The sequence below is a fragment of the Photobacterium phosphoreum genome (assembly GCF_002954725.1).
In the GTDB taxonomy this organism is placed as follows: domain Bacteria; phylum Pseudomonadota; class Gammaproteobacteria; order Enterobacterales; family Vibrionaceae; genus Photobacterium; species Photobacterium phosphoreum.
The window spans coordinates 647199-762541 of sequence record NZ_MSCQ01000001.1; the positions used below are offsets into that span (position 1 = coordinate 647199).

96 protein-coding genes and 2 tRNA genes (2 of these 98 cut by a window edge) are annotated in these 115343 nt (G+C 39.5%); 49 read left to right on the top strand and 49 right to left on the bottom strand.

Annotated features, from left to right (window positions below; genetic code table 11):
- From BTO21_RS02845 to BTO21_RS02870, 6 genes are all read left to right on the top strand, one after another.
- Positions 1-1037, top strand: partial view of a glycerol dehydrogenase gene (locus tag BTO21_RS02845; RefSeq protein WP_105026681.1) — the 3' portion only. It extends 52 nt beyond the left edge of the window; the window shows 1037 of its 1089 coding nt (coding positions 53-1089); its start codon lies beyond the left edge, outside the window; its stop codon occupies positions 1035-1037.
- Between the two features lie 180 nt (positions 1038-1217).
- Positions 1218-2021, top strand: a complete 804-nt coding sequence (locus tag BTO21_RS02850) for an MIP/aquaporin family protein (RefSeq protein ID WP_045026676.1) — start codon at positions 1218-1220, stop codon at positions 2019-2021.
- A 269-nt stretch (positions 2022-2290) separates the two neighbouring features.
- Positions 2291-2746 carry an L-alanine exporter AlaE gene (locus BTO21_RS02855; RefSeq protein WP_045026675.1) on the top strand — a complete coding sequence of 152 codons (456 nt, stop codon included), beginning with the start codon at positions 2291-2293 and terminating at the stop codon, positions 2744-2746.
- A gap of 213 nt (positions 2747-2959) precedes the next feature.
- Positions 2960-3047, top strand: a tRNA-Ser gene (locus tag BTO21_RS02860).
- 27 nt (positions 3048-3074) lie between these two features.
- Positions 3075-3165, top strand: a tRNA-Ser gene (locus BTO21_RS02865).
- Between the two features lie 389 nt (positions 3166-3554).
- Complete coding sequence (locus tag BTO21_RS02870; RefSeq protein ID WP_045026673.1) at positions 3555-4829, top strand: DEAD/DEAH box helicase; 1275 nt, start codon at positions 3555-3557, stop codon at positions 4827-4829.
- A 120-nt stretch (positions 4830-4949) separates the two neighbouring features.
- Here BTO21_RS02870 and BTO21_RS02875 read toward each other — a convergent pair whose 3' ends face one another.
- Positions 4950-7349, bottom strand: a complete 2400-nt coding sequence (locus BTO21_RS02875) for a GH92 family glycosyl hydrolase (protein ID WP_045026672.1) — start codon at positions 7347-7349, stop codon at positions 4950-4952.
- Between the two features lie 455 nt (positions 7350-7804).
- Here BTO21_RS02875 and yiaY point away from each other — a divergent pair, with 455 nt between their 5' ends.
- Positions 7805-8953, top strand: a complete 1149-nt coding sequence (gene yiaY / locus BTO21_RS02880; protein ID WP_045026670.1) for an L-threonine dehydrogenase — start codon at positions 7805-7807, stop codon at positions 8951-8953.
- A gap of 77 nt (positions 8954-9030) precedes the next feature.
- Here yiaY and cls read toward each other — a convergent pair whose 3' ends face one another.
- Positions 9031-10491 (bottom strand): cardiolipin synthase, encoded by a 1461-nt coding sequence (cls, locus tag BTO21_RS02885; RefSeq protein ID WP_045026669.1) that lies wholly within the window; start codon positions 10489-10491, stop codon positions 9031-9033.
- Positions 10492-10792: 301 nt separating this feature from the next.
- Here cls and BTO21_RS02890 point away from each other — a divergent pair, with 301 nt between their 5' ends.
- From BTO21_RS02890 to sbmA, 4 genes are all read left to right on the top strand, one after another.
- Positions 10793-11479, top strand: coding sequence for a TIGR01621 family pseudouridine synthase (locus tag BTO21_RS02890; protein ID WP_045026667.1), 687 nt, complete (start codon positions 10793-10795; stop codon positions 11477-11479).
- Between the two features lie 139 nt (positions 11480-11618).
- Complete coding sequence (locus tag BTO21_RS02895) at positions 11619-11825, top strand: hypothetical protein (protein ID WP_045026665.1); 207 nt, start codon at positions 11619-11621, stop codon at positions 11823-11825.
- A 132-nt stretch (positions 11826-11957) separates the two neighbouring features.
- Positions 11958-12899 (top strand): class I SAM-dependent methyltransferase, encoded by a 942-nt coding sequence (locus tag BTO21_RS02900; protein ID WP_045026859.1) that lies wholly within the window; start codon positions 11958-11960, stop codon positions 12897-12899.
- 280 nt (positions 12900-13179) lie between these two features.
- Complete coding sequence (gene sbmA, locus BTO21_RS02905; RefSeq protein ID WP_052672582.1) at positions 13180-14181, top strand: peptide antibiotic transporter SbmA; 1002 nt, start codon at positions 13180-13182, stop codon at positions 14179-14181.
- A gap of 98 nt (positions 14182-14279) precedes the next feature.
- On the opposite strand, the gene gspS2 is transcribed toward sbmA, so the two are convergent.
- The 11 genes from gspS2 to BTO21_RS02960 form a co-directional block, all read right to left on the bottom strand.
- On the bottom strand, positions 14280-14681 hold the full coding sequence (gene gspS2, locus BTO21_RS02910; protein WP_065192726.1) for a type II secretion system pilot lipoprotein GspS-beta: 402 nt from the start codon (positions 14679-14681) through the stop codon (positions 14280-14282).
- 19 nt (positions 14682-14700) lie between these two features.
- Positions 14701-15000 (bottom strand): YciI family protein, encoded by a 300-nt coding sequence (locus BTO21_RS02915; protein ID WP_045026662.1) that lies wholly within the window; start codon positions 14998-15000, stop codon positions 14701-14703.
- 184 nt (positions 15001-15184) lie between these two features.
- Entirely contained in the window at positions 15185-15580 is a 396-nt protein-coding gene (gene yciA / locus BTO21_RS02920; protein WP_065208388.1) for an acyl-CoA thioester hydrolase YciA, read from the bottom strand.
- A gap of 13 nt (positions 15581-15593) precedes the next feature.
- Positions 15594-16133, bottom strand: a complete 540-nt coding sequence (locus BTO21_RS02925) for a septation protein A (protein WP_045026661.1) — start codon at positions 16131-16133, stop codon at positions 15594-15596.
- A 115-nt stretch (positions 16134-16248) separates the two neighbouring features.
- Positions 16249-17529: a dicarboxylate/amino acid:cation symporter gene (locus BTO21_RS02930; protein WP_065194455.1), complete on the bottom strand. Its 1281-nt coding sequence runs from the start codon at positions 17527-17529 to the stop codon at positions 16249-16251.
- Between the two features lie 274 nt (positions 17530-17803).
- The gene (trpA, locus tag BTO21_RS02935) at positions 17804-18610 is read right to left on the bottom strand and encodes a tryptophan synthase subunit alpha (protein ID WP_045026659.1); all 807 of its coding nucleotides are present in this window, start codon (positions 18608-18610) and stop codon (positions 17804-17806) included.
- The gene (gene trpB, locus BTO21_RS02940) at positions 18610-19800 is read right to left on the bottom strand and encodes a tryptophan synthase subunit beta (protein WP_045026658.1); all 1191 of its coding nucleotides are present in this window, start codon (positions 19798-19800) and stop codon (positions 18610-18612) included. Before trpB ends, trpA begins: the two co-directional genes overlap by 1 nt.
- Positions 19801-19802: 2 nt before the next feature.
- The gene (trpCF, locus tag BTO21_RS02945; protein WP_065208386.1) at positions 19803-21203 is read right to left on the bottom strand and encodes a bifunctional indole-3-glycerol-phosphate synthase TrpC/phosphoribosylanthranilate isomerase TrpF; all 1401 of its coding nucleotides are present in this window, start codon (positions 21201-21203) and stop codon (positions 19803-19805) included.
- Between the two features lie 2 nt (positions 21204-21205).
- A complete protein-coding gene (gene trpD / locus BTO21_RS02950; RefSeq protein WP_045026654.1) occupies positions 21206-22216 on the bottom strand; it encodes an anthranilate phosphoribosyltransferase in 1011 nt (336 codons plus the stop codon).
- 11 nt (positions 22217-22227) lie between these two features.
- Positions 22228-22854, bottom strand: a complete 627-nt coding sequence (locus BTO21_RS02955; protein WP_045026653.1) for an aminodeoxychorismate/anthranilate synthase component II — start codon at positions 22852-22854, stop codon at positions 22228-22230.
- A gap of 10 nt (positions 22855-22864) precedes the next feature.
- Positions 22865-24457, bottom strand: a complete 1593-nt coding sequence (locus tag BTO21_RS02960) for an anthranilate synthase component 1 (RefSeq protein ID WP_045026651.1) — start codon at positions 24455-24457, stop codon at positions 22865-22867.
- A gap of 493 nt (positions 24458-24950) precedes the next feature.
- On the opposite strand from BTO21_RS02960, the gene rnm reads away from it, so the two are divergent.
- From rnm to rluB, 3 genes are all read left to right on the top strand, one after another.
- Positions 24951-25844, top strand: coding sequence for an RNase RNM (rnm, locus tag BTO21_RS02965; RefSeq protein WP_045026650.1), 894 nt, complete (start codon positions 24951-24953; stop codon positions 25842-25844).
- On the top strand, positions 25841-26461 hold the full coding sequence (locus BTO21_RS02970) for an L-threonylcarbamoyladenylate synthase (protein ID WP_045026648.1): 621 nt from the start codon (positions 25841-25843) through the stop codon (positions 26459-26461). The genes rnm and BTO21_RS02970 overlap by 4 nt, the downstream gene beginning before the upstream one ends.
- A gap of 308 nt (positions 26462-26769) precedes the next feature.
- Positions 26770-27951: a 23S rRNA pseudouridine(2605) synthase RluB gene (gene rluB / locus BTO21_RS02975; RefSeq protein WP_045026647.1), complete on the top strand. Its 1182-nt coding sequence runs from the start codon at positions 26770-26772 to the stop codon at positions 27949-27951.
- A 106-nt stretch (positions 27952-28057) separates the two neighbouring features.
- On the opposite strand, the gene BTO21_RS02980 is transcribed toward rluB, so the two are convergent.
- Positions 28058-28828: a YciK family oxidoreductase gene (locus BTO21_RS02980; protein WP_045026645.1), complete on the bottom strand. Its 771-nt coding sequence runs from the start codon at positions 28826-28828 to the stop codon at positions 28058-28060.
- Between the two features lie 263 nt (positions 28829-29091).
- On the opposite strand from BTO21_RS02980, the gene sohB reads away from it, so the two are divergent.
- Entirely contained in the window at positions 29092-30153 is a 1062-nt protein-coding gene (gene sohB, locus BTO21_RS02985) for a protease SohB (protein WP_045026644.1), read from the top strand.
- A gap of 57 nt (positions 30154-30210) precedes the next feature.
- Here sohB and BTO21_RS02990 read toward each other — a convergent pair whose 3' ends face one another.
- Positions 30211-30468, bottom strand: a complete 258-nt coding sequence (locus BTO21_RS02990; RefSeq protein ID WP_045026642.1) for a DUF2498 family protein — start codon at positions 30466-30468, stop codon at positions 30211-30213.
- A gap of 616 nt (positions 30469-31084) precedes the next feature.
- On the opposite strand from BTO21_RS02990, the gene topA reads away from it, so the two are divergent.
- Positions 31085-33736 carry a type I DNA topoisomerase gene (topA, locus tag BTO21_RS02995; RefSeq protein ID WP_105026682.1) on the top strand — a complete coding sequence of 884 codons (2652 nt, stop codon included), beginning with the start codon at positions 31085-31087 and terminating at the stop codon, positions 33734-33736.
- Between the two features lie 77 nt (positions 33737-33813).
- Here topA and miaE read toward each other — a convergent pair whose 3' ends face one another.
- Positions 33814-34611 (bottom strand): tRNA isopentenyl-2-thiomethyl-A-37 hydroxylase MiaE, encoded by a 798-nt coding sequence (gene miaE / locus BTO21_RS03000; RefSeq protein ID WP_045026639.1) that lies wholly within the window; start codon positions 34609-34611, stop codon positions 33814-33816.
- Positions 34612-34702: 91 nt separating this feature from the next.
- A complete protein-coding gene (locus tag BTO21_RS03005) occupies positions 34703-35464 on the bottom strand; it encodes a hypothetical protein (protein ID WP_045026637.1) in 762 nt (253 codons plus the stop codon).
- Positions 35465-35958: 494 nt separating this feature from the next.
- On the opposite strand from BTO21_RS03005, the gene cysB reads away from it, so the two are divergent.
- Both cysB and BTO21_RS03015 read left to right on the top strand, forming a co-directional pair.
- Positions 35959-36933, top strand: coding sequence for an HTH-type transcriptional regulator CysB (cysB, locus tag BTO21_RS03010; protein ID WP_045026636.1), 975 nt, complete (start codon positions 35959-35961; stop codon positions 36931-36933).
- A gap of 124 nt (positions 36934-37057) precedes the next feature.
- Positions 37058-38254: a methyltransferase gene (locus tag BTO21_RS03015; RefSeq protein WP_045026634.1), complete on the top strand. Its 1197-nt coding sequence runs from the start codon at positions 37058-37060 to the stop codon at positions 38252-38254.
- Between the two features lie 45 nt (positions 38255-38299).
- Here the strand turns inward: BTO21_RS03015 and BTO21_RS03020 are convergent, their stop codons facing one another.
- Both BTO21_RS03020 and tyrP read right to left on the bottom strand, forming a co-directional pair.
- On the bottom strand, positions 38300-40270 hold the full coding sequence (locus tag BTO21_RS03020) for a putative bifunctional diguanylate cyclase/phosphodiesterase (protein WP_045026632.1): 1971 nt from the start codon (positions 40268-40270) through the stop codon (positions 38300-38302).
- A gap of 194 nt (positions 40271-40464) precedes the next feature.
- Complete coding sequence (gene tyrP, locus BTO21_RS03025; protein WP_045026630.1) at positions 40465-41679, bottom strand: tyrosine transporter TyrP; 1215 nt, start codon at positions 41677-41679, stop codon at positions 40465-40467.
- Between the two features lie 431 nt (positions 41680-42110).
- Here tyrP and BTO21_RS03030 point away from each other — a divergent pair, with 431 nt between their 5' ends.
- From BTO21_RS03030 to adiA, 4 genes are all read left to right on the top strand, one after another.
- Positions 42111-43328 (top strand): CinA family nicotinamide mononucleotide deamidase-related protein, encoded by a 1218-nt coding sequence (locus BTO21_RS03030; protein WP_052672581.1) that lies wholly within the window; start codon positions 42111-42113, stop codon positions 43326-43328.
- Between the two features lie 187 nt (positions 43329-43515).
- The gene (locus BTO21_RS03035; protein ID WP_045026629.1) at positions 43516-44361 is read left to right on the top strand and encodes an META domain-containing protein; all 846 of its coding nucleotides are present in this window, start codon (positions 43516-43518) and stop codon (positions 44359-44361) included.
- A 299-nt stretch (positions 44362-44660) separates the two neighbouring features.
- Complete coding sequence (potE, locus tag BTO21_RS03040) at positions 44661-46013, top strand: putrescine-ornithine antiporter (RefSeq protein WP_045026627.1); 1353 nt, start codon at positions 44661-44663, stop codon at positions 46011-46013.
- A gap of 58 nt (positions 46014-46071) precedes the next feature.
- Positions 46072-48363, top strand: coding sequence for an arginine decarboxylase (gene adiA, locus BTO21_RS03045; RefSeq protein WP_045026626.1), 2292 nt, complete (start codon positions 46072-46074; stop codon positions 48361-48363).
- Between the two features lie 75 nt (positions 48364-48438).
- Here adiA and yfaE read toward each other — a convergent pair whose 3' ends face one another.
- From yfaE to BTO21_RS20025, 5 genes are all read right to left on the bottom strand, one after another.
- A complete protein-coding gene (gene yfaE / locus BTO21_RS03050) occupies positions 48439-48738 on the bottom strand; it encodes a class I ribonucleotide reductase maintenance protein YfaE (RefSeq protein WP_045026624.1) in 300 nt (99 codons plus the stop codon).
- Complete coding sequence (gene nrdB / locus BTO21_RS03055) at positions 48735-49868, bottom strand: class Ia ribonucleoside-diphosphate reductase subunit beta (RefSeq protein WP_045026622.1); 1134 nt, start codon at positions 49866-49868, stop codon at positions 48735-48737. The genes yfaE and nrdB overlap by 4 nt, the downstream gene beginning before the upstream one ends.
- A 44-nt stretch (positions 49869-49912) precedes the next feature.
- A complete protein-coding gene (nrdA, locus tag BTO21_RS03060; protein WP_065192746.1) occupies positions 49913-52180 on the bottom strand; it encodes a class 1a ribonucleoside-diphosphate reductase subunit alpha in 2268 nt (755 codons plus the stop codon).
- 501 nt (positions 52181-52681) lie between these two features.
- On the bottom strand, positions 52682-53392 hold the full coding sequence (ubiG, locus tag BTO21_RS03065) for a bifunctional 2-polyprenyl-6-hydroxyphenol methylase/3-demethylubiquinol 3-O-methyltransferase UbiG (protein ID WP_045026620.1): 711 nt from the start codon (positions 53390-53392) through the stop codon (positions 52682-52684).
- 174 nt (positions 53393-53566) lie between these two features.
- Entirely contained in the window at positions 53567-53710 is a 144-nt protein-coding gene (locus BTO21_RS20025) for a hypothetical protein (protein WP_170064495.1), read from the bottom strand.
- A 488-nt stretch (positions 53711-54198) separates the two neighbouring features.
- Here BTO21_RS20025 and gyrA point away from each other — a divergent pair, with 488 nt between their 5' ends.
- From gyrA to BTO21_RS03085, 4 genes are all read left to right on the top strand, one after another.
- Positions 54199-56868 (top strand): DNA topoisomerase (ATP-hydrolyzing) subunit A, encoded by a 2670-nt coding sequence (gyrA, locus tag BTO21_RS03070; protein ID WP_045026618.1) that lies wholly within the window; start codon positions 54199-54201, stop codon positions 56866-56868.
- 267 nt (positions 56869-57135) lie between these two features.
- On the top strand, positions 57136-58218 hold the full coding sequence (gene serC, locus BTO21_RS03075) for a 3-phosphoserine/phosphohydroxythreonine transaminase (RefSeq protein ID WP_045026617.1): 1083 nt from the start codon (positions 57136-57138) through the stop codon (positions 58216-58218).
- 159 nt (positions 58219-58377) lie between these two features.
- Positions 58378-60411, top strand: coding sequence for an EAL domain-containing protein (locus BTO21_RS03080; protein WP_105026683.1), 2034 nt, complete (start codon positions 58378-58380; stop codon positions 60409-60411).
- 104 nt (positions 60412-60515) lie between these two features.
- Positions 60516-61241, top strand: a complete 726-nt coding sequence (locus tag BTO21_RS03085) for a sulfite exporter TauE/SafE family protein (protein ID WP_065192749.1) — start codon at positions 60516-60518, stop codon at positions 61239-61241.
- A 60-nt stretch (positions 61242-61301) separates the two neighbouring features.
- Here the strand turns inward: BTO21_RS03085 and BTO21_RS03090 are convergent, their stop codons facing one another.
- The 3 genes from BTO21_RS03090 to BTO21_RS03100 are packed head-to-tail and all read right to left on the bottom strand — an operon-like array spanning position 61302 to position 63732.
- The gene (locus BTO21_RS03090) at positions 61302-61826 is read right to left on the bottom strand and encodes a lipocalin family protein (RefSeq protein ID WP_045026614.1); all 525 of its coding nucleotides are present in this window, start codon (positions 61824-61826) and stop codon (positions 61302-61304) included.
- 15 nt (positions 61827-61841) lie between these two features.
- Entirely contained in the window at positions 61842-63092 is a 1251-nt protein-coding gene (locus tag BTO21_RS03095) for a sensor histidine kinase (protein ID WP_045026612.1), read from the bottom strand.
- Entirely contained in the window at positions 63061-63732 is a 672-nt protein-coding gene (locus BTO21_RS03100; RefSeq protein WP_045026611.1) for a response regulator transcription factor, read from the bottom strand. The genes BTO21_RS03095 and BTO21_RS03100 overlap by 32 nt, the downstream gene beginning before the upstream one ends.
- A gap of 100 nt (positions 63733-63832) precedes the next feature.
- Between BTO21_RS03100 and BTO21_RS03105 the strand changes: the two genes are divergently transcribed.
- The gene (locus tag BTO21_RS03105) at positions 63833-65020 is read left to right on the top strand and encodes a DUF5666 domain-containing protein (protein WP_045026609.1); all 1188 of its coding nucleotides are present in this window, start codon (positions 63833-63835) and stop codon (positions 65018-65020) included.
- A 227-nt stretch (positions 65021-65247) separates the two neighbouring features.
- Here BTO21_RS03105 and BTO21_RS03110 read toward each other — a convergent pair whose 3' ends face one another.
- Positions 65248-65676, bottom strand: a complete 429-nt coding sequence (locus BTO21_RS03110; protein ID WP_045026608.1) for a nucleotide triphosphate diphosphatase NUDT15 — start codon at positions 65674-65676, stop codon at positions 65248-65250.
- A 173-nt stretch (positions 65677-65849) separates the two neighbouring features.
- On the opposite strand from BTO21_RS03110, the gene aroA reads away from it, so the two are divergent.
- From aroA to pyrF, 7 genes are all read left to right on the top strand, one after another.
- A complete protein-coding gene (gene aroA / locus BTO21_RS03115; RefSeq protein WP_045026606.1) occupies positions 65850-67130 on the top strand; it encodes a 3-phosphoshikimate 1-carboxyvinyltransferase in 1281 nt (426 codons plus the stop codon).
- A 213-nt stretch (positions 67131-67343) separates the two neighbouring features.
- On the top strand, positions 67344-68021 hold the full coding sequence (cmk, locus tag BTO21_RS03120; protein WP_065195716.1) for a (d)CMP kinase: 678 nt from the start codon (positions 67344-67346) through the stop codon (positions 68019-68021).
- Between the two features lie 123 nt (positions 68022-68144).
- Complete coding sequence (gene rpsA, locus BTO21_RS03125) at positions 68145-69815, top strand: 30S ribosomal protein S1 (RefSeq protein WP_045026605.1); 1671 nt, start codon at positions 68145-68147, stop codon at positions 69813-69815.
- An 80-nt stretch (positions 69816-69895) separates the two neighbouring features.
- Positions 69896-70186, top strand: a complete 291-nt coding sequence (gene ihfB / locus BTO21_RS03130) for an integration host factor subunit beta (protein WP_036795301.1) — start codon at positions 69896-69898, stop codon at positions 70184-70186.
- Between the two features lie 128 nt (positions 70187-70314).
- Complete coding sequence (locus tag BTO21_RS03135) at positions 70315-70599, top strand: LapA family protein (protein ID WP_036795300.1); 285 nt, start codon at positions 70315-70317, stop codon at positions 70597-70599.
- A 6-nt stretch (positions 70600-70605) separates the two neighbouring features.
- Positions 70606-71775 (top strand): lipopolysaccharide assembly protein LapB, encoded by a 1170-nt coding sequence (lapB, locus tag BTO21_RS03140; protein ID WP_045026603.1) that lies wholly within the window; start codon positions 70606-70608, stop codon positions 71773-71775.
- 149 nt (positions 71776-71924) lie between these two features.
- Positions 71925-72635 (top strand): orotidine-5'-phosphate decarboxylase, encoded by a 711-nt coding sequence (gene pyrF / locus BTO21_RS03145; protein ID WP_065192754.1) that lies wholly within the window; start codon positions 71925-71927, stop codon positions 72633-72635.
- Positions 72636-72713: 78 nt separating this feature from the next.
- On the opposite strand, the gene BTO21_RS03150 is transcribed toward pyrF, so the two are convergent.
- The 6 genes from BTO21_RS03150 to pspF form a co-directional block, all read right to left on the bottom strand.
- On the bottom strand, positions 72714-73538 hold the full coding sequence (locus BTO21_RS03150; RefSeq protein ID WP_045026602.1) for a peptide ABC transporter ATP-binding protein: 825 nt from the start codon (positions 73536-73538) through the stop codon (positions 72714-72716).
- A complete protein-coding gene (locus BTO21_RS03155) occupies positions 73535-74533 on the bottom strand; it encodes a peptide ABC transporter ATP-binding protein (RefSeq protein ID WP_045026600.1) in 999 nt (332 codons plus the stop codon). Before BTO21_RS03155 ends, BTO21_RS03150 begins: the two co-directional genes overlap by 4 nt.
- A 1-nt stretch (position 74534) precedes the next feature.
- A complete protein-coding gene (gene sapC, locus BTO21_RS03160) occupies positions 74535-75422 on the bottom strand; it encodes a putrescine export ABC transporter permease SapC (protein ID WP_045026599.1) in 888 nt (295 codons plus the stop codon).
- Positions 75409-76371: an ABC transporter permease gene (locus BTO21_RS03165; RefSeq protein WP_045026597.1), complete on the bottom strand. Its 963-nt coding sequence runs from the start codon at positions 76369-76371 to the stop codon at positions 75409-75411. The genes sapC and BTO21_RS03165 overlap by 14 nt, the downstream gene beginning before the upstream one ends.
- A gap of 3 nt (positions 76372-76374) precedes the next feature.
- Positions 76375-77994, bottom strand: a complete 1620-nt coding sequence (sapA, locus tag BTO21_RS03170) for an ABC transporter substrate-binding protein SapA (RefSeq protein WP_065192757.1) — start codon at positions 77992-77994, stop codon at positions 76375-76377.
- 136 nt (positions 77995-78130) lie between these two features.
- Entirely contained in the window at positions 78131-79159 is a 1029-nt protein-coding gene (pspF, locus tag BTO21_RS03175; RefSeq protein ID WP_045026594.1) for a phage shock protein operon transcriptional activator, read from the bottom strand.
- A gap of 217 nt (positions 79160-79376) precedes the next feature.
- Here pspF and pspA point away from each other — a divergent pair, with 217 nt between their 5' ends.
- From pspA to tyrR, 6 genes are all read left to right on the top strand, one after another.
- Positions 79377-80045: a phage shock protein PspA gene (gene pspA, locus BTO21_RS03180; protein WP_036795291.1), complete on the top strand. Its 669-nt coding sequence runs from the start codon at positions 79377-79379 to the stop codon at positions 80043-80045.
- Positions 80046-80121: 76 nt separating this feature from the next.
- Positions 80122-80349 carry an envelope stress response membrane protein PspB gene (pspB, locus tag BTO21_RS03185; RefSeq protein WP_045026590.1) on the top strand — a complete coding sequence of 76 codons (228 nt, stop codon included), beginning with the start codon at positions 80122-80124 and terminating at the stop codon, positions 80347-80349.
- The gene (gene pspC / locus BTO21_RS03190; RefSeq protein WP_045026589.1) at positions 80349-80735 is read left to right on the top strand and encodes an envelope stress response membrane protein PspC; all 387 of its coding nucleotides are present in this window, start codon (positions 80349-80351) and stop codon (positions 80733-80735) included. The genes pspB and pspC overlap by 1 nt, the downstream gene beginning before the upstream one ends.
- 138 nt (positions 80736-80873) lie before the next feature.
- Positions 80874-82271 carry a YcjX family GTP-binding protein gene (locus BTO21_RS03195; RefSeq protein ID WP_045026587.1) on the top strand — a complete coding sequence of 466 codons (1398 nt, stop codon included), beginning with the start codon at positions 80874-80876 and terminating at the stop codon, positions 82269-82271.
- Positions 82268-83299 carry a YcjF family protein gene (locus tag BTO21_RS03200; protein WP_045026586.1) on the top strand — a complete coding sequence of 344 codons (1032 nt, stop codon included), beginning with the start codon at positions 82268-82270 and terminating at the stop codon, positions 83297-83299. The genes BTO21_RS03195 and BTO21_RS03200 overlap by 4 nt, the downstream gene beginning before the upstream one ends.
- Positions 83300-83606: 307 nt before the next feature.
- The gene (gene tyrR, locus BTO21_RS03205; protein ID WP_045026584.1) at positions 83607-85145 is read left to right on the top strand and encodes a transcriptional regulator TyrR; all 1539 of its coding nucleotides are present in this window, start codon (positions 83607-83609) and stop codon (positions 85143-85145) included.
- A gap of 81 nt (positions 85146-85226) precedes the next feature.
- Here tyrR and BTO21_RS03210 read toward each other — a convergent pair whose 3' ends face one another.
- Positions 85227-85721 (bottom strand): methylated-DNA--[protein]-cysteine S-methyltransferase, encoded by a 495-nt coding sequence (locus tag BTO21_RS03210; RefSeq protein WP_045026582.1) that lies wholly within the window; start codon positions 85719-85721, stop codon positions 85227-85229.
- A gap of 163 nt (positions 85722-85884) precedes the next feature.
- On the opposite strand from BTO21_RS03210, the gene rimJ reads away from it, so the two are divergent.
- Entirely contained in the window at positions 85885-86469 is a 585-nt protein-coding gene (gene rimJ / locus BTO21_RS03215) for a ribosomal protein S5-alanine N-acetyltransferase (protein WP_065195722.1), read from the top strand.
- Positions 86470-86568: 99 nt separating this feature from the next.
- Here rimJ and pyk read toward each other — a convergent pair whose 3' ends face one another.
- Positions 86569-88014 carry a pyruvate kinase gene (gene pyk / locus BTO21_RS03220; protein WP_045026580.1) on the bottom strand — a complete coding sequence of 482 codons (1446 nt, stop codon included), beginning with the start codon at positions 88012-88014 and terminating at the stop codon, positions 86569-86571.
- A 211-nt stretch (positions 88015-88225) separates the two neighbouring features.
- Complete coding sequence (locus BTO21_RS03225) at positions 88226-89083, bottom strand: MurR/RpiR family transcriptional regulator (RefSeq protein WP_060996581.1); 858 nt, start codon at positions 89081-89083, stop codon at positions 88226-88228.
- Positions 89084-89434: 351 nt separating this feature from the next.
- On the opposite strand from BTO21_RS03225, the gene BTO21_RS03230 reads away from it, so the two are divergent.
- From BTO21_RS03230 to BTO21_RS03250, 5 genes are all read left to right on the top strand, one after another.
- On the top strand, positions 89435-90262 hold the full coding sequence (locus BTO21_RS03230) for an NAD-dependent epimerase/dehydratase family protein (protein WP_045026579.1): 828 nt from the start codon (positions 89435-89437) through the stop codon (positions 90260-90262).
- 778 nt (positions 90263-91040) lie between these two features.
- Positions 91041-91706, top strand: coding sequence for a TetR family transcriptional repressor PsrA (gene psrA / locus BTO21_RS03235; protein ID WP_045026577.1), 666 nt, complete (start codon positions 91041-91043; stop codon positions 91704-91706).
- A 44-nt stretch (positions 91707-91750) separates the two neighbouring features.
- Positions 91751-94027, top strand: coding sequence for an acyl-CoA dehydrogenase (locus BTO21_RS03240; protein WP_045026575.1), 2277 nt, complete (start codon positions 91751-91753; stop codon positions 94025-94027).
- A gap of 188 nt (positions 94028-94215) precedes the next feature.
- Complete coding sequence (gene fabV, locus BTO21_RS03245; protein WP_045026574.1) at positions 94216-95418, top strand: enoyl-ACP reductase FabV; 1203 nt, start codon at positions 94216-94218, stop codon at positions 95416-95418.
- A gap of 166 nt (positions 95419-95584) precedes the next feature.
- The gene (locus BTO21_RS03250) at positions 95585-95995 is read left to right on the top strand and encodes a PACE efflux transporter (RefSeq protein ID WP_045026572.1); all 411 of its coding nucleotides are present in this window, start codon (positions 95585-95587) and stop codon (positions 95993-95995) included.
- Positions 95996-96068: 73 nt separating this feature from the next.
- Here the strand turns inward: BTO21_RS03250 and BTO21_RS03255 are convergent, their stop codons facing one another.
- The 5 genes from BTO21_RS03255 to BTO21_RS03275 form a co-directional block, all read right to left on the bottom strand.
- Positions 96069-97412, bottom strand: a complete 1344-nt coding sequence (locus tag BTO21_RS03255; protein WP_065192764.1) for an ATP-binding protein — start codon at positions 97410-97412, stop codon at positions 96069-96071.
- Positions 97409-98083, bottom strand: a complete 675-nt coding sequence (locus BTO21_RS03260; RefSeq protein ID WP_045026571.1) for a response regulator — start codon at positions 98081-98083, stop codon at positions 97409-97411. Before BTO21_RS03260 ends, BTO21_RS03255 begins: the two co-directional genes overlap by 4 nt.
- Before the next feature lie 270 nt (positions 98084-98353).
- On the bottom strand, positions 98354-100036 hold the full coding sequence (locus tag BTO21_RS03265) for an aspartate:alanine antiporter (RefSeq protein ID WP_045026569.1): 1683 nt from the start codon (positions 100034-100036) through the stop codon (positions 98354-98356).
- Positions 100037-100290: 254 nt separating this feature from the next.
- The gene (locus BTO21_RS03270; protein ID WP_045026567.1) at positions 100291-100560 is read right to left on the bottom strand and encodes a GrxA family glutaredoxin; all 270 of its coding nucleotides are present in this window, start codon (positions 100558-100560) and stop codon (positions 100291-100293) included.
- 176 nt (positions 100561-100736) lie between these two features.
- A complete protein-coding gene (locus BTO21_RS03275) occupies positions 100737-101690 on the bottom strand; it encodes a porin (protein WP_045026566.1) in 954 nt (317 codons plus the stop codon).
- Between the two features lie 349 nt (positions 101691-102039).
- On the opposite strand from BTO21_RS03275, the gene BTO21_RS03280 reads away from it, so the two are divergent.
- A complete protein-coding gene (locus BTO21_RS03280) occupies positions 102040-103224 on the top strand; it encodes an iron-containing alcohol dehydrogenase (protein ID WP_045026564.1) in 1185 nt (394 codons plus the stop codon).
- Positions 103225-103716: 492 nt separating this feature from the next.
- Positions 103717-104307 carry an acetate uptake transporter gene (locus BTO21_RS03285; protein WP_045026562.1) on the top strand — a complete coding sequence of 197 codons (591 nt, stop codon included), beginning with the start codon at positions 103717-103719 and terminating at the stop codon, positions 104305-104307.
- 136 nt (positions 104308-104443) lie between these two features.
- Here the strand turns inward: BTO21_RS03285 and BTO21_RS03290 are convergent, their stop codons facing one another.
- The 5 genes from BTO21_RS03290 to pabB all read right to left on the bottom strand — a co-directional run bounded on the left by BTO21_RS03290 (position 104444) and on the right by pabB (position 110779).
- A complete protein-coding gene (locus tag BTO21_RS03290; RefSeq protein WP_045026561.1) occupies positions 104444-105328 on the bottom strand; it encodes a helix-turn-helix transcriptional regulator in 885 nt (294 codons plus the stop codon).
- A 364-nt stretch (positions 105329-105692) separates the two neighbouring features.
- Positions 105693-107054, bottom strand: coding sequence for an L-serine ammonia-lyase (locus tag BTO21_RS03295; RefSeq protein ID WP_045026559.1), 1362 nt, complete (start codon positions 107052-107054; stop codon positions 105693-105695).
- A 240-nt stretch (positions 107055-107294) separates the two neighbouring features.
- Complete coding sequence (locus BTO21_RS03300; RefSeq protein WP_045026557.1) at positions 107295-108551, bottom strand: aromatic amino acid transport family protein; 1257 nt, start codon at positions 108549-108551, stop codon at positions 107295-107297.
- Between the two features lie 180 nt (positions 108552-108731).
- Entirely contained in the window at positions 108732-109340 is a 609-nt protein-coding gene (locus BTO21_RS03305) for a CoA pyrophosphatase (protein ID WP_045026556.1), read from the bottom strand.
- A 41-nt stretch (positions 109341-109381) separates the two neighbouring features.
- Positions 109382-110779 (bottom strand): aminodeoxychorismate synthase component 1, encoded by a 1398-nt coding sequence (pabB, locus tag BTO21_RS03310; protein ID WP_045026554.1) that lies wholly within the window; start codon positions 110777-110779, stop codon positions 109382-109384.
- Positions 110780-110954: 175 nt separating this feature from the next.
- Here pabB and BTO21_RS03315 point away from each other — a divergent pair, with 175 nt between their 5' ends.
- On the top strand, positions 110955-112469 hold the full coding sequence (locus BTO21_RS03315) for a fumarate hydratase (protein ID WP_045026553.1): 1515 nt from the start codon (positions 110955-110957) through the stop codon (positions 112467-112469).
- Between the two features lie 89 nt (positions 112470-112558).
- On the opposite strand, the gene pyrC is transcribed toward BTO21_RS03315, so the two are convergent.
- On the bottom strand, positions 112559-113590 hold the full coding sequence (gene pyrC / locus BTO21_RS03320) for a dihydroorotase (protein ID WP_045026551.1): 1032 nt from the start codon (positions 113588-113590) through the stop codon (positions 112559-112561).
- A 205-nt stretch (positions 113591-113795) separates the two neighbouring features.
- On the bottom strand, positions 113796-115343 hold the 3' portion of the coding sequence (locus BTO21_RS03325) for a methyl-accepting chemotaxis protein (protein WP_082056766.1). 420 nt of this gene lie beyond the right edge of the window; 1548 of the gene's 1968 nt are visible here — the last part of the coding sequence; its start codon lies beyond the right edge, outside the window; the stop codon is at positions 113796-113798.

The following is a 115343-nucleotide window of genomic DNA, read 5'->3' on the forward strand; positions in this document are numbered from 1 at the left end:
TTGCAGCGATTGCTGGTTATGTAAAACCGTATGGTAAAAATCCAATGGTTATTGCTGATGACTTTGTAACAGGATTAGTGGGTGAAACCGCGGCTCATAGTTTTATTGAAGCGAATATGCAGTTTTCAATGGAATTATTTGGTGGTGAATGTTCACGACAAGAAATTGACCGCTTACAAGTTAAGATTGATGATGATCATAATGATGTCATTATTGGTATTGGTGGCGGTAAAACATTAGATACGGCAAAAGCTATTGGTTTCTATAAGAAAATTCCAGTTGTTGTTGTGCCAACAATTGCCTCGACTGATGCACCAACAAGTGCATTAGCGGTTCTTTATACTCCTACAGGTCAATTTGATCAGTACCTAATGATCCCAACTAACCCAACCATGGTTATTATGGATACCACGATCATTGCAAAAGCACCGGTACGATTATTAGTTGCTGGCATGGGTGATGCTTTATCGACGTATTTTGAAGCTCGTGCAAATGCGGCTTCAGGTAAACCAACAATGGCTGGCGGCGCACCGACATTATCAGCACAAGCACTAGCTAAATTATGTTATGAAACATTACTAGCTGATGGTTTAAAAGCAAAAATTGCAGTAGAAAATAATTTACCTTCTAAAGCTGTAATGAATATTATTGAAGCAAATACGTATTTAAGTGGTATTGGTTTTGAGAGTAGTGGTTTAGCGGCTGCACATGCTATTCATAATGGTTTGACTCAGCTAGAAGAAGCGCATCATCTATTCCATGGTGAAAAAGTCGCTTTTGGTACATTAGTTCAATTAGCATTAGAAAATGCATCATTAGAAGAAATTAATACGGTTCTGAATTTTTGTTATCAAGTAGGTTTACCGACTAACTTATTTGATTTAGGTGTAAAAGAAATTGACCTTAATAAGCTGATGGATGTCGCTATTGCAGCTTGTGCTGAAGGTGAGACTATCCATAATATGCCGTTTACAGTGACACCTGAAGCTGTTGTTTCAGCGATACTTACTGCACACACTTTAGGTTTAAAAAAATAATAGTATGCCTCTGCTTATATTTAATTAATAAGTAGGGGCGTTATTTGATACATCAATACCAACTTTTAAATATAACCTTAGTTGTATTTTCCTTTTATTTATTTAATCGTTTTTATCTATGTAATTGTTGGAGTAATAGAATAGTTCACATAAATAAAAATAATTAAATTTTGGTGTAATATGTCAATGAATATTAAAAATAGAATTGTAAAAGAAAGCATTGCTGAGTTTATAGGTACGGCTTTATTAGTTTTCTTTGGTGTTGGTAGTGTTGCAGCATTAAAACTTGCTGGAGCCACATTTAGCCAGTGGGAAATCAGTATTATATGGGGATTAGGTGTGGCTATAGCGATTTATTGTACCGCTGGTATATCTGGCGCTCATTTAAATCCTGCTGTTACTATAGCACTTGCAACATTTAATCACTTTGAGAAAAAGAAAATTCTGCCTTATATATTGGCACAATTAGGCGGTGCGTTTTTTGCTGCTGCTGTCATTTATGGTATTTACGGTAGTTTGCTCAATAATTATGAAATAACCCATCATATTATGCGAAGTGATTTATCAGGGCTTGATACAGCATCTATTTTTTCAACGTACGCTCAACCATTATTATCCGTACAATGTGCTTTTATTATTGAATTAGTTATTACCGCAATATTAATGTTCTCTATTTTAGCAATAACTGATGATAGCAATGGTGTTGTTAATGGGGCAATGTCGCCATTGTTGATTGGATTAGTTGTGGCGATCATTGGTGGATCTGTCGGGCCATTAACAGGTTTTGCGATGAACCCTGCTAGAGATTTTGGACCTAAATTGTTTACATTTTTTGCTGGGTGGGATTGGGTAACGTTTACAGGCGGTAGAGATATTCCTTATTTCCTCGTGCCATTAATTGCTCCTATCATCGGTGCTTTGTGTGGCGCATGGTTATATTCACGTATTGCGACGTCTTACTTATCAGAGATAAAAGTAGCATAAAAATGATGTTTTAGCTGTAAACTATACGTAATTCGTATATCTGTAACTAGATAATATTTAAAGCTATTTTAGTTAAAATTGCCATAGTTGAAATAACTACTAATATAAGGATTTTTAGTTAATAAATCTAAACTGAATGTAAAAATAGTACCTTATTTTGTAAAAAAGCTGTTCTAATCCGCACATAAACTGCATGGTGTTGGTTATATGGTTTTAAGTAACGTTTACCATGTTAATACTGGTTGATTTTGCTAGGGTAAGGGACATAAATGTCTGTTATTAAAGTGCCATTTAGAGTTAGAAATGCGGCTGCAGATATATTTGCAATGGTGGTATTTAGCTTTATTACTGGGATGATGATTGAAGTTTTTATTTCAGGTATGTCTTTTGAACAGTCATTAGCATCACGTACGTTATCAATCCCGATTAATATCGCGATTGCATGGCCATACGGAATGTTTCGTGATTATGTTATTGGTTATGGTAGTAAGTTATCGCCAACACGATGGATGAAAGGATTATCAGATATGGTGGCATACGTGGTATTCCAGTCACCTATCTATGCCTGTATTCTTCTGGCTGTTGGTGCAAATAAAGAACAAGTAATAGCAGCGGTAATGAGTAACATTTTAGTATCTGGTGCTCTAGGCGTAGTTTATGGTCAATTTCTTGAACTTTGCCGTAGAATGTTCCGTGTTACTGCGACGGCTCAACCTATTATTTAACTTGTGTTAGTTTTATTTTATTAATCAAAAGCACCCTCAGAGGTGCTTTTGTTGTTTTTAAACGATGGTAAATAATGATTTTGGTACAATAACAGCCCGAATTGCAGTATAAGTCGGCAATTGAAAAAAACTCACATAAAAACCCTTGACGTAGATCCCATAAATCAATATATTACACGCCGTCGACAAGCAAAGCGTTGTTGGCAACAATGTGGTGAGGTGTCCGAGTGGCTGAAGGAGCACGCCTGGAAAGTGTGTATACGGCAACGTATCGAGGGTTCGAATCCCTCCCTCACCGCCATATCTCTTTTAAAGAGATATAAAAATTGGAGAGATGGCTGAGCGGTTGAAAGCACTGGTCTTGAAAACCAGCATACGTTTATAGCGTATCTAGGGTTCAAATCCCTATCTCTCCGCCACATTCAAAAAAGCCGTTAACGAAAGTTAACGGCTTTTTTACGTCTGGAATAAATCCTAACGGTGACGGCAAAACTCATCCCGTCATTCCCTGCAGTGAGGTTACGAACGGGATAGGGAATCTACTATCAGCGCGTTGTAGCGTTGTAGCATTATTGTTTTCGTTGATTTTGTAGCATATTTTCACAGGTATCTTTAATGCTCAATGGCGTGGTGAATAGATCACGGATAGCTCAAATTAAGTGGGGCACTGAAAATAACTCATCAGGAATAGCCCCATAAACCCTCCTAGAAATACGTCAGTTATCCCCATAAAGGAATATCACTAACTGACTGCAAGCTAAATAAGCTAAAATGACAATAATTATCTTAGTTTTGAGCCTGTATATTAATGACCACTATTACAACACCTGCCAACTTTGCTGAACTTGGCCTTATTACACCTTTGTTAGCACGATTAACGGAGCTGGAATATCAACAGCCAACGCCTATTCAAGCACAAGCTATTCCGAGTGTATTAGCGGGACGTGACTTAATTGCGGGTGCAAACACAGGTTCAGGTAAAACGGCAACATTTGCTTTGCCGTTGTTACAACAGTTGCATCAAACTAAAGCTACTGAGAATAAAAATGCGAAGGGTAACTATGTTTCAGGGCTGGTTTTAGTTCCTACTCGTGAGCTAGCAAAACAAGTTGCAGATAGCATTAAATCTTATGCAACGCATTTTAACGGCGCAATTAAAACCGTTGCTGTGTTTGGTGGTGTATCAGCCAATACCCAAATGCTAGCACTACGTGGCGGCACAGATATTTTAGTGGCAACTCCTGGTCGATTATTAGATTTGATTTCAAGTAATGCGATTAAGCTTGATCGGGTTAAAACCTTAGTACTTGATGAAGCTGATCGCATGCTAAGCCTTGGCTTTACTGAAGAATTATCAGCATTATTAGCATTGTTGCCTAAAAAGAAGCAAACGCTATTATTTTCAGCAACGTTTCCTGAGCAAGTACAGACACTAACTCAAGAATTACTGAACGATCCGGTTGAGCTGCAATTACAAAGTGTTGATGCAAGTACGCTAGTACAACGTGTATTCACCGTTAATAAAGGTGAGAAGACCGCAGTGTTAGCGCATTTGATTAAAGAAAATCAATGGCGCCAAGTACTGATTTTTGTAAATGCTAAAAATACCTGTGAGCACTTAGCCGATAAATTGTCTAAGCGTGGTATTTGTGCAGAAGTCTTCCACGGTGATAAAGGTCAAGGTGCACGTACGCGTGTGTTAGAAGCCTTTAAATTAGGTGATATTGAAGTACTTATTGCAACGGATATTGCCGCTCGTGGTCTTGATATTGAAAAACTACCAGTAGTGATTAACTTTGATTTACCACGTAGCCCTGCAGATTACATGCACCGTATTGGTCGTAGTGGTCGTGCGGGTGAAGTGGGTTTAGCGTTATCATTGATTGATTATGAAGACAGCCATCACTTTAAAGTTATCGAGAAGAAGAATAAAGTTCGACTTGAGCGTGAACAAGTAGCAGGTTTTGAAGTTGATGAGTCTGAAACATTGTTAGCGGCAGAGAAGCCAATGGCAAAACCTGAAGGCACTGGCAAAAAGAAACGTAAAAATAAGCCAGCACCTGTTGACGATTTTTGGTCATAAGACTGATTATTAGATTGATAACAGGCTGTCATAATAGCTTGAGCTAAACATAAGAATCCCTCGTTATAACTAACGAGGGATTTTTTTATGGCTGTTAATCGCGATTTAGAGACGTAGGTCTTAGTTTAGTCGTGCTGCCATAGCTTGTGATTTATCGGCGGTCATTACAAAGTGCAATGTTCCACCGGCTTTAATTTCACTGTGCTCAAAGCTATTAAAGACATCCAGTGGTTTGCTGTTAATCAACGCTGATTTCACATACTTATTATCACTGCTGTTATTCTCTGCCGTGATAGTAAAATCACCCGTTGGTAGCTTGATTGTTACTTCATCAAAAATAGGGCGACCAATGGTGTAGGTTGGATCAGTTGGGGTGACTTGATAAAAGCCCATTGCTGACATAATGTACCATGCAGACATTTGACCGACGTCTTCATTACCAATGATGCCGTCTGGGGTTGGCTTATAGAATTCTTTGTAAACCTTATCGAGATATTCTTGAGTCTTCCATGATTCATTGGTACGGTTATACAGGTAAATTACGTGGTGCGATGGCTCGTTACCATGAATATATTGACCAATAAAGCCTGTCATATCTTGGTGGTTTTCACCGCCATTAGCATCAGCTGTGAATAAGTCATTCAACTTAGTATTGAACCCTTCAGTACCGCCCATGACTTCAGTTAACTTGTCGAGATCTTGCATGAACGTCCATTGCCACTGCCACGCATTACCTTCGGTATACCATAACGCATCTGAGCTGTATGGATTAAAGGCATCAGAAGCGAACTCTTTTTCACAACTGTTTAGTTTCACCGGTACAAAGAAGCCAGCCTCTTTATCCCAATGATTTAAAGACCAATAGGCACGATCGTTAAACTCGTTATAAGCAGCATCATCACCGGCCGCTTTTGCCATTTGCGCGATAGTCCAATCATAGTATGAAAACTCTAACGCATAAGAGACTGAGTTCCAGTTAGGTAAACCGACACACTTATCACGTTCATAGTAACTTAGTTGACCAGCCATCACGGCTTGCAAAGTATGATCGGGAATTTGAGGGAAGTCATACGGACGGTAATAAGCTGATTTCTTCGCTGCTTCTAATGCATCTTGAGGATCAACATTCAAGCCTTTGACGACGGCATCACCAATAATTGCGGTGGCAGGATAGCCAATCATAGTGCCTGTTTCTTCACCATAACCTTCCCATTTTGGCAGTAATCCTGTTTCTTGTGATTTACGGATCAAGTCATTGGCTAAGTCAGTTGCATGTTGTGGGTTAGTGATGGTTAGTAGAGGATGAACAGCACGGAAAGTATCCCATGTTGAATAAACCGAATAGTTCTTATAGCCGTCAGCCTGACGAATTGCTCCAAGTAGATCACGGTAACGACCATCGACGTCTTGATACTCAACTGGGGCAATCATGGCGTGATACATCGCAGTGTAGAAGTTGGTTTTCTCAGCCTCAGAACCGCCTTTTACTTGAACGGTAGCAAGTTCTTTCGCCCATGCAAGTTCCGCATTCACTTTAACATTAGCAAAATTGTAAGTTGGCGTTTCTGCTTCTAAATTCTTTTGTGCACCTTCCCAATCTACAGGTGATAGCGCGACGCGCATTTCAATCGGTTGATTACCTTTGCCAAAATCTAAATAAGTGATCTGTTCTTTATTAGGACTATTGATTGAGCCGTAAACTGCGCCCATCTGCATGTCCATTGCATCGCCACCATCACGGGCAATCATCGCATGAGCAATGGGCTGATTAAATTGCGCGTAGAAGAAAATATCTTGGCCTTGGAACCAACCTGTAGAAACGCGACGGCCACGAATAGTGTATTCATCAACTAACTCGACGCGGTTTTGTAAGGATTCACCATTATTAGCTGTAAGCGTGTGGGCTAGGTCGAGTTTGATTTTACGATCCGCGTCTGGTGCATAAGTATAACGATGGACACCGACACGGGTAGTGGTAGTTAACTCAGCTTTAATATTGCCATTGTTAAGCACAACTGAGTAGTAACCCGGTGATGCGATTTCAGTCGCTTTATTAAACGCATTATTTTCACTATTGGCGATATCTGAATATGGTAATACGAGGATGTCACCGAGATCTGTCGCTCCAGTACCTGATAGGTGAGTATGAGAAAAACCATAAATGTTTAAATCTGTTGCTAACACATCTCCTGCAACATAATCACTGGCATCCCAGTAACCTGACGCTGAATGCCATGGGTTTTGACCTGCTTCAGTGTCAGCATTAGTGCCTTTAAATGTATCAGGGCTTAATTGCACCATACCGCGTGGAACAACCGCCCCTGGGAATGTGTGTCCAGAAGCTGCAGTACCAATCATAGGATCGATATATTTCAAAACTGCCATGTTGATAATCGGTGTTGCAGGCAAGCTAGTATCAGGTGTGGTGATTTCAGGTTGCTTATTGTTATCGCTGTTACAGCCCAATAAACCTAATGACAATACCAGTGAGATAGCAATCGGAGTCAATTTAAACGTCATAATGTTCCACCTAACAAATATGTAGTGTGAGAATGTTCACGTCGACCAAGAGTGAATATTCTCAAGTGCCAAGAGTAAGAATAAGCTTCGTTAGCCGCATAGTAGGGGGGAATCACTGCTGTAGTAAGATGATAAAACAATCATTTACTGGACTTTTGTACCGATTAAATTGAAACGTGAGGCTGCTTCATGCTGTTTTTAGCGAGGATTATGTTTCCTTAATGAATGATATTGTTTCTGTCAGTAAATAATAATTAGCCATTTTTGCGATCAGCTTCATAGTATTGCAGATAACTTACAGTGTTTTTTCAATGCTTGTTTTAGATCAAATAGATTTGATAACGAAAGGCGTAAAAATACCTAGAGAGTATTTTTAATGAATGCCATTACTTAAATCTGTTTTATAGAACAAGGCATATTTGATAATGAATATTTAAAAAATAAGGTAAGTTATTATGAGCAGTGCATTTTATATTCCAAGCGTTAACTTTATGGGTGCAGGTTGTTTAACAGCAGCAGCTGATGCGATTAAGGCTCACGGCTTTAAAAAAGCACTAATAGTTACCGATAAGGTATTAAATGAAATTGGTGTGGTGACGCAAGTTGCGGTGTTATTAACTGAACGCAATATTGATTCTGTTGTTTATGATGGTACTCAACCAAACCCAACGATCACCAATGTTGATCAAGGTTTAGCACTGCTTAAAGATAATGGCTGTGACTTTGTTATCTCACTCGGTGGCGGTTCACCGCATGATTGCGCAAAAGGCATTGCATTACTTGCTGCTAACGGTGGTCAAATTGGTGATTACGAAGGTGTTGACCGTTCTGCAAAACCACAATTACCCGTTGTTGCGATTAACACAACAGCAGGTACTGCTTCTGAAATGACTCGTTTCTGTATTATTACTGATGAATCGCGTCACATTAAAATGGCGATTGTCGATAAAAATACCACACCGTTAATGTCAGTTAATGATCCTAAGTTAATGTTAGCAAAACCTGCGTCATTGACTGCAGCAACAGGTATGGACGCATTAACGCATGCGATTGAAGCTTATGTTTCAATTGCCGCTACACCAATTACAGATGCGGTAGCGATTAAAGCGATTGAATTGATTGAAGTGAATTTGCGTACAGCTGTAAAAGACGGTCAAAACTTAAATGCGCGTGAGCAAATGGCTTATGCACAATTTATGGCAGGTATGGCATTTAACAACGCGTCGTTAGGTTATGTACATGCAATGGCGCACCAACTGGGTGGTTTTTATAATCTGCCTCATGGTGTGTGTAACGCTGTATTATTACCTCATGTTCAACGTTATAACGCGCAAGTGTGTCCTGAGCGTTTACGTGATGTTGCCGCAGCAATGGGTGTGAATGTGAGTGAAATGACACCACAGCAAGGCGCTGCTGCTGCCATTGATGCGATCATGGTATTATCTCAAGATGTAGGTATTCCTGCTGGCTTAAAAGAGCTGAATGTAAAAGCAGAAGATATCGCTTTGTTGTCTGATAATGCATTAAAAGATGCGTGTGGTTTTACTAACCCTAAACAAGCTTCTCATGAAGAAATTTCACAAATCTTTATGGATGCAATGTAACGATTAATGTTAGCTATAAAATATTAGCGCTAAATAATACATAAAAAAACGCCTCGATCATCGAGGCGTTTTTGTTTTTATAATAATGGGCTGAACATATAGAAGAAGCGTTCAACAAGCTTATTGCGTACTGAGCGTTTTTCCCATTTTACTTTATCAACGGGTTCTGAGTCTGCAATGTAACTTTGCTGTAATTGGCTAAGTTTATGAGTGAACTCAAGATTATCAACTGCCATTGTGACTTCGAAATTAAGCCATAAACTGCGCATATCAAGGTTAACCGTACCAATTAAGCAATGGGAATCATCAATGACCACTGATTTAGTATGTAATAGGCCACCATGAAAACGGTGAATATGTACTCCTGATTTTAAAAGGTCACTAAAGAAAGAGCGACTTGCCCATTCAACCATGGTCGAATCATTCTTCTTTGGTAGCACAATATGTACCGCAATATTACGTTCAGCCGCGCCTTTCATAGCATGTAATAAGTGCTCACTCGGAACAAAGTAAGGGGTTGTAATAACAATACTTTTCTTTGCTTGGTAAATACTTAATAGCAATACTTGATGAATAATATCATCGGGCATCCCTGGGCCTGATGGGATCACTTGTACCGTGTCATACTCGGGTTTATCTTCTGTTGGTATTTTACAGGCAGGTAATGGTGGTAAAAACCGTTGTCCAGTTTCAACTTCCCAATCCCATGCTTGAATACAATTTAGTACTGAAACCGTAGGGCCACTGATTCTTACCATCACATCAACCCATTGGCCGACACCGGCATCAACTTTAAAGAAAGCAGGATCAACTAAGTTCATCGAACCGGTATACGCAATATTGTCATCAATCACCACTATTTTTCGGTGTTGACGTAAATCGAGACGGCGTAAGAACATTCTAAAGGGTGATACTGCTAGTGCTTCTACCAACTCAATTCCTGCACCACGAATCAACTTTGGCCAGTGAGAACGGAAGAAACGCATGCTGCCTGCCGAATCAAGTAATATTCGAATGTTAATACCGCGCTTAGCCGCTTGGATCAGTGCCACTCCAACTTCATCAGCAAGACCACCAGGATTCCAGATGTAAAACTCTAGATGAATAGAATGTTGCGCATTATTAATATCAGCAATAAGAGCCCGTAAAATTTCATCTGTTGACGATTTTAAGGACAGGTGATTACCGACTAATCCTGGTAATCCAAGGCGGTTTTCACACAGATCGCTAATGGGTTTTGCTACATCACTCATATTTTGTGGCTGGTGACCGGGGCAGTCAGTGAGACATTGAAACCAGCTCGCAAAAGGGAAAAACATTTCTCGAGCACGTTCTGCCCGTTTTTTGCCAAGATTCAGTTCGCCAAATAAGAGGTAGGCGATAACACCACCAATGGGGACGATATAAATAATCATCATCCATGCGAGAGATACACCAACAGCTCGTCGTTTGAAGACCACACGCACAGTGACAGCGGCAATTAACAGCCAATAGGCGAAAATGCCAATCCACGTTAAGATTTGATAAAACTGTTCCATCGAATGACTTCATCAATATATAAATACAATTTGTATGTATAGTGCATTGAAATGGAAAAAAAACCTAATATTCACTGCTCTTTAGTGCTTATACTGAATAATCAAGGCTATTTTTGAGGGAGTGTTACCATTTCAGGGGATAAAAAAGAGAGGGGGTAATTAAACCGATAGCATAAGGCTTAGCGATCTTTGGAATAAGGACGCTTAACGATAACCAATAATATAAACCTCAAGACTGTTCTTTTTTGAGTGGCTGGTTATACTCGCGCCATCTTTGTACCGTAAAGGCGTTATTTTCATTATGTTTGATCTTGTTTACCAGCACTCTGATTTTTTAGTTATTAATAAACACCCTGGGATCAGTGTTCATAAAGACGATAATGATCAGCCATTACTGGCAGCCGTTGCCGAGCAAACAGGTGATGAGAAGCTCTATTTAATTCATCGACTTGATAAGATGACGTCAGGGTTATTGTTACTTGGGCGTAATAAACCCGCGGCGGCGGCATTATGTGCTAATTTTGCTGAGCGTCGGGTTGAAAAGTTTTATGTCGCTATTGCCACTAAAAAGCCAAAGAAAAAACAAGGTGTTGTCATCGGTGATATGACTCGTTCACGTCGTAGTAGTTGGAAATTAGAAATCACCAAAGTGAACCCTGCCATAACCCAGTTTTTCTCTGCCGCAGCAGGGGAAGGGCGACGGATATTTATGTGTAAACCTCACACAGGTAAAACCCATCAAATTCGTGTTGCATTACGTAGCGTCGGTTCCGGCATTACGGGTGATGATATCTATGGCAATGAAGCCGCAGATCGGGGCTATTTACACGCTTATGGTTTACGTTTTCCTTACCAAGGTGAGTTACAACAATTTTTATGCCCGCCTAGCTTCGGAGAATTATGGTCGACAGCCGAAGCACAGTTAGCATTAGCAGAATGGCATCAGCCTTGGACGTTATCATGGCCTGTATTGGCGACTAAAAAATAGTGATCTGAATTAAATATCCACAGTTAGCAATTAACTGTGGATATTATCAGCAATTGATTTGTAAATCGTGGATGTGCATTTCTTTTTGGTATTGATAAATTATAATACGACAAGGGAATGTATTAGTTAGAGGTTTACAATGCGCAGTGCTCATTCACGTACACTTAAAATGCGAGTTTCTCAGCAAAAACGCCAATCACATCATCGTCGAAATCGTGCCCAACAATATCTATTATTACCTGAAACTACCCCTCGTCATTTTCTCTCATCATCAGCGACACTTACCTTACATCCCACCAGTGTGATGGACTATTCAGTTGAATATATATTACGTGCGAAACCTTAGCAATTTCGCCGTAAACCATCGCCCAATACGGGCGGTGAGAAGTCACTGAATGATTCTATTTTGTCAGTGGTTGGTATTCTTAAGCGCAACGTATAGAATAGCCGCCTTAAATTGACTATGTTGAATGATATTATGGAAATTAGTGCTCTACCTACTTTAGAAGCCCATTTATTAACGGCTTTAGCAACACCACCAACAGAAGTTCGCCGATTGTTCCATGGTCGTGGCCGCTGTTGGCAAGGGCTTGAACAAATCACCGTTGATTGGCTTCAAGGTCAAGTACTGGTTTCCTTATTTAAAGAGCCTGATGCTGATTTTATGCAAGCCTTAACGGACTTGCTCGCAGCATTAACGCAAACAGATGCTTGGCAAACAAGTGGTGCCCGTTCTTTACTGTTGCAACATCGCGATCGTCAAGGTTCGCCAATGGATGTGTTGTGGGGACAAAGCTCAGACTATCAAGATGTGATTGAAAGCGGTTTAACCTACAAATTAGATTTAGGCCGCAATCAAAATAACGGTTTATTTTTAGATATGCGTTATGGTCGTGATTGGGTCCGTGAGCATGCTGCGGGTAAACGAGTACTTAACTTATTTGCTTATACTTGTGGTTTTTCTGTGGCAGCAATCGCTGGTGGTGCAGAATTTGTGGTTAACCTTGATATGGCAAAAGCGGCATTAAGTCGTGGTCGTGATAATCACCATCTTAATAACCATGATTTAAAGAAAGTGAGTTTCCTCGGTCATGAATTATTTAAGTCGTGGGGTAAAGTGCGCAAGATGGGTCCTTATGATTTAATCATTATTGATCCGCCATCATTCCAAAAGGGCAGTTTTGCACTGACAAAAGACTACCAAAAGATTTTACGTCGTTTACCTGAATTATTAACCGCAGACGGTGTTGTATTAGCGTGTGTGAATGATCCAACGTTAACCTGTCAATTTTTGATTGATGGTATGGCTGCTGAAGCACCAGATATGGTGTTCTCTCATCGTTTAGAAAACCCTGCTGAGTTTAAAGATATTGAGCTAGAAGCGGGTCTTAAAGCTTTAGTTTTTGAGCGCCATTGCTAATTTTTTAGCGTTATATTTTTAGTGTTATAATAGACAGCTAAAATAAGAATCCCTTATCGACTCTACTAGTTTTAGTTAAGAGTAGATAAGGGATTTTTTTATCTAAAATTAGCAGTAAACTTTTTATTATAACAAGTCATATGAACTTTATTGCGGTTTGTATGTTGCGTTTTTGTGGTCAGTGACAAATACTAAAATGAGCAGTTAAAAATAAAATTAATTGATTAAATTGTCAGTGCAAGGGGTGCACTCAATCCAAATACATTAAGGATGTGTCGTTATGTTTAAATCGTTCTTTCTCGATCGTCGCTGGTTCTTATGGTCGATTGTCGGTAGTGCCATTATTTTATATGTTACTTGGTATAAAGTGCAGATAGACGTAGAAGTGAATGAATGGTTTGGCAGTTTTTATGATCTTATTCAAAAAGCGTTAGCAACACCCAATGCGGTGACGTTTGATGAATTTCTGGCTGGTTGTATTGAGTTTTTCAATATTGTATCGGTGTATATCGTTATTGCCGTTATTCTCGATTTCTTTGTTCGGCACTATGTGTTTCGCTGGCGTACCGCGATGAATAACTATTATATGAAGCATTGGGATAAAATTAGTCATATAGAAGGGGCATCACAACGAGTACAAGAAGATACCATGCGTTTCGCACGTATTGTAGAAAGCCTAGGTGTTAGCTTTATGCGATCACTCATGACGTTATTCGCATTTTTACCTATTCTATGGACGTTAAGTGAGAATATCACTGAGCTACCATGGATTGGCAGTGTTGATAGGTCATTGGTTTATTTAGCCATTATTTCTGCATTATTTGGAACGGTATTATTGGCGATTGTTGGCATTCGTTTACCTGGTTTAGAGTTTAAAAATCAAAAAGTAGAAGCTGCTTATCGTAAAGAGTTAGTGTTTGGTGAAGATAATACCGCGCGCGCTAAGCCTGAAACCGTTAAAGAATTATTTTTTAATGTGCGTAAAAATTACTTTAATTTATATCGTCATTATTTATATTTTGATATCGCTAAATGGTCGTATATTCAATATACCGTAATTGTTCCTTATATTGCGCTCGGTCCTGCGATTGTTTCTGGCGCGTTAACATTAGGCGTAATGCAACAAATATTAAGAGCCTTTGGGAAAGTAGAAGAGTCGTTTCAATTTCTTGTACACTCATGGAGCACAATTGTAGAATTAATGTCTATTTATAAAAGATTACGATCATTTGAAGTGCAGATTAATGATGCTATTAATATTGAAAGTGTACCTGTTGATTGATTTATTTCGATGATATAAAAGCCCTAACCAGTCTATACTCTTTCTCGTTGAAGTCGTATAGACGTTGGTCAGGGCTTTTTATATTATCATAGTGCTAATTATTTCAGAGACTCACAATATTTTTCTGTAATAGCTTGTGATACAAGTTCACGTCCACTGACATCACGAATGGTGATTAAATAATTAACCCCATGCTTGAACAGTGGTATAAGCTCAGCATTACGGCAATAATTAGTACTGGCCGTTTTGATCGCCATTGTTGGTTTGATGCGACCATTACCACCATAAAGAATATTGATTTTTACCGTATTCTTACTCGCGTAAGCTTGAGTGATTTGGTAAGCATCAATTTTAGGATAGGGCGCTTTACTATCAATCGCTGCAGCTCGTGATTGTGCCAGTGATTCTGCAACCATTTGTTGGTCGTGAGAAGCACAGCCACCAAGGATAAACAGACCGACAGCGGCAACCAGTAATTTTTTTGTTTTAGTTAGGTTCACAAGTTGATCCTGAGTATATTTAAGGTAATACTTTTTTAAAGGGTTTAACGATCACATTAGCGTAAACACCAGCGTCAATATATGGATCTGCATTGGCCCATTGTTGTGCTTGTTCTAATGACTCAAAATCAGCAATAACAGTTGAACCTGTAAAACCTGCTTCACCTGGGTTTTCACTATCAATGGCAGGCATTGGACCCGCTACCAATAAGCGATCTTGTTGTTGAAGTTCTTTTAGACGCGCTAAGTGTTGCTCACGTACACTCATGCGGCGTTCTAGGCTATTTTCAACATCTTGAGAAAAAATTACATACCACATATTAGGCATTCCCTATTTTGGTTATGGTTTACATTACGAATAACGCTTCGTACTGTTTTTAGTATGCCACCATACTAACTAAATATTGATAGCTAACAAGTAGATCTAGGGAAATAATAAAAAGCACCAACGATTGTTAGTGCTTATTATTAATTACGTGTTTTTTGATTTGTGTGGTTTATTGCTATGCTTCAATTTTACGTGGACGGCCTTCGCTATTGATTGCGACATAATTAAATGTCGCTTCACAGACACGGTAACGTTCACCGATGCCATCAACGGCGACAGGTTTTACCCATACTTCTAAGCCCACACTCATTGATGTATTACCGATGCGTTTACATTCACCGTGGCAACAAACAACATCACCTACGCCAACAGGCGCTTTAAATTCGATTTTATCAACAGAAACAGTCACCACCCGACCGCGAGAGATCTCTTTGGCTAAGATAGCACCAGCAAGATCCAGTTGTGACATGATCCAACCACCAAAAATATCACCATTGGCATTAGTATCGGCAGGCATCGCTAAAGTACGCAGTAACAGCTGTCCACGAGGGATATTGTTTTCAGTAATCATCGGTTATACAACTTTATTTATCATCAGGGCTTTTAGGTAAGTGGCGATAAATATAGCCACCCGTGGCAAAGGTAAATAGCAGCGTTAACGCTAACAAACCAAATACCTTGAAATCCACCCAAATATCAAGCGGAAAATTGAATGCAATATAAATGTTTACAATAGCACAAACAACAAAAAACACCGTCCATGCAAGATTGATACGTAACCAAACGTTATCAGGCAAGGTCATTTCTTTGCCGAGCATCGATTTAATCAATGGCTTGTGCATTATCTGGCTAATAAGCAATGCAAGTGCAAATAAACCATAAATAATAGTGACTTTCCATTTAATGAAATTTTCATCATGTAAGACCAGTGTTAAACCACCAAAAATAGCAACCATAGCAAAAGTGATGAGTTGCATTTTTTCGATTTTTTTATAGATAAACCATGTCACGATCAGTTGAATTGCTGTGGTTATAATCAATGCACCCGTTGCGACAAAAATACCACTGGTTTTAAATAACACGAAAAAGATCAGTAATGGAATAAACTCTATTAGTTGTTTCATTGGTACTGGCTCATTAAAAAGAATTTTTCAGAGTATACCTGTTACAAGCCCTGAATGAAAAAAAGCTACTTAGTTGCCCAAGTAGCCATTGTTCATACTATTAAATGGAGTGTGATTATGATGCCGTTGCTGCTACGGGTTGCTCTTGAGTTTCATATAAACTATCAATAATCACCGCACATGCGGCATCACCAGTGATATTGAGCGCGGTACGAATCATGTCGAAGATACGATCTAGAGCAAACAATAACGGTAAGCCTTCAATTGGAATACCAGCTGAGAGTAAGACGGCAACCACTAAAAATGAGGGACCAGGTACACCTGCTTGACCAATGGCACCAATAGTTGAGGTAACAATTATCGCAATGTAAGCACTTATGCCCAGTTCAATATTAAATATTTGAGCAAAGAAAATAGCGACTAAACCATAGTAAATAGCATTACCGCTCATATTGATCGTGGCACCAAGGGGTAATACAAATGCAGCCGTTGAATTTTTAACGCCCAACTCTTCTTCACAGGTTTCCATTGTAACGGGGAGTGTCGCCATTGATGATGCGGTCGATAACGCTACCGCTTGTGGTTTTTTCATTGCGACAAGAAATTTAAGTGGTGAGGTTTTAGAAAACAGTTTGATCATGATTGGATAACCAATAAAGCCGTAGATCAAAATAGCTGCGATATAAACAACAAAGAGTTTAAGTACAACTGTTAATGCACTGAACCCAAAGCTACCAATAGCGTCTGCCATTAAACCAAACACACCAATTGGTGCAAATTTCATTACTACATTTATCATCCATACCATGGCATCGACAATAGCATTTATTCCGTTAATTAAAGGTTGGCGGCGTTCGAGTTCTAATTTAGAAAGCGCAATACCAAAAAATAGACAAAAGATGAGAATTTGAAGGATATTAGCTTCATTAAGGGAATTAAAAATATTGGTTGGGATCATGCCTAAGATGGTTGCCCAAAATGAGGGTAATGTGCCTTTATCGGCATAAGTGTTGGCAAACATGCCCGCAACACCCGATAAATCAACGCCTATTCCCGGTTGAAATACCACGCCCATCACTAGTGCTAACGCAACAGCCAGTGCTGACGTTATACCGAAGAAAGCCAATGTTGTAATGCCTATTTTACCCGCGGCATGGCTATTACCTAAGCTTGCTGCACCAGAAATAATAGCGACCGCAACTAAAGGGATCACGAGCATTTTAATTAGATGGATAAAAAGGCTACCAAGCGGTGCAAACATCACAGCATCATGTCCCATTATGATGCCGACGATCGTACCGATGATCATTGCTATAACAACTTGTACACCGATATTATGTAACAGATTTTGATTTTTTAACACGATATATACCCCAGTGATATCGAAATAACACATTAATAATGTTGTTGGTTTGTTTTTTATTGTAAGTGCTACTGTTATTATTATTTTGTATGTTTGATATGACTTTTACACTGAAGGAGATATGTTAGCAATATATAACCATTTATTTTGGTGTGATTTTTTGCTTTTTTTGAAATGTATTGAGCATATAGCGAAGTTTTTAGTGGTTATATCATGTGGTGGCCAATGTGAATATTAATTGATTCACCATTTTGTTGTTATGTAAATGTTGCCACCAATAACGGTGTTGGTGGCAATGGAACCAGTATTAGCGAAGTGTGGCTGATTTCATATTACTGATAAAGAATCCGAGTTGATCGAGCATTGAATCTGGATCATTAAGATTATTCTCAATAATTTTTACCACGGCTGAACCTGAAATAGCACCCGCAGCGCCTGCTTTAATGGCGGTGTTAACTTGCTCTGGGGTTGAAATCCCAAAACCGAGTAACGCTGGTGGCGCATTATGAGCTTTTAATGCGGCTAATAATGGCTCAATGGGCATTTCTGCTTTCGTTTCAGCGCCAGTGACGCCAGCACGTGAAAGGAGATAAGTATAACCGCCTCCAAGCTCTGATACTGTTTTTAACGTTTGTGCGTCAGCATTAGGCGGTGCGATAAAAATAGGGTGAATACCATGGGTTTCTGCCGCTATTCTAAACTCGTGTGAAGCATTAACGGGTACATCGGCGATTAATACCGAATCAACCCCTGCATCAGCACAACGACGATAAAAATCATCAATGCCAGCAGCAAACACTAAATTGGCATACATCAGTAATCCGATGGGTAATTGAGGATATTTAGCACGGATCTTAGTTAGCATCTCAAAACAGATTGTCGGGGTGGTGTTTGCAGCAAGGGCACGAATATTTGCCCCTTGGATAGTTGGACCATCAGCGAGGGGATCTGAAAAAGGAATCCCTAACTCTAATGCATCAGCGCCTGCAGTAACCAAAGTATCAATAATATCCATTGACTGTTGTGGCGTCGGATCACCAAGCGTTACAAATGGCACCAAAGCGCCTTCATTTCGTGCGCTAAGTTGAGTAAATAGGGTGTGATAACGATCCATTATAAGACTCCTTTTGCCGTTAAAATATCATGGACAGTAAAGATGTCTTTATCACCACGACCAGAAAGATTGACCACCAGTAATTGTTCTTTTTCGGGGTCGTCAGCAATTATTTTTAGCGCATAAGCCAGTGCATGAGCAGATTCTAGTGCTGGAATAATGCCTTCTTTTCGAGCGAGTAATTGAAAAGCCTCTAATGCTTCATCATCAGTGACAGCGCCATATTCAGCACGACCAATCGCATTAAGGTGAGCATGCTGAGGGCCTACTGATGGAAAATCTAAGCCTGCAGAAATAGAATAGGACTCTTCGACTTGACCATGTTCATCTTGCATTAACGGTGCTTTCATTCCAAAGAAAATACCGAGTTTACCGTGTTTCAATGGTGCGCCATGCATGTCGGTATCTAAGCCTTTACCTGCGGGCTCAACCCCAATTAACCGCACATTATTTTCTTCGATGAAATCTGCAAACATGCCAATCGCATTAGAGCCACCGCCAACACAAGCAATAACAGCATCAGGTAAACGGCCTTCTTTTTCGATAATCTGTACTTTAGTTTCTTCACCAATGATTTTTTGAAACTCACGCACGATGGTTGGGAAGGGATGTGGACCTGCTGCAGTACCTAATAGGTAATGGGCGGTGTCATAACTGGCAGACCAATCACGCATTGCTTCATTACAGGCATCTTTTAAGGTTGCTGAGCCTGAGGTTACAGGAATAACCGTCGCGCCCATTAATTTCATTCTAAATACATTAGGGCTTTGGCGTTCAATGTCTTTCGCCCCCATATAAATACGGCATTTTAGCCCCAGTAACGCACAAGCTAGTGCAGTAGCAACACCATGTTGACCCGCGCCTGTTTCAGCGATAATTTCTTTTTTCCCCATTCGCTGTGCAAGCAATGCTTGGCCTAATACTTGGTTAGTTTTGTGCGCGCCGCCATGAAGTAAGTCTTCGCGTTTAAGGTACAGTTTAGTTTTTGTGCCTTGAGTTAAATTTTGGCATAACGTTAATGCTGTTGGTCGTCCAGCATAGTCTTTTAATAACGCTATAAACTGTTGCTGAAAGTCGGGATCTTGTTGCGCTTCAATAAAAGCATCTTCGAGTTGATCTAACGCTGGTACCAAAATTTGAGGCACATATTGACCACCAAACTCACCAAAGTAGGCATTCAATTTACTCATAATTATTTATCGTCCTTAATGTGTTTGATTGCCGTAAAGGCTGCTGTTAGTTTATGCGGATCTTTTTTGCCAGGTTTGCTTTCAACGCCCGAGTTTATATCTAAGCCACTAAAGCCTAACGAGGCTGCTTGACCGACATTTTCAGGTGTGAGGCCACCTGCAAGTAAGCTGTTTTCTTTATCATCATCAGCGATCAATGACCAATCAAAGCAAACCCCTGTCCCACCACTTTGACCTTTAATTTTACTGTCAAACAGATGTTTATCTGCTGGCCATTGGTTGATGTCAGGAACGTTATCGGTAATGGCGTGTGCTTTCCAGATTTGGCAATCAGCGGGCAGTTTTTCGCGTAGCTGAGTGATATATTGTGGTGATTCTTTACCGTGTAATTGAACGGCAGCGAGTGCTAAATCTGTTGCGGTAGTAATAATTTCTGTGAGTGGGCTATCTTGGAATACCCCCACAAAATCCAATGGTGCAGAAGCGACGACAGCTGCCGCTTGCTCGACACTGATATAGCGGGGTGATGATGGTACAAAAATCAAGCCACCATAAGTTGCACCTTGTTGATAAGCATTATTGGCATCTTCAGTTGACGTTAGGCCACAGACTTTATGTGCACCAAATAATACTTTTCGAACGGCTAAATCAAGGTTATCAGCCGCCATTAATGAACTACCAATTAAAAAACCATTGGCATAAGGTGACAGTTCACGTACTTGCTGGTGGGTGTAAATCCCTGATTCAGAAATAACAATCGTGCCTTTCGGTAAATCGGGAGCAAGTTGCTTAGTTCGATTTAAATCAATACTCAGATCGCGTAAGTTACGGTTATTAATTCCGACGACTTTTGCATTAAGGTTGATAGCACGTGTTAGTTCAGCTTCATTACTGACTTCGGTTAAAATACCTAATTGTAGCGATTTAGCCACAGCAGCAAGTGTTTGGTATTGATGATCATCGAGTACCGATAGCATCAATAAAATGGCATCAGCTTGATAATGACGTGCTAAATACACTTGGTAGCTATCAATCATAAAGTCTTTACACAAGATTGGCTGTTTAACGAGGCTACGTACCTTGGGTAAAAATTCGACATTGCCTTGAAAATATTTTTCATCGGTTAATACCGAGATCGCACTGGCGTATTGATTATAGACCGTTGCAATATAATCTAAGTCGAAATCTTCTCGAATTAATCCTTTTGATGGTGAGGCTTTTTTACATTCAAGAATAAAAGCCGGTCGCTGAATGCCATTTTCGGTTGTGTTCGTGAGTGCTTGGTAGAAATCACGATCACTTAGGGTTAGTTGATGACGAAAACTGGCGAGTGGCTGAGCTTCTTTACGCGCATCAACCCAGATTTTTTTATCAGCAATAATCTTAGCAAGTACTGTTTCCATTATTAACCTCGGGCTGCCAGTTGTTCTACGAGTTGGTAAGCACTGCCTGAACGCATTGCAGCAATCGCTTGTTGGGTATTTGCTTTAAGATCTTGGTGCCCGAAAAGACGCAGTAAGAGCGCAACATTGACCGCAATCGCGCCTTCCTGAGCAGGTGTCCCTTTACCCGTTAAAATATTTTTAATAATGGCACGATTCTCTTCTGGCTCACCGCCTTGAATGGCTTCTAATGGATAGCTTTTAAGACCAAAGTCAGCGGGAGTAAGGGTGTATTCAGTGATAACACCATCAATGATTTCAGCGACATGCGTTTCCCCATGAATCGCAACTTCATCAAGGCCGCTGCCATGTACTACTGCGGCACGTTTTAATCCCATCGTTGCCAATGTTTCAGCAATCGGGCGAACTAACGCATTATCGTACACACCCATTAATTCAATATTAGGTTTGGCAGGATTAATTAAAGGTCCAAGCACATTGAAAATAGTACGGGTTTTTAATGTTTGACGTACTGGCATCGCATGGCGTACACCACCGTGGTATTCCGGCGCAAATAGAAAACATACCCCAAGATCATCTAGCGCTTGGCGGGCTGTTTGGGCTGGCATCGCTAAGTTAATACCGAATGTATCGAGTAAATCGGATGATCCTGATTTACTTGAAACCCCGCGATTACCATGTTTTGCGACCTTAACGCCACAAGCTGCTGCAACAAATGCCGCGGTGGTTGAAATATTGATAGTATTCGCACCATCACCACCGGTACCGACAATATCAGCAAAATCATAATCAGGGCGTGGGAAAGGGCTGGCATTTTTGACTAATGCTTTCGCTGCGCCCGCAATTTCTGCAGGGGTTTCCCCTTTTATTTTTAAGGCTGTTAATACCGCCGATAACACAATCGGCTCGACTTCACCATTAATGATGGCATCAAACAGAGTATGGCTTTCTGCTTGGCTCAGTGGTTGTTGGTCGTAGAGTTTATCTGCAAGTCTCGAAATAGTAGCGTTCATCATCATCTTCCTTAATGGTTATTGAGGCATTGGTTAGCCGCTGTAATCCAAGCCAGAGTATGAGTGAGTAGCTCTGCGCCTTGGGTGGTGAGAATAGATTCTGGGTGAAATTGAAAGCCACAAACCTTGTCGCGCTCATTGATAACTGCCATTACCAATCCGTTTACATCGGCAATTGTTTCAAGTTCTGCAGGCACCTCGGTAGCCACTAACGAGTGATAACGAGCAACCGCTAATGGGTTGGCAAGCTGACCAAAAACCGCATGGTGATTGTGGGTCATCATTGCGGCCTTACCATGAACAATATCACCAGCGCCCGCGACCTTACCGCCATAAGCTTCAACAATGGCTTGATGACCAAGGCAAATCCCAAGCATGGGGGTTTTACCTTTTACACGCTGAATAAGCTCAGGCATGCATCCGGCATCAACTGGCGCACCAGGACCGGGTGATAACACTAAGACTGAGTTGTTATGTTCAAGTAATGCTTGTTCAATATGGTGTGCTGATAGGTTATTACGATAAACCGTGACCGGAAACCCAAGACTGCGAAATTGATCTACGAGGTTATATGTAAACGAATCAAAGTTATCCAGCAGCACAATATGGGGGTGATGGTGATTATTATTGATGCTCATGTTGTGATCCTTAACCTTGGTGGGTGCTACGAATAGCATTGATAACCGCTTGGGCTTTCGTTGTGGTTTCGTCGGTTTCAGATTGTGGAATTGAGTCATAAACTACACCTGCTCCCGCCTGAACACTGGCAATACCATTTTCAACATAAGCAGAACGGATCACTATGCAGGTATCCATATCACCATGACCGGTAATATAACCAACCGCACCGCCATAACTGCCACGTCGGCGCTGCTCTACTTCACGAATAAGCTGCATAGCTCTGATTTTAGGTGCGCCCGTTAAAGTGCCCATGTTCATACAAGCTTGATAAGCGTGAAGGGCATCGAGATCTTGGCGTAACTGACCCACGACTCGTGATACTAAATGCATGACATGACTATAGCGGTCGACATGCAATAAATCGGCAACGTGGCGACTGCCTGCTTGGCAAATACGGGCAATATCATTACGGGCTAAATCGACTAACATCATGTGTTCGGCATTTTCTTTGGTGTCACAGCGTAGCTCGAGTTCAATGCGGGTATCGAGATCTAAATTAATTGAGCCATCACTGTTTTTTCCACGTTGACGTGTACCTGCAATGGGATAAATCTCAACTTGATTAGATTCAGTACAATATTTTAATGCACTCTCTGGTGATGCGCCAAATAAAGTAAAATCAGTATCATGCAGATAAAACATGTACGGGCTTGGATTACCTATCTTCAATGCTTTATAAGCGTTAAGCGGTGATGGACACGGCAGGGTAAATTGACGTGAAGGCACGACTTGGAATACATCACCGCGAATAACAAATTGTTTAAGTGCTGCTACCGTTTGGCTAAAGTCGTGATCACTAATACTGGTGTGGGGCTCACCAGCCACAACATGTTCAGCTGCGGGTAATGATTGTGGATTCAGACAACGTTCTTTTAGTGTTGCTAAACGCTGTTGGAGTCGATCGTGTGTTTGCGAGTGATTATTACCGAACAGGGTGGCTTGCAAATGTGCTTGTTGACGTTGGTGATCGATGATCAATAATGTTTCAGCAATATAGAAAATGTAATCAGGGCAGTTATTATCAGCATCAACAGCGGCAAGAGGTTCAAAGTCAGCCACTAAATCATAGGCAAATAATCCACCAATAAATAATGCATCACGAGGGTGATTATCAGTATCAAAAGCATGTTGAATCAGACGTAATGCATCAAACGATGAGGTTTGGCGTAAACGACTATCTTCATCTAAAAGTTGATCGTGGCTTGGAAACTGTAACTGTAATCCATTAGTGCAATACGTTGCTTCAATATCAGATTTTAGATGACTTTTTAGGGCATGTAATAATTGGCGACCGTTATCGGATTGTGGTTCTAAGACAACATTTTTTCCGCGACAAACTATCCGCACTGCGGCATCAATTAATAATAGACTTTTCAGATCTTGTTTAGAGTCAACCTCTGCTGATTCTAATAACAGATGACAAGGACTATCACCACAAAGTGTAAAGTAAACGTCAGTTGGGTCAGCAATATAAGCCACATCGAGAGTGAGTAACTCTAGTTGATGCTGAGTTAATGCTGTCGTGTCATAAGGATGAGATCCCGTTAATTCAGTATTCACAGCGTTCTCCCTGCCGTTTGTACAAAATAGCAATCCTGCTTTCATTGTTCGATAGTGGCGTAAACTTAGCATTTGAGCAAGACTAGTTTTTTACTTTTACCGACAATCATTAACAAGATGTATTATTGTGACTGTTTTTTGTCAAATATATAATAATCAATATATTGGGTGGTTATTGTTCGCTATATAATGACTAAAAAAAAGCCTAAGAAGATAGTTAGTTCATATGGAATTGTAAATTGTTACTACATTTCACACTTTACATACGCAGGAGCACCGCCAGTAAATCATGAATAAAGTCGATTGTTGGGAACTAATTTGCTGTAACATGACGCTATCCTATTTGTCTGCTGCTATATCCTAGGTTTATCGAGGTGTATAGCTGTGAATTGGTTTAAACTAGCTAAAGACTACGGTTATAGAAGTTAATACCGCTCATTGTCATTACGTACTAGTAAACTAGTTCATAAATATAAAGTCAAGAAGTAAAGTTATGTTGTTTGATTTACATTGTCATACTACAGCGTCAGACGGCCGCTTATCGCCGCAAGATCTTGTTCGACGCGCAGTTGAAATGCGGGTTGATGTGCTGGCAATTACTGATCACGATACAATTGATGGGCTTGCACAAGCCCATGCGGTTATCGAGCAAGAGCAATTACCGATTACATTAATTAATGGTATTGAGATATCAACAGTGTGGCAAAACTTTGATATTCATATCGTTGGGCTTAATATAGATCCCAATCATCCTGAGTTAATTTCATTTATTAACGCCCAAGTCGCGCATCGACTTGAACGTGCAAAAGAGATTGGCGCACGATTAGATAAAAATAAAATGCCCGGTGCTTTTGAAGGCGCTATGGCATTAGCGGGCGATGCGTCGATTACACGAGCGCATTTTGCTCGTTGGTTAGTTGAGCAAGGTTATGCCAAAACTATGCAGGCGGTGTTTAAGAAATTCTTAACTCGCGGTAATCCCGGTTATGTACCGCCAAGTTGGTGTTCTATTGCTGATGCTGTCACCGTGATTCATGCCGCTGGTGGTCAAGCAGTTATTGCACATCCCGGTCGTTATCAAATGACGGCAAAATGGATAAAGCGTTTAATTCAACACTTTATTGAAGCGGGAGGTGATGGCATTGAAGTTGCTCAACCACAACAAGCACCGCAAGAACGACGTACCTTTGGGGATTACGCCATCCAATATAATTTACTCGCTTCACAAGGGTCTGATTTTCATTATCCATCACCATGGACCGAATTAGGCCGTAATTTGTGGTTACCAAAAGATGTGTCACCGCTGTGGCAAGATTGGACGGTAGAGAAAAAGCGAGTCGAGGTAGAAATAACTGCAGAGTTATCTGCCTCGAAGGAGGATAAATGAGTCAATTTTTTTATGTACATCCAGAAACACCTCAAGCAAGGTTGATAACTCAAGCTGTTGATATTATCAAAAAAGGTGGGGTTGTTGTTTATCCAACAGACTCAGGCTATGCCTTGGGTTGCCAAATGGAAAATAAACAGGCACTTGAGCGTATCTGCCAAATACGACGTTTAAACGACAAGCACAATTTTACCTTGTTATGCCGTGATTTATCTGAATTATCACTGTATACCCGTGTCGATAATATCGCGTTTCGTTTGTTAAGAAATAATACCCCTGGTGCGTATACTTTTATCTTTAAAGGTACCAAAGAAGTACCACGTCGATTGATGAATGCTAAGCGTAAAACGATCGGTATTCGTGTACCTGATAACAATATTGCTCTGGCTTTACTTGAAGCTTTGGGTGAGCCAATGATGTCGACCAGTTTAATTTTGCCGGGCAAAGACACCACAGAAGCCGATCCTGATGAAATTCGTGATCAATTAGAGCATGCTGTTGATCTGATTATGCATGGTGGTTATCTGGGTGAACAACCTACGACGGTCATTGATTTTAGTGAAGGTGACATCGATATTGTACGTATTGGTGCTGGTGATATTACGCCGTTTGAATAAAACCGTTTAATTTACACAGTAATTGTATTGTTGTAATACCGCTTTTATAAACGTATCGCATTGTTTGTGATACGTTTTTTTTATCGCTATTTTTATGGTAAATAAGCGCTATATTTGCGATAATAATCGGCTACATATCTAGCATGATAGATTATTGATTATCGCGTTAGAATCCAAATTATTGCTATTCGCATCAATCATCCCATGTCACTTTCTTTTTAAAGCAATGCTTGCTACTAGAACGTATCAATCGGTGGTTTTTTGATGAGAATTTCGACGCCTGTGAAGGCGACAAAGGTTTATTTACAATGAGCGAAAAATTACAAAAAGTACTAGCGCGTGCTGGTCAAGGTTCTCGTCGTGAAATCGAATTAATGATTCAAAACGGCCGTGTTAGTGTTGATGGTGTTGTTGCTACACTGGGTGATCGTCTTGAAGATCTTAGCGTTAATGTACGTATTGATGGGCATAATATCGCATTAATTTCGTCAGATGAAGAAATCTGCCGAATTTTAGCCTACAACAAGCCTGAAGGTGAGTTATGTACTCGTCATGATCCTGAAGGCCGTCGTACTGTTTTTGATCGTCTACCACGTTTAACAACTGGCCGTTGGGTTTCTGTTGGTCGTCTAGATGCAAACACATCAGGTCTATTACTGTTCACGACAGACGGTGAATTAGCAAACCGTTTGATGCACCCTAGCCGTACCGTTGAACGTGAGTACATGGTACGTGTGTTCGGTGAAGTGAACGAGCAGATGATCAAGAATGTCGTTAAAGGCGTAGAGCTAGAAGATGGCGTCGCACGTTTTGAAGATGTTGTTTATTCTGGCGGTGAAGGTATGAACCATACTTTCTACGTAGTGATCACTGAAGGTCGTAACCGTGAGGTTCGTCGTTTATGGGATTCTCAAGGCGTAACTGTTAGTCGTCTTAAACGTGTTCGTTACGGTGATGTTTACTTAACCAAAGACATGCCTCGTGGTGGTTGGAGCGAGCTTGAATTAAATGCAGTGAACGAATTACGTGCAACGGTAGAATTACCGCCTGAAACTGAAACTGTATTAACAGTTGAAGGTCAGAAGCGTAAAAAAGGTATCCGTCAAATTCGTCGTGCTGTTCGTCGTCATGAAGAGCGTGTTGAGACTACGGGTACAGGTGGTCGTCGCGGTCGTAATAATGATCGTCGTGCACCATCAAGTTCAAGCCGTAATGCTGAAGTTGATTCACAACAACAAGAGCAACGTGGTGGTCGCGGTCGTACTAAACCAGCACCAGTTCGTGATAATGCTAAACCGCGTTCAGATCGCGCTCAAGGCAAACCTGTACACATTGCGGGTAAGCCAAAAGATGATGCGAAGAAGCCTTATAATGCATCAGATAAGCCACAAAGTTCATCTGATAAGCGTAATTCAGGTAATGGGGCTAATCGTCGTAACCCGTTAGCGAATAAGCCGCAAAAACCTCAAAAGCCACGTACACGTCAGTAATGTGTAAACACTGCTAACGCATGTAATAGTGCTATTAATACTAGAAAGCCGACAGCGATGTCGGCTTTTTTTATTGCTATTATTTACTGATTACAGTACTAATTAATTATTCTTCTTCGCAACTAATTCCGGGTTTACGGTGTGGCTGGGCATCAATACATTGCCCTGAAACTTTACGACTTTCAGGTCCCATTAAATATAAGTAAAGCGGCATAATCTCTTGTGGTGTTTTCAATAAACGGGCATCTTCCGCCGGAAAAGCTTGTGCACGCATTCCTGTACGAGTGCCGCCTGGATTGATAGCATTTACATTAACGGCAGTGTCACTAAGTTCGTCTGCCAGCACCTGCATCATGCCTTCGGTGGCAAATTTAGAAATAGCATACGTACCCCAAAAAGCACGACCGCTGTGACCAACCGTTGATGAGGTAAAGATAATACGCCCATCGGGTGATTGTTTGATCAATGGTAAAATAGCTTGAGTCAGTAAGAGTTGTGCTTTTACGTTTACTTGCATCACATCATCAAAAATAGCTTCTTCAATATGGTCAATGGGACTTAATGCGCCTAATAAGCCTGCATTGTGTAATACGCCATCTAAGCGACCAAATTGTTGCTTAATAGTCTCCACCATATCGAGATAATGCTGTTTAGTCGCTCCCATTAAATCTAACGGTACAATTGCAGGTTGTTTGCCACCTTTTTTTTCTATTTCATCATAAACAGCTTCAAGTTTGGCAACTGTTCTGCCTAATAAGATAACGGTCGCCCCATGAGCCGCATAGTGGATTGCTGCTTCACGACCAATACCATCACCAGCCCCTGTTACTAAGATCACTCGATCTTTTAAATTGTCTGCCGCAATTAGATAATCCACAGTAGCTTCCTTTTAAATAATGTCTTTTTGTTGTTATTTGACTGTTTTTTCGTCGAAGAACGCATCAAGTCTTGAGCTTAGCTGTAATATCGATTACTACTAAAACATATCAGAAATTACATTCTGAGAGAATGTACATTTATTTGAAGATCGTGACAGTAAGCTGATTTATTATAGTGATAAATTAAAGCTATAGCGGCGATAATGATTACACAGTTACAATAACTTATGGCGATTTTTCTTGCCTAATTGAGGATTGAATATTGGAATTTTTGTTTGAATATGGTTTATTTTTCGCCAAAATTGCGACAGTCGTTATTGCGATTGTGGGTGTATTGGTGTTAGCAAAAGCCTTAAATGGTCGACATGGTTCGCAAAAAGGTGAACTAGAAGTGATCGATTTAACTGAGCAGTATAAAGATACTGTTGATCAGTTAGAGTCACATTTATTTGATAAAGCTTTATTAAAAGCGCGTGATAAAGCAGATAAAAAATCAGATAAAGAGCACGATAAAGCACGTCAAAATGAAGTGAAGCAAGCCGTTAAAAATGGCAATTTAGCGATAACTCGTGAACCACGTTTATTCGTGATTGATTTTCATGGCAGTATTGATGCGCGTGAAGTGTCGTCATTACGTCAAGAAATTAGTGCGATTTTAGCGATTGCGATTGAAGGTGATGAAGTGTTACTGCGCTTAGAAACGGGTGGCGGTATGGTGCATGCTTATGGTTTGGCATCATCACAGCTTGATCGTTTAAAAGCCGCAGGTATTACACTCACTATTGCCGTTGATAAAGTGGCAGCAAGTGGTGGTTATATGATGGCATGTGTAGCGGATAAAATCGTATCAGCACCGTTTGCTATTGTCGGCTCTATTGGTGTTATTGCACAATTGCCAAACTTCAGTAAAGTATTGAAGAAAAACGATATTGAGTTTGAACAAATCACAGCGGGTGAGTTTAAACGTACGTTAACTATGTTTGGTGAAAACTCAGATAAAGCACGTGAGAAATTCAAAGAAGAAATTGAAGAAACGCACGGTTTATTTAAGCAGTTTATTGCTGTTCATCGTCCAGATCTTGATCTTAATAAAGTCGCTACAGGTGAGCATTGGTTTGGTCAACAAGCACTTGAATTAGGTTTAGTTGATCAAATTAGCACCAGTGATGATTTGATCACCGAAGCATGTAAAGCGCGTGAAGTGCTACAAGTTAAATATGTGCGTCGTAAGAAATTAATTGAGAAGTTATCCGGCGCATCAAGCGAGGCTGCTGATACATTATTAATGAAGTGGGTTGCACGTGGTCAGCGTCCTTTCATGTAATGTAGTAAGATAATTGATAGCGAAGGAAACCCGCAATGATTGCGGGTTTTTTTTGATTTAAACAAGCAGTGTGCTTAGGGTAAATTCTGGTGATAATTTGTGAGCAAGGAATTTAAACATATTAAAAACAGTGGTGGTTTTCGCTGTTGGTAGACCTTCGTCATCAAGGAAGTATTCGCCTTTGAAGATCAGTACACCATCTTTTTCTGTCACAGAGGTTGCACGCATACCTTCAGCATAATCTTGGTGATCTTGAATGATTTGGTTGGCGATCATTAATAGCTCATTGATCGAAATTTCAGCTTTATTAGCCATGCTTAATACTCATTGATAGTGAAAGCGTAATAGTCTAAGTAACTTGGTGTCAGAAAACAAATAACAGTATTGTAAATTGGTTAATATCTATTCAGATATAAGCATTAATCAGATTAAAATAAACGGATAGTGTGATTAAATGCAAAAAAATTTAATCAGACAGATCAAATAATTCTATATAGATGGTAATAGTAACGCGCTTTTATGTTATTACGCTGACAATAATTCAGCAAAGTGATTGTCCTATAAGGTAAATTGTGATTTTATCACCTTGTTAATCAGTACGTTGTAAATGGATTAAACTGCGCTTTATTCATATTTACAAATTAATAACAAGTGCGGAAGGTACAACCAAATAGACGAAATTAATTAAAAAGCAGTTGACCTTCTTGTTTTCTAGCCCAATATGTAAAGAGTATTTTACGTAAATGAAGTGCAATAATTAATTGCAAATATGTATCATTCTCAAATTGTAACTCATCATATTAATTCACTGCTCTTAGGTTTTTCGATTAGTGACTTAATGAGATTGGTCGAATGTTGTGGCGCTAATGATTAGCTAAGCAGTTATTTATATTTTTAGTATTAGCGAGCACGAGGACGTAATAGGGTCATTATGGGTAAATCTCTCGTTATCGTGGAGTCCCCTGCCAAGGCGAAAACAATCAATAAGTACTTGGGCAAGGATTTCATTGTAAAATCAAGCGTTGGTCACGTACGTGATTTACCAACGGGCGCCCGCAGTGGCGGTAAAAAAGCTGTGGCAACATCGACTAAAGGGTTGAGTGTTGAAGAAAAAGCAACGATTAAACAGAAGAAAGATCGTAAAGCGCTAATCAGCAAAATGGGTGTTGATCCCTATGATGATTGGAATGCGCATTATGAAATACTTCCGGGTAAAGAAAAAGTTGTTAGTGAATTACAAAAATTAGCAGAAGACGCTGATTTTATTTATCTCGCAACGGATTTAGACCGCGAAGGAGAAGCCATTGCGTGGCACCTTCGTGAGATCATCGGCGGCGATGAGTCACGCTACAAACGTGTTGTTTTTAACGAAATAACTAAAAATGCGATTCAACAAGCATTTGAACAGCCTGGTGAATTGAATATTGATGGTGTGAATGCTCAACAAACGCGTCGATTCCTCGACCGTGTTGTGGGTTTCATGGTATCACCACTATTGTGGAAAAAGGTTGCACGTGGTCTATCGGTTGGTCGTGTACAATCGGTAGCCGTTAAGCTGATTGTTGAGCGTGAGCATGAAATTAACGCGTTTGATCCTGAAGAGTTCTGGGATATTCATGCTGATACCTTAACCGTAGGCAAAGATGCTTTACGATTAATGGTGGCGCAACAGGCGGGTAAAGCATTCCGTCCTGAGAATAAAGTCGATACGATGGCTGCTAATGCGCTACTTGAAAAAGCAGCGTATGAAGTGATTGAGCGTGAAGATCGCCCAACCAGCAGTAAGCCATCTGCGCCTTATATCACCTCAACATTACAGCAAGCGGCAAGTACACGTCTTGGTTACGGTGTTAAACGTACCATGGGCCTTGCACAGCGTCTGTATGAAGCTGGTTATATTACTTACATGCGTACCGACTCAACTAACCTTTCAAAAGAGGCCGTTGAAGCAGCACGTGAGTTTATTGGTAACGAGTACGGTAATGAGTATTTACCTGAAAATGCCAATGTTTACGGTAGCAAGAAAAACGCCCAAGAAGCGCACGAAGCGATTCGTCCTTCAAGCGTTGAAGTAAAAGCTGAAAATTTAGAAGGCATGGATCAAGATGCAGTTAAGTTGTATGACTTAATTTGGCGTCAATTTGTGTCTTGTCAGATGATGCCAGCAAAATATGATTCAAGTACGATCAACGTTAAAGCAGGTGAATTCTTGCTGAAAGCGAAAGGCCGTACTTTGCGTTTTGCTGGTTGGACATTAGTACAGCGCCCATCAGGTAAAAATGAAGATACAACATTACCTGAAGTGAACGTAGGCGATATACTGAAGTTAGAGCAACTTGAGCCTAAGCAACACTTTACTAAGCCGCCAGCGCGCTTTACAGAAGCAGCATTGGTTAAAGAACTTGAAAAGCGTGGTATTGGTCGTCCATCAACGTATGCGTCGATTATTTCAACCATTCAAGATCGTGGTTATGTACGTGTTGATCAACGTCGTTTCTATGCAGAAAAGATGGGTGAGATTGTTTCTGACCGTTTAGACAATAGTTTTCCTGATTTGATGGATTTTGATTTTACTGCCCGTATGGAAGGTAATCTTGATAAAATCGCAGAAGGTGAGAAAAACTGGAAGAAAGTACTGGATGAGTTCTTCTCTGATTTTACTGCCGAGCTTCAAAAAGCAGAGCTAGATGAATCAGAAGGTGGCATGCAGCCTAATAATATCGTGCTGACAGACATTCAATGTCCAACATGTTCTCGTCCTATGGGTATTCGTACTGCATCAACAGGGGTATTCCTTGGTTGTTCAGGTTATGCGCTACCCCCTAAAGAGCGTTGCAAAACAACAATCAATTTAGGCAGTGAAGACGGCATTGTTAATGTGCTGGAAGAAGACGTTGAAACTGCGGCGTTGCGTGCTAAAAAGCGTTGTCCTATTTGTAATACGGCAATGGATGCTTACCTTATTGATCAAGATCGTAAACTGCACGTTTGTGGTAATAACCCAAGCTGTGATGGTTACATTGTTGAAAAAGGTGAGTTTAAGCTTAAAGGCTATGAAGGCCCGTTGATTGAATGCGACAAGTGCGGTTCTGATATGGAACTGAAGAACGGTCGTTTTGGTAAGTACATGGGGTGTACTAACGAAGAGTGTAAGAACACCCGTAAGATTCTAAAGAATGGCGAAGTTGCGCCACCAAAAGAAGATCCTGTACATTTACCAGAAATTCCATGTACACAAGACACCAACGCATACTTCGTTTTACGTGATGGTGCGTCTGGTTTGTTCATGGCAGCGAGCACTTTCCCTAAATCACGAGAAACACGTGCACCGTTAGTGGAAGAACTTGTACGCTTTAAAGAACGTTTATCACCTAAGTTCTTATACTTAACCGATGCGCCTGTTGCTGACCCTGATGGTTTACCAGCAGTTATTCGTTTTTCTCGTAAAACTAAAGAGAATTACGTGCGCTCAGAAGTAGACGGTAAGCCAACTGGCTGGACGGGTCTATTTGTGGACGGTAAGTGGGAAATTACTGATAAGCGTAAAAAGCCTAAAAAAGAAAAATCAGCAGAAGAAGAGTAATTAATTATTCTTTTTTATTAAAAAAACCGCCAAAATTGGCGGTTTTTTTGTTGGTGTTAATACGCAATATTATGATTTTAAACACAAGCAGCGGTGGTAACAGGAATACCACTGTGAAAACGGAAAGTATCATCAGGTGTCGTAATTAATTCAGCTTCTTTGCTACCAATAGCACGAATACGATCAGCAATGTTTGTCCCTGCAATTTTTTCAGCCAGTGTCAGGTAATCTTGATAATGACGCGCTTCTGAACGTAACAATGAAATATAGAATTTTTTGAGTTCTGGATCTAAATAGGGCGCAAGTTTAGCAAATCGCTCACAAGAGCGTGCTTCTATATATGCACCGACAATCAGTTTGTCAATTAAAGTGGCAGGTTCATGGGTGCGTACTACTTTCATTAATCCTTTGGCATAACGACCAGCATGAAGGTTACTATAAGGAATACCACGCTTATCCATGATCTCTAATACTTGCTCAAAGTGATGAAATTCTTCTTTAATTAATCGTACCATCTTATCAATTAATTCTTGCCCATGAGAAAAATCACTGCGAGGTATTAGTGGGGCGAGTAGACCATTTTTCTTACTGTGGAAATCAACTGTAGAACGGTCATTACCGTCATAAACAAAATCTTCATATGGTTTTGCCCATGCCATTAGTGCAGCGCCACTCTGTTTATCTACCGCGTATTTACGCACCATAAACATCGCAGTCTGACTTGCTTTTAATTCACAATTACAATGATCAACCAATAATGGGATCAGATTGTCAGGTTTGATGGCTTCATCAATCCAACTATCAGGGGTTTCACATTGAAGAAATTGGTTAATAGGTTTAAGTAATTCATTAACCATGTGTTGAGTGTTATCCATAAGGCATATCTTTTTATTGTTATTAATGGCGTAAAAAAGGCCGCTATTGCGACCTCTATCGTGGAGCTAGTGTAAGACAAAGGAAATTAAATCACCATTTTCGCTTAGGTTGAAATAAGACATCTAATTCATCATTATCTTTATCAAGTAATTGTTGACGTTCTTGTTCACTGCTGACGCTCATATTATTATCAATTTCATTGAGCATATATTGTAATTTTTGTTGTGCTTTAGTTGCATAGGTATCGTTACGCGATGATAAAACATCAATACCTTTCTTTAGTAATTGTTTAGCGGTGCCAAATTGACGTTTTAAGCGCGCATCGTTAGCACGTTTAACGACATTCTCAATATTGATTCTTAATTGCATGTTATCTAAGCGTGTATTTTCAAGCACGTAGGCTTGAGTCGCAATACGACCTTTACCGTGCTCTCCTTTCATTACACTTTTTAAACGTTTAACCAGTTGCAGCATACCGATAGCTTGACGATCAGAATTAGGCACTTGGAAAGGGACAACATTGGTTTGATCAAAGTGTGTTTCTAAGTGTGATATCTGCTCATTTACGTGATGTATACGTTGTTTTAAAGAGCGATCTTTAGTGTCAACTTCAGCAATAGTTTCAAGTGCATAAAGAATTCGTTTATTAAGACAAACTAAGAGTTCTTTACTATAAGGTAAGTGACTCGCATTACTAATGAGTTCTTCTGTGGCATCAATAATCGCAACTTGTTTGGCTAATTCTTGTTGCTTAGCACTTTCTAGTCGTTGACGATATTGAATGATTACGCTGTAACCAATAATTAAAATGAGTAGAAGACTGATTAAGCCAATAATAAGAGGGATACTCATAAAATATGTCTATCTTTCATGGTTGATATATAACTAAAGAAGATACACTATCTCGTTGTTTGGTGGTAGTTTGTTAGTAAAAAATGCTAACTAAATAACGCTGTAGAGAAAGATATAGTTTTTTAAATTAAATGCTTTGTTTTTATTCTAAGTTTACTTCAATATGCAGGATTACAGCGTAAAAATAGTGCCTACTGAAGAAGATTGAAAGGTTTCAGTGTCATGTTTTAAGAGCAAAACATTATTATTTTTTCCTCTTTCCTAACCTATGATTAAACGCTCATATATTTGCGTGTGTTTGTGCATTGCCTTATGCCTACTCAACAGTGGAATAGTATTTTTATAATTAAAAGTAAATAAATACTATGAAACAGGGCTAATTCAATATATAAAATATTTATTACATGGTTGCACGATCATGCTTTGAAATAAAAATCAGTGATTGAGTTTATGAATAAGTGTGAAAGGTAACGGATTATTGATTGGGCGAGACCATGAAATTACAACAATTACGCTATATCGTTGAGGTCGTAAATCATAACCTTAACGTTTCTTCAACGGCTGAGAGTTTATACACCTCTCAACCGGGTATTAGTAAACAAGTACGTTTGTTGGAAGATGAATTAGGCATTCAGATTTTTGAACGTAGTGGTAAGCATTTAACCAAAGTTACCTCTGCTGGTGAGGATATCGTGCGGATTTCACGTGATATATTATCTCGTGTTGAGAGTATTAAAGCCGTTGCAGGTGAACATACTCATCCAGAAATTGGGACGTTGAATATTGCCACGACTCATACACAAGTACGCTATGCACTACCACATGTTGTCCAAGGCTTTACACATCGGTACCCTAAGGTTTCATTGCACATGCACCAAGGTACGCCAGCGCAAATTGCAGATGCTGTCGGTAAAGGTAATTCTGATTTTGCGATAGCAACTGAAGCGCTGCATTTATATCAAGATATGATTATGCTGCCTTGTTATTATTGGAATCGCTCAATTGTGGTGCGTAAAGATCATCCTCTTGCGACGAAACAAACGATTACTATTCACGATTTAGCCGCATATTCATTAGTCACTTATGTTTTTGGTTTTACGGGTCGTTCTGAATTAGACAGTGCTTTTAATCGCTCAGGGCTAACACCAAGAATCGTGTTTACTGCAACAGATGCTGATGTAATTAAGACCTATGTACGTTTAGGTATCGGTGTCGGTGTGATTGCAAGTATGGCAATTGATCCTGATGCTGATCATGATTTGGTGGCGATTGATGCCAGTCATATTTTTGCGTCTAGTACGACCATGATCGGCTTTAAAAAAGGCACTTTTTTACGTACTTATATGTATGATTTTATGGAACGTTTTGCCCCTCATCTAACCCGTAATGTTGTGGATCAAGCGATTGCATTAAAAAATGCTGCTGAAATAAATCAGATGTTTGAATCAATGGATTTACCGATTAGATAGCAGTAAAAACTATGGTGAGCACGATATAAACCGCTAGTGATAGCGGTTTTTTTATTTGGTTAATGTCTCAGACGTAAGCTTGGTATACACTAGCCCCCAATTTTTTGGTGGTAAATGGTTGTTTATGTCTAACTATGTTGAGCTTTTTCATCGTCTTGATGCATTATTGGTGAAAAATCGTCAATTTTGGCAGTTTATGCCTTTTGCCGAACGTGGTTATGTTTGGCACCAAAACGTACCATTTTGCCAGTGGTTAATGACTGTAGATGACAGCCAATTACAGCTCCTGAGTGATGACATCAATAGATTAACCGCGGCATTAATGCCATGGATTGAAGATGCTCAACAGTTAACTCAGCTTACAACACAAATACAGCCTTTAGCGCGTACTGAAAGATCTGTCCCACAAGGTTTTGACAGTGGGATCCCAGGACGAAAATGGCAACAAATTATCGCCTTTAATGAAGTATTACCTCAGTTAGGTTTACCATGGTTAGAATGGTGCGCGGGTAAGGGATATCTTGGACGTGTACTTGCGATATCACATCAACAGCCAGTTACGAGTCTAGAATGGCAACAGCAATTATGTATCGATGGTGAGCAAGCGGCTAAGCAGCTAAAATTGAATATTAATTTTGTTCATGCCGATGCATTTAGTGCCGATAGTGATAATGCAATTTTAGCCAATCAGCATGCCGTTGCATTACATGCCTGTGGCGATCTGCATGTGTCATTATTGCAGCGAGTTGTCGCTAGCAAAGGGGCGGCAGTCAGCATTTCACCTTGTTGTTATCATTTAATCCATCAGCCACATTATCAACCGATATCTGCCGTTGCGAAAACGAGCACATTAGTGTTATCGAAACATGATTTACGGCTGCCTTTACAAGAAACAGTCACCGCTGGTAATCGGGTAAGACAATTACGGTTTGTGGAAATTAGCTTTCGTTTAGGGTTTGATTTATTACAACGTGAGTTAAACCAAACTGAGTATTACCTTTCGGTTCCCAATGTACAAAAAGCTTTATTAACGCAAGGTTTTGAAGCGTTTTGTCAGTGGGCTGCATCCAAAAAGGGAATTGATTTACCGAATAATATTGATTTTGAAATGTGGCAACGTCAAGGTGAGCAGCGATTTGCTATTACTGAAAGAATGGAGCTTGTTCGACAATTATTTCGGCGACCACTTGAAATTTGGTTAGCACTTGATCGAGCCTGTTTTCTTGAAGAACAAGGATATAACGTAGTGATCGGTTCTTTTTGTGATAAACCAATAACGCCACGTAATTTATTGATCCATGCAGAACGTAGTGATATCTGATAGTCAGTGTTAAACATTCCCTATCAGTCGTTGATAGGGAAATGATTAAGCCAATAATGGGATGGTAATATTGGCTGTTTTTTTGTGAAAATATTTTCGTTCAAGCTCATGCACAGGCATTGGTTTACTAAAGAAATACCCCTGGCAATAATCAAAACCACATTGAGTGATGTAATCAAGTTGTGGTTGTGTTTCAACCCCTTCTGCGACAATTCTCAGGTTCAACTTCTCACAAATAGCTTTGGTCGCTTCAATAATAACTTTGCTACTTGTGTGTTCACCCTGCACAAAACTTTGATCAAGTTTAACTGTACTAATCGGTAGATCATGCAGTTGTGATAGGGAAGAATAACCGGTACCGAAATCATCTAAATATAACTCAATGCCCATTTTAGCTAATGCATCTAAGCAAGGTTTGGTTTCACTGTAATCTTGCAGCATGGCGGATTCAGTAATTTCTAATGCAAGTTGTGATGGATTAACATTATATTGATTAATAATCTGTTCAATAGTGTCAGCTAAATTTGGCTGTAGTTGTGCTCGCGATAAATTAATACTGATGATAAACGTTTGTTTATAATGTTGGGTCCAATACGCTAACTGTTGGCAAGCATTATGTAAAATCCACAATCCGAGGGGGACAATTTGACCCGTCTCTTCAGCGAGTGGAATAAACTCTGCAGGTGATACTTGACCTAATGACTCATCATGCCAACGGATCAAAGCTTCAAAGCCTTTTAATTGCTTATTCTCTAAATTAATAATCGGCTGATAATATAATTCAAAATCGTGATTTTCGAGGGCTTGGGATAAATGATGACGTAAGGTCATTTTACGGTATAACGCATCAGCCATTTCTTGTAAAAAAGGATAATAACAATTACGCCCTCGTTGCTTAGCGCAGTGCATTGCCATATCTGCTTGTGTTACAAGTTGATCAAAATTATTGGCATCATTAGGATAGTTTGATGTACCGATACTGCAACTAATTGAGAGCTCGCCAATATCTTTAATATGGAAAGGTCGATTTAAGGTGTCTATTATTTGATTTGCGAAATTGGCAATGCTGATGTAATTACGTGTTTCTATTTGAATAATAAATTCATCACCACCAAACCGAGCGACTAAGCCTTTATCTTTAACGACATTTAATAAACGAATAGCAACCGCACGTAATAATTTATCACCGACAGCATGGCCATACGAATCGTTGACCAGTTTAAAACCATCAAGATCAAGAAACAGTAAACTATAGTGTGCAAGATGGTGATGACTGGCTTTTAATGCAGCAGAAACGCCACGACGATTCATTAACCCAGTGAGAAAATCATGCTCAGAATTGTATTTTTCTTTGTTGATTTTTTCTTTATCTTTAGTGACATTAACCAGTTGTAATAATAATTGAGAACTATCACATAGCCATTTGGCTTCAATATCAAACCAATAATGGCGTTGACCAGTCCAACATAAACGATTGCATTTGAACGGGTTATTTTTCTTAGCGTTATCAATCCATTGTTGTGCAATATTAATATCACCAACAAATTCTGACAGATCGATTAAATGTTTACCATAATTGCTTGAAAATGAGTCATTAGCACTAATGAATTTGCCGTCATCACTAAAGAGAAGGGCTAAATTTGAACAGTCATAGAAAGCCAGATCACGACGTAAAGATGATTCATCAGCAATCACTTCAACCAACATTGCGGTGCGTCCATCATTCAGTGGAATACCTGAAAATAAACACAGCATATTTTTGGTGATTTTTTTGGGGCTGAATCGCCACCAGGTTTTAATCGTTTTGTCTAATTTAAAGTCTTGTTGGTATTCTAATAATGTTGCAGCAGCTGCTGCTGACATATCTTGACCTAAATCCCGACTTAAGAGTTCTTCAATGGATGTAGCTTCCCATAAAAGCAGTGATTTATTATTTGCCCATAGGATTTTTTTATTATCAACATCAAATACCCAGATTGGATTTTGGAGATAATGTAGCGGTGAGAATGGATCCATCTCCAACTTCTTTCTTTTTATTAAGTTACTAATTTTAAAGAGGGTAGCTGAAATGAAAGTAGTTAAATATGTTTTTATAATAACTTCGTGATATTAGTTCATGTTTTTATATGCCAATGGTGAATGTTTAGATGAAATCAGGATTAAAAAATGAGGCTATTTATAGCCTCATTAGTTTATATGTACCTATGTTTTTAACCTACTGCCGGTATTATTCTAATCATTTGTAATAATTGTGCGGTGATAATAATAATACCGATGATCGTTACAATAGCTAAAGAAAGTGATCCGCCCTTGACAACATAGCCTGAGGGGTGGTTGTTAGCTTGTTGTGCTTTACGTTGTGCGCTAACCATCGCGACGGGTAAGAATATCGCTAAAATAACCAATGAAATGGCAGCGTAGCCTAATGCCATAATAAACCCTTGTGGGTAGAACACAGCAAATGCGAGTGGTGGCAAAAATGTAATTAACGCCGTTTGTCCGCGACCCGCTAAGTGATTACCACGATTAAGGGTATCAGCCAGAAAATCAAACAGCCCTAAGCTCACGCCAAGGAATGATGTTGCTAATGCAAGATCGGCAAAGATAGATACCGATTGGCCTACCATCGGGTTATGGAGTAATTGGCTTAAACTACCAATGAATGCCCCAAGAGTACTGTTAGCCATTAATTGGGGTTGCCCCATAATGCCTTGGCTAGCCAATTGCCATAAAATGTACACCATTAATGGCAGTGCCGAGCCAAAGATCATGATTTTTTTCAGCGCTTTAATATCAATCCCAATGTAACGAACAATAGATGGGATACTGCCGTGAAAGCCAAATGATGTAAAAATAACCGGCAAGGCAGACAGAATTAATCCTTTTTCTATTGGCATCTCAACCAGATGCTGTCCTTGAACGTGTGGCAGTAATAATCCGAGCATTATTGCCAGTGCGATGACTTTTGCCGTGAAAAGGATACGGTTAACCATATCGACACTGTGTGTGCCAATGGATACCACACTCGCTATCGCAATAGTAAAAATGACAGCACCAACTTGAGGGGCAATGCTTGTTCCTGTCCACGAGGATATTTTTTCACTTAATTGGCTACCACCACCGGCAATGTAGGCCGCGCATAATGCGTAGAATAAGAAGAACATAGCCAATGTTGCGATAGTTTGACCCTTACGGCCTAATAATTGGTGCGCTAACGTATTTAATGTCGCCGAGGGATCGGCATGTTGATGAACTTCTAGCATCAATAACGCGGTGTAGGTCATTAATGCCCAAATACCAATCATGATTATTGTCGCGGTGGTGAAGCCTAATCCTGCGGATGCAAGAGGAAGCGCTAGCATACCCGCACCAATTGTGGTGCCAGCAATGATCAGCATACTGCCGAATGTTTTATTTAAAGACATGATTATGTCACTCCCTAGAGGGTAAAAATGTAACTTGGGAGAGGGTATAAATACACCTGTGGTCGCTCCCTATATATAAAGCAGGCCACAATGGCATAATCGAGATGAAGTGTTTTAAAATGTTTACACCTAGATTGAGCCACTGTGGCTATCGATAGGCAGTATTCGGATGGATAGTTCGCACGTTAGCTCTCTCTATGCTAGATATAATAACAAATTAACGATATTTGGCTGTTGCTGTAAGCGGCTACATTAACGACAGAGTTTGTCAGTGTCAACTTATCTTTATTGTGTAAAATATTCTTTACGGCTGTTGCTGGTGAAGAGGGGAAAATAATCAATAATAGAGCTGATGCATAATATCCTATCTATGGTTTAAGGTTAGGCATAGACTGTATTTAATCAGCAAGATTTTATAGGGAATAACAACCATGCTCAGTGTAGTGATGATCAGTACGGGTGAAGAAGTACTGTATGGTGATATTACAGATACTAATGCGGCATGGTTATCAGCACAGTTTTTCGAACAGGGTTTTGCGATGACGCGCCGTGTGACTGTGGGTGATAACTATGAAGCATTAGCGAAAGAAATTGAAATGTGCAGTTTAAGTGCTGATATTGTGATTGTGAATGGGGGCTTAGGGCCAACATCCGACGATCTTACTGCGGCATCGGCTGCAATGGCTGCCAATGTTGGCCTTGAGCAATCAGATGCTTGGGTTGATGAAATGACAGCGAAATATCAGCGAGTTGGTCGAATTATGCCAGCCGCTAATCTTAAGCAAGCAATGTTGCCTGAAGGTGCTGAATTAATTGATAACCCTGTAGGTACTGCCTGTGGGTTTATGATGCAATTGAATCGCGCGTGGTTGTTTTTCACGCCCGGTGTGCCAAGTGAATTTAAAGTCATGGTGAGGGATCAAATATTACCGCGCTTACAGACGATGTTTAATATAACAGACCGTAAAGTTTGCCACCGTCTTTATACTTATGGTTTATCCGAATCGGGTATTAGCGATCTGTTTCAATCATTAGTCCTGCCTGAGGGGTGTAGCTTAGGTTATCGCTCATCGTTGCCTTTTATTGAAATAAAGTTATTTGCACCTCAAAATGATCATCAAGCGATAGTGTTATTATCGAAAATGACTGAATTACTGGGTGATAATATTGTTGGTGAGGGCTGTGATTTATTAAATACGATTGCGAACTTATTACCCAAGGATGCCACACTCGCATTATCAGAACAAAGCACAGGTGGGTTTGCCATTAATTGGTTACAAGATGTGTCATCATTGAGTGCAAGATTGGCAGTGAGCGAAGTGATGGCAGATAGCGTTGATAAGCATGCTTGTGCTGAAGAGTTATCAACCTTAATTGCATTACGTGCGCAGAGATTACATTTACACGCACCTGCCACTTACACCCTCACAACAGGACCATCATTAACGGACGGCGGATTTATGCTCGGTCTTACCACCCCTGATGGTTGCTGGTGCCAGCAGTTAGTGTTTAAGCGCCAATATAGTAATTATGATCGACGTTGGGTTATCTCAACTGTATTGTTTGATATGTTACGTCGTTATTTACAAGCTAAAGACGTGTTTGGTTGTTATGAATCACTCGATCGTGTTGCAAGTGAGCGTTTATAGCGTGTAATCATGACGATAATCTGATTTGTCTTTATCAAATGCGGAATTTTGAATACTGTATTATTGCAATGATAAGTGATAGCATTAAAGAAAAGGTAGTCACACATCATAGCATGTACGATTAAGGCTGCCGTTGGTAATAATGATTAGTCACTCAAATAAATATCCGTAAATTTAAGGAAAAATAATGGCTTTCAAATTAAAAAAAGTAGTAGTAGCAACATCAGTTATTTTGTCGGCATTAATGCTACAGGCATGTAATGATAAGGATGCGACTGTTAATGTACCTCAGCAACCAGCTGCTGTTGTTGTTAAAGCAGAGAAAGCCGATATGAAGCCATTAGATGTTAGTGTTATTTATTTAGATCGCCGTATGTTGCCACCAGGCGCAGTATTAAATGTTGCTCTTGAAGATGTGTCACTTGCTGATGCACCATCAGTAACATTGAGCACTGAATCAATGGATATTGCGGGTTCACCTCCTTATCCTGTTACGTTGAACTATGATGCCAATAAAGTAAAAGCGAACCATCGTTATAATGTGCGTGCAACGGTAAAAGTCGATAATACATTGATCATGACGTCTACGTCGGCAATGGATCCATTTGCTGCTGATGCCAAACAGCCATTAGAGGTTAAATTAGATCGTGTTGCGCCAGCTCAAAATGCAGCGCCACAAGCGGATCAACCAACACTTGCAGGACCACAATGGCAATTAGTCACGTTATCGGGTCAAACTGTTAAACCAGGTGCTGGTGGCGATAGTGCTTTTATTCAGTTTGATGCAACCGCTAAAAGTGCAAATGGTTTTTCTGGCTGTAATAATTTCCACAGTGCAGTTGAGTCTCAAACGGCAACAACTTTAACATTAGGCCAAGCAGCATCAACACGAAAAATGTGTATGGATGGTATGGAGTTAGAACAAGCCTTCTTAGCAACATTACCTAAATTTGCGACTTATAGCATTAATAATAATATATTAAGTATTAAAGATAGTAACGCGAATATTATTGCGACTTTTAAAACAAAATAATAATGTAATAAAAAATATATTATAGCGTATAGAGGGGTGAATCCTTTTATACGCTTTTTTTTATGAATATTATTTGTTGATAAATAAATAAAAAATCAAGGTAGTTCAAATATATATAACATGCAAAAAAAAAGATTATTTTATTATGCCCAAGTAGAAATAATTTAATATATCATTAACAAACAAACCGACCTTCACTTTTTAAATTATACTTGTTTCGATATAAAACATTGATGACTAATTTCATTAAATTAATATTGTTTTAAAGATAATTAATAAGCTATAAGGTAGTTTACGCTATGAGTTCAAACAGTAACAAAATGGGACTAATGGGATTAACGACCATAGTTACCGTTAATATGATGGGGTCGGGGATAATATTATTACCCTCTAGTTTAGCTGCAACGGGAGGCATCGCTTTACTTGCATGGGCTGTTACTGCAATAGGAGCATTAGCAATAGCTTATGCATTTGCTAAATGTGGGATGTATTGTACTGATGATGGTGGTATGTCAGCCTACGCTGAAAAAGCACATGGTAAATCCAGTTTTTTTATAGCCTCTTATACTTACTATGTATGTCTTGTTATTAGTGCAGTAGCGATTGCTGTTTCGTGTGTTGGCTATTTGGAATATTTTATTCCGTGGTTAAAAGAAACGCCTATTCATACTTTTGTTGGTGTTATTGCTATATTAATTGTGACTATGTTTGCCAACGTTAAGGGCGCTAAAATAACAGGGCAGATATCAACCATTACCGTTTGGGGGATTATTATTCCAGTACTGGGGTTATCTATTATTGGTTGGTTTTGGTTTGATACAAAAGTATTTGCGGAGGCATGGAATCCAAATGATATCTCTGCTGGAAGCGCGATATATGCCGGTATGTCATTAACTCTATGGGCATTTTTAGGTATTGAGTCTGCTGGTGCTAATTCTGGTACTGTTGAAAATCCAAAACGAAATGTTCCTTTAGCATGTATGCTGGCAACTGTATTTTCTGCTGCAACCTATATTGCTTCAACGACGGTTATTCAGGGTATTATTCCTAATGAGGTCTTAGCAAAATCAGATTCGCCATTTGGTTTGGTTTTCGCACAAATGTTTAGCCCATTAGTTGGTGAAATTATTACTGCCATGGCAATTATGGCTTGTTTGGGTTCACTACTTGGGTGGCAGTTTACTAATGCGCAAGTCTCTAAAGTGGCTGCGGATATGCGTTTATTCCCTAAAATTTTTGGTGATGTGAATAAATATGATGCGCCATTCAAAGGCATGATGATTATGCTGGCATTTGAATTGATTCTCGCCGTAATGACAATATCACCAACATTATTAAAACAATTTAATGTATTAGTGAACTTGGCCGTATTTATCAATATGGTTCCTTATGTATTAGCATTAACTGCGCTTGGCATTATTATGCGGAATGCAGATGTTAATCAAAAAGAATATAACAACGGTATTATTATTGGTTCTGTTGCCGTTCTATATAGTATATATGGCGCATATTCTACGGGTGAGGAAGCCGTATTCTATGGTGCTATTATTACGTTACTTGGTTATTTCTTCTATGGGTTTATTGCTAGCCGTGAAAATGTAATTAAGGAAAATATAATTAAGGAAGATGTAATTAAGAAGGTGTCCTCGTAAGTTTCATTGTTTAAACGAAATTTTAATTATTAATCTGATAGATATTAAAGGATTGTATATGTTGAATTATGGTAAGCATATGAGAGTGTTAATTTTTGATAACTCTCAAGCTACGGGGGTGGTTGCTAATGCTATCGACCGATTAGTTGAACAATTTGAAGATGAATCAATTATTGTCGCCAAAGCATCTACTTACGATGATTGTTATTCAATGCTTAATGTCAATATGGCTATTGATTGCTTTATGTTGACCTCTAGCATGACCGGGCAACAACAAGAAGAGAATGATATGTTCTTTTCACTGATTGAAAAATTGAATCAGCGTCAGCAAGGTGTGCCCGTTTTCTTACTCGCTGAACGTAAAAAAATGACCTTAACTGTCGATCGTCATCTGATGTCATTAGTCAGTGAATTTGCATGGATTTTAGAAGATACGTCTGATTTTATGGCTGGTCGAGCTATGGCAGCCATGCACCGTTATCGTGAGCAATTATTACCGCCGCTCGCGAATGCAATGATGAAGTACGACAGTATTCATGAATATTCATGGGCTGCACCAGGTCACCAAGGTGGGGTGGGTTTCTTAAAAACACCAGAAGGTCAGCGGTTCTATAATTATTATGGAGAAGGGCTTTTCCGCTCAGACATGGGTATTGAGCGTGGTTCGCTGGGTTCATTACTTGATCATACAGGCGCTTTCGGTGAAAGTGAAGATTATGCCGCGAAAGTCTTTGGAGCTGATAAATCCTATTCATTGGTAACGGGTACTTCAGGTGCAAACCGTACCATCATGCAAATTTGTATGCGAGAAAACACCTTAGCGATTTGTGATCGAAATTGTCATAAATCGATAGAACAGGGGTTGATGTTAACTGGCGCATTACCAGTTTATATGGTGCCAACGCGTAACCGTTACGGCATTATTGGTCCAATTTACCCTGATCAAATGTCGCCTGAAGGTCTGAAAAAATCAGCAGAAAGTAGTGAACTAACCAAAGCTCAAGCTGGCGGACAGGCAACTTATGCGGTGGTGACAAACTGTACTTATGATGGCTTATGTTATAACGCTAAACGTGCTCAAGATATTTTAAGTGAGAGTAGTAATCGCATTCACTTTGATGAAGCATGGTATGGCTACGCGCGTTTTAATCCTATTTATACCGATCACTTTGCAATGCGCGGCGAGCCACAAGATACACCAGATGATGGACCAACGGTGTTTGCAACTCATTCAACCCATAAATTATTGAATGCACTTTCTCAAGCATCGTGGATTCATATTCGTTATGGTAAAGATCATATTAATTTTGAGCGTTTTAATCAGTCATACATGATGCATGCAACCACATCACCGCTGTATGCGATCAGTGTTTCAAATGATATTGCGGTCTCACAAATGGACGGTAATCGGGGTGAGTCATTAACTAATGAGGTCATTAAAGAAGCGATTGATTATCGTCAAGCAATGGGACGTTTACATCGAGAGTTTGTTGCTGATGGTGATTGGTTCTTTAAACCATGGAATGCAGAATCTATCGTTGATCCAGAAACGGGGATTGAATATGGTTTCGAAGATGCACCAGCAGAGTTGTTAGCGACTAATCAAGATTTTTGGATCATGAAGCCGGGTGATAAATGGCATGGTTTCGACGATATTCCAAAAGATTGGTGTATGTTGGATCCAATTAAGGTCAGCATCTTAGCACCAGGTATGGGAGATGACGGTAAGTTACTGGATACAGGGGTTCCTGCTGCGTTGGTCACTCAATATCTCACCCGTTTTGGTATTGTGCCAACCCGTACCACTGACTTCCAAGTAATGTTCTTGTTCTCAATGGGGATAACTAAAGGTAAGTGGGCAACGTTAGTTAATACCTTACTGAGCTTTAAAACTCATTATGATAATAATACGCCACTGAAATCAGTATTACCTGATCTAGCTGCAAGTCACCCGCAAGTTTATGGCGATTTAGGCTTGAAAGACTTGGGTGATAAAATGTTTACGTATCTGAAAACCCATACGCCATCTGAAATGTTGAATGCGGCTTATTCGACTTTACCTAAAGCCGATATTACTCCACGAGCAGCGTTTGAAGCGATAGTGGATGATAATGTTGAAATGGTACCATCAAATAAACTGCAAGGACGTGTTGCTGCAAATGCGGTTATCCCTTATCCACCAGGTATTCCAATGTTGATGTCAGGTGAGAACTTTGGTGATGCAAATAGCCCTCAAATTGGTTATTTACATAGTTTAGAAATTTGGGATAAAGAATTTCCTGGTTTTGAGCATGAAACCGAAGGGACTGAAGTTGAAGATGGTGTATATCATGTGATGTGTGTGAAGTAAGAATATTACGCGGTAGAATACCTAAATAAAAATAGTCCTTTATTCCTTATCTTGATTTTACAGGGTAAGGAATATTTAAAGGGCTATTTTAGTTTTAGCTGATTGGTGATTAGTATTGAGTTGGTAATCAAAGTTAATATTAATATCTTGCTGTGGAATAGAACAGCAGCTTAATATTTCATTCGGACCAATAAAAGCTAGCGCATCTTGTTGAGTGACAGCGCCTGAGATAAGTTTACAGCGACAAGCACCACACATACCATTACGACATTGGTACTCTGGTTTAATACCGGCATTTTCTAATTGGGTAAGTAAAGGTTCATGGCGATTGCCACAAACCTTAATACCGTTAACCAGAATGGTTAATTGACTCACAATTCAAAATCACCAAGATCATCAGCGCTAATGTCATTGTCGATTTGACCAACAAGATACGAGCTAATCTCTGCTTCCTGAGGTGCAACTTGAACGTTATCTGATGATAACCAAGAGTTGATCCATGGGATTGGATTTTGATTTGCACCATCATAAGCAGAACGTAGACCAACAGCGGCCATGCGCAAATTAGTAATATATTCGACGTATTGGCACAAAATTTCTTTGTTTAAGCCAATCATTGAGCCATCTTTAAATAGGTACTCTGCCCATTCTTTTTCTTGTTCTGCTGCCGCTTTAAAGATGCTAAAACATTCTTCTTCACATTCCGCTGCAATGATTGCCATTTGTGGATCATCATGGCCATTACGTAACAAGTTCAGCATGTGCTGAGTGCCTGTTAGGTGTAGTGCTTCATCACGTGCAATCAGCTTAATGATTTTGGCATTACCTTCCATCACTTCACGTTCAGCAAAAGCAAATGAACACGCGAAACTGACGTAGAAACGAATCGCTTCTAATGCATTAACTGACATTAGGCACAGGTAAAGTTTCTTTTTGATTTCATGTAAATCAACAGTGAAAGCAATACCATTAGCTGAATGATGGCCTTCACCATAACGGTGATAATCATTAGTCGCAGCGATTAAATCATCATAATATTTAGAAATGTCACCAGCACGCTTAATGATATGTTCATTACGGACAATATCATCAAAAATAATCGAAGGATTATTGACGATATTACGAATGATATGTGTATAAGAGCGTGAATGAATCGTTTCTGAAAACGACCATGTTTCAATCCATGTTTCTAATTCAGGCAGAGAAACGATAGGCAATAATGCAACGTTAGGGCTACGACCTTGAATGGAATCAAGCAGTGTTTGGTATTTTAAATTACTGATGAAAATATGTTTTTCGTGATCTGGCAAATTATTGTAATCAATGCGATCACCAGAGACATCCACTTCCTCTGGACGCCAGAAAAAGCTTAATTGCTTTTCGATAAGTTTTTCGAAAATTTCAAATTTTTGCTGGTCATAACGAGCAACATTCACAGATTGACCGAAGAACATTGGTTCTTTAAGTTGATCGTTACTTGTTTGACAAAAAGTACTGTAGGCCATGATATCCTCAAATCAAAGGGAGCCATATGGCTCCCTTTTAATGCTTAAATTTTACAACTAGTACAATCATCGCCACTTAGATCGCTCTGGCTATCAGATGCGCCATCTCGAGTGTTATGGTAGTACAGTGTTTTAATACCTAATTTATAAGCATGAAGCAGATCTTTTAGTAGCAGTTTCATTGGAATTCTGCCACCAGGTTGTTTACTCGGATCATAGTTAGTATTTGCCGAGATAGCCTGATCAATAAACTTCTGCATAATGCCAACAAGTTGTAGGTAGCCATCGTTACTGCCAATGTTCCAAAGTAACTCATAGTTGTCTTTGTACTTAGCAAACTCAGGAACAACTTGCTTGAGGATACCATCTTTTGATGCCTTTACGGAAACGTATCCACGTGGTGGTTCAATACCATTAGTCGCATTTGAAATTTGCGATGATGTCTCTGATGGCATTAATGCTGTTAGTGTTGAGTTACGCAAACCATGAGTTTTAATCTCTTCACGTAATGTTTCCCAATCGTAACGTAATTCAGCATTGCAAATATTATCGATTTCTTTTTTGTAAGTATCGATAGGCAAAATACCTTGCGAATACGTGGTCTCGTTAAATGACGGACATGCACCGTATTCTTTGGCTAAATTTACCGAAGCTTTTAATAAATAATATTGAATCGCTTCAAATGCTTCATGGGTTAGATTATTGGCACTACCATCGGAGTAACGGACACCGTGTTTTGCTAGGTAGTATGCAAAGTTAATCACACCCACACCTAATGTACGGCGATTCATGGTTGAACGACGTGCTGCTGGCAGTGGATAATCTTGATAATCTAACAAGGCATCGAGTGCACGAACCGTTAATTCAGCCAGTTCCTCAAGATCATCGAGTGTGTCAATGGCACCTAAGTTAAATGCTGACAGTGTACATAATGCGATTTCACCATTTTCATCTTCAACATTCTTTAATGGCTTGGTTGGCAATGCAATTTCAAGACATAAGTTTGATTGACGAATTGGCGCTACAGCCGGATCAAACGGGCTGTGTGTATTACAGTGGTCAACGTTTTGAATGTAGATTCGACCTGTTGATGCACGTTCTTGCATTAACAATGAGAACAGTTCGATTGCTTTAATCGATTGTTTCTTGATGCTGTCGTCTTGTTCATACAAGTTGTACAAACGCTCAAATTCTACTTGATCGGCAAAAAATGAATCATATAGCCCAGGAACATCAGAAGGAGAGAACAATGAGATGTTCTGACCTTTGATTAAACGGGTGTACATTAATCGGTTAATTTGTACGCCGTAATCCATATGACGAACACGGTTTTCTTCTACACCGCGGTTGTTTTTAAGGACTAACAGTGATTCAACTTCACGGTGCCAAATAGGGTAGAACAATGTTGCTGCACCACCACGAACACCACCTTGAGAACAGCATTTAACTGCGGTTTGGAAGTATTTGTAGAATGGAATACAGCCAGTGTGAAATGCTTCACCACCACGAATTTCAGAGCCTAATGCACGAATTCGACCCGCGTTAATACCAATACCTGCACGTTGTGAAACATAACGTACAATTGAGCTTGCCGTTGCATTAATTGAATCAAGGCTATCATCACATTCGATCAATACACATGAGCTAAATTGACGTGTAGGTGTACGTACACCAGACATGATCGGTGTTGGTAATGAAATCTTGAACGTTGAAGAAGCATCATAAAAACGTTTGATGTAATCAAGACGTGTTTCTTTCGGGTATTTATTAAACAGTGCTGCTGCAATTAATAAATAAAGAAACTGTGCGCTCTCAAAAATTTCACCAGATACACGGTTTTGAACGAGGTATTTACCTTCAAGTTGCTTAACCGCGGCATACGAGAAATTCATATCGCGCCAGTGATCGATAAACGTATCCATCACTGCAAATTCTTCTTTGGTATAATCGTCTAGTAAGTGGCTATCGTACTTACCTTTTTCAACCAAATTTTTAACATGGTCATACAAAGCAGGTGGCTCAAATTGACCATAGGCTTTTTTACGAAGATGGAAAATTGCCAATCGAGCAGCAAGGTATTGGTAATCAGGTGTTTCTTCTGAGATCAGATCCGCAGCCGCTTTGATGATAGTTTCGTGAATATCATCTGTACGAATACCGTCATAAAACTGGATGTGTGACTTTAGTTCGACTTGAGAGACAGAGACATTTTCTAGGCCTTCTGCAGCCCAGTCGATGACACGATGGATTTTGTCGAGATCGATAAGTTCTTTACGACCGTTGCGCTTGGTAACTGTTAATTGTTGAGTCATTTGTTGTTATTTTCCCAGTTTTCCTTGCAGATGATATTTTTTTGCAATTTATCTATTAGATTAGCAAAGAATGTGATCTTTATTATAAATATTGTTATTCAGCAAAAACACTACATGTTGGGGTGTTGAGCGAAAGTGCTTACAAGATAGTGGTGAATGCGTGTCTTTGCAAGATGGTATTTTTTGACCAGCTGTGGATAACATGGGGATTTCAATAAAAAAGTTAGTACCAACTCACCGATGTGGCGAATAGCATCAAATAGATAGTAAAAATCAATGCCTTTTAGGTTGTTTTTTTAGATAAATAAAATTTATTTTTATTGCTTTTTTAGTTCGAATTTGGGTTGGACAACTGGAGGGTATTTGACGAAAGATTGCGTTAATACCCCTTGATCTTATTGGTTTTTTTTGGTTGTAAAAATAGTAGCTGTAATTGTATTTGTTAGCAGAATGTAGCTAAAGGAGATAAAGTGATCTCCTTTAATATTCGTTTTAGGTCTACTACAATGGTTTTATCGTATGAACGATATAATTCACATCGACGTTATTGCCAAGACTATAGGTGTTGGTGAGGGGATTGTAGTGAAGTCCAATAATATGACGATCTTGTAGTGGCGTTTGATCTACCATCGCGATTAATTCTGATGGACGAATAAATTTGTGATGGTCATGGGTCCCTTTAGGCACTAGCTTCATGACATATTCTGCACCCACAATCGCAAATAAATAAGATTTAATATTACGATTAAGGGTTGAGAAGAAAACATGTCCGCCAGGTTTAACCATTTTGGCGCATGAAGCAATAACTGAAGCGGGATCGGGGACGTGCTCTAACATTTCCATGCATGTGACTACATCATAAGTTTCATGATGATGTTCTGCATGCTCTTCTGCTGTGCATTGAACATAGTCCAGTTTTGCACCCGTCTCTAAAGCATGTAACTTTGCCACCATTAAAGGCTCTTTACCCATATCAAGGCCGATTACATTAGCCCCTTCAACGGCCATACTTTCAGCTAAAATGCCACCACCACAACCAACATCAAGGACTTTTTTACCAAATAAGCCATTGGCATTGTCAATAATGTAATTTAAACGTAATGGATTAATTTGATGAAGCGGCTTAAATTCGCCTTCTAGATCCCACCAGCGTGAAGCTATTTGTTCAAATTTTTCGATTTCTGCAAGGTCAACATTGCGTGATTTGGTCATGTTAATGGTGCCATTTTCCTTAATTGATACGCGCTATTATGCGAAATTAAGTGTTAGTTGCAAAGGATAACTGCGATAAACGCTGACAGAAGAGTGGAATAGGCACAATAAGAAAAGCATATGGTCGCCAAGCACAATAATCTACTTGGCGAAATTAAGCATTACTCATTGAAGCTACTCATTGAAGCTACTCATTGTGGCTGGAATGAGTTCTGGTGAGAACCCACCACCAAATAAGGTGATAATGCCAAGGATGACCATTAAAATATATTTACCGATAATGATTGATATACCAATCATGTTAATTGCTGCACCCATCACTTTGTCCTCAGTGAATTTATGCTTCTAAAAGCATGGAATGTTCAATTTAACGATAGGGTTATTTTAAACATCAAGGTATTAACCATTACGAAAATTCATGAATTATTGAAATGGATAATAACGACTTATAGTGTGCTAAGAATGACGATTGATAAACGGTCAAATGTCGCATTTTTGATTTTATTTTGTTAATTTTAAGAAGTTCTACTTATAAAACTGTGTTACATCTTGTTTTTACAAATAGTTACATACTCTATAGGCTAAAAAGAGTAGTTTAGATGATTGGTGTAATGAACAAGAAATAAACAGTAATTTGTGGTTAATCCACAGATGTGACGATGTTTGTTTCTGTTTTCTTCAAATTCCGCTAAATTACTCATAACATAAGTCGTGAAAGGTGTGCCTATTAAGGCTGAAATATGCTATATTATTGCACCTTGCACGTATAAAAATACGACAGAAATTACCTGAGGGATATTGGCTCCATGAGCGATCTTGCAAAAGAGATCACGCCCATAAATATTGAAGATGAGCTGAAAAGCTCTTATCTCGACTATGCGATGTCAGTTATCGTTGGTCGTGCTCTTCCTGATGTGCGTGATGGCCTTAAGCCTGTGCACCGCCGCGTTTTATTCGCGATGAATGTGCTAGGCAATGACTGGAATAAAGCATATAAAAAATCTGCCCGTGTGGTAGGTGATGTTATCGGTAAGTATCACCCACATGGTGATAGTGCGGTATACGATACTATTGTACGTATGGCGCAACCGTTCTCACTTCGCTACATGCTCGTAGATGGTCAAGGCAACTTCGGTTCAATCGATGGCGACTCTGCCGCTGCGATGCGTTATACCGAAGTCCGTATGTCTAAAATTGCCCATGAATTATTGGCTGATTTAGACAAAGAAACGGTTGATTACGTTCCTAACTATGATGGAACCGAGCAAATACCTGCAGTTTTACCAACGAAGATCCCTAACTTATTAGTGAATGGTTCTTCTGGTATCGCGGTAGGTATGGCAACGAATATACCACCCCATAATCTTGGCGAAGTGATTGACGGCTGTTTAGCGTATATCAATGATGAGAGCATCACTATTGATCAGCTAATGGAATATATTCCAGGCCCTGACTTCCCAACTGCTGCGATGATCAATGGCCGTAAAGGTATCATTGATGCTTATCATACTGGTCGCGGTAAAGTTTACATGCGTGCCAAAGCTGAAATCGAAACTGAAAAGAATGGTCGTGAAACTATTCTTGTTCATGAGATTCCATATCAAGTTAACAAAGCCCGTTTAATTGAAAAAATTGCTGAGCTTGTTAAAGATAAGAAAGTTGAAGGCATTAGTGCACTACGTGATGAGTCTGATAAAGACGGCATGCGTATTGTTATCGAATGTAAGCGCGATGCTGTGGGTGAAGTTGTTCTGAACAACCTTTACTCTCAAACGCAATTGCAAACGACATTTGGTATCAACATGGTTGCGCTTGATAATGGCCAACCAAAGATCTTCAACTTAAAAGAAATGATCAAGTGCTTCGTTAATCACCGCCGTGAAGTGGTGACACGTCGTACGATTTACGAATTGCGTAAAGCACGTGATCGTGCTCATATTCTTGAAGGTTTAGCACTTGCACTTGCGAATATCGATGAAATTATTGAATTAGTTCGTCAAGCAAATACCCCTGCAGAAGCGAAAGCAGCATTAGTTGCTCGTGGTTGGCAGTTAGGTAATGTTGCCGCTATGCTTGAGCGTGCTGGTACTGATGCTGCGCGTCCAGATTGGCTAGAAGAGCAATTTGGTATTCGTGATAATCAATACCACTTAACTGAGCAACAAGCGCAAGCTATTCTTGATCTTCGTTTACATAAGTTAACAGGTCTTGAACACGGTAAGATTCTTGAAGAATATAAGCAACTTCTTGAAGAAATTGCTGAATTAATGTTCATTCTATCAAGCTCTGAGCGTTTGATGGAAGTGATCCGTGAAGAACTCGCGTTAGTGAAAGAACAGTTTAACGATGAACGTCGTACTGAAATCACAGCAGCAAGCAATGATATTGATCTAGAAGATCTGATCCCTAGAGAAGATGTTGTTGTTACGCTTTCTCACGAAGGTTACGTTAAGTACCAAATTCTGAGCGATTACGAAGCACAGCGTCGTGGTGGTAAAGGTAAAGCAGCAACGCGCATGAAGCAAGAAGACTTCATTGAACGTTTGTTGGTTGCTAATACCCATGACACGATTCTATGTTTCTCAAGCCGCGGTCGTATGTACTGGCTGAAAGTATACCAATTGCCATTGGCTAGCCGTACTGCTCGTGGTAAGCCAATTGTGAATATTTTACCACTAGAAGAAAATGAGCGTATTACCGCTATTCTTCCTGTACGTGAATACACAGAAGATAAGTTTGTCTTCATGGCAACAGCTGATGGTACCGTGAAGAAAACACCATTAACTGACTTTAGTCGTCCTCGTAGTGCCGGTATTATTGCCGTTAACTTACGTGAAGGCGATTCATTGATCGGTGTTGATGTTACTGATGGTGACTGCGATATCATGCTGTTCTCAGCATTTGGTAAAGTAGTACGTTTCTACGAAAGCCCTGTTGTTATTGACGACGAAGGCAATACCAAAGGTGGCGTACGCGGCATGGGTCGTACTGCGGCAGGTGTTCGTGGTATTAAACTTGCTGAAGGCGATAAAGTTGTTTCGCTAATTGTTCCACACAATAAAGGCGATATTCTTACAGTAACTGAAAATGGTTATGGTAAGCGTACTGGTCTTGATGAGTACCCGGCAAAGAGCCGTGCAACTCAAGGTGTAGTATCAATTAAAGTCTCTGAGCGTAACGGTAGCGTTGTTGGTGCTGTTCAAGCTGAAGACGGCGACGAATTTATGATGATCACCAATGGTGGCACATTAGTTCGAACTCGTGTTGCTGAAGTAAGCCGTGTAGGTCGTAATACTCAAGGTGTTACACTTATCCGTACTGCTGAAGACGAAAAAGTTGTTGGCCTACAACGTATTGATGAGCCAGCAGAAGTTGAATTAATTGAAGATGCTGAATTAGTTGATGGTGAGACTGTTGAAAATACAGAACTACCAGCAGCAGATGCAGAATCAGGTGATTCAACCGAGCAAGAGTAAGCCTTATAGTGCTTTATTCTGAATAAGACGCAGCCACTAGGCTGCGTTTTTTTTATCTTCGTATTTATAAACAAAGGAATGTTTAATTAAGCCTTTAAAGTTGCGCAAGAAAGGTGTAAAAATAAATAAGTGATCATTATCTCAATATTGAGATTTATTATTAATGTCTGTTTTGTAATGCTAAAAGTAGTACGATTGTGATGCTATTAGCTTTATGAAGCAGTGAATTTTTATTTTTGTAACTCGAGCAGGAGCAAGTACAGCATTATGGATAAGGTTTATAACTTTTGTGCCGGTCCGGCAATGATCCCCACTGATGTTATGGCGCAAGCCCAGCAAGAATTAATTAACTGGCAGGGCTTAGGTATTTCCGTTATGGAAGTCAGTCATCGTAGTAAAGAATTTCTTGCGGTTGCCGCTCAGTCAGAACAAGATTTACGTGACTTACTGAATATTCCTGCTAATTACCACGTATTATTTTGTCATGGTGGTGCGCGTGGTCAATTTGCTGCTGTGCCATTAAATTTATTGGGTGAGGCAGCAACTGCTGATTATATGGATGGTGGTTTTTGGGCGCACAGTGCGATCGAAGAAGCCTCTAAGTATTGTCAGCCAAACAGAGTTGATATCACTTGCATTAAAGAGGGTAAAAAAGCGATTCTACCCGCAGTAGAATGGCCGCTTTCAGATGATGCTGCATTTGTGCATTTTTGTCCGAATGAAACCATTGATGGTATTGAAATTCGAGATCTACCTGTAACGGATAAACCGATTGTCGCTGATATGTCATCGACTATTTTATCACGCCAAATTGATGTGTCTAAATACGGTGTGATCTATGCTGGTGCGCAAAAAAATATTGGTCCAGCAGGTTTAACTATTGTTATTGTTCGTGATGATTTATTAGGTAAAGCAAAATCAATTTTACCAAGTATTTTAGACTATACAGTTTTAGTTGATAAAGAATCGATGTTTAATACTCCACCAACATTTGCATGGTATTTAGCGGGTGAAGTGTTCAAATGGCTTAAAAGCGTTGGTGGGGTTGCTGTAATGGAACAGCGTAACCTTGCGAAAGCTAAATTATTGTATGATTTTATCGATCATTCTGATTTCTATATTAATAATATCCATGCAGATAATCGTTCACTAATGAACGTGCCATTTCAATTGAAAAACCCTGAGCTTGATGAAGCGTTTTTAGCACAAGCAGACATCGGAGGATTAAAAGCATTGAAAGGCCATCGAGTTGCTGGCGGTATGCGTGCCTCTATTTATAATGCGATGCCATTAGAAGGTGTTCAGGCTTTGGTTGACTTTATGCAAATGTTTGAAAAAAATAATGCATAGCTAACAAGAATATTGAATTTATAAAAAATACACACTTTTTACGTGTGTATTTTTTTATAGATAATACGCAGTGGTAATACTTGGTTACAATATTTTATCTTGAGCATTTTTGATTGCTCTATATAATCCAGAGCTCATTTCTATTGCTACTGTGAATGTATGTATAAAAAATCAATATTAAAGGCATATTACAATAATTATATTCGTGATATTTCGATTGTTTTTTTATTATTACTGCCTCTTATTATTTGTAATGCAATTACATTATTTGTTGGTCATGGTTTAAACCTGATTAAGTTTAATGAATTAGCCAATAGTCTCTTTTATTTGTCTAATTTATTAATTGGTATTTACCCGATAGCACTATGTTTGATCACCAGTTATTATATCGCGACAAAACATGGCGTGAATGCCATGGTCGTTGTGCCATATTCATTAGTATTATTTATTGCGGTATCTGTTCCTAATGAATTAGTGTCAGTACATAGTGGGTTACCTAATAATCCACTTATTGCATTACTCGCTGCACTTATTTCAGCACTGTGTTGTACTTCCTTTCGTCTTTTTCCGCTTGATCCCTCACGGATTGATTTTGTGAAAACGCTTTATAAACATGTATTACACTTTGTTTGCTTCCTTCTGTTAACGGTTATCTTGGTGAGATTAACGACACTTGTTATTGATATAAGTAAAGAGACACAGCATTATCTTTCTCTTAATCCTCTTACTTTTTATGGTGGGTTAGCATACCAATTTATTTTAGGATTATTAGGGGCTATTGGTATTAACGGCCATAACTTCCTTTTTAGAGCTAAGCAGCAATTATTTGAGGATACACAACAAAACATTACTGCATGGCAAGCGGGAGAAGCCCCTTTAAATGTGCTTGGACAGGGGTTTTATGATGCTTTTCTCTCAATGGGAGGGTCGGGTAATACGATTAGCTTGTTGTTGTGTATTTTATTATTTTCAAAAGAGAGACGTCATATAACATTGGCATTCTCGGCATTACCGTTAGTTATTTTTAATATTAACGAGCTTTTATTATTTGGTTTGCCGGTTATTTTTAATCCAACATTAATTATTCCTTTTGTCTTAGTGCCTTTAGTGAGTTTTGTTGTTGTATATAGTGCGATCACATTAGGTTTTGTGAATCCAGTGAGTACTATTGTTGATTGGATGACGCCTCCTTTTATTAGCGGCTATATTGCAACTCAGCACAGTTTATCTGGTGTGATATTACAAATTGTGGTGGTTATAATAGGTATTGTTATTTATCGTCCTTTTTATCTCCATTATGCAGGCAGAAGTCCAAGTAATAATATAGCGATAAGCCATCAGTACGAACTCAGTCGTAGTACGTTAAAATCATTTTTAGGCGATGTGAATCAAGCCATGAGCAGCTATATCAGCAAACATGATATTAGTCGTCGTGTGAGTCGAATGCTGAGTTGTGGTGAATTTGTGATGCATTATCAACCGCAAATCAATTTGAATAATGATCAGCATTTATCTTTTGAAGCACTTCTTCGCTATAAAGATCCTGGTGGAAAATTATTACCACCGCTATTTATCCACGATTTTCAGCAATTGGGTGCAATGAAGCAATTGGATAAAATGGTGATCGATTTAGTGTTGACCGATATGCAAAAAATGCCATTAGAGAGTGGTTGTAAGGTGGCGATTAATATATCCGCAGAAACCATTTCTGATAAACATATTGTGGCTTATATTGTCGAGCGATTACGTTTTTTTAATATTTTACCTGAAGCTTTGGAAATAGAAATTACAGAGGAAGTGATTATTGTTGATGATAAGGGGGTCTCTGAAAATATCGCGGTATTGCAAGCGTTAGGGATTACTGTTGCTATTGATGATTTTGGGTCTGGTTATGCCTCTTTTCCACATTTATTAAAATTTAATTTTGATAAGGTGAAGTTAGACCGTTCGTTATTATTTAATATTGAAAATGAGCGTGAAAAAAACCTATATCAATTATTAGCTAAAATCAGTGAAGTAACCGGCTGTGTCTTGGTTGCGGAAGGGGTTGAAACAGAGATAGAAAAACAGTTTGTGCAACAATGTGGTATTGATATCGTTCAAGGTTTCTATTTTTCCAAGCCAATGACGCTTAATAATGCTTTGTCATGGATGAAAACGGTTACTATTGGCAATAAAACGATCGTGGAATGATGTTATTTATCAATCTAATCTTTCATTTGTTCATAGTTAATTGTGCGGTATGAGTAAAAATAAAGTGTAGGATCAAAAACAGTTTTTCACTGTATAAGAATATTATGGATCCCCTTGTTTTTTTTATTTGCCTATTAGTTTTTATTTGTGGGTGTTTTATCCAAAGTACTATTGGCTTTGGGATGGGTGTATTAGCAGCTCCATTTATTCTGTTGCTTGAACCACGTTTAATGCCGAGTGCCATTGTTTTTATCGGTATGTTTATGTCTGCCATTGTGTGGTATCAATATCGACATGCTTTATCTCTACGCTTTTTAATCTTTGCTTTTTTAGGGCGCTTACCGGGTACATTAGTTGCTGCTTATGTCTTAATGGTCATTTCTACGGATCAATTAGAGATTATGCTCGGAGTAACAGTATTAGCTGCAGTGATATTAAGTTTAGCAAAATTACGGTTAGCACCAACCCCGATAAATTTATTCATTGGTGGTTTTATTTCAGGGGTAACAGGTACAGCGACAGGCATTGGGGGACCCCCTATAGCTTTGCTTATGCAAGCTGAAGAACCCGATCATATTCGTGCTAATCTAGCTGCATTTTTTTGTTTAACTAATATTATATCATTGGTGGCATTGCATTATTCAGGACGGTTCACAATGGCTGATTTTAGTTCGATTGTGTGGTTATTACCCGCACCGATTATTGCTAGTGTTATTGCATATCGTATTCGCCATAAAATTAAAAAACAAGTGATGCAATATGGCGTATTAGTCTTATGTTCGTTATCTGCAGTAGTTTCATTATCGCAAGGTTTACATATTTTTAGTTAGAGTAATAACCGCTTAAATTGATAGGTAAGCTGTTATTGTTAGTGCGAGAATATAGTGCCGTTATTGTTGAGGATAAATTAATTTATTTGTATCAAAGCCTGCTTGTTTAGCAAGAGCAAGATAACGATGAAGTAATTCAGGCGATATGTCTTTTTCGCGAGCTAAAATCCATAAATAATCATAATTATAGCTACTGACTAATGCAGCGGAATAATCATCTTCAAGTGCAAAGATAATATAGCTACCATAAAAGGGCCCAAAGAAAGACACTTTGAGATGACCAATATTGGGTTGGTTAACCAATTTAGCCTTGCCTTGGGCTTGTTGCCACTGTTGATTTTCACTATTAAAGCCACGATTAATGACTTTAATACTACTGTCTGGATTTAAGCTATAAGTAGCTGTTACTTGATCTAATCCACGCTCAAAACTATGATCCAATCGTGCTATTTCATACCACTGACCGAGATAACGATTCACATCAAAATGTGTAACTGGTTCGACGTTAGTTGGTTTTCCCGTTGTACAACCACTGAGTATGGTTAATAAACAAAGATTGAAAATCCATTTAATATAAATCAGCATCCATTCTTCCTTAATTTATGGTTGCGGTGGTGAAAAAATGACTTCAGCGGTAAAAGTAACCTCATTGTCTGTAATTGTGAATGGCCACTGCATACGTTCACAAATACGCTGCACTATTACTAATCCGCAGCCATAACCTTGGTTATAGATTTCATTGCCATCATGGCGATTGATAACTATAAGGTGATCATGCGCCAATTTTATTTCTATATCACCAATACTGTAGCTAAATGCATTTTTTATCAGATTATTAATGATTATAGTGATAAAACTGAGTGGAGCACTAATAGTGGCTGAGTGATTAATCTCAAGATAGTAGCTTGCATCTTGTTTAGCAAATAAAGGTTCCATGATCACTAATTGCTTATGAAGCTGATCAGCTAAATGACATTGATTAAAATGATGTTCTTCAATCGATTCTTTGCCTAATAAGAGGAAAGTCTCCGTTAAGATCCGCATATCATCACTGGCTTGGTGTAATCGATTAATGGCTTTTTTTGCAACGTTGGGTTGGTTGGGTACTTTATTGAGTAAATCAGCCGAGCCTTGAATGATCATAATCGGCGTACGCAATTCGTGGGATGCAAAACGACTGAATTCCTTTTCCCGCTGAAAAAATCCCGCAATATTATTCTTACTATCCAATAATGCTTGTTCAATCTTTCGGGTTTCACGGTATTGGGTTTCGACTTCAAAAGATGGTTGATCAGGTGGCATTTGGCGAATTTTCTGATCTATTTTGGCTAATGGTTGCGATAGCGAACGAACAAAATAGAAGCTATATCCACCCATGATTAACGAGAGCAATAGCCCAAAAATGAAAGTAAAATAATGGAGGCTATCTTCATAGTCATCAAGATAATCATCGGCATCATCCTGATAGATCACATACATTAATCCTCGTCCTGATGGGTGATCAAAGACTAAAAAGTGTTTATCTTCAGTACCTCGTAAATGCTCAAAAAAACCTGGCTGATTATATTTTTCTAGCCATTTTGGCAATGATTTCTCACTCCAGTAACTTTTGAATTCACTGTTATTAGGCAGGGGAGCATTATCCCCCATTTCTTTATAGTCGATAACATATTGACTTGATTCTTTATCCAGCCAATGATGAAGACTAATGACTTCTAATTGATTCTCAGCAACATAAATAACCGCCCAAAATAAGATGAACATACCAAAGGTCATTAGCCCAAAGCTTAAACCGACCTTGCGATAAATGCTGGGAAAACTATGTGGTTTTGATGCGGTAACCTTGTCCATGAATTGTCTCTAATCGTGAAGTAGTAAAACCTTTATCAATCGCATTACGTAATCCATAAATATGGCTGCGTAAAGCATCGCTAGAAGGGGAGTCTTCCCCCCAAATGGTATCAATGACTTGCTGGCGGCTAACAATATTCGGTGCATGATGTAATAACACTTTCAGTATTTTAAATTGAATGCGGCTTAGTTTAATGGTTTTACCATCACGGCTAACTTCATCACTGCGGTTATTCATTATAATATCAGCATATTTTAATATGCCAATATCTTGCCTTGGGCCTCTATTTGCTAAGGCGTACAGCCGTAAACATAGCTCTTCCATCGCAAAAGGCTTTAATAAGTAATCATCGCCGCCGGCTTTAAATGCTGCCACTTTATCTTCAAGAGTATCTTTGGCAGTTAAGAATAGAATTGGTGTGCCACAATAGAGTTCATTACGTATTTTTTGAACCGCGGCAATACCATCTATTTTAGGCATCATGATATCCATAATAATGACGTCATAATGGTTATTTTCAATAAAGGTAAGTGCTGCTTGACCATGATAAGCACAATCAGCAGTCATACCTTCAAGTTCTAGATAATCTGCAATAGTTTCTACAATCTGATAGTTATCATCAACAATAAGAATTTTCATCTTTTCAATTAAGCTCTTCACGAATACTTCACGTTTGATGATCTAGTATACCCACCAATAAAACAATATTCATAATTTGTTAATCAAAAGGTTTGTATTCATGAAGAAAATCACATTAGCGACATTGATTGGTCTAGTTCTTACGGGTTGTGGCGGTGGCGGCGGTGATGATAGTACTGCACCTCAACCTCCTGTTGAGACCAAGCCTCAGTTGGTAATGGGTACGATTGACCGTATTGATCCTGTTAATAATGAAATTACAGTCAATGGCATGCCATACCAAGTTAATGATGTTGAATACGCAAATAAACCGTTAGCAGATGGTATTGCACTATTACAGCCTCAGATGATGGTTGAATTAACTGCATTAACTAAGTCAAATGTAACTGTGAGTATTGAACCGACAATGGTTGGTATCATTAGTGATATCACAGCTAATACATTTGTAGTAAATGGCGTTACATTAAATTATGCAGTCCATTCCGATTTGAAAAATGGTGAGTGGGTAATGGTGTCGTCATTACCAGTTGTGACAGAATTAGGCCTTGGTTATAAAGTGTTATCTGTTATTAAAATTGAAAAAAATGATTTTGGTAATCGCTACGAGCTTGAAGGACGTTTAACTAATTTAAATAAAGTGGATCAGACATTTAAAATTGGTGCTAGCACGTTAGTTAATTTTTCTAATGCTGCGACTAATAGTACAATTGAATGTGAAAATGGTCGTAACGATATTCAATGTTTAATTGATGCTGATCGTCAATGGGTTGAAGTTAGTGGTAAAATGCAAGACGGTATTTTCATGGCTGATGAAGTCGAGATTGACAGTGATAATGCTGAAGGACAAGAAGTTGAAATTGAAGGTATCATTACTGATATAAATGCCGATAAAACTAAATTTACCCTTAATGCACGAAATAAATTTACCGTTAGCCATCAAACAAAAATTGAATATAGTAATAGCAATAAACCAGCAGATAAAAGCAGGCTTGCTATAGGCTCATTTATTGAGGTTGAAGCGTTAAATGGCGTTGCTCAAGAGATAGAGTTAGATTCTGATGATAGTAATGTATCGGGTTTTCGTGAATTTGAATATAGCGGTACAGCATTAAGTACTGGTGATCGAGGTAGCTTTACTGTAGATGGAAATCTGATCCATATTGATACTCATACTAAGTTTGATGATGATTTAAATGAGTATAATATTGATAGTCAGAGTGTTGAAGTTGAAGGTGTAATTATTAACGGTAAAAACGTTGCCCGCGAAATCGAACGTGAAGATGATTAAATAACCTCGAACCTCGAACCTCGAACCTCGAACCAAAAGCGCCTATATATTGAGGCGCTTTTTGCGTTTAAGAGCGTTTGGTTTTATTAATTGTACTTATACTAATCCCATTAATTAAGTGGTCGTCTTTCAAAAGCATTAGATTCCCTATCGCCCTCGCGGGCATTCACTGTAGGGAATGACGAAAGAGGACATTAAATTGAGTCAGAAACTTATTGTGATTGGTATTACTCACTAATACAAAACTGTTGTTCTAAGTAACATCGGATTGATTGCTCACTAGCATCAAATTGTGGTGAGGGGACTTGAGTTGGATCAACCCATAGCCAACCTTCACATTTATCGGGTTCTTTCAAGGTTAACTCACCGCTGAACTCGGTTGCGAGTAGAGCAACGCTAATATAATGCTTACCTGATTCAGAATAGGTAGCAAGGTTATTGGTTACCGCAATCACTTGTGGCTTATAAATCGTGAGCCCCGTTTCTTCTTCTACTTCACGAATAGCACACTGACTAAAAGTTTCGCCTAATTCCATATGACCACCAGGGATAGAATAGTACGGCGCATGACTGTTTTTACGCTTGCCAATTAATATTTGACCCTGCTGATTAACAATAATAATCCCAATTCCAACCATGGGCGTTATAGCACTCATTATTACTCCAATATTCATTGCTGTTATAGGAAACCACTTTACCGTAATTAGTCAGTAGATGGTGGAACAATATTAAACAGAGTTATCAAATACTAAAAAAACTGCTGCTAGATAACTGTGACATTATTGGGTACTCTGCTAGATAAGAAAAATTAGGATTGGAAGAATAATAAATGGAAAGTTTAACCCTAGAGCCGATTGCCAAAGTTAACGGTGAAGTGAACCTGCCGGGTTCTAAGAGTGTATCAAATCGTGCTTTGTTATTAGCCGCGCTAGCAAAAGGCACTACACGTTTAACTAACTTATTAGATAGCGACGATATTCGCCATATGCTTAATGGATTAAAGCAACTTGGGGTTAATTATCGATTATCAGCAGATAAAACCGAATGTGAAGTAGACGGTTTGGGTCATGCTTTTACGACGATAGAGCCGCTTGAATTGTATTTAGGTAATGCGGGAACAGCAATGCGACCATTAGCGGCCGCGCTGTGTTTAGGCGCTGGAGAATATACGCTTACCGGCGAGCCAAGAATGAAAGAGCGCCCAATAGGTCATCTCGTTGATGCTCTGCGAAGTGCAGGGGCAGATATTCAATATCTAGAAAATGAACATTATCCACCATTAAAGATAACGGGTACTGGCATTGTGGGTGGTGACGTTGAGATTGATGGTTCGATTTCAAGTCAGTTTCTAACGGCTTTTTTGATGGCAGCGCCATTGGCAAGTGCTGATACGGTGATCAGTATTAAAGGTGATTTGGTATCAAAGCCTTATATTGATATTACCTTACACATAATGGCGCAATTTGGGGTTGAGGTTGAAAACCGTGATTACCAACAATTTGTAGTAAAAGGTTGTCAGCAATATCAATCGCCTGGTGAATTTTTAGTTGAAGGTGATGCATCATCGGCCTCTTATTTTCTAGCGGCAGCTGCGATTAAAGGCGGCGCTATTAAAGTGACGGGTATTGGTAAAAACAGTATTCAAGGCGATATCCAATTTGCTGATGCTCTGGCGGCCATGGGAGCGGATATTGAATGGGGTGATGATTACGTTATTGCTCGCGGTGGTGAATTAACGGCCATTGATATGGATTTTAACCATATACCTGATGCCGCAATGACAATCGCAACCACCGCTTTGTTTGCTAAAGGGACAACGTCGATTCGTAATGTTTATAACTGGCGTGTTAAAGAAACTGACCGTTTAGCAGCCATGGCGACTGAGCTACGTAAAGTCGGCGCGAAGGTTGAAGAAGGGGATGACTATATTACGATCACTCCACCAACAAAATTGAACCACGCAGAGATAGATACTTATGATGATCATCGAATGGCAATGTGCTTTTCGTTGGTGGCATTAAGCGATACAGCAGTGACGATTAATGATCCTAAATGTACCTCAAAAACATTTCCTGATTATTTCACTAAACTTCAGAGTTTAAGTGTCTAACAGCGAACGTTCTATTATTGATATTTAAGTTTGCAGTAGTGGTAGCCTGATGTGATTGCATCAGGCTTTTTAATTGGTGTAAAAAGGTATGATAGAAAAGGCAATAACTATATAAATTTAAGATTTTTTTCCGTATAATGTGCCACCGTTTGATGGCTAACCCTAATTGGGGTTAAGTTATAGCTATTACGGATACATATTCGGAGAAAACTTATGTCTACTCATGCTCCAGTCATTACTGTTGATGGGCCAAGTGGTGCAGGTAAAGGCACACTTTGTATGCTATTGGCAGAAAAACTTGGCTGGAATCTGCTCGATTCTGGTGCTATTTACCGTGTGCTTGCACTTGCTGCACTTCATCATGGTGTAGATACTGAATCAGAAGATGCTTTAGTACCACTAGCTGCACATCTCGATGTTCAGTTTGTTGCAGAAGGTGAGTTGGTTCGAGTTATTCTTGAAGGCGAAGATGTTTCTGATACTCTTCGTACTGAAAAAGTAGGTAATGCAGCTTCAAAAGTCGCAGCATTACCACGAGTACGTGAAGCATTATTACGTCGCCAGCGTGCATTTAATGAACAACCTGGTTTGGTTGCTGATGGGCGTGATATGGGTACAGTTGTATTCACATCTGCTGAAGTGAAAATTTTCTTAGATGCTAGCGCTGAAGAACGTGCAACTCGTCGTATGAATCAGTTGCAAAAAAAGGGCTTAGATGTTAGTTTTACCAGCCTTTTAAGCGAAATCCAGGAGCGAGACTACCGCGATCGCAATCGTGCTGTAGCGCCTTTACGCCCTGCTGATGATGCTTTGGTACTTGATTCAACTGAAATGTCTATTGAACAAGTATTGGAAAAAGTCTTGGCATATGTTGATGCTAAGCTAAAATAAACGAATCCTATTTAGTTGCGTAAGCAGCTAAATAACGTCGGTGTCATGGATGATAACTGACTTTATTATCAACCCCATGCGGTAGGATACCCATGGTTGTTTATCATATTGAAGATTAATTAAATGACTGAATCTTTTGCTCAACTCTTTGCAGAGTCGCTAAACCAAGTTGAAACTCGCCCAGGTGCCATCGTTAAAGGTACTGTAATTGCTATCGAAAACGGTTACGTATTAGTTGACGCTGGTCTAAAATCTGAGTCATCTATTCCTGCTGAAGAATTCAAGAACGCTGCTGGCGAACTTGAAGTTGCAGTTGGTGATCAGGTTGATGTTGCTCTTGACGCGATCGAAGATGGTTTTGGTGAGACTAAACTTTCTCGTGAGAAAGCTAAGCGTCACGAAGCTTGGATCCAGCTTGAAAAAGCTTATGAAGATGCTGAAACAGTTGTTGGTATCATCAACGGTAAAGTTAAGGGCGGCTTCACAGTTGAACTTAACGGCATCCGTGCGTTCCTACCAGGTTCTCTAGTAGACGTACGTCCAGTTCGTGACACTGCTCACCTTGAAAACAAAGAACTTGAGTTCAAAGTAATTAAGCTTGACCAGAAGCGCAACAACGTTGTTGTTTCACGTCGTGCTGTTATCGAATCTGAGAACAGTGTTGAACGTGATGAGCTACTTGCTTCTCTACAAGAAGGCATGGAAGTTAAAGGTATCGTTAAGAACCTTACTGACTACGGCGCATTCGTTGATCTTGGCGGTGTTGACGGTCTTCTACACATCACTGACATGGCTTGGAAGCGTGTTAAGCACCCTTCTGAAATCGTTAATGTTGGCGATGAAATCAACGTTAAAGTTCTTAAGTTTGACCGTGAGCGTACTCGCGTATCACTAGGTCTTAAGCAACTTGGCGAAGATCCATGGGTTGCAATCGCTAAGCGTTACCCAGAAAGCACTAAGCTTACTGGTCGCGTAACTAACCTTACTGACTACGGCTGCTTCGTTGAAATCGAAGAAGGCGTTGAAGGTCTTGTTCACGTTTCTGAAATGGATTGGACTAACAAAAACATCCACCCATCTAAAGTTGTTAACGTGGGCGATGAAGTTGAAGTTATGGTTCTTGATATCGACGAAGAACGTCGTCGTATCTCTCTAGGTCTTAAGCAGTGTAAAGCTAACCCATGGCAGTCATTTGCAGAAATGCAAGCTAAGGGCGACAAAGTAACTGGTAAGATCAAGTCAATCACTGATTTCGGTATCTTCATCGGTCTTGAAGGCGGCATCGACGGTCTAGTTCACCTATCTGACATTTCTTGGAATGTTTCTGGTGAAGACGCGGTTCGTGACTTCAAGAAAGGCGACGAAATTTCTGCAGTAGTTCTTGCAGTTGACGCAGAGCGTGAGCGTATCTCTCTAGGCGTTAAGCAAATCGAAGAAGACCCGTTCAACAGCTTCGTAGCTGACACTAAGAAAGGCACTCTAATAACTGGTAAAGTTATTGCAGTTGACGCTAAAGGCGCAACTATTGAGCTAGCTGAAGGTGTTGAAGGTTACTTACGTGCTTCTGAAGCATCTGTAGACCGTGTTGAAGACGCAACTCTAATTCTTGCAGTTGGCGACTCTATTGAATCTAAGTTCACTGGTGTTGACCGTAAGAACCGCGTAGTTAACCTTTCTGTACGTGCTAAAGACGTTGCTGAAGAGCAAGAAGCAATGGCTACACTAAACAAAGCTGATGACGCTGCGTTTGGTAATGCTATGGCTGACGCTTTCAAAGCTGCTAAAGGCGAATAATTGAGCGTTGAGGGAAATCGCTTTAGCTTTTTCCCTCTAAACGGCTATACTATTGAGAAACTTACTAAAACGGAGTGTTTATGACAAAGTCTGAATTAATTGAAAGACTGTGCAGTCAACAAACACATCTTTCTGCCAAACAGGTAGAAGATGCAATCAAGGATATTCTTGAACATATGGCGAACACACTTGCAGAAGGTGATCGCATTGAGATCCGTGGCTTTGGTAGCTTCTCTTTGCATTACCGTGCTCCTCGCGTTGGCCGTAATCCAAAGACAGGTGATAAAGTTGAGTTGGACGGCAAGTACGTTCCTCACTTTAAGCCAGGAAAAGAATTACGTGACCGTGTTAATGCATCAATAGCTGCTTAACCGCGAATAGAACAAAAAAACGGCATACTCTCGGTATGCCGTTTTTTTATGTCTATAGATCATGGTTTGATCTGTAAAATTACTGCATAATCAGTACTTATGATTTAGATTTAGTGAGAGGATTCACGATGAAGATTTTAGGAATTATTGTTCTAGTAGCCGCCTTTTTAATCACTCTGGCTCTTGGTGCGCAAAATCAAATAATGGTTAGCTTTGATTATTTAATCGCTCAGGGTGAATTCCAACTTTCTACGCTATTAGGCACAGCATTTGGTGCCGGTTTTGTTATTGGTTGGGTGATCTGTGGTACTTTATACCTTAAAGCTCGATTTGCTAAAAATCGTTTAATGAAGAAAGTAACGAAGCAACAACAAGAACTTGATCAGCTTCGTGCTAAGCCAATTAAGGAATAAATATTAATGCTTGAATTGTTGTTCCTACTTTTACCTATTGCAGCCGCTTATGGCTGGTATATGGGTAACAGGAGCGCAAGTAACCAAAAGCAAGAAAAGTCTGACCACTTATCTCGCCAATATGTAACAGGTCTTAATATGCTGTTATCAGACGAATCTGATAAAGCAGTAGACCTGTTCATTGAGTTGCTGCAGGTTGACAGTGAAACTATTGATACTCATCTTGCTCTCGGTAATTTATTCCGCAGCAGAGGAGAGGTCGATCGCGCCATTCGTATTCACCAAAACTTGATAGCAAGACCTAATTTATCGATTGAACAGCGTAATTTAGCCTTACAGCAATTAGCTAAAGATTATATGGCTGCTGGTTTTTTTGATCGCGCAGAGCGTATTTTTGAGCAGTTGTTGGATGAGCCTGATTATCGCAAGCCTGCATTACAACAATTATTAGCTATTTATCAACAAACGCGAGAGTGGGAAAAAGCCATTGATATGGCAACCCAGTTGGTGAAATTAGGTAAAACAAAACTAAAGCATGATATTGCCCATTATTGGTGTGAACTTTCCATGCTTGAGCTGAGTGCTCAGAATCAAGATAAAGCGATTCAGTTATTAAAAAAATCCCTATCAGTGGATAAAAACTGTGTGCGAGCTTCGATTGCGATGGCGAAAATACAGGTTAAGCAGCAAGAATATAAGCAAGCTGCAAAAATTTTAGAACGGATCTCAGAGCAAGATATTGAGTTTGTTGGTGAGGCTTTACCCTTATTGCTTGAGTGTTATGAAGCAATGAATAATCAAACCGCATGGTTGAAGTATTTACAGTATTGTGTCGAACAAAAAGCAGGGGCCAGTGCTGAATTAATGCTCGCTGATGAAATTGCTAAACATGATGGCACAGTGACGGCACAGTCTTTTATGACACGCCAACTTCAAAAAAATCCAACCATGAAAGGCTTTTATCAATTGATGGAATATCATCTTGATGAAGCAGAAGAAGGCCGCGCTAAAGAAAGTTTAACCAGTTTGCGTCACTTAGTGGGTGAACAGCTTAAAGTGAAACCCCGTTATCGTTGTCGTCAATGTGGCTTTGCGACTCATGCTTTATATTGGCAGTGTCCATCTTGTAAGAGCTGGGGGCAAATCAAGCCAATTAGAGGGCTTGATGGTGAATAATTACCCTCATCTGTTTTTTCTAAAACCAGTGCAGTAATGTACTGGTTTTTTTATAGTTGTAGCTATCAAATTTATTGGATTGATGTAAAATCCTGCCGGCGGTTGGGACAACCGCATAATGGATGTATTTAGACATAATAGGAGCCTCAATGCTAGACGCTAAAGTAACAGACCCTAAAGTAATCGTTGCCCTTGACTATGATAATCATAATGAGGCGCTCGCTTTTGTCGATCGTATTGAGCCGGGAAGTTGCCGTTTAAAAGTCGGTAAAGAGATGTTCACTTTTTTTGGCCCTGATTTCGTGCGTCAATTACATGATCGAGGCCACTCGGTATTTTTGGATTTGAAATTTCATGATATTCCAAACACATGTTCAAAAGCGGTAAGAGCGGCGGCTGAATTAGGGGTGTGGATGGTCAATGTGCACGCCAGTGGTGGTGAGCGAATGATGACAGCATCGCGTGAAATTCTAGAGCCGTATGGTAAAGATCGTCCATTACTAATTGGCGTAACGGTATTAACCAGTATGGAAGCGAATGATTTAGCCGGTATTGGTATTTCATGTCAGCCACAACAACAAGTATTAAATTTAGCGACATTGACTAAAAATAGTGGCCTTGATGGCGTAGTATGTTCAGCGCAAGAAGCTAATTTATTAAAAGCGCAATTGGGGCAACAGTTTAAATTGGTCACACCGGGTATTCGTCCAGTTGGCAGTGAAGCTGGTGATCAGCGTCGAGTGATGACGCCTGTTGAAGCAATTGCTGCGGGATCTGATTATTTAGTGATTGGTCGTCCAATTACTCAAGCCAGTGATCCAGCTGCAGTATTAGCGGCTATTAATAAAACATTGGCTTAATTTTTAATAAATAAGCAAACGATAACGCCAGTATTTTACGTTAATGACGTAATAATACTGGCGTTTATTTTTATGCGATTAATAGCTTATTTTAGGGGTACTATTCAATATTCGAGTACTTTTCTCTCGTGTTGGTGAGCTAAAGTGACTATCGAGGAGCTTTTGTGTTAACGAGTGCTTAGGGTTAGCAAAGACATTCGCAGTACGTCCTTTTTCGACCACTTCACCATCTTGCATCACCATTACTTTGTCGCTGAAATGTTTGACCACTCCCATATGTTGCGATACATACACATAAGACAATCCCATCTCTTCTTGTAATTCAAGTAACAGGTTTATCATCTGTGAACGCATTGACATATCTAAACCATTTAAGGCTTCATCAGCGACGATAATACAAGGCTGTAAAATAAGCGCACGAGCAAGTGATACACGTTGTTTTTGCCCTGTTGCTAGCATTTGTGGGTAAAAGTAGGCATGTTCAGGTAATAAACCCACGCGCTTGAGAGTATCCATGATACGTTTTTCTCGTGCTTGTGGGGTCATATTAGTATTTCGTTTTAATGGTCCTTCAAGAATGCGTCCAATTTGAATGCGTGGATTCAAGGCAGTATTCGGATCTTGGAAAATCATTCGGATCAGCTTACAACGGGTTTGATAATCATGATGATGCAGTTGCTCACCATTCACTCTTACAATTCCTTCGGTAGGCGTGATTACACCTGCTAACATTTTTGCTAATGTTGATTTACCTGAACCATTTTCACCTAATAGGGCAATTGTTTCGCCTGCATTAAGTTGAAATGAAACCGGTTTTACTGCTTCAATAGTACGGCGACGAAATAAGCCTGAGCGATAATGGTAATCTTTTTTCAGGTGTTCAACTTCAAGTAATGAACTCATTTGTTGTCATCCTTCATATTTAGCGGGAAATGACAGCTAAATTTATGACCTTTAACTTTTTGACGTTGTGGTACTTCAACACATTTGCGTTGTGCATAAGGACATCGTGGTCCTAAGCGGCAACCGATAGGTAAATGTTGCAGTGGTGGAATAGAACCTGGTAGTGTTTCCAGTTTACATTTATGGCTCACACCCATTGAAAAATCAGGCATTGCGCGCATTAATGCCGCAGTATAAGGGTGATGAGGGAGCTCAAGTAATTCTTTTGATGTGCCTGATTCAACCGATTGCCCACAGTACATTACAGTGATCCTATCTGCCCACTGAGTCACTGTATTTAAGTCGTGACTGACCAAGAGGATCGTTGTATTGCCTAATTGGTTCATGCGACTTAACAGTCGAAAAATTTGTGCTTGAGTGATCGGATCCAGATCGTTAGTCGGTTCATCGGCAATCAATAGGCGAGGGCGGTTAGCTATCGCCATCGCAATCATTACTTTTTGGCATTCACCATCAGTTAATTCATAAGGGTAGCTGCGCATTACTCGTTTATGTTCTTTAATACCGACTTTATGGAGTAGTGCAATCGCTTGTTTTTGACGCCAATGAAAACGCTGCCAAATACGACCGTTGAATGATGATGATGGGATCGCTTCTTCTAACTGCTCACCAATCCGCTCTGAGGGATCAAGACATGTTGATGGCTCTTGAAAAATCATCGCGATTTCACGGCTAACAATTTTACGGCGTTGGCGAGGTGACAATGCTAGTAGGTCAACATCACCTAAGCGCATTCGGTCAGCATTAACGCGCCAGTTATCTTTACATACACCAGCAATGGCTTTTGCAACCAAGCTTTTACCTGATCCTGATTCACCCACTAAACCACGAATTTCACTTTCGTTAATGGTGAGGCTCATGCGATCAACTGCTTTTACCATTCCCTGAGGCGTATCGATTTCTATGGTTAGGTTACGTATATCGAGTAATGGCATGTTAATCAATTCCCGCGTTAAGTGCTTGACGCATACCATCACCAACAAGGTTAATGACTAAGACGCTAAACATAATCGCAAGCCCTGGCAGGGTGACTGTCCATGGTGCGAGGTAAATAAGGTTAATTGAATCCCCAAGCATTGCGCCCCATTCTGGTAAAGGTGCTTGTGCGCCTAATCCAAGGAAACCAAGGGCTGCAATATCCATGATTGCAACAGAGATAGCACGAGTCATCTCGGTAGTAATTGTGGTTAAGATATTGGGTAATATAGAATTATAAAGAAGATAAAAATTATTGGCACCATCAAGACGTGCAGCAATAACATAGTCTTTAGCGACTTCGGCATGTACGGCTGTGTATACAGCACGAATAAAGCGTGGAATTAATGCGAGCCAAATAGCGAGGAGAATATGTGTTTCACCCGGTCCCATATATGCAACGACAATAATCGCAAGTAGCAGTGATGGAATAGATAATACAGTATCTAAAATATGGTTAAGAAAGCTCGATTTAAGACCGCTACTCATTCCCGCTAAAATACCAATCAGTAGTCCAATGACACTTGATGCCAATGCGACTAATAAGGCATAGCCAAAGGTTAATTGGCTACCAATCAATAATCGCGACAAAATATCACGGCCGAGGTCGTCGGTGCCAAAGAAGAATGAAACGTGCCCTGAGTTATCCCATGATGGCGGCATCAGTAGCTCACCCACTTGTTCTATCGCAGAATAAGGGGCTAACCAACGTGCGTTAACGGTAATTAATAACAATGCTAATAAACACCATAAACCAAACATGGCTAAAGAATTGGATCTAAAGTTTTGCCATGAACGTTCCCATTGGGTAGGGATGGTGGCTTCTTGGTAAACGCTATTTGATGGCATACCATTCCTTCCTAACTAAGGGGTTAACGACTGCGCCAATGAGATCTGACAGAATATTGGCCAATAAAATAAAGCTGCCTACAGTAATGACGCCTGCTTGGATTGCAACATAATTTTGGGCAGCAATTGCATTGAGTAACCAACGTCCAATACCCGGCCAGTTGAAAATAGATTCCGTTAACATCGCAAATGTCATCATTGCTGCAAACTGCATCCCCAGCTTGGGAATAATCGGTGGAATCGCATTTTTCATGCCGTGACGACGTACAATTTCAAATGTAGAAAGACCTTTAGTCTGAGCAACTTTAATGTAGTTTTTGGTCATCACTTCTGCAATCGATGCGCGGGTTAAACGAATAACCTCGGTCGTTGGTGCCATTGCTAACACAATAGTAGGTAATACCAGGTGCTTAATTGCATCAAAGAAGGCTTCCATTCGGTAAGGTTTATCGGACAGTAAAATATCAATTAATGCAAAACCTGTCACATGATTAAATTGATATAATAAGCTATAACGCCCCGAAACAGGTAACCAGCCTAAATGCAGTGAAAACAGTAAGATAAGTAACATTGCTAGCCAGAATAAAGGAATGGAGTAGCCTAATAATGTAATTGAACTTATCACTGTATCAATTGGACTACCTCGACGAACGCCTGCAATAGTACCTAAAGGAATACCGATCACTAACGATAGAATAAAAGCAAAAAAGCATAATTCTAATGTTGCTGGAAAAACCTTGAGTATTTCAGTGCTGATGGGTACGCCTGTCGGACTAATCCCTAAATTACCCGCAAGTAAATTTTGTAGGTAAATGAACCAACCTTGCCAAAAGGGCTCATAGGTCCATTGTAATTGGGTATCAAGCCTTAAAATGCTAAAACTCACCATAGTCAGTATGAGTAATGTAATAACAAACAAATTTAAGCGACGTATAGTGTAGATAAACATACTTTACTCAGTCCGATAGACGCTGGAAAATGAACGCGAGCCGAAAGGACTCATTTGTAGACCACCGAGCGTTTTATTATGCGCTTGAAAATGCACTCCATGAGCAAGTGGAATAATCGGTACTTGCTGATCGAGAATATTCTGTGCATGTTGGTAATAGTTAACTCGTTGTTGGGTTTTATTGGTTCGTAATGCCAATTCAAGTAAATTATCAAATTGTACATCACACCAATTAGCGACATTTAATCCTGCATGTTTAGCATTACACGACAGTAATGGACGTAAAAAGTTATCTGGATCGCCATTGTCAGCAATCCAACCCGCTAACATCATATCGTATTTATTCATGTTATTTACCCCAAGACGACCGATATTATCTTGATGATAAATAATAACCTTTATTCCAATCGCTTTGAGGTTAGCTTGAATAAGTTCGGCGGTCTTTTGTGGGCTAGGGTTATAAGGTCGAGATTCTAAAGGTACCCACATGGTTAATACTTGATCGTTGTTATAGCCTGCTTGCTTGAGCAATGCTTTGGCCTTTTTAGGGTTATAATTAATGGCTTTACTGTCATTATTATAAGCCCATGATGTTGGTGGTAATAAGCTTTTTGCTTTAGTTGCTGTGCCGTAATAGACTGAATTTAATAATGTATCTTTATTAATGGCGTAGCTTATAGCTTCACGGACCTTAAGGTTATTTAACGGTGCAAGGCTCGTATTTAAGGCTAAAAATGATACGTTCATGCCTGTTTGTGCCAATAATTCATAATTATTATTGTCAGTAATTACAGGTAACTGACTCGCAACGGGTGAGGCTAAGACATCACATTCTGTACTTAATAACTTCGTTAGGTTGCCCATGCCGCGAGAAGAGATATCAAACACTACTTGCTCCATTGGCGCAACACCTTGCCAATAGCCAATATGGTGTTTTAATCGAATCAGATCATTTGGAATAAACTGATCAACATAAAATGGTCCAGTACCAATAGGGCGACTATCTAACTTGCCAATTTGTCCCGATTTTAATAGCTGTTTGCCATATTCAGCTGAATATACAACAGCATAGCTAGTTGCTAAGTTTGATAAGAAGGAGTTATCAGGGCGTCGTAAGATAAACTGTACCGTTTGTGGATTCAGCGCTTTAATACTTTCAATATCGTTAGCAAAGCCGAGACTTTCAAACCAAGGGTAACGGCCACCTGAAATATGGTGGAATGGATTATCTGGGTTAATTACCCGTTCAAAGCTAAACACCACATCATCAGCATTCATAGTGCGTGTTGGCGTAAACCATGCTGTGGTTTGAAATTTCACGCCTTGGCGAAGGGTAAAGGTATACACTAATCCATCGTCACTTACTGTCCAGCTTTTAGCTAGATCAGGTAACGGCTTATAGTTAACGGGATCAAGTAGTAGCAGACGATCAAAAATTTGTGCCGAAAGGGTCTCTGCTGTTAGTCCACCGTCTGTTAATTGGGGATTAAGTGTTGTCGGCGTATCTTGGCCACAATAGACAAAGCCACGACGTTGAGTCATAGAATCTTTTGCTGGTTGTTTACACCCACTAAGGGTCAATAAAACTAAGCTCGCAATAAAAAGACGATAGTAAGCGCTCATATTTAATAGGCGTTATTTGAAATTAAGTTTTTAAATTTAACATTTTCCATCTCGCTCACCAAGTTATCCCGCCCGTTTTGAATTAAATTAGCGAAAAAGCGTCAATTATGTTGAATTTTAGTCTCAATTTGGTTGATTAATCACCATTAACATTGATGTCATATTTACGTATTAAGCCTCTTAATTGGTGGTAACTAAGACTTAATAATTCAGCGGCTTTTGTTTGATTAAATTTAGCCAACGTTAAAGCTTGTTCAATCCATATGATTTCTTGTTGTTGTAGTTGCTGGCGTAGATCTATTGGGAATGTTAGTGCACCAGCATCTTGATTTACTGATGGTTTCACTGCGGTTGGTTGAGGGTGGTGCTCGATAATGTCAGATTCTTTATCCCAGGGCGTCGTAAAGGGATCGATAATAATGGTATCGATAATTTCATCTTCTATTGCATGACGAAATATGGAACGCTCAACAACGTTCTTTAATTCACGAATATTACCCGGCCATGAGTAGCGTAATAATTGTTGCTGGGCTTGGTAACTAAAACCTGCAAAGTAACTGAAGTTCATTTCACGGCACATGCGAACAGCGTAATGTTCAGCTAATGGTAGAATATCATCAACCCGCGCTCTAAGTGGTGGTAAATGGATCACTTCAAACGCTAATCTATCTAATAAATCTGCTCGAAATTTTCCATCTGCGGCCAGTTGTGGCAAGTTTTGATTAGTGGCACAAATTAATCGGACATTGGCTTGGCAGCTTTTATTACCGCCTACACGTTCATATTCGCCATATTCAATCACACGTAATAGTTTCTCTTGCACACCCATAGGCGCTGTTGCCAGTTCATCTAAAAAAAGTGAGCCATTCTCAGCGCGTTCAAATCGTCCTTGATGACGGTTTTTCGCACCTGTAAACGATCCGGCTTCATGCCCGAACAATTCAGAATCAATAACGCCTTCACTTAATGCTGCGCAATTTAAGCTAACCAGCGGTTGATCCCATCGGGTTGATAGATAGTGAATACGTTGTGCAATCAGTTCCTTACCTGTGCCACGTTCACCTAAAATAAGCACTGGGCGGTTAAGTGTCGCAAGGCGTGATGCGTGATCAAGTACCGCTAAAAAAGCGTCTGACTCACCGATTAAATTTTCGGTCTTTCTCATTGGTAAATCTCACTAAAATATGGTTATATTCACTATATCATTGTTTGTTGAAATACGGCGTTATTATTTTAGTCTAATAAAAACAATTAGTTAAAAGTTGGCACGTAAGTTGATATGTATATAAAGAATTACACCGTACATGACAACATAACGTTAGTCTGATGATATAAACCGTTCATTGAGCATCATTCAATACGGTTGACCAAGGAGTTTTATTATGGGTATTTTTTCTCGTTTTGCTGATATCGTAAATGCTAATGTCAATTCATTATTAGACAAAGCAGAAGATCCGCAAAAGTTAATTCGTCTTATCATTCAAGAAATGGAAGATACACTGGTAGAGGTACGTACTTCGTCAGCACGTGCGCTGGCGGATAAAAAAGAATTGCGTCGTCGTATTACTGCTATTGAAACACAATCGACAGATTGGCAACAAAAAGCCAGTTTAGCGATTCAAAAAGGCCGTGAAGATCTTGCTCGTGCCGCATTAATTGAAAAACAAAAATTGGTTGATGTGGCGTTAACGTTAAATGAAGAATATAAGTTAGTCGATGAAACGATTGAAAAATTATCGTTAGAAGTGGCTGAACTTGAGCGTAAATTGCAAGAAACTCGTGCTCGTCAGCAAGCGTTAGTGACTCGCCACAAAGCGGCAGGAACGCGTCGTGATGTACGTCGTCAGCTAGATACCAGTAAAGTCGATGAAGCAATGTCGAAGTTTGAACAATATGAACGCCGTATTGATGAAATGGAAGCCGAAGCGGATAGTTATAGTTTTGGTCGTGGAAAAAGCTTAGAGTCAGAATTTGCTGATCTTCAAGCACAAGATGATATTGAAAAAGAGCTTGAGCGTCTAAAAGCAAGCATGAACGATAAACAACAGTAATCGTGGGATAATGGTCCTTTAAATTACATAAAAATAATAATAGTGCTATTACCCCTGCGTGAAAGGAGAACAACAAATGTCGATGGGTTTTATTAGTGTTCCGTTAGTGGTGTTTATGATCGTTGTCGCACCATTGTGGTTAATTCTTCATTACCGCAGTAAGCGTAAATCAGGTGAGGGATTATCAGGTGAGGATCATCAAAAATTAGAAACCTTAGTGGCACGCGCAGAGGTGATGCAAGAGCGGATTGTTACGCTGGAGCGAATTTTAGATGCTGAAGCGCCACAATGGAGACAGAAATAATGCGTAAAACATTATATCGTGATCCTAAAAACGGTAAGTTAGGTGGTGTTTGTGCAGGTTTAGCGGAATATTTTGGTGTTGAAATCTGGTTAATGCGTATTTTAGCCGTGACAGCTTTTTTATTAGGCGTCGGTTTCTTTGCGACAGTGGCTTATATTGCTGCTTGGTTAATTTTAGATAAAATGCCACCACAGCGAAAAGAGCAACAGCATCAGTATACTGAACATAATGTAAAGCAAAAACCATGGCAAACAGGGCAATCAGCAAAACAGATTTTGGATAATGTTGAAACGGAACTCGCACGTAGTGAAGTCAGTATTCAAAAAATGGAAGCTTATGTAACCTCATCTGCCTTTAAAGTTGATCGTGAATTTAATAAACTTTAATGCACATATCGACAGTGCTTGATGTTATTTATCTAGATTAAGTCTATAAATAATATCAATATGAAGCAGGTACTGATGTATTCAGGCCTGCTTTTTTATGGTCAGTTATAAGACCGTATAGATGAATAGGGAAGCGTAATGAATCGAATGAGTAATGAAGTGAATAAATGGGTTAACCGTAGCCTTGATCGCCACGTGCGTCTTGCGGTAACAGGTTTATCTCGCGCAGGAAAAACGGCCTTTATTACGTCACTGATCAATCAATTGTTACATGTAAGTACTAACCCTCGTTTACCAATGTTTTCAGCGGTGAGAGATGGCTATTTATTAGGCTCTAAAAGAGTGCCTCAGCTGGATATGCATGTACCTAAGTTTGGTTACGATGACGGTATGAATGCATTGTTATCATCGCCACCAACATGGCCTCAGCCAACCAGTGATGTTAGCCAAACTCGGCTTGCATTGCGTTTTAAACCACAAAAAGGGCCACTTAAATTATTTCAAGATACTGCCACCCTGTATCTCGATATTATTGATTATCCTGGTGAGTGGCTATTAGATTTACCTTTGCTTGATCTTGATTTTATTAGTTGGTCAAAGCAACAAGCACAAGCATTAAAAGGTCAACGGTTAGCATTAGCACAATCATGGTTAGCAATGGGGGAGCAATTTGATCCTTTTGCCCCTGCTGATGAAACCTTAATTGAAGCGATTGCCGCCGCGTTTACAGATTATCTACATCAATGCAAGGCCGAAGGTGGCTTACATTGGGTGCAGCCGGGGCGATTTGTGTTGCCGGGAGAATTAGCAGGCGCACCTGTATTACAGTTCTTCCCGATGATATGGACCAATAAATATACCGAGCAACAATTAGCCACAGCGACCGATGACAGTAACTTTGGAATGCTTAAACAACGCTATAAGTATTACCAGCAGCATGTTGTAAAGGCTTTTTATAATGATCATTTCTCTAAGTTTGATCGACAAATTGTATTAGTTGATTGCTTACAGCCGTTGAATGCGGGTTATGAATCCTTTAATGATATGCGTCAAGCGTTAGATCAATTGATGCAAAGTTTTAAATATGGTCGCAGTTCTATGTTGCGACGATTATTCGCCCCGTGTATTGATAAGGTATTGTTTGCGGCAACAAAAGCCGATCATATTACGCCAGAGCAGCATCCTAATTTAGTTGGATTATTGCAGCAGCTTGTTAATGAAGCGTGGCAAACTGCGTCGTTTGAAGGTATTAGCATGGATTGTGTGAGTTTGGCATCAATTCAAGCCAGTGAGCCTGGTTTTGTGAATTACCAAGGCCAGCAAGTGCCAGCATTGCGTGGTACTGATATGGTAGGTAACGTACAAACGTTCTTTCCCGGTGATGTTCCACGACGACTACCCAATCAAGATTTTTGGGATGACAAGGGATTTGATTTTATTAATTTACGTCCATTACCACAGCAAATGGATGAACCTCTACCGCATATTCGAATGGATAAAGCATTGGAATATCTACTGGGAGATAAATTGCAATGACAGAGCCTTTAAAAGCCAAAATGGTGTTTGATGAGACAGAACAGCCATTAAGCCAACAGCAGCCTGACTTGACGGTTAAAATGAACTTTGAACAACAAAGTGCTTTTTTGCCAGATACTGTTGAGGCGGTAAACGTTGAGAGTGATCAAGCCTTAGAGCAAATTTTAGCCGCTAAACCTAAACGTCGTTATCGTTGGTTTAAAGGACTGTTAGTGGCAGGTGCTGCGATGGTTGGTTGGCAAACCGTGGATCACGTTACAACAGCTTATCAAACGGGTAATTGGCTATCCTTAGGATGGAGTGCCATTGTTGCGGGTATTGCGGTAGCGGGTATCAGTGCGCTAGGACGTGAGTTTATTAATTTACGCCGTTTAAAACAACGTCAGACTGAACGTGAGCAAGCGCAGCTATTATTGGCCGCTGATGGTATTGGCGCAGGTAAAGCTTTTTGCGTTAAATTAGCAAAACTAAGCCAAATTCCAACCGATAATCATGGCTATGATCGTTGGTTACATGCTTTAGCAGCCACGCATAACGATCGAGAAGTATTAGCACTTTATGATCAGATGGTCGTGAGTCAGCAAGATAAGTTAGCACGGCAGTTAGTCGCTAAATATTCAAGTGAAGCTGCGTTAATGGTTGCATTGAGCCCGTTAGCTGTTGCTGATATGTTGTTAGTCGCTTGGCGTAATTTTCGCTTAATTGAGCAAATTTCTGCGGTGTATGGTATTGAACTCAGTTATTGGTCACGGATTAAATTAGTAAAATTAGTGCTTGCGAACATGGCATTTGCAGGTGCATCTGAAGTGGTTGCTGATTTAGGTATGGATATGCTTTCAATGGATCTTGCTGGCAGAATGTCAACCCGGGTAGCACAAGGTGTTGGGGTTGGTTTATTGACTGGACGCTTGGGGCTTAAAGCTATTAATCTGATGCGTCCATTACCATGGATGGAAGGTGAGCAGCCAAAACTAAGTGAAATTCGTCGTGATTTATTGAGCCAATTAGGGAATAAGAATAAAAGCTAATCGCTGGATCAATTGATGGCATTAAAAAGAGAACTTCGGTTCTCTTTTTTTTAAGATAAGGATTTTTGTATTTAATCGGTGCAGATGCGATCTCGTGGCTTGACTCGTTAAAGGGTTAGTCGCACACTGACATAACTGTCAGGAATAGTTGACAGTATAGATTTACGAACACTTATAATCGTGTGGATTAAGCCTCTCAATGATAAAGCTTAACACTCTGATTATTATTAGTATTGCTCAAGATTAGCCATAATGGATAGCTGTAATTAATTATGCACGTAAGATGAATAACAAGAAGGTGTAAACGATGAGATTACAGGTCTTTTGCGAAGATAGAGTGGGGATGACCCGTGAATTATTGGATATTTTAACCAGTCAAGAAATCGATCTGCGTGGCATTGAAATTGATCGTATTGGTATCATCTATTTAAATTGTCCTGAAGTTGAATTTGAACAGTTTAGTCAATTAATGTCGCAGATACGTCAGCTGGATGGTGTCACTGATGTACGTAAAATTCAGTTTATGCCCAGTGAACGTGAACATACTGAGCTTTCTGCTTTACTACAAACTTTACCCGATCCTTTCTTTACCATTAATTTAAGTGGCAAAGTGGATTTTGCTAATCAAGCGGCAGAACAATTAATGGGGCACCGCAGTGAAAATTTATTCAGTGAAAATATTTATACTTTACTCGGGTTTAACTTTACGCGTTGGTTAGATAAAAATCAGGCACAGAAACACAGTGAAATTGTTGTTATTTCAGGGCTAGATTATCAAATGGATATCATGCCGGTCTATGTCAGTGATGAAGCGCCAGAACCAGTGCTTGCAAGCGCGTTAATTTTATTGAAATCACTGTCTGAGGCTAAAATGCCAGTTGTTATGCGCACCATAAATGGTGATAGCGGCTTTGAACATTTGATTGGTCATTCATCACGATTTAAGCATTTATTAGCTCAAGCCAAGAAATTAGCATTATTAGACGCACCATTGCTTATACAAGGTGAAACAGGAACGGGTAAAGAAATGTTAGCGCGCGCTTGTCATCAGCGCTCGGTACATCGAGATAAACCTTTTCTTGTGGTTAACTGTATTTCTATGCCAGATAATGCTGCAGAAACCGAGCTTTTTGGTTGTGTAGAGAGCACCAATGAACCTGCTAAAAAAGGTATTTTTGAACAAGCAGCCGGTGGTACGGTTTTTTTGTATGAAATTGGCGAAATGTCAAAACACTTACAGATTAAATTATTACGTTTTCTTCAAGACGGTACTTTCCGTCGTGTGGGTGAAGAGGCGGAAATAAAAGTCTCTGTACGTGTAATTTGTTCGACTCAGAAAAAGTTACCGGAGTTAGTTGCGGAAGGCGAATTTCGTGAAGATCTTTATTATCGACTCAATGTACTTGCCTTAGTTGTACCGCCATTGCGTGAGCGTGCGGCTGATATAGTGCCATTAGCTGAATTATTCTTAGCGCAATTTGCCCAAGAACTACATCAACCTAAACCTGAGTTATCTGAAGAATTAGCATTCTCGCTTAAGCAATATGCTTGGCCGGGGAATATTCGTCAGCTGCGTAATGTATTATTTCGCGCGATGACACAGGTGGAAGGGGCTGAAATGACGTCGGCGGATGTACAGTTACCTGAAAAAGAATCGAGTACGGTGATGAGCGAAGAAACCTTGACAGGATCACTGGATGAAATCATGAAGCGTTATGAATCAGGGATTTTGTCGAATTTGTATCAGAGCTATCCATCAACCCGTAAGCTTGCTAAACGGTTAGGGGTTTCTCATACAGCCGTAGCGAATAAGTTACGTGAATATGGGTTGAGTAAGCGTAATTAATCGTGGGCGTTAAAACAAAAGAGATAGCCATAATAGCTATCTCTTTATTTAATAATAAGCAGCAATGCTCATTGATTAGAATTAGTCGTTTTGATGTGCTTCAAGCAAGATGGTATCGCCTGATTCTAGTGCTAATAATAACGCTACAATATCTTCGCCATAACGATAACCACATAATGAGTTATGGCTATTCAATACTCGGTGGCAAGGGATCACAATTGGAATTGGATTGACATTTTTTGCCATACCAATGGCTTGAGTTGCTTTTGTATTACCAATATTTGCTGCTATTTGTTCATAGGTGACGGTTTCACCATAAGGAACATCAGCAATAGCATGCCAAATTTGTTGTTGGAATATTGTGCCTTGGGGCGCGAGGGGGAAGGTGAATTTTTTCCGGGAGCCGGTGAGGTATTCTTTGAGTTGTTTAATGAAAGGGGCCATAAACTCAGGATTATGTTGCCATATTTCATTTGGGCTATAGCTGGGGCTCGTGATCGATAACTGTCGAAGACCTTGGTGATCGGCCAGCAACATAATGTTCCCCAGTTCTGTTTCAATACAATCGTAATACATCAATAACTCACTAAAGGCGTAATAATTAATAACATTGACTGACAAAGAGTAACAGACAACTGCATGCTAATATATCGAATATTGAATGTGGCTTGCTTTCATTATCATGTAAACTCACAAAATGTGCGTTATATCAATTAACATTGTCGTGTCGGAGTAGCACTTGTTTCATTCAATTATACATCGATCATCAACTATTGTACTTGATGATATAAAAATTCGCTTGATTGAGGCGCAAGATGCGGAAAAAATCACCGCATATTATCAGCGTAATCGTCATTTCCTTGCGCCGTGGGAGCCATTACGGCATGAAGCTTTTTTTAGTTTAGCAGGTTGGCAACAGCGCTTAGAGCAAATTGCAACGTTACATCGTCATGAGATGGCTTTTTATTTTGTTATTGAACACCGTGTAACGGGCGATATTATTGGGGTGATTAATTTCAGTAATTTAGTGAAGTCGCCATTTTATGCTTGCCATGTTGGATACTCTTTAGATCAATACCATCAAGGACAAGCGGTAATGCGTCGTGCGCTAACGGCGGTAACTGAGTGGATGTTTATTGATAAACATTTCCATCGCATTATGGCGGCCTATATGCCACATAATAATAAAAGTGGCAGTGTGTTAACGGCTGTCGGCTTTGAGCATGAAGGGTTAGCGAAAGATTATTTATTGATCAATGGCCAATGGCAGGATCATATTTTAACCTCATTGATTAATCCAAACTGGTCACTACCCATCAGTTAAATTGCATGACGACGATTAAAAAGGCTGAGCATGAGTTTCTTGTTCGTTAAAACAGGCTCAGCCTTTTATATTGGAATATTGTCGCCATTGTTACCGTGTTTACTCAACCATTAAAATACGCATATTGTTCGTTGAGCCAATGGTATCCATTTTATCACCTTGGGTAATAATGGTTAAATCTCCTGCTTGCACATAGCCTGCGTCTTTTAGCACATAAAGCGCATGTTTTGCAGCATCCAAGCCTGCATCGCTATCGCGGTCAAAAAAAATAGGTGTAACACCACGGAATAAAGCTGCACGATTAAGCGTGGTCTTATTACGTGATAGTGCAAAAATAGGCAAACCTGATGAAATACGTGACATCAGACGTGGTGTTCGACCAGATTCCGTCATTACCACAATGGCCTTGATACCAACCATGTGATTAGCAGCATACATCGTTGCCATCGCAATAGTTTCTTCTGGGTTAGAAAACTTATGATCTAAGCGATGATTGGAAACATTAATACTTGGCTCTTTTTCTGCACCAAGACAAACACTCGCCATAATAGTGACAGTTTCAATCGGGAAATCACCAGCTGCGGTTTCTGCCGATAGCATCACCGCGTCAGTGCCATCTAACACGGCATTGGCAACGTCCATAACTTCAGCACGGGTTGGCATTGGACTGGTGATCATTGACTCCATCATTTGAGTCGCAGTAATAACGGTACGATCTAAACTGCGAGCACGACGGATCAGTTTTTTCTGTACGCCAACCAATTCAGGATCGCCAATTTCAACCCCTAAATCACCACGAGCAACCATCACTACATCTGAAGCTAAAATAATATCATCCATCGCTTCTGTCGTTGCAACGGTTTCTGCTCGCTCTACTTTGGCGACTAATTTTGCTGTTAATCCCGCCTCTGTTGCAAGTCGACGGGCATAGTGCATATCTTCGCCATTGCGGGGAAAAGAAACCGCAAGGTAATCAACGCCCATTGCTGCTGCTGTAATGATGTCAGCTTTATCTTTTGCCGTTAATGCTGCTGCTGATAAACCGCCGCCTTTTTTATTAATGCCTTTATTGTTTGATAAAGGACCTGCAACAGTGACAATAGTATGTACTTTATTTCCTGTTACTGCGGTAACTTGAAGTTGTACACGACCATCATCAAGTAATAAAACATCACCTGCAATAACATCATTGGGGAGTTCTTTATAGTCAATACCAACCGCATCTTGATGACCTTCACCTTTCGATAAATCACTATCAAGGGTGAATTTATCACCAATTTTGAGTTGGATTTTGCCTTCTTTAAAAGTCGAAACGCGAATTTTAGGGCCTTGAAGATCACCTAAAATTGCGACATGTTTTCCTAAACGTGCTGCGATTTCACGAACTTGTTTAGTGCGCAGGATATGATCCTCAGCATTGCCATGGGAAAAGTTCATGCGAACCACGTTAGCACCAGCGGCAATGATTTTCTCTAGATTATTATCACGATCAGTTGCAGGGCCGAGGGTAGTAACAATTTTGGTACGTCTTAGTCGTTCAGACATTATAAGCTCCATGTAAAATAAGTCGGTTTATTCATCAATATCAATCAAAACAGCGGGGTTAGATATTGATGTAAATAAGATCCTAAAATGAATGCTACTCAGTAAGTTGGATAAAGAAGAAGAGAGGGGGCAATCTAAGTGCATGGTTAATCGTGATAGCGAAGCCGAAACTTCGCTTAGCACTTGTTGTTCTTTCGCTTAGCGCTCATCGTTATAAAGAATAACGCTCTTTAGAAAACCGTGAATCTTTCAGCGAATCTTTTACACGCTTTAAATTATCACGGAAACTTGATCCTCGGCGTAATGTGAAACCGGTTGCGAGAACATCAATGACCGTCATTTGCACTACACGGCTCGCCATTGGCATATAGATATCAGTGTCTTCAGGCACATCAAGACAAATTGATAATGAACATTCGCGCTCTAATGGTGAATGTTTAGCGGTAATGCCGATCACCGTTGCGCCATTTTCACGGGCCATTTGTGCTATTTCAACTAGACTTTTGGTGCGTCCGGTGTGTGATATTACAACGACAACATCACCATCACTGCAATTAATAACACTCATACGTTGCATGACAATATCGTCAAAGCAAACAATAGGAATATTAAATCGGAAGAACTTATTTTGGGCATCATGGGCAACTGATGCTGAAGCGCCTAAACCAAAAAAGGATATTTTTTTAGCTTGGGTGAGCAAATCAACCGCACGATTAATTTGCATTGGATCTAGGCTATTTTTAGCAACATCTAAACACGCCATTGTTGATTCAAAGATCTTGGCGGTATAGGCATCTGGCCCATCATTTTCCTCAACATTACGATTTACATAAGGTGTTCCGTTAGCCAGACTTTGTGCTAAATGTAATTTAAAGTCGGGAAAACCTTTAGTATCAAGTCGACGACAAAAACGGTTAACGGTAGGCTCACTCACATCGGCCATTTTTGCGAGTGTTGCAATACTAGAATGAATGGCTGTTTGTGGTGAGGCGATAATAACTTCCGCTACTTTACGTTCAGATTTGCTGAAGTGTTCTAAGTTATTTTGTATTTTTTCTATGGTATTCATAGGTATTTATGCACTTCGTTATTGAATTTCATTTGTAGCATTCTTGTCAACAAGTTGCCCATATAATGAAACTATACTACTTAACTATTAACATATCCTAGTGATTCACGGTGTTTTTTAGGTGGTTTTTATTGGTTTTTGATCGGGATCGACTTTTTAATTTCAGAATTGAAACTTATAAAACAAATAATGTTAGATTTTGTTGTTTTATTTTACGAAAGGTGGAGATTTGTTTTATAAATAAAGACTTATTTTAAGCTGTGAAATAAATAACTATTGTTTTATTTTAATATTTTATAAAAAATTACAGATTTAATCGAAAATTATTATCGGTAAATAAAAGGAATATCAATGAAAGTCAGTATTTGTGGCTGCGGGTGGCTCGGCTTACCGTTAGCATTATCATTAAAAACTCAAGCGATTGATGTTTGGGGATCTAAAACAACATTTGCGGGTGTAAATAAATTACAACAGCAGGATATCAATGGGTGTTTATTAACATTACCGCTTAGTGATGAGGTTAATACGAGTATTGATCAATTTCTAACAACGGATGTATTGGTCATAGCGATTCCACCGGGGCGTAAGCAGCTTAATCCACAACAACATATTGAAAATGTGATGTCGTTATCGATGGCAGCACAAAGATCAGGGTGTCAGCGGGTTATTTTTATTAGTACCACTTCTGTGTATGACTCATTGGAAGGGGAGGTGCTAGAAACGACGCGAGTATGCCCACAATCGGTCTCTGGGAAGTTGCATTATCAATTAGAACAGTTACTACGCCAACAGTGGCAGCATAATTTAACCGTGTTACGGTTATCGGGGTTATTTGGACCGTTACGACACCCTGTAAAGTTTTTATCGGGACGTCAAACGCTTAGTGCGGGTAAGCAACCAGTGAATTTAGTGCATTTAGACGATTGTATTCGTGTTATCTCTGCCATTATTACGCAGAAGTCTTTGATGCCAATTATGCATCTTGCTGCGAGTACTCACCCTAGTCGTGAGCAATATTATACTGAAATGGCGATTAAATCACAGTTACCACTTCCTGAGTTTAATGATGATAACGAGGGTGTAAATGGCAAGCAGATAAACGCACAACAAACACTTTCAGCATTAGGTATTACAATGATACATGATGATTTATTGCAAGGGACTCCCCACCTATTATAGATTGTTACCCTAAATTAAACGCAAAAAAAAGCGCTGTAGCAAAGAGCTTCAGCGCAAACAAAAAATTACAATTAGGAGTTAAAGCAGTAGTAGCAATTTAGATTACTGGTCTATTTGACGGCCAGTAAAACAACCAATAATCTCAATTCTTATATAATCAGACTGTGGGTTGCTGAAAGAGTTCAATATCATCTCAAAAAAGATGAAATTATTTTTCATGCTAGGGAGTGTATTGGTTTTTTGATGCTACCTATATGAGATATAGCCTAATTGGATGATAAAAAAATCCCGCTGATAAATGTCAGCGGGAAGGAGATTATCCAAAAAAAATACAATTAGGATTTAAAGCAGTAGTGAATTAAACATTTTGATAAAAAGCATTGTTGCTGTGCAAAATAACTATTTATCAAATTGAATACATAAGTAAGAGTGACTATTTCAGAGAAAGTTCAAAAAAAATAATTTTATTTGAAAATATTATCTCGTATTGATAAATGGCACTGTAGATAAAGAAAACCCATCAACAAATATATGTTAACGGGTATTGAAGTAAAAACTTCTAAAAAAAGCAGTGGTATCAATAAGACATTTATTTATACGATTGGTTCCTTGCCATCTTATATGTAGCAGCATTTAATTACTCACCACTGATTTTAAAGGGTTTAATTGTATTTCATTCTATTATAGCGTTAAAAATTACGTTCTGTGATGTGGTTTAATTGTTAAATATGTTGATTTTGTGTAATATTTAAACAAGCGTTTAAATTGGATGATTGATATGGCAGGACAAGAAACGACTAAAAATCGAATACTGGATGCTGCTGAGTTGTTGTTTGCTGAGCGTGGTTTTAAAGATACATCTTTACGTGCGATTACCACTGCGGCAGGTGCTAATCTAGCGGCAGTCAATTATCACTATGGCGATAAGAAAGGGCTGATTCGTGCCGTATTAAGCCGTTATCTTGAACAATTCATGCCGATATTTAAAAATGAATTAGTTACCTTACACCAGCGTGATGAGTTTGATATGAATGATGTGTTTTTATGTACTAAACGGCCACTATTGAGATTGAATAGTTTTAAAAATAATGGCACTACTATTTTCATGTCATTAATTGGGCGTGGTTATACTGATGTTCAAGGACATTTACGGTGGTTTATAACGACACATTACGATGATGTTATTCAATTATTTGTGGGTGCTGTACGTCGTGCTTATCCTTGTTTAGATCCTGAAACTTTATTTTGGCGGTTACATTTTACTCTGGGGGCATCCGTATTTACCATGGCTTCAAGTACTGCACTATGTGACATTGCAGTAAACGACTTTACAACTCAAATCCAGACAGAAGATTTAATCAATCGTTTAGTACCTTATCTTGCTGCTGGTGTTACAGCACCGATAGCACTTAATCAGGGGTTAGTAGTGAGCAATACTGTTTAAAAGTCACCGATATTCGTCATTGAATCACAAAAAGGATATGCATTATGAGTTCGTTAGCAACCATGCGTAAACGTTATTTGAGTGATCCTGCTTTCAAACTGTTTAAGAAAGTATTACCGCCGTTATCAAACACTGAAAAAGAAGCAATGGAAGCGGGCAGTGTATGGTGGGATGGCGAATTATTCAGTGGTGATCCACAGTGGCAAACATTACTTAACTATCCTAAACCAAGTTTGAGTGATGAAGAGCAACGATTTATTGAGACTAAGTTGCAAACATTATTATCAATGTTAAATGATTTTAACATTGTGCAGCAACAAAAAGATTTGCCAGAGGAAGTTTGGCAATTTCTGCGCCGTGAAAAGTTCTTTGCATTAATTATCAGTAAACAATATGGCGGACTTGATTTTTCAGCGCATGCTAACTCTACGATTGTGGCGCAAATAGCGACCCGAAGTTTAAGTGCCGCTGTTTGTGTGATGGTACCTAATTCACTTGGCCCTGGTGAGTTACTGACCCATTATGGAACACAACAACAAAAAGAATATTGGCTACCTCGATTAGCAAAGGGTGATGATATTCCGTGTTTTGCTTTAACAGGACCTGAAGCAGGATCTGATGCTGGCGGAATACCTGATGAAGGTGTTGTGTGTTATGGCGAATATAACGGTGAACATGTTTTAGGATTAAATTTAACGTGGAATAAACGTTATATTACGCTGGCTCCTGTCGCAACGGTACTTGGGCTAGCATTTAAAATGAAAGATCCGCAGGGATTACTGGGGGATAAAGTCGATCTCGGTATTACTTGTGCATTAATTCCAACGGATCATGTTGGGGTTGAAATTGGTGAGCGTCATGATCCTCTTAATATGGCATTTATGAATGGTCCCACTCGTGGTCATCATGTCTTTATACCATTAGATTGGATCATTGGTGGCCAAGATTATGCTGGTAAAGGTTGGCGAATGCTGGTGGAGTGTTTATCTGCTGGGCGAGGTATCTCCTTACCCGCTTTAGGTACGGCAATTGGACATCTAGCGGCAAAAACAACCGGCGCTTATGCGGTTGTTCGTAAGCAATTTGGTATGCCCATCGGTAATTTTGAAGGTGTTGCACAAGCTTTAGGACGCATTGGTGGTTTTACTTATATGCTAGAAGCGACACGAACATTGACGACTACCGCATTAGATACCGGGCAAACACCAGGGATTGTGACTGCAATTGCTAAATACCATATGACTGAAATGTCACGAACAGTACTAAATGATGCCATGGACGTGCATGCGGGGCGTGGGATTCAACTGGGACCAATGAATTATTTGGGTCATCACTATTTCGGTATGCCTGTCGCGATAACGGTTGAAGGCGCTAATATTCTTACTCGGAATTTAATGATCTTTGGTCAAGGCGCGACTCGTTGTCATCCTTATGTTCTTGATGAAATGGCTGCGGCGGCGAACCCGAATGAATCTCAAGGCGCTAACGATTTTGATAAATTATTAATGCAACACATTGGTTTTGCGGCAGGAAATATAGCTAAATCATTGCTTAATGCAGTCAGTGGATCATGTTTTAATCGTGTACCTGTGAGTGGCGATACCCGTGATTATTATCGCCATTTAGCGCGGATGTCAAAAGCGCTTGCCGTTTGTGCTGATGTATCTATGCTGAGTTTAGGCGGTGAGTTAAAACGTCGAGAATTACTATCGGCACGTTTAGGTGATGTGCTAAGTCACTTGTATCTAGCTTCTGCGACCTTGAAACGGTTTGAAGATGATGGCCGCCAACAGCAAGATTTACCGATGGTACATTATGCGTTGCAGTATTGTTTATACCAATGTGGGGTTGCGTTTGAAGGAGTCTTTAGTAACTTTCCCCGTAAAGGCGTCGGTCGCACATTACGTTTACTTACTTTTCCGTTGGGAATACATTATTCCGCTCCAAAAGATGAAGTCAGCCTTAGTATTGCTGCTTTACTCATGAGCCCTGGTGTTGCTAGAGAACGATTAACGCATTTATGTTACGTCGGTAATAAAGACGATGATCCGGTGGCAATAATGGAACGTGCTTTTATAGCCTTGCATGAGGTCAAACCTTTAGAGCGTAAATTGATGCAAGCAACACGTAATGGTGAGATCCCACGCGAAGCGTCATTGATTAAGAAATTACAGTTAGCGTTGGATGCGGGTGTGATCACAGAAGATGAGCGTAAAAAAATAGAAAATGCTGAGCAACTAAGGCAGAAAGCGATTCAAGTTGATCATTTCTGTGCTAACCATTTTAAACAAGTAAGTTTGCTACCAGGGAAGGCAGCTTAGGGTACTTAGTCTTTGATATATAAACCTGGAATCTCCCGTGTGCCACGTAAATACGTGGCACTTTTTTTGACCAAAATTTAGGGTAACACCTCCAACCACTGTGATTTTTGTTCATTTATGGCATAAATTTAATGCGTATCTGTCATTAACCTTTTATCCTATTCACAATTATGTAAGGGAAGCTGAAGATGATCATCAAACCTAAAACTCGTGGATTTATTTGTACAACAACGCACCCTGTTGGTTGTGAAGACAACGTAAAGCAACAAATCGCTTACACTAAAGCACAAGGCCCAATTGCAAATGCACCTAAACGTGTATTGGTTGTTGGTTCATCTAGTGGCTACGGCCTGTCATCACGTATTGCCGCTGCATTCGGCGGTGGCGCTGCCACAATTGGTGTTTTCTTTGAAAAGCCAGGTACAGAGAAAAAACCAGGTACTGCAGGTTGGTATAACTCAGCAGCATTTGACAAGTTTGCTAAAGCAGAAGGTCTTTACTCAAAAAGTCTAAATGGTGATGCTTTCTCTAACGAAGCCAAACAAAAAACAATTGATTTGATTAAGCAAGATCTTGGTCAAATTGATATGGTTATTTACTCATTGGCATCACCAGTGCGTAAATTGCCACAGACAGGTGAAGTGATTCGTTCATGCCTAAAGCCGATGGGCGAAACGTACACAACAACAGCTGTTGATACTAATAAAAACGTATTAATTGAAACCAGTATTGAGCCAGCAACAGAGCAAGAAATTGCTGATACTGTTACGGTTATGGGCGGTCAAGACTGGGAATTATGGATTGATGCGTTGGCAGAAGCCGGTGTGCTTGCTGATGGTTGTAAGACCGTTGCTTATAGCTATATTGGTACTGAACTAACATGGCCTATTTACTGGCATGGTGCACTAGGTCAAGCAAAAATGGACCTAGATCGTGCAGCAAAAGAGCTAAACACTAAGCTAAGTGCAAACGGTGGTTCTGCCAATGTTGCTGTGCTGAAGAGTGTTGTTACTCAAGCAAGTTCTGCCATTCCGGTTATGCCATTGTACATTGCGATGGTGTTTAAAAAAATGCGTGAAGAAGGCGTACATGAAGGCTGCATGGAGCAGATTCTACGTATGTTTAGCCAACGTCTTTATAAAGAAGATGGCACAGCACCTGAGGTTGACGGTGAAAATCGTTTACGTTTAGATGACTGGGAATTACGAGAAGATATTCAACAACATTGTCGTGACCTATGGTCAACAGTAACTAATGATAACTTATATGATGTGGCTGATTACCAACAATACAAAGATGAGTTCTTAAAGCTATTTGGCTTTGGTATTGATGGTATCGATTACGATGCTGATGTAAATACTGTCGTTGATTTTGATGTAGAAGATATCTAATAACTACACCAGAAAATGAATATCAGATAAACCGTCAGTGATGGCGGTTTTTTTATATCTATTATTTTTTTATATCTCTTAATCGGATGGTTAATGACTTTTATTATGGTGACTTACAGATATATTAGCGATAGATATTATTGGTCATCATGAAAGAGTATTTACTATGAGAACAACGTTTGATCGTATTCGCCATGCTATTGGTTTTGAAATTATTGGCTTAATATTGATGGTCGGTATTTTAAGTCAATTTGGGTTTGAGATTGGGCATGTCGGTGTTGTTGGTGTGTTTTTTTCTATCGTAGCAACCGTATGGAATTATTTATATAACCTCTGGTTTGATAGGCTAATGTATAAAAAATACAACGCAACTCAAAAAACGTTGCTGCAGCGGATTATACATAGTTTAGGTTTCGAGGTTGGGCTACTGATTTTTACTATTCCTGCTTTAGCATGGGTGCTTAATGTCAGTTTATGGCATGCGTTAGTGTTAGATATCGGCATGGTGATATTCTATTTATTTTATGCTTATGGGTATAATCTGATTTATGATCGAATTTATCCTATTGATGCATAATGATCTTTCATGTGATGTGTATAAAAGCCAGCACAAAGGTGCTGGCTTATAAATCAAAGGAGATTGGCCGCTATTAGCTTTTCGGGAGTTTGATAATAAACGCAGCACCTTCAAGTTCAGAGTCTTCAACATGAATTTTACCCTGATAACTATCAACTATTTCATTACAAACCGATAAGCCAATGCCTTGACCGGGGTTGAGTTGATCAGCACGTACACCACGTTGAAAAATAGCTTCACGTAACTCAGGTTTAACCCCTGGGCCATCGTCTTCAATAATGATAGTGAAATAGTTATTACTTTCAATAACTGATAATTTCACTTGGCTAATACAAAAACGAAAACTGTTTTCAAGCATATTGCCAAATAATTCCATCAAATCATCTTTATTGATGGGCAATTTTAAATCGTCATCAAAGTGATAATGTAATGTCGCGTCTTTATCAGCATAAATCTTATTTAACATTCGATTTAGGCTAGTAATTATTGGTTTAATCTCGACATTACTTTTTTGTAATCCTTGCTGACCAACCATTGCTCGCTTGAGTTGATACTGTACCAAATCATCCATTTGGCTGATTTGTTCCATAATACGTTGATTAAGCTCACGACGATCTAAACTTGAATCGTCAAGTAGGGCATTAGTAGCAGCTAAGCGTGTTTTTAAGCTATGGGCAAGATCATCCATTGCATGACGATAACGACCTTGTTGATCATTACTAATACGGCTTAGGCGGTTAACTGCCATGGTGACTTCTTGCAGTTCCATCGGATAATTATCATCCAACTTTTCTCGTTTAGCTTCAGCCATTTGATCAAGCTGAGAAGCCAATTTTCGTAATGGTTGGAAACCCCAATGAAAGGCAGCGATGAGAAAAGCGACCGCAATTAAAACAAACAGCCCTAAATAGAAAGCGGTTCGTTTATGTAATTGTGCTAAAGAGTGTTCATAAGCATCAGCTGAACGTAACACCACTAATTGATAAATGGTGCCATCTTCTTTATTACGGCTAAGGTTATAAGCAATATAGCCTTGATTATTTTTCATTTTAATCAACGTGGGCGTTGAGATGTTTTCAGGTAAATAATGGCAAACATTTTGTAAGTTAGCTTTTGCCGCTTGATTTGAAACCCACGTTGTTTTGTCACTTTGATCACAGACAACCGCAATATAATCCGTATCTGAAGGATCAAGAGAATCAATCCATTTATCAACATCTTTAATTAATCCAGCACGATTAAGTTGTGCGACAACCATAGGCATTTGAGCCACAAGTTCTGATGAGTATGATGCCATATAGCTTTGAGAATAAAGCTTATTAATAACGGCTGCGAGTGCTGACGTTACTAATGCAATGATAGCGACAGAGGTGATTAATACTCGTTGTCTTAATCGTGGTTGGAAAAATCGATTCATTGGGCATTAAGTTCAAAAATATAACCTTGACCACGAATGGTTGAGATAGGATTATTTTGCCCGGTTTTTGTGAATTTTTTACGTAAACGGCTGATCATGACTTCAATAGTATTCGGATCGCCTTCTTGATCTTCATAAAGTACATCAAGTAAACGTTGCTTAGACACGACTTGGCGGCTATGACGCATTAAATATTCTAATAAATCATATTCAAAAGCGGTTAATTCTAGCAACTCTTCACAAACATAAACTTGCTTAGCTAATAAATCTACGCGGATATCGCCGGCAGTCATTTCAGGTTTTACAAAGCCAGCACTACGACGAACAAGCGCGCTTAAACGAGCAACCATCTCTTCTTTTTGAAACGGCTTAACTAAATAATCATCAGCACCTGCTTCAAGTCCTGTGACTTTATCTTGCCAATTTGAACGTGCAGTTAAGATCATTATCGGCAAACGTAAGCCTTTTTTACGCATGTCTTTAATTAAGCTGATCCCATCTCTGTCAGGTAAACCGATGTCGACAATGGCAATGTCATTGGGGTAGTTTTGTGCAAAAAATAGCCCTTCTTCGGCAGTATTGGCACATTGAACTTGATTTCCTAATTCGCTGAGTTGCGATTTAAGATGATGGCTAAGGATGGCATCGTCTTCGACAATAAGAATACGCATAGATTGGGCACCAGAGATAACGAATGGTATTGATAAGCTATGGTAAGGTATCTACTAATAAAGCGCATTAGTTATTGTTACCATAACCTCATGATTGGGTATGTAAACTAGCGGAAAATAGGATGATAAAAGATCAAATGATTGTATTGCTAGTTACACTTAATTGCTAGTTATCAGTGTAGATAATTAGACTGAATAGAGGCTGACTCATGAGTGAACTAATGAGTCAGCCTTCTATAAAAGCGAGGATAAAAGCTAGATTGACCTTAGCTATTGGAAAATAAAGATCAATGTACCTGCTATTGTGAGTAATACGTTAGCAATCGCATAAGTACCCGCATAGCCTAAGGCTGGAATCGTACTACGAGCGTGTTCATTGATCATATCCATTGCCGGAGCACAAGTTCGGGCACCAATGATGGCTCCAAATAATAATGCGCGGTTCATTTTTAGTACATAAGCACCAAAAAGGTAAGCTAAAACAACAGGAATGACACTGACCATTAAACTAGTAATAAATACGGTTAGACCTATATTGCCGATAGATGCAAATAAATTAGAGCCAGCACTTAAACCGATTCCCACCATAAACACCATCAGACCTAAATCTTTAGCCATGTTAAGTGCGCCTTGAGGCACATAACCAAAGGTAGGGTGGTTTGCACGTAAGAAACCTAACGTAATACCCGCGATCAATAATCCTGCCGCGCTACCTAAACCAAAGGCAACATGGCCAAACTTCATCGTTACTAAGCCCATTAATAGGCCAATAATAAAGAAACAGCAGAACGCGAGCAGATCGGCAATTTGACTGTGAATTGAGATAAAACCAATGCGTTCAGCAAGCCCTAAAACACGGCTTTTTTCACCGCTGACTTGTAGAATATCACCTTTATTCAACAGAATATTATGATCCATTGGCATTTCAATTTGTGCGCGTACTACACGGTTAAGGAAACAACCATATTCAGATAAATTTAATTCTGATAAGCGTTTACCTGCAATACCGTCATTTTTAACCACGATTTCTTCTTCTACAATACGTAGATCGAGTAAGTCGCGATCAAAGACTTCTTTACCATTACGGAAGCTAGGATCAAGACGTGCATGGCTATCTGGGTAACCCACTAAGGCTATTTCATCACCTTCTTGTAAAATAGCATCGCCATCAGGGTTCGCTAAAATACCATTACGTCGTACACGTTCGATATAACAACCTGTTTGACGATAAATACCCAATTCACGTAGGTTACGACCATCAATCCAGTTGATGAGTTCAGGACCTGCGCGGTAGGCGCGAATAATGGGCAGATAAACTTTACGTTGTGCGACTTCACCGATACCACGTTCGCGTGCAATTTGCTGTGATGATTCAGCAAGATTTTGCTTTTGCAATTTAGGCATCAGTTTAGCGAGGAAGATTAAACTCACTAAGCCAACCAGATATGACATGGCATAACCAACACTTAAGCTTTCACTTAATTGTTTAATAACCGCAGGGTCAGTAATACCCGCCAGACCATTATGAAGCGCATCTTTTGCACCAACAAGTACCGGTGTTGCTGTTAATGAGCCAGCCATCAAACCGGTCGCTAGACCAATATCCATGTGGAGATAACGCGCCATGGTCATCGTTATAGCAATCGATGACAATAAAACGACTAATGCGAGCATTAGATAGTGCTTACCATCGCGGAAGAAGATACCAAAAAAGTTTGGTCCAGCTTCTATGCCGACGCAAAAAATAAACAGCATAAAACCAATATTTAACGCATCAGTATCAAACGTAAAACCAGCATTACCAAATAATAAAGCAGTAAGTAGAACGCCAATAGAGTTACCCAGTGTCATCTTGGCAAAACGAATTTTACCCAGACTTAAACCAACAGCAAGGACTACAAATAGCAATAAAATATCATTTTGGTGTAGAAGTGCGGCTACATCAATGTTCACGACGGATTTCCGAAATAATGGAAAGATAAAAGTGGGACAAAGTCTAGCTGATTTTGATGGGAGGTTATAGTTTATATTATAAATAAATAGCGAAAATTTATAATATAAACGAACTCGTTAAGCTAATTTGTACTTTTGTAATGCGGATTATTTTAAAGGAGCGTCATACGTTAAAAAATAGTGTTTTAATAATCAGACATAATCATGGTCAAATAAAAAAGGCTGACACTGTCAGCCTTTTAATCAATCTATATTTATGCTTCTTTAAAAAGCAGCTTATGTTCTTTTGCATAAGCTTCAAATTCAGTACAACCACCAATATGATCTTGGTCGACAAAAATTTGAGGTACTGTTTCAACAGGCTTACCGACAGTTTTTTCTAAATCAGCTTTACTGATACCTTCAGCATGGATATCAACGTAGCGGAAGTTAAAATCGTCGCGCTCTTCTTTAATTTTTTCTGCTAGTTCTTTTGCACGAACACAAAAAGGACAACCGGGACGACCAAAAATGACAACGAACATAAATTTCTCCTGCATAAGTTGTCTTTACTATAACGTGACTATGGCGAGAGCGAAAGCGGGTTTTTTCTGTTAAACCAATAGATAAAAGCGATATAGTTTATATCAAGAGAGATAGCGTCAAAAAATAAAAAGCCAGATCGAATATCTGGCTTAGTAATAATGATTAATGAGGATGTTTAAAAGTCGTAACGAATACCTGCCTGTAATTCATCATCTTTTTCATCAAGCTGTTGGAATTTGTAACCGATGTAAGTACGTAGGCTTTTGTTGAATTTATAGAGACCTTCTAGTGCAAAATAGTCAACTTCATCGGTGGTGGCATTATTGATTTCTGATTGCTGGAAATTGTAAACACCACGCGCTGTAAACTGATTGAATGTGTAAGCCGCTGCTAGCTCATAACCGCTTAAATCCACATCACCATGCTTGCCATTAGCATAAGTTGCACCAGCATACATATTATTGAATTCATAACTGATCGCGAAGTTAAATTGGTTTGCATCAATATCAACACCATCATTGCCGTTAATATAACCCGCACCTAAGCTTAACCCAAAAGGAAAGCTATATTGCGCAGCAATACCATAGCTATCACTGTCTTTAGCATCGTTATTATTTTCTGCAATATAGTTCGTTGCAATGGCGACATTGTTAAACTCACTAACATATAAGAAATTGTTTTCACGTTTATCTTTATTACCATCAACAAGGTCGACAGCGTCACCACCAAAGGTTGATAAAATATCGGTAAAATCAGTGAGCATCACTTGAGCTGAATCTTGTTTACCATACGAAAAAGCACCAAAATCAGTGTCTAATCCAGCATAGAGGTAGCGAGTAGTGATTGTGCTGTCTTTATTATCTGAAATTTCAGCTTCATATTTACCGAAAGCGGTTAATTGTTCATTAATTACAGATTTCCCTTTTAACGCTAGGCGAGCACGGCTTTTATCTTTAAATTCATTACTGTCATTATTAATACCTTTATTTTCTTTTGAGAGATTAAAGCGTGCTTCTGCTCGGCCACCAAGTTCAATAACGGTATCGTTATTATCATATACCGTTGCTGCGGTTGCTGTTCCTGTTGATAAGCACGTAAAAATAGCGGCTACCACTGCTGCTTTTTGCATTGTTCATTCCTCGTTAAATTATCTATGGCTTCATTGCCGTTGAACTATATGCAGCCTAACGATGCGTTATTACGCTCCCATTACGATAAAAAGTCACTTTTACTACATGTATCTCGTCGTGGTAAATAATGACAATTGTGAGTCAGTGTTGATCTTGGTGGTGTAGTTATTGAAATAGGGAATAACTTGTTGGTAATCAATAACAGATTAACTAATCTGGCTAAAGCTAGTTATATTCTGCTAATGGCATTGCTGAAAATAAGCACTAAATTTTAGACAGCAAGGATGGCAAGAGTCCGACTCGATATTTTAATTAGATGGATATAATTTTAGAGGGGCTAAATAACCTATGTTTCAGTTTATGACTTCAACACGCATCATCTTTGGTGAAGGTGCTATGCATGATTCTTTATCATTACTTAATCAATTTGGTTACAGTGCATTGCTGGTTACAGGACAAGATCAGCAGCGTTCACAGCAACTTGAACAGTACTTTAAACAGCAGAATATACGTTATCAACGGTTGGTTATTAAAGGTGAACCGCTAATCGCAATGATAGAAGAGCTTGCGGCAATGGGGCGGACTTTTTGCCCTGATATGGTCGTTGGTATTGGTGGGGGCAGTGTGCTGGATGTGGCTAAATCATTGGCGGCATTAATTCCAAACCAAGGCAGTGTTTATGATTATGTTGATGTTGTTGGACGGAATGTACCGTTGCAAGTTAAATCGTTGCCATTTATTGCGATTCCAACGACAGCGGGCACTGGGGCTGAAGTGAGCAAAAGTGCCGTATTACAATCTGCTCAAGAACAAGTAAAAGTGAATTTAAGTAATGTTGAGTTATTCCCTGATTTGGCCATTATTGATCCCACTTTAACCTATGGAATGGACGCAGTATTATCAGGATGCTGTGCAATGGATGCGTTTACTCATTTAATGGAAGCCTATGTCTGTGGTGAGCCAAATCCATTAACCGATATGATCTGTGAAGAAGGATTAAGACGCATTACGACGTCTATATTACCTGCTTGTCGAGATGATCATTATCCTTCTCGGAGTAACATGGCTTTTGCTGCAATGTTGGGAGGAATGGCACGTTCAAATGCAAAACTAGGTGCAGCTCATGGATTAGCATCAGCATTAAGTGGCCGCTTAGAAGCCCCTCATGGACTTATTACTGCGCGACTCTCGCCTTATGTGATGAAAGAAAACATCTCAGTTGCAATAGAGCTAGGGCGAAGTGATGTGTTAGCCCGTTACCAGAAATTGGCCGTTATATTAACATTGAATAATGATGCGGATATTGAAGACAGTGTGCAATGGGTAGATAGCATGTTAACAAAATTGCAGCTGCCATTATTATCGGATTATGGTTTGTGCAACACCATGTTTGAAGAAGTTGCTGATGATGCATTACGCAGCTGTACGATTAAGGGTAACCCATTACCATTAAATCAGCAGCGACTCCTGACGATCTTACAGCAAGTGTGCAGTGTGAAATTGTCATTATCAAATATAAAATTCAGCGAATAGAGAAAACGATCATTATATGTATGATTTATGTTTATAGTGAGTTTTACTTGTTTTGCATCAAAAAGTGACTTAGGTTGCTTTTTTTTTATCTCTATATTTGTGAAAAATCGATATTTTCAGGTTTTTTTTAAATTATTTATTTAAAATAAAAAAATAATACAATATATTTCAGTTTGTTTCGGTTATCATTTCCAGTATTAATTAATATTAATGTAAATACAATCAATGACTTGTCTACGTTTTTATTTAGTGGCGAGTGAGAATGTAACAATGTTTAATGTTTTTAATACTTGGTGACAAAAATTAGCCATTATTATCAGAAAGAATCTTTACATATTTTATGGTTTGATAGTGTTTTTTGATTTAGATGCTCTTTTTTGTGAGATAAGCATTGATCTGTATCGCTGGTTACATTAGAATTCGCCGCGCATAAATATGCGAATAGATTTTTAAACGTTCATTACTTTTGTTGAAATCCTGTAGGGGAAAAAGATGTCTACAAAACTTGCTAATCCAGCACCATTAGGTCTAATGGGCTTTGGTATGACTACTGTTTTATTAAATATCCATAATGCTGGCTTTTTCCCTATAGACTCTATGATTCTAGCGATGGGTATTTTTTATGGTGGCCTTGGGCAAGTTCTTGTTGGCATGATGTGTTTTAAACGTGGTGATACTTTTGGTACTACAGCATTTACATCTTATGGTCTATTTTGGCTAACATTAGTTGGTTTACTAATCTTGCCAAAACTTGGCTTTGCTGCGAGCCCTGCACCATTTATGGCGTGGTATCTATTACTATGGGGTGTATTTACAGCCTTTATGTTTGTTGGTTCTTTACGTTACCCACCAGCTAAGCAAGTTGTTTTTGGTTCTTTAACTATTCTTTTCTTCTTGCTTGCTGCTCGCGATTTTACTGGTAGCGAAACAATTGGCTTTATCGCTGGTATTGAAGGTATCTTCTGTGGTTTAAGTGCAATTTATTTTGCAATGGCACAAGTGTTAAATGCAGAATATGGCCGTGTGATCTTACCCGTTGGTATGGCACCTAAAGATCGTGAATTGCAATCTGTTGCTGCATAGTCTTTAAAACATAGTTTAATATTAGACCCCGCTTATTTAAGTGGGGTTTTTTTATATCTATGATTTATGGATTTATGAGGTATAAAAAAACCTCGCATTGTGAATTGGCGAGGTTTTAATGTTGACACTTTATTTTTTAATAGCACATTTCAGGTAAATGCTCAGTATGTTCTTTATAAGTAAAACACCCTTCAGTATTCATATCATTTTCTTTTCTTGAACTGGTTCTAAATTGTGATGGTGTTAAATTATATTTACGCTTGAATGCATCACAAAAATAAGCAGCACTGCCAAAACCAGAGCGATTGCCTATTTGTGAGATTGAGTAATTAGAAAAAGTCAGAAAGTTAAGCGCAAGCCCCATTCGAACGTCTAGTAATAATTGGCTAAACGATACACCTTCCTTCGCTAAGTGGCGACGTAAGGTTGATTGGGTAGTGAACAACGCTTTAGCCATATCATCAACGCTCCATTTACGCTGAGGATCTTGGGTTATTAAACGTGCAATAGTCCGTTCTTTAGGTTCGTCATAATTGAAACGATAAACATTGAAAACATCAATACCAGTATTATTAAGTGCAATTAAAATGAATACTAAGCACTGGCTCAGCAAAGTTTGCTCCATTGTTGATCCACTAATGCTTGGCAATAGTTGATTAAATAATGCGAAATTTTGCTCAACAATTTCTGATGAATCAATGAGGTAAGTCGGTAAGCAATTCGAAGTTGCTGCTGTTGGCTGTTTAATAGCACTAATATATTTGAAAGCTTCTGTTATTGCATCTTCATTAATCATTAAAATTTGCAGTTCAATATTCTCTTGATTATTTAATTGATTAATAGAACAAGAGATATGACTAAATTTAGGTATAGCTAAAATGCTAGTATTTTTTATATCTATAGCATGACCATTAATGTGAATATTACCTTCAGCATTTGATAACTTCACAATTAAATGGTGATCGACATAAAACTCTTTCAGAACAACATGGCTCTGAGAGAGGATACGCTTATATTTCATAGCAATATTGCTTCTCTATAAAGGGAATAAATCCTTCATTACATATCGTACATCAATGATGTAAAAGGGCGATATACGCATCCATGCTAATACTACATTAATAATAATGAGTCTATGTAATTGAGTATAGGACTAAAAGAAAAGAAAGAATAGATACAATTGGCTATATAAGGAGCAACGAGATGAGGTAATAGTTATATCGATATAATATAGTCATATATCTTAACGATATGGTGTTGTGAGGTGATTAATAATGAATCAAGTTGTATATAATTGTGATTTTCAGCAGGATATTTTGAGCATAAAACAAAAAAACTATCCGAAGATAGTTTTTTTAGTTATAGCCAAATTGGTTATTTTACGTTTAGCAAATCACTTTAATGGCTAGACCACCTTGCGATGTTTCACGGTATTTAGCGTTCATGTCTTTACCTGTTTCAAGCATTGTTTCAATAACTTTATCCAGAGATACACGTGGTGCAGATGAACGACGAAGTGCCATACGGGTTGCATTAATTGCTTTTACTGCCGCAATACCGTTACGCTCAATACAAGGAACTTGTACTTGTCCTGCAACTGGATCACAGGTTAAGCCAAGATTGTGCTCCATTGCGATTTCAGCAGCCATGCAGACTTGTTCTGGACTTCCACCCATTAATTCAGCTAAACCAGCAGCAGCCATTGAACACGCAACACCTACTTCACCCTGACAGCCAACCTCGGCACCAGAAATAGAAGCATTACGTTTATATAAACCACCAACAGCGCCAGATGCTGCAAAGTAACGCATATATTCTTTTGGACCAACAGATTGAACAAATTTGTCATAGTAAGCTAAAACAGCAGGGATAATGCCACATGCACCATTCGTTGGCGCTGTTACTACTCGGCCACCAGCTGCGTTTTCTTCATTGACAGCAAAGGCATACATATTAATCCAATCAACAACCGTCATTGGGTCATTGTTAAATTTTTCTGTTGTAATCAGTTGTTGACGTAATGCTGCTGCACGGCGGGGTACACGAAGTGGTCCAGGCAAAATACCTTCTTCATTCATACCACGTTCCATACACTCACGCATCGTTTTCCAAATGTTAGCGAAGTATGTGCTGATTTCATCTTCAGCATTCATAGCACGTTCGTTAGCCATAACGAGAGCACTAACAGAAAGGCCATGTTCGTTACATTGTTCTAGTAATTCAGATGCGTAAGCAAACGGGTAAGGAACTTCAACGGTATTCGTTTGTTCTTTACCAAAGTTTTCTTCATCAACAATAAACCCGCCACCGATAGAGTAGTAAGTTTTAGAAAAAATAACCTCATCATCAAGCCAAGCATGGATTGACATGCCATTTTCATGAAGGGATAGGTTTGTTGTATGGAAGTTCATACCGCCATCACGAGGGAAATCAACAGTGTGACAGTGCATGCCAACAGGAAGACGCTCAGTTTCTTCTACGCGCGAGATAAACCCAGGAATGCTGTCAATATCAACATGTTCAGGTGAGTTTCCAGCAAGACCCATAATGATAGCAATATCAGTGTGGTGGCCTTTACCTGTCAGCGATAAAGAACCGTAAACATCAACGGTAATTTTAGTTACGTCACGTAATTTTCCTAGCGTGCGTAAGTCATCGATGAACTCTTTACCTGCTTTCATTGGGCCAACAGTGTGAGAACTTGAAGGGCCTACACCAATTTTGAAAATATCGAAAATACTGATCATGTTATTACCTCAGTCAAAGGAGGCGATTCTGCTTCCGAGTAAGACTGTTATTCGTTGATATCCTCGCTCCTTCCTTGGCGAGTGCACTTAAACTAAAAGAGTAATCATGCTCGAAGCACCTTTACTCTTTAGTATCGTCTATTTTACGTTATTTGTGCTAGTAAACACCATGCGTACTAGCACAAATTTTTGCTTTTATGCGATTAATTATTCGTAAACAGTACATTTTTAGTAGTTATATTAAAATGCGCCGTAAATTACAGAAGTGATTGCAGCGGTACCACATAAAACCGTGAATACACGTGCAAATACTGATGTTTTGTATTTTGCCATTGCGGGTACTGTTTGCATTGCGATAACAGGTAGTAGGAATAAAATACCCGCAATCATTGGCGCGCCCATGGTTTCGATCATGCCAAGAATACTTGGGTTAATGATAGCGACAATCCACGTTGTGATAACAATGAAACCTAGTGAGATTTTTTCAATTTTAGCAATTGGCATCTTAGAGCGAGATTTTGCTAGACCAACCAGACCTTCGTGAGCACCAAGGAAGTGACCAAAGTAGCTTGAAGTAATCGCAGCAAAAGCAACCAGTGGACCTAAGTAAGAAATCGCTGGTGAATCTTTTACGTTAGCTAAGTATGAAAGTACTGAAATATTTTGCTCTTTTGCCATATTAAGTTGCTCTGGTGTCATTGAAAGCACAACTGAGAATACAAAGAACATCACAAAGCCCATCAGCATCATTGCTGCACCGCCAGTGATCATGTCAGTTTTCTTAACGGCTTCATCACCGTAGATGCGACGTTGTTCTTTTGCGAACTGGCTAATAATAGGGCTGTGGTTAAAAGAGAACACAATGATTGGAATCGCTAACCAAATAATTTTAGGCATTGCAGACCAATCGGCTTCTGTTTGTACCATTGACATGTTCCAGTCAGGAATGAGGTACACAGAAAGAATCAGTAGAATAATTACAAGTGGGTAAACCATTGCTGATGTTGCTTTCAGCATTAATTCTTTACCAAATACAACACCTGCTGTCATCAGTGCAATTAATACACCTGATAGTAACCAACGTGGGATTGATTCCATACCCATTTGGTTAACTATGAATGAGTCAACAGTGTTTGTAATACCCACACCGTAAATTAATACGATAGGGTAAATAGCAAAGAAGTAAGCAAACGTAATTAAGTTAGCACCCGTTTTACCGTAATGCTCTTCTACTGTATCTGTAATGTCGGCATTAGGATTTTTTGATGATAGAACAAAACGTGCTAAGCCTTTATGCGCAAACCATGTCATTGGGGCTGCGATAAGAGCAAGAATAACTAGAGGCCAGAAACCGCCCGCACCTGCTTTAATTGGTAAGAATAAAACACCGGCACCTACGGCAGTACCAAACAGAGAAAGAGCCCATGTGAAATCGTTATAGGTCCATCCGGTTTTTTTTGCACCAGATGTTGCTGACGCTGTCGATGTATTTTGCATGCTGTGATATCCAATAAAAGGGAACGGAACAGAGTAGAGGAACGGGCGCATTGTCGCTATTTATTGCGGGAAAACAAGGATAAAGATCTCGTTCTGTAATACGGAGTTTTTGTGATACAAATAAATAAGACCTGCATCACATAAATTGGCTTGTAAGATTAAAATAAAACGTCTAATTGGTTATTTTTTATCTTCCCATATTTGGTTAGATAGTAGCTTAATCATCTGCGCCGTTGCGCCCCAGATAGAATAATTGTTATAAGGTATTGCATAAACACGGTGACATTCACCACGAAGATGAAACTGGTGAGATTTGATATTTTTAGGATCAAGCAGGTAATTGAGTGGTACTTCAAAGATAGCATCAACCTCACCAGGGTCTGGTTTGGCATTATAGTTACTGCTAATCGTTGAAATAAAGGGAGTGACAATATAGCCACTGGTTGTTGCTAGGGGGGTTAGTTGACCAATAACATTATTGCGCTGACAAATAATACCGGTTTCTTCATAGGTTTCACGTAAGGCTGTTGCGATCAGATCGATATCTGGCGCTTCAAAACGTCCACCCGGAAAAGCGATTTGTCCTGGGTGGTGTTTTAAATGCTCAGCGCGGCGAGTTAATACGACATTGAAGCCTTGCTCTCGAGGTACTAGCGGGATGAGAACAGCTGCGGGTTTGAAATCAATATCATCAGTAAAGTGATGATCGATTCTGCGCTTATGGCTAGCATCGTATTGTTGACTTGGTGCCATAAGAAACCGCGTTAGAATTTGCTGCTGTTCACCCATAAAGCCTCCATTAACCGCTTTTTTCGCTAAATTTAGCGTTATTATAAGGTTGGCAGAATTTTACTTAATTTGTCGAGAGTTTCTTGGTATTCACTGTTTGCATCACTATCAGCAACGATCCCACCACCAGCCCATGCATATAAACGATGTTGATAGGCAACCAATGTACGAATCGCAATATTGGTGTCCATGGTGCCGCAACGACTGATATAACCAATACTACCGCAATAGACACTACGTCGATTTGGCTCTAGTTCTTCAATGATTTCCATTGCGCGCACTTTTGGAGCACCAGTAATTGAGCCACCAGGGAAACAAGCACGTAATAAATCAGTTGTTGAATAATGACTGGATAATTGACCAGTAACGGTACTGACTAAATGATGTACGGCGGGAAAACTTTCAATCGCAAACAGTGCCGGTACACGAACACTACCGGGGATCGCAACTCGGCCAATATCATTTCGCAGTAAATCAACAATCATCACATTCTCAGCGCGATCTTTAGGGGCTTGTTGAAGGGCTTGTGCATTCGCACTATCTTCTGTGGCATTTTTACTTCGTGGACGAGTGCCTTTAATCGGTTTTGTTTCAATTCTACCGTGTTTTAATTGTAAAAAACGTTCTGGTGATACAGAGAGAATAGCGCTGTTATCAGTACGAATAAAACTCGAAAAAGGCGCGCCATTAGCGGCCTCTAAACGGCAATAGGCTTGCCATTCATCACCTTGATAACTAGCACTAAATCGTTGTGCGAGATTGATTTGGTAGCAATCACCAGATAATAAATATGACTGTATGGTGTTAAATTTGTTGCAATAATCCTCTTTGGTCATATTTGATGACCATGAAGATGTTAATTGGAATGTCGTTTTATGGTTATGGGTTTGTAATATCGTTAACGATTTAGCTTGAGATTGCTGTTGGGTTAACCAGGCTAGACGGTGACTATTTTTAGGTTCAATAAGTGATATTTTTTGTAATTTATGATCGACAATCAATGCCCAGTCATAAAGACCAACAGCCATTTCGGGTAAATGAATATCATGGGTTGCTGTAGTGGCAATTTTCTCGACTCTACGACCTAAATCATAGCTGAAATAGCCTAATGCGCCGCCAATAAATGGTAACTCATCAATAATGCTAAGTGACGGTAATAATTCATTTTGTAAGTTATTAATCACCTCAAATGGGTCATCGGTAGTAGTACGTTGGTCACCATTTGAAAACTTAATATAAGTTGTTTCATTTTGTGACTCAATTGTGGCTAAAGGATCAGCAACTAAAATATCATAACGATTATCTGGATGCGCTTCTGCTGCTGAACGTAATATCATTGCCCACGGTAATCCCGATAGTGGTGTAAACCATGAAAGTGCGGCATCTTTTGAGTAAGGCAATGAGGTAATGCTTAATTCTGGATGTGATTTACAAATCATTTTCTTTTTTGTGACAAGAGGTTTGATTGGCGCATAGCGCAATGTTAAGGGCAAGAGTATCATATTCAGCGAAAGACGCCCAAGATTGAACAGCACTATTTTGTTGTTTAATACCCTACATTCAGGAAGATTAATACAGGGCGCCATGGAATAATAATATTTAACGAGGGTAATTATGACCGTCATCTGTAAACAAGATGTAATCAGTAGTGTCGCCGATGCTTTACAATATATTTCTTACTATCATCCTTTGGATTTTATTCAAGCGTTAGAAAAAGCCTATAACAAAGAGCAGAGCCAAGCTGCGAAAGACGCTATCGCCCAAATTTTAATTAACTCTCGTATGTCAGCTGAAGGACGTCGACCTATCTGCCAAGATACGGGTATTGTTACCTGTTTTGTTAAAATTGGTATGAATGTACAGTGGGACAGTGATTTGACTGTACAGCAAATGGTTGATGAAGGGGTACGTCAGGCTTACACCAATGCTGATAACCCATTGCGTGCTTCTGTTGTTACTGATCCTGCTGGTGCACGTAAGAACACTCAAGATAATGCCCCAGCTGTGGTGCATGTTGAGATGGTCGCTGGTGATAAAGTAGAAATTCAAATTGCAGCCAAAGGCGGCGGTTCAGAAAATAAAACCAAAATGGTGATGCTTAATCCTTCCGATGATGTTGCTGAGTGGGTAGAAAAAACAGTGCCATTAATGGGGGCGGGTTGGTGCCCTCCAGGTATGTTAGGCATTGGTATTGGTGGTACCGCAGAAAAGGCTGCTCTACTTGCTAAAGAATCATTGATGGAAGCGGTTGATATCCATGAGCTACAACAACGTGGCGCTCAAACAACAGAAGAAGCATTGCGGTTAGATATTTATGATCGTGTTAATCGATTAGGCATTGGTGCTCAAGGCTTGGGCGGTTTAACCACGGTACTTGATGTTAAGGTCAAAAGTGCGCCAACCCATGCCGCTTCTAAGCCTGTATGTATGATTCCCAATTGTGCTGCAACGCGCCATGTTCACTTTACCCTTGATGGTAGTGGTCCTGCGGAATTAACACCACCAAAACTGAGTGATTGGCCGCAAGTGACATGGGAAGTGGGCGACAATGTGCGTCGCGTTAATCTAGGTAATATTACTAAAGCAGACGTGCAAGAGTGGCGTTCAGGCGAAACCGTGTTGCTATCAGGTAAGATCTTAACAGGTCGTGATGCAGCGCATAAGCGTATTCAAGAAATGCTTGCTAATGGTGAAGGCCTTCCTGAAGGCGTTGACTTTACTAATCGCTTTATTTATTACGTCGGCCCCGTTGATGCGGTACGTGATGAAGTTGTTGGACCTGCAGGGCCGACAACATCAACCCGTATGGATAAATTTACCGAAATGATGTTAGGGGAAGCTGGCCTTACTGGCATGATCGGTAAAGCAGAGCGCGGACCTGCCACTATTGCCTCGATCAAGCAGCATAAAGCGGTGTATTTAATGGCAGTTGGTGGTGCGGCATATCTGGTTGCTAAAGCAATTAAAAAAGCCCGTGTGGTTGCCTTTGCTGATTTAGGTATGGAAGCCATTTATGAGTTTGAAGTTGAAGATATGCCAGTAACGGTTGCCGTTGATGCTGAAGGTGTTAATGCTCACCAAACAGGCCCTGATACATGGCGTGTAAACATAGCTGAAATGGCAAAGTAATGTGTTTTATTCGACAATAGAGTAGATGTTAAAAAAGGCTTCTCAATAAGGAAGCCTTTCTTTTTTAAGCGAGGATCATTGGTGTTAACTTAAGCGTTAACTGTCCAAAGCATCATTTCACCGGCTTTAATAGGTACAACGGTGTCATTACCAAATTGCAGCTCTTCAGTTACTTTCCATGCGTTTTTGGTTAAGGTAATAGTATCTGTATTACGCGGTAGACCATAGAAATCAGCACCATTGAAACTTGCAAAGGCTTCTAGCTTATCGAGCGCATTCGCTTGTTCAAAGACTTCTGCATAGAGTTCGATTGCCGCATGAGCAGTATAAGACCCTGCACAACCACAAGCCGCTTCTTTACGTCCTTTGACATGGGGTGCGCTGTCAGTTCCCAAGAAGAATTTCGCATTCCCACTGGTCGCTGCCGCCACTAATGCTTGCTGATGAGTGTTACGCTTTAAAATCGGTAAGCAATAGAAGTGAGGGCGAATACCGCCGACTAACATATGGTTACGGTTAAACATCAAATGGTGTGCAGTAATTGTTGCGCCAACATTTGGACCTGCGTTGCGAACAAACTCAACCGCATCAGCCGTTGTGATATGTTCAAGCACAATTTTTAATGAGATGAATTCATCAACGATAGGGCTTAATACCGTATCAAGGAATGTTTTCTCACGGTCGAAAATGTCAACATGATCATGGGTGACTTCGCCGTGGATAAGTAAGGGCATTCCCACTTCTTGCATGGCTTCTAATGCAGGACGAATTTTATCTATGGATGTAACACCTGAATCAGAGTTTGTGGTTGCGCCAGCGGGATACAGTTTAGCGGCATAAATATGACCAGAGGCTTTTGCTTTTTTAATTTCTTCAGCAGACGTGTTATCGGTAAGATAGATAACCATTAACGGTGTAAAGGTTGATACTGGCTGAGCGGCTAAAATGCGGTTACGGTAAGCGAGAGCAGATTCGGTATCAATAACGGGAGGGATTAAATTAGGCATGATAATCGCACGGCCCATGTAACGGCTAATATCTCTGACCGTATCTTTTAATACATCGCCATCACGTAAGTGTGTGTGCCAATCATCAGGACGAGTTATCGTTAATGTTGTCATTTTGTTTCCCTACCAAAAAATTTGCCCGATTCTAAAAGTATCCTTCGTTGAAGTAAAGTTGATAAATCAAACAATGTGGTTAATTGCTGCTTTAAAGCGCAATCGTTTGCTGTAAAGCAATAAAAAAGGGAAATACCCACCAATCTCATGATCGATGAGTTATTCAATGAGAACGTAAAGTACCCGCTCCACCTTAAAGCACTGGTTAGAGCTTAAAGCGACTTACCAGGGTATTTTGTTCGGTGGCTAAATGTTCAAGTTTTACCCCGGTATCAGCCATTTCTTCCATAGCGTTATAACTATTATCCGCAATGTGGCTAATATCTTCGAGGCTACGGGCAATTTCAGTTGTCGTACAACGCTGCTCTTCAGCGGCTTGCGCGATTTGACTGCTCATATCACTAATTTCAATAATAATCGCTTGAATTTCTTCCATTGAACTATTGGCATTAGAAGCAAGACTTATACTGTTATCCATTTCAGTTACACAGCTTTGCATCATGGTCATTGCTTGGCCTGAGCTGGTTTGTAAGTTTTTGATCATTGCTTCAATTTCTGAGGTGGAATCAGTAGTTCGTTTAGCCAGTACTCGCACCTCGTCAGCAACGACGGCAAATCCACGACCTTGCTCACCAGCTCTTGCGGCTTCAATTGCAGCATTGAGTGCTAACAGGTTTGTTTGATCGGCAATATTACGAATAACATCTAAAATCGAACCAATATTACTGCTCATTTTTTGTAGTTGTTCAACAGCATGGACCGATTCATCTAAACGGGTAGAAAGCTGGTGGGCAGTATTAATATTACTGGTCATCACTTCGCGACCAGTCGCTGATGCTTGTTCGACCTCATTAACACGCTCCATGGTGATTTGGGCACTTTTTGATACATCGGTGACAGAATGCTCCATTTCAACCATTGCTGTTGCTGCTGAGGCTGTTTGTTGACGTTGGCTATTTAAGCGCAGCTTGGCTTCTGCCGTTGTGGCATGATTTTCAGTGGCAACAGTACTGAGTTCTGATGATGCGTGGCTAATTTGGCTTAATATCTGTTGTAAGTTTTCAGCTAATGTATTGATATGATTGCTTAGTTTGCTAAATTCGATAAAGTGACTAGTTTCAGTGCGTTGCGTCATATTACCTGCTGTTAGTGCGTCTAACGTTTTCAGTATGGCCACTAAAGGTTGACGGACACTACGTGCTAAATACCAACCGACGACGATGGCTAAAAATATAACGGTAATACTGATGATAATCGCTTTAGTGACTACATCCGTGTAGGTTTTGTCAGCGGTGGTAATAGTTTGGCTCATTTGGCTATTAGCTTGTTTATTAAAATCACCAACAATACTCATTGCTTGATTAATTTCTTTCGCTAATGTGGCTATATTACTGTAAAGGCGATGTTGTGCTTGAATATATTCAAAGTGTTGATCTAACACGCCATCTTTACGACCAATATCAATACTGTATTGTTCTACAGAGTCGTTAAATTCTTGTTTTAATTTCGGCTGTAATGTGGAGAGAGAACGGAAGGTGTTTTTAAGATGATTGACGCTGACTTTATTGCTCTTAATCGCCTTTTCGATGGCTGTGGCATCATCAGATGCTAATGCATCTAAAGTGATTGTTTCTGTTTCTTTTAATTTTTCAAAATAGTTTTTAGACAGCATTTTGACTGCAATATTATCTTGTTCGTTAATGAACTCCTTCATGCCTATGTTGAGTTCTGTTTGCAGTTGTTGGAATTGACG

What these genes read in the sequence shown, in the direction of transcription:
- miaE (WP_045026639.1), bottom strand. Translation starts at nt 34,611, where the DNA reads ATGGATAACACTCAACACATGGTTAATGAATTACTTAAACCTATTAAC.
- BTO21_RS02955 (WP_045026653.1), bottom strand. Translation starts at nt 22,854, where the DNA reads ATGAGCATCAATAATAATCACCATCACCCCCATATTGTGCTGCTGGAT.
- BTO21_RS03280 (WP_045026564.1), top strand. Translation starts at nt 102,040, where the DNA reads ATGTTTCAGTTTATGACTTCAACACGCATCATCTTTGGTGAAGGTGCT.
- cls (WP_045026669.1), bottom strand. Translation starts at nt 10,491, where the DNA reads ATGGAACAGTTTTATCAAATCTTAACGTGGATTGGCATTTTCGCCTAT.
- BTO21_RS03240 (WP_045026575.1), top strand. Translation starts at nt 91,751, where the DNA reads ATGAGTTCGTTAGCAACCATGCGTAAACGTTATTTGAGTGATCCTGCT.
- BTO21_RS02915 (WP_045026662.1), bottom strand. Translation starts at nt 15,000, where the DNA reads ATGTGGTATGTAATTTTTTCTCAAGATGTTGAAAATAGCCTAGAACGC.
- pspF (WP_045026594.1), bottom strand. Translation starts at nt 79,159, where the DNA reads ATGAGAAAGACCGAAAATTTAATCGGTGAGTCAGACGCTTTTTTAGCG.
- BTO21_RS02925 (WP_045026661.1), bottom strand. Translation starts at nt 16,133, where the DNA reads ATGAAACAACTAATAGAGTTTATTCCATTACTGATCTTTTTCGTGTTA.
- BTO21_RS03100 (WP_045026611.1), bottom strand. Translation starts at nt 63,732, where the DNA reads ATGAAAATTCTTATTGTTGATGATAACTATCAGATTGTAGAAACTATT.
- BTO21_RS03105 (WP_045026609.1), top strand. Translation starts at nt 63,833, where the DNA reads ATGAAGAAAATCACATTAGCGACATTGATTGGTCTAGTTCTTACGGGT.
- lapB (WP_045026603.1), top strand. Translation starts at nt 70,606, where the DNA reads ATGCTTGAATTGTTGTTCCTACTTTTACCTATTGCAGCCGCTTATGGC.
- rluB (WP_045026647.1), top strand. Translation starts at nt 26,770, where the DNA reads ATGAGCGAAAAATTACAAAAAGTACTAGCGCGTGCTGGTCAAGGTTCT.
- fabV (WP_045026574.1), top strand. Translation starts at nt 94,216, where the DNA reads ATGATCATCAAACCTAAAACTCGTGGATTTATTTGTACAACAACGCAC.
- pspB (WP_045026590.1), top strand. Translation starts at nt 80,122, where the DNA reads ATGTCGATGGGTTTTATTAGTGTTCCGTTAGTGGTGTTTATGATCGTT.
- pspC (WP_045026589.1), top strand. Translation starts at nt 80,349, where the DNA reads ATGCGTAAAACATTATATCGTGATCCTAAAAACGGTAAGTTAGGTGGT.
- BTO21_RS02855 (WP_045026675.1), top strand. Translation starts at nt 2,291, where the DNA reads ATGTCTGTTATTAAAGTGCCATTTAGAGTTAGAAATGCGGCTGCAGAT.
- sapC (WP_045026599.1), bottom strand. Translation starts at nt 75,422, where the DNA reads ATGCCATCAAATAGCGTTTACCAAGAAGCCACCATCCCTACCCAATGG.
- BTO21_RS03315 (WP_045026553.1), top strand. Translation starts at nt 110,955, where the DNA reads ATGACCGTCATCTGTAAACAAGATGTAATCAGTAGTGTCGCCGATGCT.
- BTO21_RS03250 (WP_045026572.1), top strand. Translation starts at nt 95,585, where the DNA reads ATGAGAACAACGTTTGATCGTATTCGCCATGCTATTGGTTTTGAAATT.
- BTO21_RS03255 (WP_065192764.1), bottom strand. Translation starts at nt 97,412, where the DNA reads ATGAATCGATTTTTCCAACCACGATTAAGACAACGAGTATTAATCACC.
- BTO21_RS03195 (WP_045026587.1), top strand. Translation starts at nt 80,874, where the DNA reads ATGAATCGAATGAGTAATGAAGTGAATAAATGGGTTAACCGTAGCCTT.
- BTO21_RS03260 (WP_045026571.1), bottom strand. Translation starts at nt 98,083, where the DNA reads ATGCGTATTCTTATTGTCGAAGACGATGCCATCCTTAGCCATCATCTT.
- rpsA (WP_045026605.1), top strand. Translation starts at nt 68,145, where the DNA reads ATGACTGAATCTTTTGCTCAACTCTTTGCAGAGTCGCTAAACCAAGTT.
- BTO21_RS02990 (WP_045026642.1), bottom strand. Translation starts at nt 30,468, where the DNA reads ATGGCTAATAAAGCTGAAATTTCGATCAATGAGCTATTAATGATCGCC.
- BTO21_RS03150 (WP_045026602.1), bottom strand. Translation starts at nt 73,538, where the DNA reads ATGAGTTCATTACTTGAAGTTGAACACCTGAAAAAAGATTACCATTAT.
- BTO21_RS03135 (WP_036795300.1), top strand. Translation starts at nt 70,315, where the DNA reads ATGAAGATTTTAGGAATTATTGTTCTAGTAGCCGCCTTTTTAATCACT.
- BTO21_RS03295 (WP_045026559.1), bottom strand. Translation starts at nt 107,054, where the DNA reads ATGATCAGTATTTTCGATATTTTCAAAATTGGTGTAGGCCCTTCAAGT.
- BTO21_RS03015 (WP_045026634.1), top strand. Translation starts at nt 37,058, where the DNA reads ATGTCTAACTATGTTGAGCTTTTTCATCGTCTTGATGCATTATTGGTG.
- BTO21_RS03080 (WP_105026683.1), top strand. Translation starts at nt 58,378, where the DNA reads ATGTATAAAAAATCAATATTAAAGGCATATTACAATAATTATATTCGT.
- BTO21_RS03275 (WP_045026566.1), bottom strand. Translation starts at nt 101,690, where the DNA reads ATGCAAAAAGCAGCAGTGGTAGCCGCTATTTTTACGTGCTTATCAACA.
- serC (WP_045026617.1), top strand. Translation starts at nt 57,136, where the DNA reads ATGGATAAGGTTTATAACTTTTGTGCCGGTCCGGCAATGATCCCCACT.
- cysB (WP_045026636.1), top strand. Translation starts at nt 35,959, where the DNA reads ATGAAATTACAACAATTACGCTATATCGTTGAGGTCGTAAATCATAAC.
- trpCF (WP_065208386.1), bottom strand. Translation starts at nt 21,203, where the DNA reads ATGGAAACAGTACTTGCTAAGATTATTGCTGATAAAAAAATCTGGGTT.
- BTO21_RS03270 (WP_045026567.1), bottom strand. Translation starts at nt 100,560, where the DNA reads ATGTTCGTTGTCATTTTTGGTCGTCCCGGTTGTCCTTTTTGTGTTCGT.
- BTO21_RS03300 (WP_045026557.1), bottom strand. Translation starts at nt 108,551, where the DNA reads ATGCAAAATACATCGACAGCGTCAGCAACATCTGGTGCAAAAAAAACC.
- pabB (WP_045026554.1), bottom strand. Translation starts at nt 110,779, where the DNA reads ATGATTTGTAAATCACATCCAGAATTAAGCATTACCTCATTGCCTTAC.
- BTO21_RS03225 (WP_060996581.1), bottom strand. Translation starts at nt 89,083, where the DNA reads ATGAATACCATAGAAAAAATACAAAATAACTTAGAACACTTCAGCAAA.
- yiaY (WP_045026670.1), top strand. Translation starts at nt 7,805, where the DNA reads ATGAGCAGTGCATTTTATATTCCAAGCGTTAACTTTATGGGTGCAGGT.
- pyk (WP_045026580.1), bottom strand. Translation starts at nt 88,014, where the DNA reads ATGTCTGAACGACTAAGACGTACCAAAATTGTTACTACCCTCGGCCCT.
- BTO21_RS02930 (WP_065194455.1), bottom strand. Translation starts at nt 17,529, where the DNA reads ATGTGTTATTTCGATATCACTGGGGTATATATCGTGTTAAAAAATCAA.
- BTO21_RS03290 (WP_045026561.1), bottom strand. Translation starts at nt 105,328, where the DNA reads ATGAAATATAAGCGTATCCTCTCTCAGAGCCATGTTGTTCTGAAAGAG.
- BTO21_RS03030 (WP_052672581.1), top strand. Translation starts at nt 42,111, where the DNA reads ATGCTCAGTGTAGTGATGATCAGTACGGGTGAAGAAGTACTGTATGGT.
- sbmA (WP_052672582.1), top strand. Translation starts at nt 13,180, where the DNA reads ATGTTTAAATCGTTCTTTCTCGATCGTCGCTGGTTCTTATGGTCGATT.
- trpA (WP_045026659.1), bottom strand. Translation starts at nt 18,610, where the DNA reads ATGGATCGTTATCACACCCTATTTACTCAACTTAGCGCACGAAATGAA.
- rnm (WP_045026650.1), top strand. Translation starts at nt 24,951, where the DNA reads ATGTTGTTTGATTTACATTGTCATACTACAGCGTCAGACGGCCGCTTA.
- BTO21_RS03230 (WP_045026579.1), top strand. Translation starts at nt 89,435, where the DNA reads ATGAAAGTCAGTATTTGTGGCTGCGGGTGGCTCGGCTTACCGTTAGCA.
- tyrR (WP_045026584.1), top strand. Translation starts at nt 83,607, where the DNA reads ATGAGATTACAGGTCTTTTGCGAAGATAGAGTGGGGATGACCCGTGAA.
- BTO21_RS02850 (WP_045026676.1), top strand. Translation starts at nt 1,218, where the DNA reads ATGTCAATGAATATTAAAAATAGAATTGTAAAAGAAAGCATTGCTGAG.
- BTO21_RS02900 (WP_045026859.1), top strand. Translation starts at nt 11,958, where the DNA reads ATGGAAATTAGTGCTCTACCTACTTTAGAAGCCCATTTATTAACGGCT.
- BTO21_RS02875 (WP_045026672.1), bottom strand. Translation starts at nt 7,349, where the DNA reads ATGACGTTTAAATTGACTCCGATTGCTATCTCACTGGTATTGTCATTA.
- BTO21_RS03165 (WP_045026597.1), bottom strand. Translation starts at nt 76,371, where the DNA reads ATGTTTATCTACACTATACGTCGCTTAAATTTGTTTGTTATTACATTA.
- psrA (WP_045026577.1), top strand. Translation starts at nt 91,041, where the DNA reads ATGGCAGGACAAGAAACGACTAAAAATCGAATACTGGATGCTGCTGAG.
- BTO21_RS02890 (WP_045026667.1), top strand. Translation starts at nt 10,793, where the DNA reads ATGTTTGATCTTGTTTACCAGCACTCTGATTTTTTAGTTATTAATAAA.
- pspA (WP_036795291.1), top strand. Translation starts at nt 79,377, where the DNA reads ATGGGTATTTTTTCTCGTTTTGCTGATATCGTAAATGCTAATGTCAAT.
- BTO21_RS02895 (WP_045026665.1), top strand. Translation starts at nt 11,619, where the DNA reads ATGCGCAGTGCTCATTCACGTACACTTAAAATGCGAGTTTCTCAGCAA.
- trpD (WP_045026654.1), bottom strand. Translation starts at nt 22,216, where the DNA reads ATGAACGCTACTATTTCGAGACTTGCAGATAAACTCTACGACCAACAA.
- adiA (WP_045026626.1), top strand. Translation starts at nt 46,072, where the DNA reads ATGTTGAATTATGGTAAGCATATGAGAGTGTTAATTTTTGATAACTCT.
- BTO21_RS03110 (WP_045026608.1), bottom strand. Translation starts at nt 65,676, where the DNA reads ATGAGTGCTATAACGCCCATGGTTGGAATTGGGATTATTATTGTTAAT.
- BTO21_RS03200 (WP_045026586.1), top strand. Translation starts at nt 82,268, where the DNA reads ATGACAGAGCCTTTAAAAGCCAAAATGGTGTTTGATGAGACAGAACAG.
- BTO21_RS03305 (WP_045026556.1), bottom strand. Translation starts at nt 109,340, where the DNA reads ATGGGTGAACAGCAGCAAATTCTAACGCGGTTTCTTATGGCACCAAGT.
- aroA (WP_045026606.1), top strand. Translation starts at nt 65,850, where the DNA reads ATGGAAAGTTTAACCCTAGAGCCGATTGCCAAAGTTAACGGTGAAGTG.
- BTO21_RS02870 (WP_045026673.1), top strand. Translation starts at nt 3,555, where the DNA reads ATGACCACTATTACAACACCTGCCAACTTTGCTGAACTTGGCCTTATT.
- ubiG (WP_045026620.1), bottom strand. Translation starts at nt 53,392, where the DNA reads ATGACCAAATCACGCAATGTTGACCTTGCAGAAATCGAAAAATTTGAA.
- BTO21_RS20025 (WP_170064495.1), bottom strand. Translation starts at nt 53,710, where the DNA reads ATGGGTGCAGCAATTAACATGATTGGTATATCAATCATTATCGGTAAA.
- pyrC (WP_045026551.1), bottom strand. Translation starts at nt 113,590, where the DNA reads ATGACAACATTAACGATAACTCGTCCTGATGATTGGCACACACACTTA.
- trpB (WP_045026658.1), bottom strand. Translation starts at nt 19,800, where the DNA reads ATGAGTAAATTGAATGCCTACTTTGGTGAGTTTGGTGGTCAATATGTG.
- BTO21_RS03005 (WP_045026637.1), bottom strand. Translation starts at nt 35,464, where the DNA reads ATGAGTATCCCTCTTATTATTGGCTTAATCAGTCTTCTACTCATTTTA.
- ihfB (WP_036795301.1), top strand. Translation starts at nt 69,896, where the DNA reads ATGACAAAGTCTGAATTAATTGAAAGACTGTGCAGTCAACAAACACAT.
- nrdA (WP_065192746.1), bottom strand. Translation starts at nt 52,180, where the DNA reads ATGACTCAACAATTAACAGTTACCAAGCGCAACGGTCGTAAAGAACTT.
- tyrP (WP_045026630.1), bottom strand. Translation starts at nt 41,679, where the DNA reads ATGTCTTTAAATAAAACATTCGGCAGTATGCTGATCATTGCTGGCACC.
- yciA (WP_065208388.1), bottom strand. Translation starts at nt 15,580, where the DNA reads ATGATTACTGAAAACAATATCCCTCGTGGACAGCTGTTACTGCGTACT.
- nrdB (WP_045026622.1), bottom strand. Translation starts at nt 49,868, where the DNA reads ATGGCCTACAGTACTTTTTGTCAAACAAGTAACGATCAACTTAAAGAA.
- potE (WP_045026627.1), top strand. Translation starts at nt 44,661, where the DNA reads ATGAGTTCAAACAGTAACAAAATGGGACTAATGGGATTAACGACCATA.
- sapA (WP_065192757.1), bottom strand. Translation starts at nt 77,994, where the DNA reads ATGAGCGCTTACTATCGTCTTTTTATTGCGAGCTTAGTTTTATTGACC.
- BTO21_RS03090 (WP_045026614.1), bottom strand. Translation starts at nt 61,826, where the DNA reads ATGCTGATTTATATTAAATGGATTTTCAATCTTTGTTTATTAACCATA.
- cmk (WP_065195716.1), top strand. Translation starts at nt 67,344, where the DNA reads ATGTCTACTCATGCTCCAGTCATTACTGTTGATGGGCCAAGTGGTGCA.
- BTO21_RS03095 (WP_045026612.1), bottom strand. Translation starts at nt 63,092, where the DNA reads ATGGACAAGGTTACCGCATCAAAACCACATAGTTTTCCCAGCATTTAT.
- BTO21_RS03285 (WP_045026562.1), top strand. Translation starts at nt 103,717, where the DNA reads ATGTCTACAAAACTTGCTAATCCAGCACCATTAGGTCTAATGGGCTTT.
- BTO21_RS03085 (WP_065192749.1), top strand. Translation starts at nt 60,516, where the DNA reads ATGGATCCCCTTGTTTTTTTTATTTGCCTATTAGTTTTTATTTGTGGG.
- gyrA (WP_045026618.1), top strand. Translation starts at nt 54,199, where the DNA reads ATGAGCGATCTTGCAAAAGAGATCACGCCCATAAATATTGAAGATGAG.
- pyrF (WP_065192754.1), top strand. Translation starts at nt 71,925, where the DNA reads ATGCTAGACGCTAAAGTAACAGACCCTAAAGTAATCGTTGCCCTTGAC.
- topA (WP_105026682.1), top strand. Translation starts at nt 31,085, where the DNA reads ATGGGTAAATCTCTCGTTATCGTGGAGTCCCCTGCCAAGGCGAAAACA.
- BTO21_RS03020 (WP_045026632.1), bottom strand. Translation starts at nt 40,270, where the DNA reads ATGGATCCATTCTCACCGCTACATTATCTCCAAAATCCAATCTGGGTA.
- BTO21_RS03210 (WP_045026582.1), bottom strand. Translation starts at nt 85,721, where the DNA reads ATGTATTACGATTGTATTGAAACAGAACTGGGGAACATTATGTTGCTG.
- BTO21_RS02970 (WP_045026648.1), top strand. Translation starts at nt 25,841, where the DNA reads ATGAGTCAATTTTTTTATGTACATCCAGAAACACCTCAAGCAAGGTTG.
- BTO21_RS03035 (WP_045026629.1), top strand. Translation starts at nt 43,516, where the DNA reads ATGGCTTTCAAATTAAAAAAAGTAGTAGTAGCAACATCAGTTATTTTG.
- BTO21_RS03155 (WP_045026600.1), bottom strand. Translation starts at nt 74,533, where the DNA reads ATGCCATTACTCGATATACGTAACCTAACCATAGAAATCGATACGCCT.